General features: G+C 70.3%; 99 protein-coding genes, 1 other RNA gene, 4 pseudogenes and 2 riboswitches (2 of these 106 running past the window's edge). Of the genes and pseudogenes, 40 read left to right on the top strand and 64 right to left on the bottom strand.

Features of this window, described 5'->3' with window-relative positions; translation table 11 throughout:
* The 4 genes from efeB to KCH48_RS28160 all read right to left on the bottom strand — a co-directional run.
* Positions 1-80: the 5' end (the start) of an iron uptake transporter deferrochelatase/peroxidase subunit gene (efeB, locus tag KCH48_RS28175; RefSeq protein ID WP_210577693.1), read on the bottom strand. Its footprint begins 1165 nt before the window's first position; the window shows 80 of its 1245 coding nt (coding positions 1-80); the start codon lies at positions 78-80; the stop codon falls past the left edge of the window.
* Positions 81-91: 11 nt separating this feature from the next.
* Entirely contained in the window at positions 92-1246 is a 1155-nt protein-coding gene (efeO, locus tag KCH48_RS28170; RefSeq protein ID WP_210577692.1) for an iron uptake system protein EfeO, read from the bottom strand.
* Positions 1247-1435: 189 nt separating this feature from the next.
* Complete coding sequence (locus tag KCH48_RS28165; protein WP_210577691.1) at positions 1436-2257, bottom strand: heme ABC transporter ATP-binding protein; 822 nt, start codon at positions 2255-2257, stop codon at positions 1436-1438.
* A gap of 148 nt (positions 2258-2405) precedes the next feature.
* Positions 2406-3491 carry an iron ABC transporter permease gene (locus tag KCH48_RS28160; protein WP_210577690.1) on the bottom strand — a complete coding sequence of 362 codons (1086 nt, stop codon included), beginning with the start codon at positions 3489-3491 and terminating at the stop codon, positions 2406-2408.
* A gap of 77 nt (positions 3492-3568) precedes the next feature.
* On the opposite strand from KCH48_RS28160, the gene KCH48_RS28155 reads away from it, so the two are divergent.
* Complete coding sequence (locus KCH48_RS28155) at positions 3569-4213, top strand: PhzF family phenazine biosynthesis protein (protein WP_210577689.1); 645 nt, start codon at positions 3569-3571, stop codon at positions 4211-4213.
* A gap of 30 nt (positions 4214-4243) precedes the next feature.
* On the opposite strand, the gene KCH48_RS28150 is transcribed toward KCH48_RS28155, so the two are convergent.
* The 3 genes from KCH48_RS28150 to KCH48_RS28140 form a co-directional block, all read right to left on the bottom strand.
* Positions 4244-4891 carry a heme oxygenase (biliverdin-producing) gene (locus KCH48_RS28150; protein WP_210577688.1) on the bottom strand — a complete coding sequence of 216 codons (648 nt, stop codon included), beginning with the start codon at positions 4889-4891 and terminating at the stop codon, positions 4244-4246.
* Between the two features lie 136 nt (positions 4892-5027).
* Positions 5028-6203 carry a serine hydrolase gene (locus KCH48_RS28145; RefSeq protein WP_210577687.1) on the bottom strand — a complete coding sequence of 392 codons (1176 nt, stop codon included), beginning with the start codon at positions 6201-6203 and terminating at the stop codon, positions 5028-5030.
* Positions 6155-7486 carry a multidrug effflux MFS transporter gene (locus KCH48_RS28140; RefSeq protein WP_210577686.1) on the bottom strand — a complete coding sequence of 444 codons (1332 nt, stop codon included), beginning with the start codon at positions 7484-7486 and terminating at the stop codon, positions 6155-6157. The genes KCH48_RS28145 and KCH48_RS28140 overlap by 49 nt, the downstream gene beginning before the upstream one ends.
* Positions 7487-7571: 85 nt before the next feature.
* Here KCH48_RS28140 and KCH48_RS28135 point away from each other — a divergent pair, with 85 nt between their 5' ends.
* On the top strand, positions 7572-8615 hold the full coding sequence (locus KCH48_RS28135; protein ID WP_210577685.1) for a Gfo/Idh/MocA family protein: 1044 nt from the start codon (positions 7572-7574) through the stop codon (positions 8613-8615).
* Here the strand turns inward: KCH48_RS28135 and KCH48_RS28130 are convergent.
* The gene (locus tag KCH48_RS28130; protein WP_210577684.1) at positions 8602-10224 is read right to left on the bottom strand and encodes an alkaline phosphatase; all 1623 of its coding nucleotides are present in this window, start codon (positions 10222-10224) and stop codon (positions 8602-8604) included. The genes KCH48_RS28135 and KCH48_RS28130 overlap by 14 nt on opposite strands.
* A 206-nt stretch (positions 10225-10430) precedes the next feature.
* On the opposite strand from KCH48_RS28130, the gene KCH48_RS28125 reads away from it, so the two are divergent.
* Positions 10431-11213: an SDR family oxidoreductase gene (locus KCH48_RS28125; RefSeq protein WP_374104719.1), complete on the top strand. Its 783-nt coding sequence runs from the start codon at positions 10431-10433 to the stop codon at positions 11211-11213.
* Positions 11214-11475: 262 nt separating this feature from the next.
* Here KCH48_RS28125 and KCH48_RS28120 read toward each other — a convergent pair whose 3' ends face one another.
* Positions 11476-12471: an aldo/keto reductase gene (locus KCH48_RS28120; RefSeq protein ID WP_210577683.1), complete on the bottom strand. Its 996-nt coding sequence runs from the start codon at positions 12469-12471 to the stop codon at positions 11476-11478.
* Between the two features lie 80 nt (positions 12472-12551).
* Entirely contained in the window at positions 12552-12878 is a 327-nt protein-coding gene (locus tag KCH48_RS28115; protein WP_210577682.1) for a nuclear transport factor 2 family protein, read from the bottom strand.
* 129 nt (positions 12879-13007) lie between these two features.
* Here KCH48_RS28115 and KCH48_RS28110 point away from each other — a divergent pair, with 129 nt between their 5' ends.
* A complete protein-coding gene (locus KCH48_RS28110; protein ID WP_210577681.1) occupies positions 13008-13574 on the top strand; it encodes a DoxX family protein in 567 nt (188 codons plus the stop codon).
* A gap of 59 nt (positions 13575-13633) precedes the next feature.
* Positions 13634-13990 carry a MazG-like family protein gene (locus KCH48_RS28105; protein ID WP_210577680.1) on the top strand — a complete coding sequence of 119 codons (357 nt, stop codon included), beginning with the start codon at positions 13634-13636 and terminating at the stop codon, positions 13988-13990.
* A gap of 69 nt (positions 13991-14059) precedes the next feature.
* Here the strand turns inward: KCH48_RS28105 and KCH48_RS28100 are convergent, their stop codons facing one another.
* Together KCH48_RS28100 and KCH48_RS28095 are read right to left on the bottom strand one after the other, a co-directional pair.
* Positions 14060-14491: a hypothetical protein gene (locus tag KCH48_RS28100; protein WP_210577679.1), complete on the bottom strand. Its 432-nt coding sequence runs from the start codon at positions 14489-14491 to the stop codon at positions 14060-14062.
* Between the two features lie 39 nt (positions 14492-14530).
* Complete coding sequence (locus KCH48_RS28095) at positions 14531-15715, bottom strand: DUF418 domain-containing protein (RefSeq protein ID WP_246885983.1); 1185 nt, start codon at positions 15713-15715, stop codon at positions 14531-14533.
* A 404-nt stretch (positions 15716-16119) separates the two neighbouring features.
* Here KCH48_RS28095 and KCH48_RS28090 point away from each other — a divergent pair, with 404 nt between their 5' ends.
* Together KCH48_RS28090 and KCH48_RS28085 are read left to right on the top strand one after the other, a co-directional pair.
* A complete protein-coding gene (locus KCH48_RS28090) occupies positions 16120-16905 on the top strand; it encodes a helix-turn-helix domain-containing protein (protein WP_210577677.1) in 786 nt (261 codons plus the stop codon).
* 321 nt (positions 16906-17226) lie between these two features.
* Positions 17227-18045 carry a helix-turn-helix domain-containing protein gene (locus tag KCH48_RS28085; RefSeq protein ID WP_210577676.1) on the top strand — a complete coding sequence of 273 codons (819 nt, stop codon included), beginning with the start codon at positions 17227-17229 and terminating at the stop codon, positions 18043-18045.
* A 4-nt stretch (positions 18046-18049) separates the two neighbouring features.
* On the opposite strand, the gene KCH48_RS28080 is transcribed toward KCH48_RS28085, so the two are convergent.
* From KCH48_RS28080 to KCH48_RS28005, 16 genes are all read right to left on the bottom strand, one after another.
* Entirely contained in the window at positions 18050-19786 is a 1737-nt protein-coding gene (locus KCH48_RS28080) for a serine/threonine-protein kinase (RefSeq protein WP_210577675.1), read from the bottom strand.
* A 47-nt stretch (positions 19787-19833) separates the two neighbouring features.
* A complete protein-coding gene (locus KCH48_RS28075) occupies positions 19834-20115 on the bottom strand; it encodes a hypothetical protein (protein ID WP_210577674.1) in 282 nt (93 codons plus the stop codon).
* Positions 20116-20202: 87 nt separating this feature from the next.
* The gene (locus KCH48_RS28070) at positions 20203-21714 is read right to left on the bottom strand and encodes a hypothetical protein (protein ID WP_210577673.1); all 1512 of its coding nucleotides are present in this window, start codon (positions 21712-21714) and stop codon (positions 20203-20205) included.
* Between the two features lie 12 nt (positions 21715-21726).
* Positions 21727-22017, bottom strand: coding sequence for a hypothetical protein (locus KCH48_RS28065; RefSeq protein WP_210577672.1), 291 nt, complete (start codon positions 22015-22017; stop codon positions 21727-21729).
* Between the two features lie 124 nt (positions 22018-22141).
* Positions 22142-26356: an FtsK/SpoIIIE domain-containing protein gene (locus KCH48_RS28060; protein ID WP_210577671.1), complete on the bottom strand. Its 4215-nt coding sequence runs from the start codon at positions 26354-26356 to the stop codon at positions 22142-22144.
* Positions 26357-26619: 263 nt separating this feature from the next.
* Entirely contained in the window at positions 26620-27153 is a 534-nt protein-coding gene (locus KCH48_RS28055; protein ID WP_246886012.1) for a hypothetical protein, read from the bottom strand.
* A 191-nt stretch (positions 27154-27344) separates the two neighbouring features.
* A complete protein-coding gene (locus KCH48_RS28050) occupies positions 27345-28022 on the bottom strand; it encodes a response regulator transcription factor (protein ID WP_307840966.1) in 678 nt (225 codons plus the stop codon).
* Positions 28019-29179 (bottom strand): sensor histidine kinase, encoded by a 1161-nt coding sequence (locus tag KCH48_RS28045; protein ID WP_374104720.1) that lies wholly within the window; start codon positions 29177-29179, stop codon positions 28019-28021. The genes KCH48_RS28050 and KCH48_RS28045 overlap by 4 nt, the downstream gene beginning before the upstream one ends.
* A gap of 26 nt (positions 29180-29205) precedes the next feature.
* The gene (locus KCH48_RS28040) at positions 29206-30039 is read right to left on the bottom strand and encodes a CPBP family intramembrane glutamic endopeptidase (RefSeq protein ID WP_210577670.1); all 834 of its coding nucleotides are present in this window, start codon (positions 30037-30039) and stop codon (positions 29206-29208) included.
* A gap of 233 nt (positions 30040-30272) precedes the next feature.
* Positions 30273-31217 carry an alpha/beta fold hydrolase gene (locus tag KCH48_RS28035; RefSeq protein ID WP_210577669.1) on the bottom strand — a complete coding sequence of 315 codons (945 nt, stop codon included), beginning with the start codon at positions 31215-31217 and terminating at the stop codon, positions 30273-30275.
* Positions 31218-31624: 407 nt separating this feature from the next.
* Complete coding sequence (locus KCH48_RS28030) at positions 31625-32434, bottom strand: aminoglycoside phosphotransferase (RefSeq protein ID WP_246885982.1); 810 nt, start codon at positions 32432-32434, stop codon at positions 31625-31627.
* Positions 32435-32526: 92 nt separating this feature from the next.
* Positions 32527-33660 carry a hypothetical protein gene (locus KCH48_RS28025; protein WP_210577667.1) on the bottom strand — a complete coding sequence of 378 codons (1134 nt, stop codon included), beginning with the start codon at positions 33658-33660 and terminating at the stop codon, positions 32527-32529.
* 263 nt (positions 33661-33923) lie between these two features.
* Positions 33924-37199, bottom strand: a complete 3276-nt coding sequence (locus tag KCH48_RS43230; protein ID WP_210577666.1) for a type I restriction endonuclease subunit R — start codon at positions 37197-37199, stop codon at positions 33924-33926.
* The gene (locus KCH48_RS28015) at positions 37196-38419 is read right to left on the bottom strand and encodes a restriction endonuclease subunit S (RefSeq protein WP_210577665.1); all 1224 of its coding nucleotides are present in this window, start codon (positions 38417-38419) and stop codon (positions 37196-37198) included. Before KCH48_RS28015 ends, KCH48_RS43230 begins: the two co-directional genes overlap by 4 nt.
* Positions 38412-40046, bottom strand: coding sequence for a class I SAM-dependent DNA methyltransferase (locus KCH48_RS28010; protein WP_210577664.1), 1635 nt, complete (start codon positions 40044-40046; stop codon positions 38412-38414). The genes KCH48_RS28015 and KCH48_RS28010 overlap by 8 nt, the downstream gene beginning before the upstream one ends.
* A 74-nt stretch (positions 40047-40120) precedes the next feature.
* The gene (locus tag KCH48_RS28005) at positions 40121-42187 is read right to left on the bottom strand and encodes a hypothetical protein (RefSeq protein ID WP_210577663.1); all 2067 of its coding nucleotides are present in this window, start codon (positions 42185-42187) and stop codon (positions 40121-40123) included.
* Positions 42188-42624: 437 nt separating this feature from the next.
* On the opposite strand from KCH48_RS28005, the gene KCH48_RS28000 reads away from it, so the two are divergent.
* The 3 genes from KCH48_RS28000 to KCH48_RS27990 all read left to right on the top strand — a co-directional run bounded on the left by KCH48_RS28000 (position 42625) and on the right by KCH48_RS27990 (position 45887).
* Positions 42625-44298: a TIGR04141 family sporadically distributed protein gene (locus KCH48_RS28000; protein WP_210577662.1), complete on the top strand. Its 1674-nt coding sequence runs from the start codon at positions 42625-42627 to the stop codon at positions 44296-44298.
* A gap of 171 nt (positions 44299-44469) precedes the next feature.
* Complete coding sequence (locus KCH48_RS27995; RefSeq protein ID WP_307840965.1) at positions 44470-45402, top strand: hypothetical protein; 933 nt, start codon at positions 44470-44472, stop codon at positions 45400-45402.
* Between the two features lie 11 nt (positions 45403-45413).
* Positions 45414-45887: a hypothetical protein gene (locus KCH48_RS27990; protein WP_210577660.1), complete on the top strand. Its 474-nt coding sequence runs from the start codon at positions 45414-45416 to the stop codon at positions 45885-45887.
* A 513-nt stretch (positions 45888-46400) separates the two neighbouring features.
* Here the strand turns inward: KCH48_RS27990 and KCH48_RS42410 are convergent.
* Positions 46401-46598: a hypothetical protein gene (locus KCH48_RS42410; protein ID WP_246885980.1), complete on the bottom strand. Its 198-nt coding sequence runs from the start codon at positions 46596-46598 to the stop codon at positions 46401-46403.
* 263 nt (positions 46599-46861) lie between these two features.
* On the opposite strand from KCH48_RS42410, the gene KCH48_RS27980 reads away from it, so the two are divergent.
* Positions 46862-47635 carry an SDR family oxidoreductase gene (locus tag KCH48_RS27980; protein ID WP_307840964.1) on the top strand — a complete coding sequence of 258 codons (774 nt, stop codon included), beginning with the start codon at positions 46862-46864 and terminating at the stop codon, positions 47633-47635.
* A 166-nt stretch (positions 47636-47801) separates the two neighbouring features.
* Here KCH48_RS27980 and KCH48_RS27975 read toward each other — a convergent pair whose 3' ends face one another.
* From KCH48_RS27975 to KCH48_RS27955, 5 genes are all read right to left on the bottom strand, one after another.
* Complete coding sequence (locus KCH48_RS27975; protein ID WP_210577659.1) at positions 47802-48452, bottom strand: SDR family NAD(P)-dependent oxidoreductase; 651 nt, start codon at positions 48450-48452, stop codon at positions 47802-47804.
* A gap of 27 nt (positions 48453-48479) precedes the next feature.
* Entirely contained in the window at positions 48480-49340 is an 861-nt protein-coding gene (locus KCH48_RS27970; protein WP_210577658.1) for an oxidoreductase, read from the bottom strand.
* Positions 49341-49470: 130 nt separating this feature from the next.
* Positions 49471-50340 carry a helix-turn-helix transcriptional regulator gene (locus KCH48_RS27965; protein WP_210577657.1) on the bottom strand — a complete coding sequence of 290 codons (870 nt, stop codon included), beginning with the start codon at positions 50338-50340 and terminating at the stop codon, positions 49471-49473.
* 107 nt (positions 50341-50447) lie between these two features.
* The gene (locus KCH48_RS27960; RefSeq protein ID WP_210577656.1) at positions 50448-50699 is read right to left on the bottom strand and encodes an Atu4866 domain-containing protein; all 252 of its coding nucleotides are present in this window, start codon (positions 50697-50699) and stop codon (positions 50448-50450) included.
* Positions 50700-50960: 261 nt separating this feature from the next.
* A complete protein-coding gene (locus tag KCH48_RS27955) occupies positions 50961-51611 on the bottom strand; it encodes a TetR/AcrR family transcriptional regulator (RefSeq protein WP_210577655.1) in 651 nt (216 codons plus the stop codon).
* Positions 51612-51733: 122 nt separating this feature from the next.
* Here KCH48_RS27955 and KCH48_RS27950 point away from each other — a divergent pair, with 122 nt between their 5' ends.
* Entirely contained in the window at positions 51734-52531 is a 798-nt protein-coding gene (locus KCH48_RS27950) for an SDR family NAD(P)-dependent oxidoreductase (protein ID WP_210577654.1), read from the top strand.
* 167 nt (positions 52532-52698) lie between these two features.
* Here the strand turns inward: KCH48_RS27950 and rnpB are convergent.
* The 3 genes and pseudogenes from rnpB to KCH48_RS27930 form a co-directional block, all read right to left on the bottom strand.
* An RNA gene (gene rnpB / locus KCH48_RS27945) (RNase P RNA component class A) lies at positions 52699-53111 on the bottom strand.
* Positions 53112-53277: 166 nt separating this feature from the next.
* Positions 53278-54027 (bottom strand): annotated as a pseudogene (locus KCH48_RS43490) (DMT family transporter); the annotation flags it as partial.
* A 51-nt stretch (positions 54028-54078) separates the two neighbouring features.
* Positions 54079-54909 (bottom strand): AraC family transcriptional regulator, encoded by an 831-nt coding sequence (locus tag KCH48_RS27930; RefSeq protein ID WP_210577652.1) that lies wholly within the window; start codon positions 54907-54909, stop codon positions 54079-54081.
* Between the two features lie 125 nt (positions 54910-55034).
* Between KCH48_RS27930 and KCH48_RS27925 the strand changes: the two genes are divergently transcribed.
* Together KCH48_RS27925 and KCH48_RS27920 are read left to right on the top strand one after the other, a co-directional pair.
* Positions 55035-55826, top strand: coding sequence for a MerR family transcriptional regulator (locus tag KCH48_RS27925; protein WP_210577651.1), 792 nt, complete (start codon positions 55035-55037; stop codon positions 55824-55826).
* Positions 55823-56452, top strand: a complete 630-nt coding sequence (locus tag KCH48_RS27920) for a hypothetical protein (RefSeq protein WP_246885978.1) — start codon at positions 55823-55825, stop codon at positions 56450-56452. The genes KCH48_RS27925 and KCH48_RS27920 overlap by 4 nt, the downstream gene beginning before the upstream one ends.
* Here KCH48_RS27920 and KCH48_RS27915 read toward each other — a convergent pair.
* Positions 56403-57824 carry an RNB domain-containing ribonuclease gene (locus KCH48_RS27915; RefSeq protein ID WP_210577650.1) on the bottom strand — a complete coding sequence of 474 codons (1422 nt, stop codon included), beginning with the start codon at positions 57822-57824 and terminating at the stop codon, positions 56403-56405. The two genes, KCH48_RS27920 and KCH48_RS27915, sit on opposite strands and share 50 nt — an antisense overlap.
* 164 nt (positions 57825-57988) lie before the next feature.
* On the opposite strand from KCH48_RS27915, the gene yaaA reads away from it, so the two are divergent.
* A complete protein-coding gene (gene yaaA, locus KCH48_RS27910; RefSeq protein ID WP_210577649.1) occupies positions 57989-58771 on the top strand; it encodes a peroxide stress protein YaaA in 783 nt (260 codons plus the stop codon).
* Between the two features lie 73 nt (positions 58772-58844).
* On the top strand, positions 58845-59480 hold the full coding sequence (eda, locus tag KCH48_RS27905; RefSeq protein ID WP_246885977.1) for a bifunctional 4-hydroxy-2-oxoglutarate aldolase/2-dehydro-3-deoxy-phosphogluconate aldolase: 636 nt from the start codon (positions 58845-58847) through the stop codon (positions 59478-59480).
* Here the strand turns inward: eda and KCH48_RS27900 are convergent.
* The 3 genes from KCH48_RS27900 to KCH48_RS27890 are packed head-to-tail and all read right to left on the bottom strand — an operon-like array spanning position 59455 to position 62327.
* The gene (locus tag KCH48_RS27900; RefSeq protein ID WP_210577648.1) at positions 59455-60717 is read right to left on the bottom strand and encodes a bifunctional RNase H/acid phosphatase; all 1263 of its coding nucleotides are present in this window, start codon (positions 60715-60717) and stop codon (positions 59455-59457) included. The two genes, eda and KCH48_RS27900, sit on opposite strands and share 26 nt — an antisense overlap.
* A gap of 30 nt (positions 60718-60747) precedes the next feature.
* Positions 60748-61491: a zinc ribbon domain-containing protein gene (locus KCH48_RS27895; protein ID WP_210577717.1), complete on the bottom strand. Its 744-nt coding sequence runs from the start codon at positions 61489-61491 to the stop codon at positions 60748-60750.
* Entirely contained in the window at positions 61488-62327 is an 840-nt protein-coding gene (locus KCH48_RS27890; RefSeq protein WP_210577647.1) for a Nif3-like dinuclear metal center hexameric protein, read from the bottom strand. Before KCH48_RS27890 ends, KCH48_RS27895 begins: the two co-directional genes overlap by 4 nt.
* Before the next feature lie 198 nt (positions 62328-62525).
* Between KCH48_RS27890 and KCH48_RS27885 the strand changes: the two genes are divergently transcribed.
* A complete protein-coding gene (locus KCH48_RS27885) occupies positions 62526-63746 on the top strand; it encodes a hypothetical protein (RefSeq protein ID WP_210577646.1) in 1221 nt (406 codons plus the stop codon).
* Positions 63747-63851: 105 nt separating this feature from the next.
* Positions 63852-64007 (top strand): hypothetical protein, encoded by a 156-nt coding sequence (locus KCH48_RS27880; RefSeq protein WP_210577645.1) that lies wholly within the window; start codon positions 63852-63854, stop codon positions 64005-64007.
* A gap of 85 nt (positions 64008-64092) precedes the next feature.
* Here the strand turns inward: KCH48_RS27880 and KCH48_RS27875 are convergent, their stop codons facing one another.
* Genes KCH48_RS27875 through KCH48_RS27865 form a run of 3 tightly spaced genes read right to left on the bottom strand, consistent with a single transcriptional unit; the run spans position 64093 to position 67069 of the window.
* Positions 64093-65022, bottom strand: a complete 930-nt coding sequence (locus KCH48_RS27875) for a 3-oxoacyl-ACP reductase (RefSeq protein ID WP_210577644.1) — start codon at positions 65020-65022, stop codon at positions 64093-64095.
* A gap of 32 nt (positions 65023-65054) precedes the next feature.
* Entirely contained in the window at positions 65055-66131 is a 1077-nt protein-coding gene (locus KCH48_RS27870; RefSeq protein WP_210577643.1) for a Zn-dependent alcohol dehydrogenase, read from the bottom strand.
* 50 nt (positions 66132-66181) lie between these two features.
* The gene (locus KCH48_RS27865; RefSeq protein WP_210577642.1) at positions 66182-67069 is read right to left on the bottom strand and encodes a MaoC/PaaZ C-terminal domain-containing protein; all 888 of its coding nucleotides are present in this window, start codon (positions 67067-67069) and stop codon (positions 66182-66184) included.
* A 400-nt stretch (positions 67070-67469) separates the two neighbouring features.
* Between KCH48_RS27865 and KCH48_RS27860 the strand changes: the two genes are divergently transcribed.
* Both KCH48_RS27860 and KCH48_RS27855 read left to right on the top strand, forming a co-directional pair.
* The gene (locus KCH48_RS27860) at positions 67470-68720 is read left to right on the top strand and encodes a sensor histidine kinase (RefSeq protein ID WP_210577641.1); all 1251 of its coding nucleotides are present in this window, start codon (positions 67470-67472) and stop codon (positions 68718-68720) included.
* A gap of 34 nt (positions 68721-68754) precedes the next feature.
* Entirely contained in the window at positions 68755-69387 is a 633-nt protein-coding gene (locus tag KCH48_RS27855; RefSeq protein ID WP_210577716.1) for a response regulator transcription factor, read from the top strand.
* A gap of 60 nt (positions 69388-69447) precedes the next feature.
* On the opposite strand, the gene KCH48_RS27850 is transcribed toward KCH48_RS27855, so the two are convergent.
* Complete coding sequence (locus KCH48_RS27850; protein WP_210577640.1) at positions 69448-70866, bottom strand: MFS transporter; 1419 nt, start codon at positions 70864-70866, stop codon at positions 69448-69450.
* 206 nt (positions 70867-71072) lie between these two features.
* Here KCH48_RS27850 and KCH48_RS27845 point away from each other — a divergent pair, with 206 nt between their 5' ends.
* The 5 genes from KCH48_RS27845 (at position 71073) to KCH48_RS27825 (ending at position 76630) form a co-directional block, all read left to right on the top strand.
* Positions 71073-72809: an MFS transporter gene (locus KCH48_RS27845; protein ID WP_210577715.1), complete on the top strand. Its 1737-nt coding sequence runs from the start codon at positions 71073-71075 to the stop codon at positions 72807-72809.
* An 89-nt stretch (positions 72810-72898) separates the two neighbouring features.
* The gene (locus KCH48_RS27840; protein ID WP_210577639.1) at positions 72899-73549 is read left to right on the top strand and encodes a class I SAM-dependent methyltransferase; all 651 of its coding nucleotides are present in this window, start codon (positions 72899-72901) and stop codon (positions 73547-73549) included.
* Between the two features lie 22 nt (positions 73550-73571).
* Positions 73572-74522, top strand: a complete 951-nt coding sequence (locus KCH48_RS27835) for an N-acetylmuramoyl-L-alanine amidase (RefSeq protein WP_210577638.1) — start codon at positions 73572-73574, stop codon at positions 74520-74522.
* Between the two features lie 158 nt (positions 74523-74680).
* Positions 74681-75502 (top strand): DUF5336 domain-containing protein, encoded by an 822-nt coding sequence (locus tag KCH48_RS27830; protein ID WP_210577637.1) that lies wholly within the window; start codon positions 74681-74683, stop codon positions 75500-75502.
* 117 nt (positions 75503-75619) lie between these two features.
* Positions 75620-76630, top strand: a complete 1011-nt coding sequence (locus KCH48_RS27825) for an LLM class F420-dependent oxidoreductase (protein WP_210577636.1) — start codon at positions 75620-75622, stop codon at positions 76628-76630.
* Positions 76631-76656: 26 nt separating this feature from the next.
* Here the strand turns inward: KCH48_RS27825 and KCH48_RS27820 are convergent, their stop codons facing one another.
* Genes KCH48_RS27820 through KCH48_RS27810 form a run of 3 tightly spaced genes read right to left on the bottom strand, consistent with a single transcriptional unit; the run spans position 76657 to position 80319 of the window.
* Positions 76657-77391: a hypothetical protein gene (locus KCH48_RS27820; protein ID WP_210577635.1), complete on the bottom strand. Its 735-nt coding sequence runs from the start codon at positions 77389-77391 to the stop codon at positions 76657-76659.
* Positions 77392-77422: 31 nt separating this feature from the next.
* On the bottom strand, positions 77423-78997 hold the full coding sequence (locus tag KCH48_RS27815; protein WP_210577634.1) for a substrate-binding domain-containing protein: 1575 nt from the start codon (positions 78995-78997) through the stop codon (positions 77423-77425).
* Positions 78994-80319 carry a hypothetical protein gene (locus tag KCH48_RS27810; protein WP_210577633.1) on the bottom strand — a complete coding sequence of 442 codons (1326 nt, stop codon included), beginning with the start codon at positions 80317-80319 and terminating at the stop codon, positions 78994-78996. The genes KCH48_RS27815 and KCH48_RS27810 overlap by 4 nt, the downstream gene beginning before the upstream one ends.
* A gap of 141 nt (positions 80320-80460) precedes the next feature.
* Between KCH48_RS27810 and KCH48_RS27805 the strand changes: the two genes are divergently transcribed.
* A complete protein-coding gene (locus tag KCH48_RS27805; protein WP_210577632.1) occupies positions 80461-80748 on the top strand; it encodes a hypothetical protein in 288 nt (95 codons plus the stop codon).
* 81 nt (positions 80749-80829) lie between these two features.
* Here the strand turns inward: KCH48_RS27805 and KCH48_RS27800 are convergent, their stop codons facing one another.
* Genes KCH48_RS27800 through KCH48_RS27790 form a run of 3 tightly spaced genes read right to left on the bottom strand, consistent with a single transcriptional unit; the run spans position 80830 to position 84019 of the window.
* Positions 80830-81900 (bottom strand): prenyltransferase, encoded by a 1071-nt coding sequence (locus tag KCH48_RS27800; RefSeq protein ID WP_210577631.1) that lies wholly within the window; start codon positions 81898-81900, stop codon positions 80830-80832.
* A complete protein-coding gene (locus KCH48_RS27795; protein WP_210577630.1) occupies positions 81897-82646 on the bottom strand; it encodes a class I SAM-dependent methyltransferase in 750 nt (249 codons plus the stop codon). Before KCH48_RS27795 ends, KCH48_RS27800 begins: the two co-directional genes overlap by 4 nt.
* Positions 82640-84019: a glycosyltransferase family 4 protein gene (locus KCH48_RS27790; protein ID WP_210577629.1), complete on the bottom strand. Its 1380-nt coding sequence runs from the start codon at positions 84017-84019 to the stop codon at positions 82640-82642. The genes KCH48_RS27795 and KCH48_RS27790 overlap by 7 nt, the downstream gene beginning before the upstream one ends.
* 219 nt (positions 84020-84238) lie before the next feature.
* Here KCH48_RS27790 and KCH48_RS27785 point away from each other — a divergent pair, with 219 nt between their 5' ends.
* Together KCH48_RS27785 and KCH48_RS43225 are read left to right on the top strand one after the other, a co-directional pair.
* Positions 84239-84862 (top strand): TetR family transcriptional regulator, encoded by a 624-nt coding sequence (locus KCH48_RS27785; RefSeq protein ID WP_210577628.1) that lies wholly within the window; start codon positions 84239-84241, stop codon positions 84860-84862.
* Between the two features lie 270 nt (positions 84863-85132).
* Positions 85133-85573 (top strand): annotated as a pseudogene (locus KCH48_RS43225) (LuxR C-terminal-related transcriptional regulator); the annotation flags it as partial.
* Here KCH48_RS43225 and KCH48_RS43485 read toward each other — a convergent pair.
* The 6 genes from KCH48_RS43485 to KCH48_RS27750 all read right to left on the bottom strand — a co-directional run bounded on the left by KCH48_RS43485 (position 85499) and on the right by KCH48_RS27750 (position 94395).
* Complete coding sequence (locus tag KCH48_RS43485) at positions 85499-87631, bottom strand: ABC transporter ATP-binding protein (RefSeq protein WP_246885976.1); 2133 nt, start codon at positions 87629-87631, stop codon at positions 85499-85501. The pseudogene KCH48_RS43225 and the gene KCH48_RS43485 overlap by 75 nt on opposite strands.
* On the bottom strand, positions 87624-89336 hold the full coding sequence (locus KCH48_RS27770; protein WP_210577626.1) for an ABC transporter ATP-binding protein: 1713 nt from the start codon (positions 89334-89336) through the stop codon (positions 87624-87626). The genes KCH48_RS43485 and KCH48_RS27770 overlap by 8 nt, the downstream gene beginning before the upstream one ends.
* Before the next feature lie 132 nt (positions 89337-89468).
* Positions 89469-89597: a SapB/AmfS family lanthipeptide gene (locus KCH48_RS27765; protein WP_210577625.1), complete on the bottom strand. Its 129-nt coding sequence runs from the start codon at positions 89595-89597 to the stop codon at positions 89469-89471.
* Positions 89598-89632: 35 nt separating this feature from the next.
* A complete protein-coding gene (lanKC, locus tag KCH48_RS27760; protein WP_210577624.1) occupies positions 89633-92326 on the bottom strand; it encodes a class III lanthionine synthetase LanKC in 2694 nt (897 codons plus the stop codon).
* Between the two features lie 126 nt (positions 92327-92452).
* A riboswitch (TPP riboswitch) is annotated at positions 92453-92635 on the bottom strand.
* 64 nt (positions 92636-92699) lie between these two features.
* A complete protein-coding gene (locus tag KCH48_RS27755; RefSeq protein WP_210577623.1) occupies positions 92700-92933 on the bottom strand; it encodes a ferredoxin in 234 nt (77 codons plus the stop codon).
* 4 nt (positions 92934-92937) lie between these two features.
* Entirely contained in the window at positions 92938-94395 is a 1458-nt protein-coding gene (locus tag KCH48_RS27750) for an aldehyde dehydrogenase (RefSeq protein WP_210577622.1), read from the bottom strand.
* Between the two features lie 181 nt (positions 94396-94576).
* Between KCH48_RS27750 and KCH48_RS27745 the strand changes: the two genes are divergently transcribed.
* Complete coding sequence (locus KCH48_RS27745; protein WP_210577714.1) at positions 94577-95605, top strand: MBL fold metallo-hydrolase; 1029 nt, start codon at positions 94577-94579, stop codon at positions 95603-95605.
* A 34-nt stretch (positions 95606-95639) separates the two neighbouring features.
* Complete coding sequence (locus KCH48_RS27740) at positions 95640-96077, top strand: nuclear transport factor 2 family protein (RefSeq protein ID WP_374104718.1); 438 nt, start codon at positions 95640-95642, stop codon at positions 96075-96077.
* Here KCH48_RS27740 and KCH48_RS27735 read toward each other — a convergent pair.
* Complete coding sequence (locus KCH48_RS27735; protein ID WP_246885975.1) at positions 96067-96729, bottom strand: phosphotransferase; 663 nt, start codon at positions 96727-96729, stop codon at positions 96067-96069. The two genes, KCH48_RS27740 and KCH48_RS27735, sit on opposite strands and share 11 nt — an antisense overlap.
* 166 nt (positions 96730-96895) lie before the next feature.
* Positions 96896-96970, top strand: a riboswitch (cobalamin riboswitch).
* 250 nt (positions 96971-97220) lie between these two features.
* Between KCH48_RS27735 and KCH48_RS27730 the strand changes: the two genes are divergently transcribed.
* The 6 genes and pseudogenes from KCH48_RS27730 to KCH48_RS27705 all read left to right on the top strand — a co-directional run bounded on the left by KCH48_RS27730 (position 97221) and on the right by KCH48_RS27705 (position 104318).
* A complete protein-coding gene (locus KCH48_RS27730) occupies positions 97221-98432 on the top strand; it encodes a prenyltransferase/squalene oxidase repeat-containing protein (protein ID WP_210577619.1) in 1212 nt (403 codons plus the stop codon).
* Positions 98429-99076, top strand: coding sequence for an SCO2322 family protein (locus KCH48_RS27725; RefSeq protein ID WP_210577618.1), 648 nt, complete (start codon positions 98429-98431; stop codon positions 99074-99076). Before KCH48_RS27730 ends, KCH48_RS27725 begins: the two co-directional genes overlap by 4 nt.
* The gene (locus KCH48_RS27720; RefSeq protein WP_210577617.1) at positions 99069-100280 is read left to right on the top strand and encodes an energy-coupling factor transporter transmembrane component T; all 1212 of its coding nucleotides are present in this window, start codon (positions 99069-99071) and stop codon (positions 100278-100280) included. Before KCH48_RS27725 ends, KCH48_RS27720 begins: the two co-directional genes overlap by 8 nt.
* Positions 100277-101254 (top strand): annotated as a pseudogene (locus KCH48_RS27715) (ABC transporter ATP-binding protein); the annotation flags it as partial. The gene KCH48_RS27720 and the pseudogene KCH48_RS27715, both read left to right, overlap by 4 nt.
* Before the next feature lie 256 nt (positions 101255-101510).
* Positions 101511-102146, top strand: a pseudogene (locus KCH48_RS27710) (pyridoxamine 5'-phosphate oxidase family protein); the annotation flags it as partial.
* Between the two features lie 396 nt (positions 102147-102542).
* Positions 102543-104318, top strand: coding sequence for a TIGR03767 family metallophosphoesterase (locus KCH48_RS27705; RefSeq protein WP_210577616.1), 1776 nt, complete (start codon positions 102543-102545; stop codon positions 104316-104318).
* On the opposite strand, the gene KCH48_RS27700 is transcribed toward KCH48_RS27705, so the two are convergent.
* Positions 104315-104959: a TetR/AcrR family transcriptional regulator gene (locus KCH48_RS27700; protein ID WP_210577615.1), complete on the bottom strand. Its 645-nt coding sequence runs from the start codon at positions 104957-104959 to the stop codon at positions 104315-104317. The genes KCH48_RS27705 and KCH48_RS27700 overlap by 4 nt on opposite strands.
* A gap of 95 nt (positions 104960-105054) precedes the next feature.
* On the opposite strand from KCH48_RS27700, the gene KCH48_RS27695 reads away from it, so the two are divergent.
* The 3 genes from KCH48_RS27695 to KCH48_RS27685 all read left to right on the top strand — a co-directional run bounded on the left by KCH48_RS27695 (position 105055) and on the right by KCH48_RS27685 (position 107466).
* Positions 105055-105795, top strand: coding sequence for an SDR family NAD(P)-dependent oxidoreductase (locus KCH48_RS27695; protein WP_210577614.1), 741 nt, complete (start codon positions 105055-105057; stop codon positions 105793-105795).
* Positions 105796-105821: 26 nt separating this feature from the next.
* Positions 105822-106214: an ester cyclase gene (locus KCH48_RS27690; RefSeq protein ID WP_210577613.1), complete on the top strand. Its 393-nt coding sequence runs from the start codon at positions 105822-105824 to the stop codon at positions 106212-106214.
* A 112-nt stretch (positions 106215-106326) separates the two neighbouring features.
* Positions 106327-107466 (top strand): serine hydrolase, encoded by a 1140-nt coding sequence (locus KCH48_RS27685; protein WP_210577612.1) that lies wholly within the window; start codon positions 106327-106329, stop codon positions 107464-107466.
* Positions 107467-107490: 24 nt separating this feature from the next.
* On the opposite strand, the gene KCH48_RS27680 is transcribed toward KCH48_RS27685, so the two are convergent.
* From KCH48_RS27680 to KCH48_RS27675, 3 genes are read right to left on the bottom strand one after another with little or no spacing between them, the layout of a single operon-like run.
* A complete protein-coding gene (locus tag KCH48_RS27680; RefSeq protein WP_210577611.1) occupies positions 107491-108417 on the bottom strand; it encodes a serine hydrolase in 927 nt (308 codons plus the stop codon).
* On the bottom strand, positions 108414-108542 hold the full coding sequence (locus KCH48_RS42975) for a hypothetical protein (protein ID WP_282615191.1): 129 nt from the start codon (positions 108540-108542) through the stop codon (positions 108414-108416). The genes KCH48_RS27680 and KCH48_RS42975 overlap by 4 nt, the downstream gene beginning before the upstream one ends.
* A complete protein-coding gene (locus KCH48_RS27675) occupies positions 108539-109444 on the bottom strand; it encodes a LysR family transcriptional regulator (protein ID WP_210577610.1) in 906 nt (301 codons plus the stop codon). The genes KCH48_RS42975 and KCH48_RS27675 overlap by 4 nt, the downstream gene beginning before the upstream one ends.
* Positions 109445-109589: 145 nt before the next feature.
* Here KCH48_RS27675 and bla point away from each other — a divergent pair, with 145 nt between their 5' ends.
* Positions 109590-110534 carry a class A beta-lactamase gene (gene bla / locus KCH48_RS27670; RefSeq protein WP_210577609.1) on the top strand — a complete coding sequence of 315 codons (945 nt, stop codon included), beginning with the start codon at positions 109590-109592 and terminating at the stop codon, positions 110532-110534.
* Positions 110535-110616: 82 nt separating this feature from the next.
* On the opposite strand, the gene KCH48_RS27665 is transcribed toward bla, so the two are convergent.
* Positions 110617-111654, bottom strand: a complete 1038-nt coding sequence (locus KCH48_RS27665) for a hypothetical protein (RefSeq protein ID WP_210577608.1) — start codon at positions 111652-111654, stop codon at positions 110617-110619.
* Positions 111655-111860: 206 nt separating this feature from the next.
* Positions 111861-113244 carry the 3' portion of an aminopeptidase N gene (gene pepN / locus KCH48_RS27660; protein WP_210577607.1) on the bottom strand. It continues 1217 nt past the right edge of the window, so only the last 1384 of its 2601 coding nucleotides appear in the window; its start codon lies off the right edge, out of view; it ends in the stop codon at positions 111861-111863.

Raw genomic sequence — 113244 nt, 5'->3', positions numbered from 1 at the left:
GCGGCGGCACCGAGCGCGAGCCCGGCACCGCCCCAGCCGATCAGCGCACGCCGGGACGGAGATCCCGAGGTCTCGGTCATGAGGGTGCCCCCTACTTCACGACGACTGCGGCGGCCAGCTTGGAGAGGGGCTCGGCGAGCGCGTTCACCGCGTCCGACAGCTCCTTGCGATCGGCCTCGCCGACCTTGTCGTACGAGGTGAAGTCGTATGACGTCTTGTCCGCGCGGTACTTGTCCAGCAGCCCGTTCAACGCGCCGAACTGCTTGTCGAGTTCGGTCACCAGCGCCGGGTCGTTCTCCTGGGCGACGGACTTCAGCAGCTCGTACGACTTCTCCGCGCCCTCGACATTGGCCTTGAAGTCGACCAGGTCGGTGTGGGAGTAGCGCTCCTCCTCGCCGGTGACCTTGCCGGTGGCGACCTCGTCGAGGAGTTCCTTGGCGCCGTTGGCCATGGAGGTCGGGGTGATCTCGGCCTTGCCGACCCGCTTCTGCCAGTCCTTCAGGTCGGTGATGAGCTGGTCGGCGAGTTCGGAGTCGCGGGCGGTGAGCTTCTTGTCCTTCCACAGCGAGCGCTCGATGCGGTGCCAGCCGGTCCAGTCCTTCTCCAGGTCCTGGCCCTCCTCCAGACCGTCCTCGCGCAGGTCGACCTTGGGGTCGATGTCACCGAAGGACTCGGCGACCGGCTCGGTGCGCTCCCAGCCGATACGGGAGGGCGCGTACGCCTTCTTCGCGGCCTCCATGTCGCCGTCCTTGACCGCCTTGGCGAACGTCTCGGCGAGCGGCACCGTCTCGTCGGCCTGCGTCTGCGCGTACTCGCGGTAGGCGGCGACGGCCTTGTCGAGACGCGGGTCGCGCTTGGCCGCCGTCCCGCCGGTGACCTTGATGTCCTGGCGGATGCCGTCGCCCTTCATGCCGGGCTTGCAGGCGATCTGGTAGTCGCCCGCCTTCACTTCGGCGGTGACGCGCTGCTTGGTGCCGGGGCCGATGTTCTCGCGCTCGGTCACCACCCGGTCGTCCGGGAAGAGGATGTAGACCTCGTTGACCTTGGAGCCCTTGTTCTCGATGGCGAGCTCGACGTGCCCGGCCGGGACCTCGTTCTTCGACACCTCGCACTTGTCGTCCGTCGCGGTCACGTTGATCACGTTGTCGCCGCTGCCAGAACCGCCCTTCTCGGTGCAGCCGGTGAGAGCGGTCAGCGCCGCCACGGTGGTGGCGGCGGTGATGACGGAGAGTCTGGCGGGGCGCATACAGGCTCCATGGAGGTGGCGAGAAATCGCTGACAGGGGACACATAGCGTTGGCAAGGCTCGCCTAACTTAACCGAGCCTTACCTGCGTGATACCCCGCCGTACCGTGATTCAGCTCTCATGGACGGTGTATGAGCACGAGCCGATCACGCTGGCTCAAATCGGACCCCACGGAAGGGTCAAGGAAGCGTCAAAGGTCACGCCTCGGGGTCACCAGGACCGCGCCCGTCCGGGGATGCGGCAGCACCTCGACCTCCTGGTCGTACACCTCCGAGAGCAGCCGGTCCGAGAACACCTCCCCGGGCGGCCCGTCCGCCACCACCTCCCCGGCCCGCAGAATCGCCACCCGGTGCGCATAGGCCGCCGCGAGCCCCAGATCGTGCAGCACGACCACCACCGCGTCCCCGGCCCGCGCCCGCTCCCGGCACAGCCGCAGCACCAGCTCCTGATGCCTGAGATCCAACGCCGCCGTCGGCTCGTCGAGCAGCAGCAACGGCGCCCGCTGAGCAAGCACCCGAGCGAGCGCGACACGGGCTCGCTCGCCGCCGCTGAGCGCGGAGAACGGGCGCGTGGCGAATGCGGTCACCTCGGCCCGGTCCATCGCCTCGGCCACGGCGGCGTCATCGTCCTCGACCGCGGTCGCGGCCCACGGCGCACGCCCCATACGGACGACCTCCTCGACCGTGAAGGGAAACGACAACGCCGCCGACTGCGGCAACACCGCCCGCCGCAGGGCCAGTTCAGGCGCCGACCACTCCGACGCCGGACGCCCCAGAATCCGTACGACCCCCTCCGCGACCGGAAGATCAGCGGCGAGCGCACCCAACAGGGTGGACTTACCGGCCCCGTTGGGCCCGACGAGGGCAAGCACTTCACCGGCACGGGCGGCGACGGACACGCCGTGAAGGACGGCGCGGGACTCGAGCCGGACGTGGAGGGCCTGCGCTTCGGCGAGAACGTCGCCGGGTTGGGCGGGGGCAGGAGGGTTGGGGCGAGGGCGGAGGAGTCGCATGGGCGGGGTCCTTGGGTTCGAAAAACAGGGTTGAGGTTGCAGAGGGGGGCGGGGGCAACTCCTTAGGGGCGCGGGGCTGTATTGGATTTGCGGCTACCGCCGCGTGGGCGCGACCAGCCCCCACACACCCGCAGACGACACACGACCCCTAGGCCCAACCCCCCTGCCGCCGCCGAGTCCTCCGCAACAGCCAGAAAAAGAACGGACTACCGATCAGCGCCGTCAGCACCCCCAGCGGAAGCTCCGCCGGCGCCGCCATCGTCCGCGCAGCCAGATCCGCCCCCAAAAGAACCACCGCACCCCCCACCGCACTGCCCGGCACCAGGAAGTGATGCCCGGGCCCAGCCGCCATCCTCAATAGATGCGGCACCACCAGACCGACGAAGACGATGACACCGGACACGCTCACCGCGGCCGCCGTCAGCAACGCGACGACAAGGACCAGCACGATCCGCAGCCGCTCCACCTCGACCCCCAGATGCCGCGCGGGCCGGTCGCCGAGCGCGAGCAGATCGAGCCGGCGCGAATACACCGGCGCCACCAGCAGCCCGATCGCCGCACACGGCAGCACCGCCAGCACCTTCGACCAGGTCGCCTGGGAGAGGGAACCCAGCTGCCAGAAGGTGATCTGGTTCACCGCCGCGGTATCGGCGAGAAAGATGAACAGCCCGACGAGCGCCCCGCAGAACGCGTTCACCGCGATCCCCGTGAGGATCAGCGTCACGACCTCCGTACGGCCGCCCGAGCGCGACATCCCGTACACCAGCAGCACGGTGCCGAGCCCGGCGACGAAGGCCATGGCGGGGAGCGTCCAGTTGCCGAAGAAGGACAGGCCGAGCGAGATCGAGGCCACCGCGCCGACCGCCGCGCCCAAGGAGACGCCGATCGTGCCCGGTTCGGCCAGCGGGTTGCCGAACACACCCTGCATCAGCGCGCCCGCACAGCCCAGCGAGGCGCCGACGAGCAGCGCGAGCACGATCCGAGGAAAGCGGACGTTCCACAGCACAGACTCGGCGACCCGGTCCAACTCCCCGCCGCCGAGCCCGACTTTGTGCTGCACGGAGGCGAGGACGTCCCCCACCGGGATCGGGTACGCGCCGATCCCCGCGGCGACCGGAACGAGGACGAGGAGACCGACGACCATGCCGACCATCAACAGCCAGCCGGTGGTGCGCCGTCTGCGGGGCGGCACGTCGGCCGCCACCTCCCGCGCCGCCTTCTCCAGTACGGTCATCCGGCTCTCCCCTTCAGTGATCAAAGCTTAGGTTAGCCTTACCTCGCTCGTCACCGGCGTGCTGCTTCAATGCCTCTGTGACTGATTACGACGTGCTGCGTGTCTTCTGCGGCGCCGCGGGCGGACGCGGCAACGAACTCGGCGTCGTCCGCGACGGCTCGCTGATGCCGGAGCGGGAGGAGCGGCAGGCGTTCGCGGCGAAGCTCGGGTTCAGTGAGACCGTGTTCGTGGATGATCCCGAGCGCGGGGTCATCGACATCTACACGCCCAGCACACGGCTGCCCTTCGCCGGGTATCCCTGCGTCGGTACGGCCTGGCTCCTCGATGTCCCCGAACTGGTCACGCCCGCCGGTGTCGTGGGCGCCCGCCTGGACGGCGAGTTCAGCTGGATCGAGGCGCGGGCGGAGTGGGTTCCGCCGCGCACCCTGCGCCGGTACGCCACGGCCGCCGAGGTCGACGCCCTGCCGGTGCCGCCGCCCGGCGAGTGGGTGTACGCCTGGGCCTGGGAGGACGAGGCCGCGGGGCGGATCCGGGCCCGTGGCTTTCCCGGTCGCGGTGACGGTGTCGAGGAGGACGAGGCGACCGGGGCGGCGGCCATGCTGCTCACGGACCAGTTGGGCAGGGCCCTCAACATCACGCAGGGGTCGGGGTCTCAGATCCTCACCGCTCCGCAGCCGGGCGGCTGGGTGGAGGTCGGAGGGCGCGTGTTCCTGGAGCACTGAGCGCTGAAGACTGAGCACTCGCACTGAGCCCTATGCGCTCAGCGGAAACTCCTCGCCCAGCGCCCGGAACACCGCCGTGTTGAGTGCGAACGCCTTCTTGCACTCCGTGATGATGCGCTGCTTCTCCAGGTCGTCCGCGTGGACCCCGTCCAGCAGCTCCCGGTAACCCCGCTTGAACGCCGCCGGGTTGGCGATCTCCTCGAACACGTAGAAGCGGACGCCGTCACCCTTCCTCGTGAAGCCCCAGGTCCGCTCCGCCTTGTCGCGGATGATCTGGCCGCCGGAGAGGTCGCCGAGGTAGCGGGTGTAGTGGTGGGCGATGTAGCCCGCCGGCCAGGTGTCGGCGCACTCGGCGATGCGGGTCGCGTAGGCCTGGGTGGCCGGGAGGGCGGTGAGGGACGCGCGCCAGTCGGGGCCGCGCAGGTGCTCCAGGTCCCGCTCCAGCGCGGGGAGCCGGAAGAGCTCGGGCTGGATGAAGGGGCCGGCCACCGGGTCCGCCGCCAGCCGCTCGGTACCGGTCTCCAGTGCCTCGTACACGAACCACAGTTGCTCGGTGTAGCGCGCGTACGCGTCGACGCCGAGCCTGCCGCCGAGCAGGTCGCTCATGAACGTCGAGGTCTCCGCCTCCACGTGCTGCTCGTGGGACGCGGTACGGATGAGGGTCGAGAAGGAGTCCATGAGCCCTGATTTTCTACGGTTAGGCTTACCTAAGTCAACCACTTCCCGACCCCTTGTCGGGAAACTTGCCGACGTCCTGTCGGTAAAAGAGTACAAGAAAAGACCCGTCCCCAGCAGGGGACGGGTCGCGTGGGCGCTACAGCCCCCGCACCGCCCGCGCCACCCGCGTCCCCGCCCGTGCCCTCGGCCTGCTGTCCGCGGCCCGCCTCCGCGGATGCACCGCATTCGCCAGCAGCACCAGAAACGTGTCCGTCGCCGGATCCAGCACCAGCGACGTCCCCGTGAACCCCGTATGCCCGGCCGCCCCCTCCCCCGCCAGCTCCCCCATGAACCACGGCTGATCCACCGCGAAGCCCAGCCCGGGCGGCGTCAGCAGCAGCTCCACGAAGTCGGGACCGAGGATGCGCGCGGGACCGTAGGAGCCGCCCGCGAGCAGCGCCCGGCAGAAGACAGCGAGATCCCGTCCCGTCGAGAACAGACCCGCATGACCGGCCACCCCGCCCAGCGCCCAGGCGTTCTCGTCGTGGACGACCCCCCGCAGCATCCCCCGGTCCACCTTGGCCCACGGCCGCCGTTGGTCTTCCGTGGCCGCCGCATCGGGACGGGGACCATAGCCCGTCGCCGTCATCCCCAGCGGACGCGTGATTCCGTCGCGCACGAGCACGTCGAGCGCACGGCCCGTGATCCGTTCCAGCACCTGCTGCAGCAGCAACGGATTCAGATCGGAGTAGCAGTACGTGCCGGGCGCCCCGACCGGCGCCTCCGCCCGCAGCAGCGCCAGCCGTTCGGCCGCGTCGGCGCAGTCGTACAGCGGGAGCTCGGGCCGCAGCCCGGAGGTGTGGGTGAGCAGCTGCCGCACGGTGATGCCGTGCGCGGCGGCGGCCGTGAAGTCGGGCAGATACGCACCCACGCGCGCGTCGATGCCGAGCGTCCCCCGCTCGATCTGCTGCACGGCGGCGACGGCCGTGAACAGCTTGGTCAGGGAGGCGAGGTCGAAGGGGGTGCCGGTCGTCATGGGCACCCGTTCGGACGACGGCAGCTCCACGCCCGCGTCGGCCTCCGCGTCGTAGCGCTCGTACCGTACGGCCCACCCCACCGCCTCCTCGACGGCGATGACCGGCCCGCGCCCGGCGACCACGACGGCGCCCGCCGCCCAGGGGCGTGCCCCGGTGGTGAGGCCGTTCACCTCGCGGACGAGGCGGCTCAGTTCCCCGGGGTCGAGTCCGGCCCGTTCCGCTGTGCCGTTGCGCAGTCTCGGCGCGCTCAGCTCCCTGCTCCCTCCGAATCCGTACGCGTGTTCCAAGGACGGCACATTCCCACGAAGCAGGCCAGTGCCACCAGTGCCGCCGCCAGTTGGACGACGGCCATCGGGACGGCGGTGTCCTCCCCGGCGACACCGACCAGCGGCGAGGCGATCGCGCCGACGAGGAAGGAGGTCGTGCCGAGCAGCGCGGAGGCGGAGCCGGCGGCGTGCCGGGTGCGCATGAGGGCGAGGGCCTGGGTGTTGGGCAGGGTGATGCCCATCGCGGACATCAGCACGAACAGCGCGGCGGCCACCGGCACCAGCCCCACCTCGCCGAACACGCCAAGGGACATCACCAGCAGCGCGGTCGCGGCGGCGATGACGATCACCAGCCCGACGGCCAGCACCTTGTCGAGGTCGACCCGCCCGACCAGCACCTTCCCGTTGAGCTGACCGACGGCGATCAGCCCGACCGAGTTGATCCCGAACAGCACGCTGAACGTCTGCGGCGAGGCCCCGTAGATCTCCTGGATCACGAACGGCGAGGCGGCTATGTAGGCGAAGAGGGAGGCGAAGGCGAAGCCGCCGGCGATCATGTAGCCGGAGAAGGCGCGGTCGGCGAGCAGCCGCCGCATCGAGCGCAGGGCCTCGCCCACCCCGCCGTCGTGCCGTTCGCCGGGCTGCAGCGTCTCCGGCAGCTTCGCCCAGACGACGGCGGCCAGCGCCACCCCCACCACCGTGAGCACGACGAACACGCCCCGCCAGTCGGTCACTTGCAGGATCTGTCCGCCGATCAGCGGCGCCACGATCGGCGCTACCCCGGAGATCAGCATGAGGGTGGACAGGAAGCGGGCCATGTCCATGCCGTCGAACAGATCCCGTACGACCGCCCGCGCGATCACGATCCCGGCCGCGCCCGCGAGCCCCTGCACCAGCCGGAAGGCGACCAGCGTCTCGACGGTGGGCGCCAGCGCGCACAGGGCGGTGGCGACGATGTAGACCGCGAGACCGATGAGCAGCGGGCGCCGCCGCCCCCACTTGTCGCTCATCGGTCCGACGACCAGCTGCCCGAGCGCCATGCCGGCCAGACAGCCGGTGAGCGTGAGCTGGACGGTCGCGGCGGACGCGTGCAGGGACTCGGTGACCTGCGGCAGCGCCGGGAGGTACATGTCCATGGTCAGCGGCGGCACGGCGGTCATTCCGCCGAGGATGAGGGTGACGAGCATGCCGGTGCGGCGCACAGCACGGACGGCCGCTTCCGGCTTCGGTGCCGGTACGGCCGCCTGCGTCTCGTTCTGCGTCTCGTTCGATGTCTTCGATATGGCTGCCCTGGATGCCCCACGTTCGGGCATGCGCCCTCCCTCTCCTCGCGATACGGCCCCTATGCTCTCAGTTCGAACACAGTGGCTGGGGTCACACGAACGAGGGCGGGACGGGATGACGGCGGAGAACGTGCGGTGGGGGATCCTCGCGACGGGCGGGATCGCGGCCGCGTTCACGGCGGATCTGGTGGATCTGCCGGACGCGGACGTGGTGGCGGTGGCCTCGCGCTCCGCGGACTCGGCGAAGGCGTTCGCGGAACGGTTCGGGATTCCCCGGGCGTACGGCGACTGGGCCTCCCTCGCGGCCGACGAGGACATCGATGTCGTGTACGTCGCCACCCCGCACGCGGCACACCGGGCCGCCGCCGGTCTCTGTCTGGAGGCCGGGCGGAACGTGCTGTGCGAGAAGGCGTTCACGCTGAACGTGCGCGAGGCCGAGGAACTGGTCGCGCTGGCGAAGGCGCGCGGGAGCTTCCTGATGGAGGCCATGTGGATGTACTGCAACCCCGTGATCCGGCGACTGAAGGCCCTCGTCGACGACGGCGGGATCGGCGAAGTGCGCACCGTGCAGGCCGACTTCGGCCTTGCGGGCCCCTTCCCGCCCTCGCACCGTCTCCGCGACCCGGCGCAGGGCGGCGGCGCGCTGCTGGACCTCGGGGTGTACCCGGTGTCGTTCGCGCAGCTGCTGCTCGGGGAGCCGTCGGACATCGCGGCGCGAGCAGTGCTCTCGGACGAGGGCGTCGATCTCCAGACGGGTGCACTGCTCTCGTGGGAGAGCGGTGCTCTCGCCTCGGTGCACTGCTCTGTCGTCGGCGGTACGTCCGTCTCCGCGTCGGTCACCGGCTCGCAGGGCCGCATCGACATCCCGTACGGCTTCTTCCACGCCGACCGCTTCGTCCTGCACCGCGACGGCCGTGAACCGGAGGTGTTCGCCCACGACACGGCCGCCGACCCGCACAACAGCCTCAAGTACGAGGCCCGCGAGGTGATGCGGGCCCTGCGGGCCAGCGAGACCGAGTCCTCGCTCGTCCCCCTCGACGGCACCCTCGCCGTGATGCGGACGCTCGACGCGATACGTGACCGCATCGGTGTCCGCTACCCCGGCGAGGGCGACGAGACCGACGACCAGGAAGCCGTACCGGCCGTCACACCGGCTTGAGCCCCGGCGCCCCCGCCTCCGTCACGAAGGACGCGGCCGTCGTCACCGGTGCGCCCGGCGTCGTTGCGTAGGCCAGCGTCTTGAAGTCGGCCCGCGCCGACTCCCGGCCCAGCGCGACCGTCGCATAGCCACGCAGCCCGTTGTAGAACTTCATGTGCGGGTTGGCGGCCAGGTAGGTGGCCCAGTTGGCGGGCTTCTCGGAGCCGTTGCCGCCGCTGGAGATCGAGGTGGCGACGATCTCCGTGCCCACGGTCGGTGAGTCGGGGTCGGCGAAGTCCCGCTTGATGTCGAAGCCGTAGCCCACGTGGACGTCGCCGGTGAGGACCATCAGGTTCTCGATCCCGGCCGCCTCGGCACCGGCGAGGACGCGCTCGCGGGAGGCCGGGTAACCGTCCCAGGAATCCATGGAGACCGGGGAGGGCGGAGTCGTGGTGTTGTGCCGGCGGGAGAAGGTGACCTGCTGCGGGACCACGTTCCACAGCGCGCGCGAGCGGTGCCAGCCGTCGATCAGCCACTGCTCCTGCGCGTCACCGGTCAGCGTGCGCGCCGGGTCCTCGGACTCGGGCCCGGGCAGCTGCCAGCCGTCGCCGTACGCCTGGTTGGAGCGGTACTGTCGAGTGTCCAGCACATCGAACTGGGCCAGCCGGCCCCAGTGCAGCCGCCGGTAGAGCTGGAGGTCGGGGCCGTCGGGCAGCTGAGGGCGGCGCAGCGGCATGTTCTCCCAGTAGGCGCGATAGGCGGCGGCCCGGCGGATCAGGAACTCCTCCGGCGGGACGCTGTTCTCCGGGATGTCGTCGGCGTAGTTGTTCTCGGTCTCGTGGTCGTCCCAGGTGACGATGAACGGGTGCGCCGCGTGCGCGGCGGCGAGGTCGGCGTCCGACTTGTACAGCGCGTACCGCAGCCGGTAGTCCTCCAGCGTCACCGTCTCGCGGTTGAGCAGGTCGGGCAGGGTGCCCGCCGGGTAGGCGCGGGCGCCGCCGACGGAGCTGACCGGGTACTCGTAGAGGTAGTCGCCGAGGTGGAAGACCAGGTCCACGTCGTCCTCGGCGAGGTGCCGGTAGGCGGTGAAGTAGGCCTGGTCGTAGCGCTGGCAGGAGACCACGCCGAAGGTCAGCGCGGAGACCTTGCTGCCGAGGCCGGGAGCGGTGCGGGTGCGGCCGACCGGGCTGACCCAACGGCCCACCCAAAAGCGGTAGTAGTACACACGGCCCTCGTCCAGACCGTCGACCGCGACATGCACGGTGTGGTGGAACTCGGGGTGCGCGGTCGCCGCACCACGTCTGGCGATCCGGCGGAACTTCTCGTCACGCGCCACCTCCCACTGGACGGTGACACGCGCGGCGGGCAGACCGCTGTCCGGCTGAAACGGTGCGGGCGCCAGCCGCGTCCACAGAAGCACGGAGCCGGGCTGCGGGTCGCCGGAAGCGACGCCGAGCGTGAACGGGTCCTCGACGATCTGCGCCGCGTCGAGCTCAGCGGCACTGGCGGTGCCTCCGGCAGGCAGATTCACAGCAAACGCGAGCGCGGCAGCCGCGCCGGTGACGGTCAGAAAACGACGTCGGCCCAAGTGGCGCGCGACGGCACGGAGTTCGGGGGTGTGCTGGGACATCCTGGTCCTCCCCTGGCAATGGGATGCAGGACGATTGGAGTGACCCAGGACGACCCCCGCTTGGCACGTACACAACACCCAGATGACGACCCAATGAGACTCCGGTTCGGCAGGCGCCCCAAAGGGGCGCGGGGAACTGCGCGACCAGCCACAACGAACCCGCAGACGACCGACGACCAACAGCGGCACTACTACGCTGCGGCGCCATGAACGCCATGCAAATGAACACGCAGACCGGCGACGGGACTCGCATCGCCGTAGTCACCGGCGCCGGCTCCGGCATCGGCCGAGCCGTAGCCGTAGAACTACTGCGCACCGGCTGGTCCGTGGCCCTGGCCGGAAGGCACCCCGAGACCCTGACGGAAACGGCCGCACTCGTACCCGAGGCCGCCGCCCTCACCGTACGGACGGATGTGTCACAACCGGAGGACGTCACCGCCCTGTTCGCCGCGGCGAAGGACCACTTCGGGCGCGTCGACCTGCTGTTCAACAACGCGGGAACGTTCGGCCCCGGCGGCGTACCGGTGGAAGACCTGCCGTACGACGCCTGGCGCCACGTCGTGGACACCAACCTCAACGGAGCGTTCCTGTGCGCGCAGGCGGCGTACCGGCAGATGAAGAACCAGGACCCGCAGGGCGGCCGAATCATCAACAACGGGTCGATTTCCGCCCATACGCCCCGCCCGCACTCCGTCGCCTACACGGCGACCAAGCACGCGCTGACCGGCTTGACGAAGTCACTGTCGCTGGACGGGCGGCCGTACGGCATCGCGGTCGGGCAGATCGACATCGGCAACGCGGCGACGGACATGACGGCCCGGATGCGGACGGGGGCGCTCCAGGCGAACGGCGAGGTCGCACCGGAACCCGTGATGGACGTGGCCGATGTGGCGCGCACGGTGCGGCACATGGCGGAGCTGCCGCTGGAGGCGAACGTGCAGTTCGCGACGGTGCTGGCGACCGCGATGCCGTACGTCGGACGCGGCTGACTGGCGCACCCCTAGCCCACAGGCTTCACAACGTGCACAACCGGAATGTGAAAGTCCGCTGCATTGCGGCCGGTGGGAGGCTTATGCTCAACCCCTCTCCACAAGAGCTTCACAGTCGGAGCATTCAGCTCCCGTCAGCCACTGTGAGGGGGGACAGGGGGGACATGGCAGCTGTTCCACGGCACCGGGCTGGGGGGTGGCCTCGCGAGGGACCGCGAGGTGCTCACCGGACCGTGGAACGGCTGCCATAAGGCCAGCTGGCTCACCGCCCCAGGATGCCGTCGATCTCGGCCAACTGGGCGGCGGTCAGCGGCCCTTGGGCGAGCGCGCCGGCGTTCTGCTCGGCCTGGGCGACCGTACGGAACCCCGGGATCGGCACGGTGCGCGGACTGCGCGCCCAGATCCAGGCGAGGGCGCCCTGGGCGAGCGTACGGCCGCCGCTGGTGAGGATGTCCTTGAGCGCGTCGACCCGCTGGACCCACTCCGGGTCCGCGCCCGCACCCTGCGAGAAGCCGGGCAGCCAGGCGGGCGGAGCGCTGCGGATGTCCCCGGCCTCAAGCGCCTGCCCGGCGGCCCGCTTCCCGGTCAGCAACCCCATCGCCAACGGGCTCCGGTTGATGCTGGCGAGCCCCAACTCCTCGCACAGAGCGAGCATTTCGGGCGCGTCCTGAAGAATGTTGAGCCGATGCTGTACGGCGGCACAGTGCGCGCCCTCCGCGAAGACGGCGGCGCGGGCGGGATCGTCGGTGCTCCAGGCGTACGACCGTATGAGCCCCTCGCGTACGAACTCCTCGCACGTCTCCCGGAGTTCGGCGGCCTTCTCGGTGTCGGCGTCGGAGAGGTGCAGCTGGTAGAGGTCGACGTAGTCGGTGTCGAGGCGGCGGAGGGAGGCGGTCAGGGCGCGGCGGGCGTACGCCGGGGAGTCGTCGCCGCCGGTGAGGGTGCGGGTCTCCTCGTCGAAGATGTTGCCCCACTTGGTGGCGAGGACCACGTCGGCCCGGCGCTTGCCGAGCGCCCGGCCGAGGACGCGCTCGCTGTGCCCGGCGCCGTAGGTGTCGGCGGTGTCGAAGAAGGTGACGCCGAGGTCGAGTGCGCGCCGGACGGCCCGTACGGACTCCTCGTCGTCGACCGTGCCCCAGCCGAGCGGCTGCCCGTCCGGGTCCTGCCACTCACCGCCGATGGCCCAGCAGCCGAAGCCGAGAGCGCTGACTTCGATGCCGGTGCGGCCGAGGGTCCTGGTGTGCGAGATCGTCTCCATGACCCGGGACGCTATGGGTTAGAGCGCACTCTAGGGCAAGGGCTTTCTGAGCGGGACCTCGTTGCGGTATCAGGGTCCGCTCACGCCTGGCCGGTCTCGAACCGCCGGATCTTGCCGCTGTCGTCGACGTCGAACCGCCACCGGGTGCGCATCTCGCCCCAGGTGTCGTTGCTGTAGCGGGCGACGAGGGCACGGCCGCCGTCGGACTCGCGGTCGACCTCCATGTGACCGTGGGAGTCGAAGATCTCCCGGTTGATCCAATCGTCGAGGTCACGGTCCGAGCCGTCGTCCGCCATCGTCGCGTCCGGGGTGAGCAGCGCCAGGAAGGCGTCGCGGTCATGCGCGTTGACGGCACTGACGAACTCCCGGACGGCCGGGTCGCTGAGGTTCTTGGGCTGAATCGTCATGACTGCCAGACAAACACCGCGACCCGGACCGCGCCACCCGTACGGCGGTCCGGGGAGGCCGGGTGGGTGTCATCGGTGGGACGGTGGAAACCCGTGGGACTGTCCTTGATGCCTGCTCCGGGAGTGACCGTGACCTGTTATGACCGACGCGACCTGGGCCTGCTGCTGCTCCGGCTGGGTACGGGCGGAGTGCTGGCCGCGCATGGCGCGCAGAAGCTGTTCGGCTGGTTCGGCGGACACGGGATCGAGGGGACCGGCCAGTTCATGGAGTCCGTCGGCTACCGGCCCGGCAAGGCGAGCGCCACGGCGGCGGGGCTCGCGGAGTGGGGCGGTGGCACGCTGCTGGCGCTGGGCCTGGCCACCCCGGCGGCGGGCGCGGCGGCGGCCGGCGGGATGGCGGGCGCGGCCGCGGTGCACGCACCGAACGGCTTCTTCAACCAGGAGGGCGGCTACGAGTACGCCGCGACCCTGGGCCTGGCCGCGACCGGCCTCGCGGTCACGGGCCCCGGCCGCCTCTCCCTCGACCACGCGCTCGGGCATGTCTTCGACCGCGGCTGGATGGTACCGGCGGCGCTCGGGGCGACGGCGGCGATGACTGCGGTGGTCATCGGGATGCGGAACAAGAGGCTGGACGAGGCGAAGAAGGAGGAGCAGGCGGAACAGTTCGGGGAGCAGGACGCCTTGTTCGGGGAGTAGGACGCCCTGTTCGGGAAGTAGGCGGGCTGCTCGCGGAACTGCCATGCCAAGCTGCCCGCATGACTGATCAGCGCACCTCCCCCGAGACCGCCGCCGAGACCGCCGCCGAACTCTGGACCGATATCGACGCCCTGTGGGCCTGGCTGGACGAGAACCGCGCCCTCGGCGACCAGGAGGGCCTGCTGTTCCTGCTCAAGTTGTCGGAAGAGGTCGGCGAGGTCGCCCAGGCGGTGATCGGCGCGACCGGCCAGAACCCGCGCAAGGGGAGGACCCACACCTGGGACGACGTCCAGTCGGAACTCTGCGACGTGGTGATCACGGCACTGGTGGCGCTGCGCACGCTGACTCCGGATACGCGTGAGGTGTTCACACGGCATCTGGCGAGGGTGAAGGAGCGTTCGCTGGGCGGGTCGTGAGCGCTGGCGGGGCGCGCCCTGAGCGACCAAGTGGCTGCGCCCGGTCTGGCACGACGCCGACTGGCAGATCTACCGCGTCACCGACTCAACCCCGCTGGCCACTCCCCCGGCCAGGGTGCTGCGCGCGGATGAGGCGGTCGTGAGCCGGAGGGTGCCACGCGCGGCGACGGTCACCGTGCGGGTCGCGTACTCGCCGTGGCTGTGGGGCCAACCGGAGTGCGAACGAACGCAATTACGGTACTTACGCACGGCCTCGCGCAAGCGCACTGTGGATGAGCTGCCGCAGCTCGGCCCGCGCCCCTCCATCAGCCCCGCCGGATCGGGCAGGCTCGCGCCCCCGGCGAAACCGAGGGTGATGTGCGCCTTGGCGATGTCGTTCCCGTCGACGGTGACGACGGCGTCGGGGAACAGCCGCAGGATGAGGGCGCAGGTCTCACGCCCGAGGTCGGCGACGGGCGCGTCCCGGGCGGCGAGGACTCGCTCGATGTCATCGTTCTCCACGCCGCGACAGTGACATGCCACGGTCCCCACCGCACCGGCTCAGCGACGACGCAGAGCCTTGCGCTGCACGGACTCCAGCGGCCCATGGGAGAACCGCCGCAGCCAGAGAGTCGACCCGACGACGAGCAGGACACAGACAGCTCCCCACAGTCCCATCACCCACCAGGGCCCACTGTCCGCAAAGCGCTCGGCGAGCCCGAGGCCGAGCCCGTAGCAGGCGAGCATGCACAGCAGGTTCTGGAGGACGTAGCAGGACAGGGCCGTACGCCCGACGGAGGACAGCCCGCGGGTGACGAATTCCGGGACCCACCCGCGGTCCAGAAGGACACCGATCAGCCCCATATACCCGAGGGCGACCACCGGAGCGGCGACATACCGCCCGAGAAAGAAGAACTCCTCGCCCCCCAGCCACAAGGCCGCGTTGAACGGAAGCCCCAGCCCCAACCCCCACACCGCCATCCGAGACCGCAGCCGCCGCCCGACGTCGCCCGCCGCGAACGCGCCGGCACGATGCAGCCGAACCCCGAGCAGAAACAGAAGGACCAGCAGCCCGAAGGAGATCACCGGCTCTATCCGAAGGGCGAAAGCATTCTCGAGCCGGAAGGAAATCTGATCGGCCCAGCTGCCGTGCGCGTACACGTCGACGGCGGCTTCGGACACCCCATTTCCGGAGCTTTCGGAGGGATCGGCCAGGAGGGCGAGGGTGATCAGCGACATCAGCACCACATGCAGACTCACCGACGCCCACATCACCACCCGCCGAACCCGATCGGAACGCGCCAGCAACCGGGCGACCAGCAAAGCGGTAAGGGCGTATCCCATCAGCACGTCGAAGCCGAAGACCAGCACGAAGTGCAGGGTGCCTTCGGCGAACAGAAACAGCGCACGGGACCGATATCCGCGCGGCCACGGAGTGCCCCGGCGGGCGGCGGAGTCGTACTGGATGGCCAGCCCAACACCGAACAGGATCGTCAGCAGCGACAGAAACTTCCCGTCCGCGAGAAACCGGAAGAGCGCCTCGACAGGCTCATCAACCGGATCCGGCATGGGCACACCCTGCAGAAACGCCCACTCGGAGCCGGGCGTCGCAAAGATCCACACGTTCGTCATGAGCGTGCCGAGAATCGCCGCGCCGCGGAGTACGTCGAGCAGTGGCAGCCGGGCCGGTGCGGAGGCAAGGGAGGCGGACACGGCGTCCTTGGACGCGCGGAGGCTGTTGGGCATACCTCCAGGTTCTCGGCGCTTTGCGGGGCGATCGTCGTGCGGCCGGACGAAACCGTCGTACATCCTTCGATGCAGCCGACCGGGGAACGGCGCTATCGGAAGGCGACCGTTCGCGCGGAACGTGCGATCCGCCTCGCCGAGGCGGGAGAGGAGCCCCACGGTGGCACGCCGCCACCGCCCTCACCCAGCGGGGCGCATGACCACACAGCACGGTGCCGTCCCGAAAGCTCTTTGACAACGGCCGTATTTCCGGCACCCATTCTTCAAGCTTCCGCCCATCCTTGGTGTGGAGGTGAGCAGTGCGTTACTTCTCAGAGCCGGAAAGTGGCTTGGAGCTGGCGTGGGAACAGCCTGATCAGCGATTACGTCCAGGGGTTGTCCAATACCGCGGGTACCGCCTGTCGTTGGGCAAGCCGAGAAAGCGGCTGGAAGTCCCCGACGGGGCTGTGACGCTGGTGCTCGGCTTCGAACACCAGCTGCGGGTCACCGACATCATCGACGGGCCGGACAGATCGCTGTCCGGAGAGCCCCGTGGCTCCCTGCTCTCCGCACTACGCACGCGGGCGACACTCGGCGAGCACAGCGGCAGCCTGTACGGGATGGAGATCGTGCTTGCCCCATGGGCCGCGTACACCCTCCTCGGGGTCGCCATGCACGAGTGGGCCGAGCGCATCATCGATCCGGCCGAGCTGGTCGGTAGCCGCGTTGGCCGGCTGACCGACTCATTGGCTTGCCTGCCGGACTGGGAACATCGATTCCGGCTGCTCGACACCACTCTGGGAATGTGGTCGGACCAAGGCCCCGCCTGCTCACCGCGCGTGGTGTGGGCGTGGTACGAGCTGCACCGCTCAGCGGGGACCATCCCCATTCGTCACCTGGCCGCGCAGACGGGATGGGGACTGCGGCAGTTCGAGAACCGGTTCCTGCAGCAGATCGGCCTTCCGCCCAAGGCTGTTGCCCGCATCATGCGGCTGCGTCGGGTACTGCGGCTGCTCGGAGGAGGCCGTACAGCGGCCGAGGCGGCACTGGCCTGTGGCTTCTCCGACCAGGCACACATGAGCCGGGAGGTACGGAAGATGACCGGCTTCCCGCCATCCCGCCTCCTGGCCGCACGTATGCCCGTGCCCGCCAATCCGCTGACGAATGACCGGATCCACGGCCAGGTCACCAGCTTCCGGTTCCCCGGGTGAGGCCCACCGATGCCGGACCGGGCGCCTCAACCCACTGCATTTGCGAATTTCTTCAAGACAGCACCGTGCCACGGTCGCAAGGATTGCCCTGCTGTGTAGCTTGCCCCGGCTTCATTGGGCGCAACCGGAGAGAGGGAAGGCCTCAGCGTCATTCAAGTGCGCTGAAGCGAACGACATGTCGCGCTGGAAGACCCGAGTTCCTGGGGAGAGGTAGCACCGCTCATGGTCTTGCAATTGCGATCACCACAGCCAGGGGCCGTACGGGCAGGAGACTGTGGTCGTCAAGGCCACGGGAACGAGCTGGAGTTGGGGCCGGTGTGGATGTCGGTGCTGCGTTTCCCCGCGCTGTCCGCACTGCCCCCAGCACGCACCGGTGGACCCGCCCAGTACCGCGATTCGCAGACCTGGCAGCTGGCCCTGGTGTCCGAGGAGCCGCTGGTGCTGGGAAAGAGTTCCGACGCCACCCGCCTGGCGCCCGGCGACTTGGTGCTGTGGGACCCATCGGAGCCGTTCGACGCGGCGGCTGTCGAAGAGGAAGAGCCGTCCCGGGCATTGGTCCTGCACTTGCCGGAAAGTGCGTTACCAGTGCCCCATCAGGTGCTGCGGGGCCTGGTAGCACGACCCGTGCCGTCCGAGACCGGGGCAGCGGCTCTCCTTGCACGCTTCGTCGAGGAGCTCGCAGGGCAGAAGGCGGCGATCAAGCCCCCGCAAGCGGCGTGGCTGGGGCGGGCGGTGGTCGACCTCGTGGCCGCGTTCCTCACCAGCGTCACCGACGTGCGGACCCTCGGGTCGTCGCTGCTGCGGCAGGCGGCTCTCCTCCAGGAGATCACCAGGTACATCGACCGTCATCTGAAGGACCCGGATCTGTCTCCGGCGGTGATCGCCGCGGCCCACCACATCTCGGTCCGGTACCTGCATCACCTCTTCCAGCAGGACAAGCGGACGGTCTGCGGATTCATCCGCGCGCGTCGGCTGGAACGCTGCCGGGCCGACCTGACCAACCCCTGTCTCGCGGGGCAGAGCGTGGGCTTGATCCGGGTGCGGTGGGGCTTTGAGGACGCGGCGGTGTTCAGCCGGGCCTTCAAGAAGGCGTATGGGCTCGCGCCCGGCGAATACCGCAAGCGGTGGACGTGTCTGTAGCGGCTCAGCCGCGGAGCGCCGGCCAGGTGTCCTCGCCTACCTTGCCGTCGGCGTGGAGGTTGTGGTTCTGCTGGAACCTCTTGACCGCCGACTGCGTGTCGACGCCGAAATCCCCGTCGACACCGCTGGGGCCGATGTCGTACCCGCGAGCCTTCAGGATGCACTGCACCTGGCGGACACGGTCTCCCTTGTGGCCATACAGGGTGAGCGCTGTGCCCGAGTAGAACCGGCAGGAGTCCCACGGCCGGGCCGGCGGGTCGGACGGGCCCGGATCGGCCGGGGCGGCGGTGACGTCGGGCGGATCCTGCGGGGGCGGTGCGGGTGCGGGGGTGTCGTCTCCGGGATCGCCCTCGCTGCCGCCATCGCTGTCACCGGGTGGGTTGTCGTCGGGCAGGTTGCCGGACGACGGGTCATTCTGTCCCGGCGGGTCCTTCTCGTCCGAGCCGGAGCCGGAGTTGGAGTTGGAGCCGGAGGCCGACGGCTTGTCCGGGGAAGGGTTCTTAGAGTCGCCGTCGGACGACCCCGTAGCCGTGGCGGAAGAACCCGGCCGCGCGGCCTCGCTCGATGACGAGGATTCCGATCCGGGCCCGACGAAGTAGAACACTCCCGCGGCCACCGCGACCACACACGCTGCGGCGCCCCAAGCGAGGCCGCGCCGACGCTTGCGCGGCGTGCCCGGTGCGACCGTGGGCTCCGGTGCTCCGCGCCGGAGAACGGTCAGTTGGTCCATGGGCGACACGGCTGCCGCGTGGCCGCTCCAGCCGCTGCGGGACTCGATCAGTTCGACCAGCGGTCGCGGCCACTCCTGCGCCGGGGCGTGCGCACGCGCGGTGTCGATCACTTCCTGAGGGCTGGGTCGCTGGGCAGGGTCCTTCTCCAGGCAGCGGCCGACCAGTTCGGCGAGGGCCGGTGCGGTCTGGGCGAGCGCGTCGAGCACCTCTTGGCTCGGCGGCGAGTACACCACCCGGTGGATGACTTCGAGGGTGGCCCCCTCGCCGAACGGTGCCCGTCCGGTTGCCGCGTGGGCCAGTACGGACCCGAGCGAGAACACATCGGAAGGGGTCCCGGCCTCCCGCCCGTTCCCCTGCTCGGGAGACATGAAGGCCGGGGTGCCCACCTGCTGGCCGGTCATGGTGAGCGCACTGGCGTCGGCGGTGTGGGCGACACCGAAGTCGATGACCCGCGCCCCGTCCGCGCCGAGCAGCACATTGGACGGCTTCAGGTCACGGTGCACGATGCCGGTGGCGGCGATGGTGGCGACCGCCTCGCCGATTTCGGCGGCAAGACGCCACACGACGGGGGCGGGGAGCGGGCCGAAGCGCCGCACGGCGTCGTCGAGGCCGAGGCCAGGGACGTAGGCGGTCGCCATCCACAGCTGCTCCTCGTCGTCGAAACCCGAGCCGAGCAGTGCGGCGGTGTACCGCCCGTGCACCCGTCGTACGGCCTCCACTTCCCGCTCGAAGCGGCGCCGGAACCGTTCGTCCTCGGCGTGCTCGGGCCGGATCACCTTGACGGCCACCAGATTTCCGGCGCCATAGGCGGCTCCGCCCGCTTCGGCATCCGCATCCGCCTCCCGCGCGAGGTACTGCCGCCCCATGCCCCCGCCGCCGAGCCGGGCGAGCACCCGGTACGGCCCGATCACCACGGGATCCGCGCGACGCAGTGACTCCGCGCCGAGCCTGGCGAGATCGGCGGTGGTCAGCTCTCCGGTCCAGGGGTGCGCCGGGTCCAGCTCAGGCATGGGAGATTCCTAGGGAGTATGGCTGTACGTTCCTCGGCGGATTCGGGTCAGGCGTTGCCGCCGGCTTGGGAGATGTTCCGCAGGATCGTGTCGAACTTCCTCTGGAATTCCTCAAGGGACTGCTTGATCTTGTTCAGGTCGGCCTGAGCACCATGCCATGCCGTCCGGAACTCGGCGGCGTGCTTGCCGTCCCAGTGGCTCTGGTCGCTGAGGATGTTTCCGGCGGAGGAGAGCTGGCCGATGGACTGCTGGAGTCCGCCGTTGATGATGCCGAGGAACTTGCGGCTCGCGGCGTGCGCGGCGTCGTCTACCTTTACTGTGCCTGACATGGTGATGTCGCTCCTGATTCGTCGGGTATTTCTCGCGTAGTTCGCGGTTGTTGATCGAGGGCTTGGGTGCGGCGGCGCCGATGCGGGCTACGGCTGACCCCATAGCCGCAGGGAGTCGTCCAGGAGGCGGCGACCCTCGGGGGACTGAGCCCACAGGCCCATTTCATTAAGGGCTTCGTATTGCCTATTCCGGGGGTTGCTCAGCCAACTCCGCCATCTGTCGAAGTCGCTGCCCTGGTACAGGTTGACGAGCACCGGAACGTTCTGCCGAATGGACGGACGATTCTGGAAATCTTCCGTCACCGCAGCGTATTTCGCAAGGATTGCGGCGATATACCGGATCGAACCGTCGGACGTGGTCAGGACGTCCTGACGACCTAGATTCCCTTGCCGGGGAAGAAGTTCCCCCTCAACATCCGCCGCGACCTCGGAGTCAATGTGGACCTTTCCTGGCCCCATCGACTGGTGATAGTTGAGCGGAGGTACAGCAGGAAGCTGCCCTCTGAAGGCGCGTACCGCCTGGTTTCCCTTGTTGTGAAGCGCCTCCCATGCTATGGCTGCGACAATGGCCTTCGGGTCGATGTTCCGCGCACGAGCCTCCTGGAGAATCGTGTCCTTGTGGAACTCGATCCAGCTCAACACGGCCAGTTCGTCACGGGAGTAGGGCTTTCCGTTGCGATCCACACCGTGCGGAGCCACGGACGGGTAGGGCAGGTTGTTCGCGAACCGGAGTTCCCAGGAGAGGTTCGCGGGGGTGGCGGGGGTATCGCCGGGGGGCCACGACGGATGCGTCTTCAGAATCTGCATCAGGAGGGGACGCAGTTCCGGGTTCTGCGACGCCGAACCGTCCCAGAGCGACCGGAACTCGGGGTCGTCCATGTGGTAGGCGAACTGGGCGGAGGCCGCCGGATTGGCAAGCAGCCCTTTGAGAAACGCCGTCTGCTCGGCCGGCGTGATGAAGTAGTGGTCCACGTTCACCGGGAACCGAGTGTCGACCGCGAGCCAACCCAGCCCTTGAGCAACGCTGTCGGCCGTGCCCTTGCTGACCGCACCACTCGCGAACGCGCTCACGAGCGCTTGAATTCCGGTGGGGTCGGACATCATCCGCTCGATCTGGCGCCGCTCGAGGCCGTTGAAGAACCCCGCGTTGAAATACGGGTCGTTGGCATGCCGGGCCAGCTCGTCGGTGATTTCCTTGAGGTTGACGCTGCCCGGGTTCTTCTCCATGCGTTTCGCGAGCGCGGCGCCCGCGTCCATCCGTGCCTGGTTCACGTACTGCGCCTGCAACCGCTGGAAGACGGCGTTGACGGACTTCTCCTGGACGGAGATCGGCATGGTGGGTTTCCGGACGTTGGCCCCGTTCACCTCCATGAACGCCTGCCCCACCGTCCGCACGTCCCGGTCCGTGTAGAACGCCGCGGCAATCTCCCGCGCCAAGGCGGAGTCGAGACCGGAGCACGAAGTCCCGCCGCCGCTCTCGTACGCCCGCAATGCGGGGGTCAGGACCGCGCGGACCCACGTCTGCAGTTGTTCTGCCCCACGCGTGCAGTGGTCCGCGTACGCGTAGAGGTGCTCCGGAATTGCCGAGACCGTCGCCATGCGCCCCACCCCTTAATTCTTCTGCTGCGCATGCTGGGCGCGGGCCTGCTCGGTGGCCTGGCCCACCCGCGCATGAAGCCGGCGAGCCTCGTCCATGAGGTCACGCAGGGCCGCTTGCTGGCGGGCGAAGTCGCGTTCGTAGTGATTGCGTTTCGCGCCCTGCCAGTTGTCGCTGTGCGGAGTGCTCAGGAGCGCCTTGCGCCGCCCGTTGCGAAGCCACAGAAACCAGTCGATCCTCTCGATGCACTGCTTTAGTGCCCGGCTCAGCTGATCGGCCGCGTCATAGTCGTACTCGGGTGGCATCCGTCTTTTCCCCCAGCGTGGCCCCTGTGTGGATCACACAAGGAATTGTCAGCTCCCGTGCCGCCAGGTGTCATTGACCTCAGGCGCACTGTGGTTGGTCCTGCGTGCACTGCGCGGCACCAGCTCACTGGGCCACCTGCAATCCCCCTGCCACCCCATCCACGACCAGATAGCCACGGCCCGGCAGCGCCTGCATCCGGTCGTGGCGCGGGAGTTCGGTGCCGAGCAGGTCGCCGTCCAGATCGTGGTCCGGGCAGAGCAGCACTCCGCAGCGGCTCTCGCGAACCTTCTGCGTCCAGTGACCGAAGGCACGACGCAGCGAGTCGGCGCGGCCCGCCGCGATCAGGTGGCTGCCGGGAGGCGGAGCCGCCAACCACCGTTCCAAGACACCGAGTTCGTCCTCCACCGCCTCCGCGTCGTCCACCAGCAGGAGGGTCGGTCCGGCCGAAGGAGACGTGAACAGCGTCTCCTCCAGGGCGTCGTACGTCGCCACGGAGGCTGTCAGACCGGGCACCTCCCGCAGCGGGGAGCGTCGCGGCGCGAAGGCCACGACCGCCGGTGGGACGGCCCGGGACGTCAGCGCCAGGCGGGCGATCGTGCACAGCGCCGTACTCCGCCCCGACCTCTGCGGCCCCGCGATCAGAGCGTGTTCGTGTTCGTAGAAGCGCAGGCCCGCGCAGTCGAGCGTCTCCGAGTTCAGGCCGATCGGGATCCACCAGGGGTCGGTGTCCGTGGATACCGGCGCGGTGAGTGCCGTCACGCTCACTTCGGTGGGCAGCAGGCCCACTGCGGGGGCGCTGCGCATCGCGCCCGGCCACCGCCCCGCGCTCTCCTCCACCGCCGCAGCCAGGTCCTCCCCCGCCCAACCGATCTGGATGACCTGCCGGTTGGCGGCGACCAGGGCCCGCCCGGGGACATACGTGGGGACCGAGCCGCGCGGCACGTCGAAGTAGCCGTACTCGCCCGGGTCGGCCAGGCGGAGCAGCAGTTTCGTCTGGGTCAGGGCCGACCAGGGCGAGGGCACCGCTCCCGAGCGGTCGGCGCTCACTGCGAAGCGGATGCCGACCGCGGGGCCGTCGGCGTAGACGCGGGCGAGTTCGTCGATGAGGTTCATGCCCGCGACGTCCTTGTCGAAGTCCGAGAGGAGGGCGCCGAGGTTGTCCAGGAGGACCAGCCAGTCTGAGAACTCCGAGGGGCCCTGTGCCTTGCGGGCATCCAGTTCGCGGCGGAGGAGTTTGATCAGGCGGGTCTGGCGTTCGCGCTCGGCTGAGCCGATGTGGGCACCGGTGTGCGGGAGTTCGGCCAGCGGGGCGAGGTCGCCCGCGCCCAGGTCGAGGGCGAACAGGTGCAGGCGGTCGGGCGGTGTGGCGTCGGCCAGGGTCAGGGCGAGCGCGGCCAGCGCGCTTGATGTGCCCGAGCCGCCTGCGCCGTAGATCAGGATGTTGCCCGCGGCTGGGTCCCAGCCGACGGCGTACTGCCGCTGGCGGTCCGGGTCATCGGCCAGCGCCCACGCGGGCAGCCCTTCGATCTCGGTGTGCAGGCCGCGCTCGGCCACGGCCGGGAGCTCCGTACGGTGTACGACGGCGGGCAGTGGGTCGGGCCAGGGGCGCCGCGGCGCGTCGAATCCGGCGAGCGTGGCCGCCTCCCGCGCGGCCGTGACCAGCCGCCGCAGGTCGGTCTCGCCGTTCTCTGCAGTCGTGGCCGAATCGTCGAACCTCAGACCGAGCAGGTATGGCGCGGCCGTCACCGGGGCGGTCACCTCGGCCTCCGGGGTGACGCCGGTGGACAGCGCGGTCTGCACCGGCAGCACCTCCCGTGCACTGAGCCGGTAGTAGGCGCGTCCCCACTGCCGGGTGCCGATACCTGCGGCGGCCGGGTTGTCGATGACGTCCTGCGAGTCGCCGGTGCTCTCCAGGCGCAGTGCGATACGCAGTTTGACGTTGTTCTTGATGGCGTCGTTCACCGATCCCGCGGGTCGCTGCGTGGCCATGATCAAGTGAACGCCGAGGGTGCGTCCGCGCTGCGCGATGCTCACCAGTGAGTCCACGAAGTCCGGCAGGGCCTTGACCAGGGTGGCGAACTCGTCGATCACTACGGCCAGCCGGGGCATGGGCTCCAGGTCCTGGCGCCCGGTGTCGCGCAGCCGCTGGTAGTCGCGGATGTGGCTCAGGCTCACCTCGCGCAGCAGGCGTTCGCGGTGGCGGAGCTCGGCGTCCAGACAGCGCAGGGCACGTTCGCTCAGTTGCTCGTCGAGGTCGGTCACCAGGCCGACGGTGTGCGGCAGTTCGGTGCACTCGTCGAGGGCACCACCGCCCTTGTAGTCCACCAGGGCGAAGGTCAGGTGTTCCGGGTCGGTGGCGACGGCCATGCTCGCGATGAGCGTGCGCAGCAGCTCGCTCTTGCCCGAGCCGGTGGTTCCGGCGATCAGTGCGTGCGGCCCGTCGTCGTCGAGGTCCACGGTGAACAGGTCCCGCTCGGTGACGCCGAGCACGGCACCCACCCGCAGCTCCGGAGCCCGCTGCCGCCAGCGGTCGCCGACCGCCGCACCGTTCACCTTCGGCAGGTCGAGCAGCGGCAGCAAGGAGATCCGGTCGGGCAGCCCCGCACCTTCGATGCGCAGCTCCGGGTCCTCGAAACGCGCCAGCGCCCTGGCCGTGGCGAGTGCCTCGGCGAGCGGCATGCCGCTCAGCAGCACATTCCGTACCACCTCGTCGGAGGCGACGTCACGTACCTGTCCGGCGCCCTCTGCCGGGGCGGTGACCACCGAGGTACACAGGGCGGGCAGCCGCGTGGTGAGCACCAGCCCCGCGCAGCGCACCGAGGCGTCGGCGAGCAGATCGCGCAGCGGACAGGGCCGGCCCTCGAGGAGGGTGGCGCCGTCCACAACCACCACAAGCACCGGTCCGTGGCCGTCCTCCGTACGCGGCGGCGCGGCGGTCAGCAGGCTTCGGGCCAGTGCCTCGGACTGCTCAGGGCCGACCGCCACCAGCCGGGTCGTCCCGGACTGCGCGTCCGCGCCGTGCGGCAGCCACTTCGTCCAGTCCCAGTCGGCGAGCCGGTCCGGGTCGGTGAACACCGCCACCGTCACATCCGCCGGCCCGCTGCCCACCACGGCCTGGCACAGCAGGGACCGCGCTACGGCGAGACACGCCCGCCGGTTCCCCTCCAACCCCACCGCCTCGCCGGCCGATACGCCGACCACGACCGGCACCTGTGGCAGGGTGCTTCGCGCGCGCAGGATCTCCGCCACCTCCGGAGCGGGCCCCGAGGACTCGGTCTCCTGCGGGGGAGCCCAGGGCAGGTCGGCGTAGCCGACGACCGCCTTGAGGAAATCCGGCGCGCCCGGGCGCCGCTCCCAGAGCGCGACTCCCGGCGCCGTCGCGCGGTGGACCACCTCCGCGAGATCGGGATGGGCGGTACGACGGATACGTACCTCTGCGCCATGACGAGCCGTCATTTCCGTTTCGAACTCCGCGACCCGAACGGCGTGTTCACGCAGGCCACGGCGGAGAGCGAACCTGCCGCGCAGGCGCTCTTCCGCGAAGTTCGCCACGAACATCAACGGGGTGAGCGCCGCGATGGCCGCGTAACGTATGTCGCCGGTCATGCCGACGATCGCGGCGGCCAGGATCAGCGGGCCGAGCATGCTGGAAATGCTGAAGGGCGCCTTGTCCGCGTGCTGCGGCGGCGCAGGGACGGCGATGCGCGGCGGGTCGGCCGGCCTGCCACCCCGTGGCGCGCGATTGAAGGGCAGGGTTCCGCTGGGTCCCGCTTCCCGGAGCGGGTTGACTCGCTGCACAGGACCGAGGCGGTCCGGCGGCAGGATACGCAGCAGCACTTCGCCGCCCAGCGAGATCAGGTCGTCCGACTGGACCCGGACAGTCCCGGAGATCCTTTCGCCGCCCACGTCGGTGCCGTTGGCCGACCCCAGGTCGGTGATCAGCACCTGACCGTCGACCGACACCTCCACTGCGGCATGCAGCCGCGACACCCCCGTGCCCACCACTCGCACGTCCGCCTCGGCTCCACGGCCGATGACCGTCCTGCCCACCTGCAGGGGGATGCTGGCCCCTGCCTCCAGACCCCCGACCACCCGTAGGACAGAGGCTGGCCCGCGACGTCCGGTGGCGGAGCCCCAGCCCGCGCGGGCCAGCCGCGATCCGTGGACGAGACCGGACTCGTACAGCCCGGTACTCGGCGGCGCCACCCGGCCGTCGACGCTCAGCGCGCTCGCGGGGATGCCCAGAACTGTTGCCAGGTCGGCGAGCGTCGCGTCCGGCCGACCGATCCGCAGTTCCAACTCTCGCTCGGATTCACCGTCGGCGAAGACGATCCGCACCGTGCAATCCCTCCAGACTGGGGCCGAGTATGAGGGGCTTATCGAGTCTTGCGCGCACCTCCTCGGAAGGCATTGGCAGCGAGCGCATGGTCTTTGACCGAGTGCGCAATCAGACGAGGGGGCGCGCTTCGTCGGCGCGGCCCCCAGGGCCCGCGCCTGACGAACGGCCCTCAGTCCCTCGACCGGCTGCTCCGCGCAGCCGTACCGGGCCCGCTCTGGGTCAACCACCCATCGCGCATTGCGGTGGCCGACTACAAGCCCGCTCAGCTCGTTCTCGCCCAGCAGCTCGGCTTCACCGTCCCGCCCGGTGACAGAACCTGCAGCGACAGCGGAACCATCACCGCCCGTAACGCCGACCGCCATGGCCCCCACAGCAGGCCGCGTAACCTCTCGCACTCGCAGGCAGACACATCGGCCGAGACCGCGCACGATGCCTCGGCAAGCCGCGACCGCAGCTCCTCCTCCACTACGCGCAGTGTCTCGGTGGCCGATGCGATGTCGCCGACCTGGTTGCGGATCCGGTCCACAGACCGTTGCCAGACGGCGTCGACCGGCACCCATCGGTCCGGCTGCTCACTCGCAACGAGGAAACGCCGGGTCCATACGCCCATGAACCACCCATCGGTGATCACCGCCGGCGGCACCGAAGGCACGGAGTCCCACAGGCGGACGGGTCCACCCAGGTTGATGAACAGATGCGCCGACGGCATCGGCGGGATGTTCATCCGGCGGTGACGCGGCACCCCGGTCAGGCAGTAGATGTCGTCGATGAGCCGGTCGGGCGGCGGGGCGGGCACCCGGCCGACGTATTACATGGACTCAGTGTGGCCGACGGGGGTTCGGTTCGCGAGGGAGCTGATCGGACACGGATCGGCCGACGGCCGTGGCCAGGAGCAGGCCACGCGCATGAACCACCCGCGCACCAGCGGCTCGCAGAACGAAGACGCCCCGGCCGTATGCCGCCCCGGACGCCGATCATCGACGGTCATCAGGTCACCAGCCCGTGCCGGTAGGCGTAGACGACGGCCTGGACGCGGTCTCGGAGACCGAGCTTGGTGAGGATGCGGGAGACGAACGTCTTGACGGTCTCCCGGCTGATCATCAGGGCCGCGGCGATCTCGCTGTTGGACAGGCCGTCCGCGATCAGGCGCAGGACCTCCAGTTCGCGGGGGGTCAGCGGAATGTTCTGGGCCGGGCCGTCCTCGGCGGGACGGATACGGGCGGCGTACTTGCCCACCAGTTGACGTGTCACCTCGGGGTCCAGCAGGGCGGCGCCCACGGCCACGGTGCGGATGCCGTGCAGCAGCCGGTCCGGCGGCGCGTCCTTGAGCAGGAACCCGCTGGCCCCGGCGCGCAGCGCCTCGTAGACGTATTCGTCGAGGTTGAACGTCGTCACGACGAGCACCTTGGCGGGGTGCGGCACCCCGGACCCGGCCAGCAGCCGGGTGGCCCCGATACCGTCGAGTCCCGGCATACGGATGTCCATCACGACGACGTCCGGACGCAGCCGGCGGACGAGATCGACGGCGGCCTGTCCGTCGCCGCACTCGCCGGCCACCTCCATGTCGGGCTGGGCGTCGATGATCGTCACCAGCCCAGTGCGGATCAGTAGTTGGTCGTCGCAGACCACGACCCGGATCGGCGCTGTCGGGATCGGCACTGTCACGAGGGGGCCTTGGCGGGGATGCGCGCCCGCACCACGAACCCGCCGCCCGTGCGCCGACCCGCGCTGAACTCGCCACCCAGGACGTCGACCCGCTCCCGCAGCCCGGCCAGGCCGCGTCCGCTGCCGCCGGGGGATGTCGCCCGCGAGCCGGATGCCTCCGTAGTGACTTCCACGGTTATCTCCTTGTCGCCGTGGCGCACCATAACCGAAGTGCGAATGCCGTGGGCGTACTTGAGGGCGTTCGTCAGGGCCTCCTGCACCACCCGGTAGGCCACCAGGTGGGCGCTGCCGGTGGATTCCGGCGGGGTGCCCTCCTCGGTGAACTCCACCGGCTGGCCCGCCCTGCGCGTCTGTTCCACCAGGGTGCCGAGGCTGCCGCCATGCGAAGTCATGTCCTCGGACGGCCGCGTGCTGTGGTCGGGGTTGAGCAGGTCGAGCAGGTGCCGTAGGTCCCCGATGGCCTGTCGGCCGGTTTCCGAGACGGCGGTCAGGGCTTGTTCGAGGCGCTCGGGAGCGGAGGTCAGATAGCGGGCCGCTTCGGTCTGCACGACCATCGCCGTCACATGGTGGGTCACCACGTCGTGCAACTCGCGGGCGATACGGGTGCGTTCGGCGGTGCGGGTCTCCTCGGCGACATGGCGCCGACGTTCGGCTTCCGCGATGCGGGCGGCGCGCAGCCACGCCCCCATACCCCAGACCAGGGCCGTCGCCACGTAGAACATCACGAACCCGCTCGTCGACTCGCCCGAGCCGAGCCGGGAGAGGACGACGGCCAGCGGTACGTACGCCACGGAGAGGGCCAGGGCGGTGGCGCGGCGGTGCTGCTCCACCCGGGACCCGGCGCCCAGCAGCGCGAGGGCCAGCGCCGTACCGGCCAGCGAGTGGTAGCCGAGCAGTTGGTCCAGGGCGAAGCCCACCGACACCAGTGCCATGCAGGCCACCGGCCATCGGCGGCACATCATCAGCGGGAGGCTCTCCAGGGCGATGACCACTACGGCCAGCCCGTCCCAGGGCCGGTTCGGGACGCCGCCGAGTTGTGTGCCGTGGCTCTGCAGCGAGGGGAGGAACGACGCGGCCAGCAGCAGCGGGCCGAGGACCAGGTACCAAGCCGTCACGTCGAACTGGAGCCACTGGCCCGGGGTCCGGCGGAGCCGGATGCGGAGGAAGGCTCTCCGGAGGGCGATCACCGGACGAGCCTAGTGGTGTCGTCGTTCCGGTCGGCGCGTCGGCGGGGCACCACGTGGCCGCGCCGGTAGGCCAGCCACATGAACGCGATCGTCACGAGCACGCCGAACAGGATCGCGTACACACTGCCCTCCGGGCCGAAGTCACCGCCGGTCAGCAGTTCCGGGCCCGACATCGAGGAGTTCAGCAGGCCCTGCGGGGTGTCGTTGCCGGAGACCTCGGTGCTGAAGATGCCGGACGCGGCGAAGTTCCAGCCGAAGTGCACGCCGATCGGCACCCACAGCCTGCGGGTGGCGACGTACGCGGCGGTGAGCATGCCGCCGGCCTCGATCGCGATGGCGAAGGCGCCCCAGAGGCTCGCGTTCGGGTTGAGCAGGTGCGACGCGCCGAAGAGCAGGCCGGTGAGGATCAGCGCGATCCAGGTGCCGGTGCGTTCCTCGACGATGCGGAACAGCACACCCCGGTAGAGGACTTCCTCCGTCACGGCGGCGCCGGCCATGAAGCCGAACAGTCCCACCGCGCCCGTCGGCGATCCGAGGCCGTCGACCTCGTAATGCCCGGAGGAGAAGAGGTTCACGATGACGGCCGAGAACATCGCGGCACCGATCAGCAGGCCCTGGCCGACCGCGGGGGCGGCGCCCTCCAGTCCGACTTCCGTGGACGGGCGGTGCTCGGTCCGTCGCACCACCCAGCCGTAGACGAATATCGCGAGTACGGCGGCCAGGCTGCCGACGACCAGTTGAAGCCACGGATTTCCGTCCACCGCGGCAAGGCCCTGACCGCCTGCGATCGAAATTGCCACGACGGCCAGAAGCTGCCAGATGAACCTCATGAGACCCCCTTTGAATTACTTCAAATTCCTCTGAATTACTTCATCACTTCGGGAAAAGCCCGTCGGCGTGCGCGCCGCGGCCGGGACAAACGCTAGGGATTTCGCGGTCCGGGGTCGTCACCACGCAGAGCGCACTTGGGCGTAGCTCCCGTGGGGGACAGCGCCGGCTGGTGGTTGTTCCCGGCGGCCCGTGCGGCCTCTGGGGCCTCTGGGGCCTCTGGGGCCTATGCGGCCTATGCGGCCTTTGCGGTGACGCGCTGGATGGCCTTGACGGCGATGTCGGGGCGGTCGACGTGGATGTAGTGGCCGGTCCCCGGGGCGGTGCTGAGCTTGCTGCGGGAGGACAGCGCGCGCCACTGCTGCTGGCCCTTGGACCACATCTCTTCCAGCGCGGGCCCGTACTCGGGGACCTCGGCGTACTGGGACTCGTGCTTGATGATCTGCACCGGGATCTTCCCGGCGGAGCGGACCTTCGTGTCGGCGATGATGAACTTCTCAGGGTTCTGGCCCTCGTTGACCGCGATGGTCTGGTCGCGCAGTTCGGCCGCCATGCCAGTGGCCGACTCGGGGATCGCCTTCGAGATGCCTGCGGTCAGGGCAGGAATGGTGGCGTCCATGAGCACCAGTCCCTTGATCCGGTCCGTGTGGTCGGGGGCGTACCGGGCGGCGATGTACCCGCCCAGCGAGTGGCCGGCCAGCACGACGGAACGGTCACCGGCGAGGCGGTCGAGGACACCGGTGAGGATCTTGGCGCTGTCGTCGATGGTCTGGGTTCCGTTCGGCTTGTCGCTCTTGCCCTCGCCGAGCCGGTCGTAGGAGCAGACCCGGGACTTCGCACTCAGTGTCTTCTGCAGGCCGGCCATGGTGTCCAGTCCGTCGCCGCCGCCGGCCATCAGCATCACGAGAGGCTTGTCCTCCGTTGCGTCGCCCGAGCAGGAGACGTTCACGGAGTGCTTTCCGACCCGGATCTTCTTGGTGCCGGAGAAGTGGTCCCCGTCCCGGTCCTCGTCCCCGAGGCTCTTCTCCGCGGTCTCTTCGGCCTCTCCGGTGACCTTGCCGGCGGTCTTGCGCTCGGCCTTCTCAGCGGTCGACACGGGTGCGTCGCAGGCGATGAGCGCGGCGCCGGCCACGACGGAGGAGAGTGCGGCGATGGCGGTTGCCTTGATCCTGCGGTTCATCCATTGCCTCCATAAAGCGGTGCACACTTCAAAGCGGTGCACACTTCAAAGCGGTGTCTGTTTCGGGGCTCTGCGGCCACGACCAGAACGCTATGGAAAGCGAGGCGTGAAATCGTCACTCCCTGGCGCGCACTTGCGTGTGGCTCACGAGGGGGACAGGCAGGGCTTTGGGCGCAGTCGCACTACGTGCGATTCGTGATCATCTGAGGTGGAGGAGGAGTGCGGTCGCGGATCCTATCGCGGGCCTCACGCGCGGGTGGGGCCGCGCTGTTGCCCACGGCGCATGGGTAGAGCTCGCCGAGCTGGGCGCGCACACGGCTGGAGCGGGTGTGGCGTGCGCCGCCTCATCGACGTACCCGAGCCCCAACAGCGCCGTCCGCGTGGTGTGTTGTGGCCTGCGTGGCCAGCTACGACGCCCAGGCCGTTACGAGAAGGAAAGTCCTCAGCTGGGCAGCGTGGCCAGCCATCGCCACTTTCCAAGGCGCAGGATTCTCGGCAGCGATCTCCTGCCACAGCTGTGCCGTGGCAGCAGCAAACGCGCCCAACGCCTTGGGATCGGCCTCGTGCCACGACGGAACACGCTGTGCCCACGAAACCGCCTCCGCAGCTGTCGCCCCAGCCTCCATGATCCGCAGTGCGAGCATGTACGGATCGATCCAGGCCGCACCCCGCGTCGGCCACGCCCAGTCGATCAGGCGCGCCCTGCCGTCGTGGATGAGGACGTTGTCCGGGGCGAAGTCCGTGTGCAACAGAGCGTCCCCGGCGAACAGTTCCGCCTGTCCTTTCTCCGCGTACATCCCCCATCGCTCCTCCGCCGTCTTCAGGTCGACATCGTCAGGCGCAGTGACCTCTTGCAACTCGACGAGCGCGTCCAAGACCAGAGTGAGATCGTCCGTGGAGGTGTAGTCGGCGTGGCGGCCGTTGACGGCCTCGTAGCCAAGGAGCACCCAGCCGCCTGCCTCCACGTGCCACAGCAGCCTCGGGCAGGTCGCAGGCAGGTAAGAGCTGATCGCGATCTCTCGCTTCTGGGAGGCAACCTGCGGGTTGTCGGCCGGGATGCCCTTGACGAAGACGGGACCGGTCTCAGTCTCGAGGAGGGCGGCGAGGGCGCTGTTGATGCCGCCGCCGGCCGTGTGGGCCGCATTGATGAGGCCGGTCTGGAGGGTGACCGCCTGGCGGGCAGCGACAGGCAACTCGTCGAAGGCGACGCGAGGCATGGACACAGGCGCAGTTCCTCAGGGAGTAGACGGGCGAACGGGACGCTGCCCCGGCCAGCGTGGGCCAGGGCAGCACTGGGAGGAGGCCCGGCCTAAGTGTGCTGTGACCGGGGCAGCTGGGTCTCACGAGCCCGGCGGTTCAGTGGCATCAGCTCACCGGTGTCCCGCCTGACCTGGAAGACGTAGCCACGCGCCTTGTCAGCGAAAGTGACGGCTGGCCGACTGATGTCCGACGTAGTAAGCAGTATGAGCCGTCGGCCCTCGGCCGCAGCGATGCCGTTCAATCTCTGCAGCATTGACGTCGACAGGCTGGAGTCGGCCTCCCTCCACTCGATCCAGAAGCGGTCGGATCGGAACACAGAGTCGCCCCTGTCCTCAGAAACGTCGCCGAACCCGCGTTCCCTCAACTGCGCGACTACGGCCTCTGCCAGCATGACAGGCGAGAGCTTGACGGGAGCCAGCACAGCATTCTCGTCGCGCGGATCGCCGTACTCGATCTCGGGTTCCCAGTACTCCGCCGCGTCGATGCTGCGGAGTTCGTGAGCAACGAAATCGGCGAGCTGAGAGAGCGTGACTCTGCCCAGCGGGACACCTGGTTCCGGGCTGCTCTCCTGACCCTCGAGCCACGCGCCCAGATCGACGCGCCGCCAGACGCCCTCCTGGTCGTACCGGACGTCGACGAGCCACCCCAGGTCGGGCTTCAAGGAGACCCGCATGTCCATGTCGTCCGTTCGCGCCTCCAGGAACTGGCCCTCCCAGGGCTCAGCGATGTCAACTTCGAGGCCCACCACCCCGTTCCTCAAAGCGCGGTACCGGTTGCCTGCCGTCACGTGCTCGACGGTCACACGACGCGCGGCGAGGAGCTCGGCCAGTTCGGTGAGTTCCGATGACCCGGATTCGTTCCAGCGCCATGGGGAAGGCAGCGGTTCTCTCCGTTCAGCAGCCACGGCGCAGGCGTCAAGAGCGTCCACGAGAGTCTCGTCAGAGGTGCCCTGGAGGGGCCACACGAGGAGATTCCCATGGAATACATCCATGCCGTCGATGACCGCCCAGACTTGCGTGTGGTGCGCACGCACGACGGCAAGAGCTACACCGCTGTCCGTCTCATCAACGAGGGTGATCTTCAAGATGCTCTTGCCGTCCACGACGCCCACCCGATGGCCCCACTCCGGGTGACGCTCCAGTAGCAGGTCGTGCAGGCCCTGGAACTTCCAGTACCACGACATTGCGCTGACCATCTCGCTTGTCGGAAAACTCATCACCCTACTCCAGCCGCTCTCATTAGCATCGATCAGCCTCGCCGCACTGCGCCAACTGCACATGTTGCCCTACGACGTAACACGCCTGGTCACCTGGCACTCGCCTCTGTCGCTGGACTCCAGTTGCCTGAAGGGAAGTTGGAGTCCAGCAGTCAGCAGAGTCGACGCCGATCACCGGGGTACAAGTCCGACGCCGATGCCACGGCTGGGACTGAAACCGGCAGCACGGGTCATCCGGCAGCGGTATTTGCCGACCACTCGTCGGCGAAGTGCTCCATCTGCTTGATGACCAGCTCGACGGCCTCCGGGGCCTGGTCCGGCGGGTACTTGCTGAGGGCGAGCAGGCGGCGGATCTCCGAGCGCAGGCCTGCGCGGACGGATTCGCGGGAGATCCAGTCGGGCTTGAGCTGCTTGCGTACGCGGGTGACGAGCTTACGGGCGATCTCGGCAAGGACCTCGTCACCCATGAGCTCGCGGGCCGTGCCGTGGTCGGCTACGGCGTCGTAGAAGGCAAGCTCGCTGTCGTTGAGAGGCGGGGTGAACTTCTCGCCGCGCTTGGTGTCCTCGGCGATCTCTTTGGCCAACTCGACGAGCTGGGCGATGAGTTCGGCGCTGGTGAGCTGCTGTCGCATGTAGCGGACCATCAGGTCTTGCAGGCGCTCCGAGAAGGTGGTCTGCCGCACGATGTTGTGGCGGGTGACCTCCCGCATCTTCTTCTCGATGAGTCGGCGCAGCGCCTCGGCCGCCAGGTGTGGGGTCTCTGAATGCTGGAGCTGGCCGAGTACCGCTTCGTTGAGAGCCGAGAGGTCGGCGACGCCGAGGCCGGCCTCCGCGTACAGGTCGGTGACGCCGCCCGTCTCCACTGCCGCGGAGGTGAGCTGCTGCAGGTACATCTCGACGTCGCGCCCGATGGGCAGCCCTTGGGCGTCCCGGTCTTGGGCGTCCAGCTTGGCCATCCAGCCACGGACCTCGACAAAGAACTGGATGTCGCGGCGCAGTCTGCGTGCCTCGTCCTCGCCGAAGCGGTCGGCGAGGGCGGTGCTGGAAGCGGTGAGCGCGTGGAAACGCTCCAGGCGGAAGGCGTGTTCACGGAAGCGACGGCCGAGCGTGTCGTGTGGGTCGTCTGCGTCGTTGCCGGGGGTGCGCGGGTCGCGCAGGAAGTTGGCGGTCTTAAGGATCGCCTCCAGGTGGGCGCGCTGACCGGGGCGGGCGAGCAGGCCGCGCCAGTCGATGCCGAGCAGGATGCCTTCGAGGATGTCGCGTTCGTTCTTCAGCTCGGTGACGGCGCGGTCGAGGTCCTGGCCGAGGGTCTGGTCTTCCTGGTCTCGGGCGGAGTACTCGGCGATTGCCTTCTGCAGGTTCTCCGTCAGCGGCGCATAGCCGACGAGAAGGCCGTCCTGCTTGTCACGGTGGCGCCGGTTTACGCGAGCCAGGGCCTGCATGAGGCCTGCACCCTTGAGGGGCCGGTCCAGGTACATGGTGTGGATCGGCGGGGCGTCGAAGCCGGTGAGGAGCATGTTGTTGACGATGAGGAGCTCGAGCTCGTCGTCGGGTTCCTTGGCTCGCAGCTGTACGGTCTTCTGCTGGCTGGGGCGTAGCGCGTGGACGAGCAACTCCATTTCGTCCTTACGGGAGTTCGTCGAGAAGACGATCTTCATCGTGCCCTTGTCGACCGCCGGGTTGTGCCACTCGGGGCGGAGTGCCTTGAGGGCGTCGTAGACCTTGACGCAGATCTCGCGCGTCGGGCAGACGATCATTGCCTTGCCGGGGCCGCCGACGAACGGGCGCATTACCTCGCGCCGCCGCTCCCAGTGCGCTACCAGGTCTTCGGTGAGGGTCTTGATGCGTTCCGGCGCACCGTACAGGGCATTCATCTGTACGACGGCCTGTTCTATGCGGCGGCGTTCGGTCTCGTCGAGGCCGTCGGTGAGCTGGTCGACCTCTTGGTCCAGCTGCTCGGGGTCGACGTCTTGGGCGAGGTTGAGGCCGATGACGCGGCTCTCGTGGAAGACACGGACTGTGGCGCCGTCGTCGGCGGCGCGCTTGAGGTCGTAGATGTCGATGTAGTCGCCGAAGACCTCGCGTGTGTTGCGCTCCGCGAAGGAGATCGGGGTGCCGGTGAAGGCGAGGAGCGTGGCGTGCGGGAGGGCGTCGCGCAGGTGGCGGGCGTAGCCGTCGAGGTTGTCGTAGTGGCTGCGGTGCGCCTCGTCGACGATCACGACGATGTTGCGGCGCTCGGAGAGGAGCGGGTGGTCGGCCCCGGCTTCCTTCTCCGCCTTCGTCAGGCCGAACTTCTGGAGCGTGGTGAAGAGGATGCCGCCGGTACGCCGGTTGGTGAGCTCCTCGCGCAGTTCTGCACGGGTCTCCACGTGCTTCGGCTCGCCCGGCAGGACCTCGCTCTCCAGGAACGTGGTGAAGAGCTGGTCGTCCAGGTCGGTGCGGTCGGTGATGACGACGATGGTGGGGTTGTGCAGCTCGGGATCGCGGGAGATCTGATTGCTGGTGAGCACCATCTCCTCGGACTTGCCGGAGCCCTGCGTGTGCCACACGACGCCGGCCCGGCCGTCACTGGCCGATGCTGCGCGCACGGCCTCGGCGGCCTTGGTGACGGCGAAGTACTGATGCGGCTTGGCCATCCGCTTCATCCGGCCCTTGGCCGAGACGAAGTTGATGAAGCCGCGGACCAGCGGCAGGAAGCGGTGTTGGGCGAACAGGCCGTGCAGGGCCAGGTGTTGGCCGAGCTGCTCAGGGCTGGTCGCGGCCAGGGACTCGACGGGCTCGCCGTCCTCGTCCACGTTCCACGGCGCGAAGTGCTCGAACGGGGTAAACATCGTGCCGTACTTGGCCGTGATCCCGTCCGAGAGGAGCACGACCTCGTTGTAGCGGAACGCTGTCGGGAACTCGTCGCGGTAGCGCAGCACTTGAGTGTGCGCGTCACGCAGGGTGGCGTCCTCGTCAGCGGCACGCTTGAGCTCGACGACCGCGAGAGGCAGGCCGTTGACGTACAGGACGAGGTCGAACCGGCGGTTCTTGTCCGTGCCGTCGATCACGCGGACCTGGTTGTGTACGCGGTATGTGTTCGACTCCGGGTCGTCGAAGTCGACGAGGCGGACGGTGGGGTTGTGCTCGGCGCCGTACTCGTCGGTGTACGTGACGGCGCGGATGCCGTCGACGAAGTACCTGTGCGCGGTGCGGTTCTCCTCGTACGCGTCCTGCGACTGCGGCGTCGCGGCGATAGCGAGGGCTTCGCGGACAGCGTCCGAGGGGAGTTCGGGGTTGAGGCGCTCGATGGCATCGCGGAGGTCCTGGTAGAGGATCAGGTCATCCCAGGAAGCCCGCTGGCCGGAGCCAGGAGCGAACTCGTTGCCGGGGGCCGGCTGCCAGGCGAGCTCGCCGAGCTCGTCGAGGGCGAGGTTCTCCCAGTCGGCCTCGAATAGGCGGAAGCTGTCACGGCCACGGTCACGGCCGTCGTAATCAGAGTCGCTCGCTCGCGCTTGGGTACTCACACCGCCTCCTCGACGGTCTTCTCCGCGTCACGGACGCGGATCTTGCCGGACATGAGCTGGGGAAGCAGGGTGTCACGGAGGGCGGCAAGGGCTCGGGATTCAACGGCCGCGCTGTGTGCGCGCTGACGCAAATGCATAGCCGTCGACTCGAATCGCACCCTCGTTTCGTCGGGAACGTACGGAATCGGAGCTTCCTTGAATTTTTCTGCGCGGACCGCAGGGTAAGCGCTCCCCTCAGCGACGCTCTCGAGGTACGTCTGGAACGCAGCGGTTCGAGCAGCTTCATACAGAAACGCCGGGCCCACCTGTACGGGGCTCAATACTGCCAGGCCCGTCGAGAAGACTAGGTGCGGATCATCATCCATCACGAGTGCGTGCGAACGGCGATTCGGGCGCACTGTGGACCAAATTACGTCACCTACGCGCGCCTTCCTGCGTGCACGACCAGGAGCCTCGTCCCAAGGTGTCAGCGCTGGCCACTCATAGAAACCCACGCCAACGCTGGAGATATCCACGTAGCGCAAGCTGCCGTCGCTTGACGGCTTTACCTGATGGGTGTTCACGGCAGCGACATCACCCAACTTGAGTTCGCCCTGAGCGTTGACAGACTTCACTAGCTGAACGAAGAGGGCTTCACAGAGTTCATCTACTGTTGCGGCGATGCGCTCATTGACGGCGATCTTGCCATCCAGCGCCCCGAGCATCTGTGCGATGGCCTGCTGCTCATCGAGACTGGGACGCGGTACTCGAAACGACTTCACGGTTGTCACAGGTTGAACCAGCCCCGGCACACCAACAGTGGAGACATGCTGGAGAATTTCACGCTGCCCTGCCGGAGACCTCAACCAGTAGTAGTAGAACTCCGGAACGGCGATCGAAGGATTCAACCGGGCCCTAACCAGGCTGGAAGACAGTACATATCGGGGATGCTTGGAGTCTTTGGGAATCATCGAAACCTGCCCGATGGTGCCCCTGTGCGCGAGCACCAGATCCCCAGCAGATAGGTTGGCTCCCGGGAACTCGTCCGCTTTCCGGTCTGTAATATAGACGAATCCACCGTCATAAAACAGGCTCCTTCCGAGGTTCACCCCACGGACGAGTGGAACTCCATCATCGACATAGTCACGAGCCGTCAGCGCCGAGCCAAAAGGTCCCATCGAGAACGCACGCTTCTCTGCGGCTCCGAGTGATTCAAGCCTGACGATGGGCCACTCAGACATCGATACTCCCCAGTTGCTCGCGCACTGCCTTCGCCAGCTCGTCCGACTTGTCGAAGAGCTCGTACAACTCGCCCGTCAGCGTCTTGATACGCTCCGCCACAACTCCCGGGTCCTCCTGCTCGGCTTCCGCCGCGCCTACGTATCGACCCGGCGTCAGCACGTAACCATTCCCCTGGAGCGTCTCCAGATCTGCCGACATGCAGAACCCAGCCACGTCTTCGTACGCCATCCCCGCGTCCCGCGCCGATTTCGTCCCGCGCCACGCGTGGTACGTCCCAGCGATCTTCGCGATGTCGTCCGGCCTCAGCACGCGCTCCGTGCGGTCCTCCATCTCGCCCATCTCTCGGGCGTCGATGAAGAGGATCTCGCCGCGGCGGTCCTCCAACCGCCTCGCGCCCTGCGGGGATTTATCCTTGGACAGAAACCAAAGGCACGCCGGGATCTGCGTCGTCCGGAACAGCTGCGACGGCAGCGCCACCATGCACGCCACCAGGTCCGCGTCGACCATCGCCTTGCGGATTTCGCCCTCGCCGCTCGTCTGCGAGGACATGGAGCCGTTCGCTAGGACTACACCGGCCGTGCCGCGCTCGCCGAGCTTGCTGATGATGTGCTGGAGCCAAGCGTAGTTGGCGTTGTTCTTCGGCGGGACGCCGTACTTCCAGCGGGGGTCGGTCTCGACGCGATGCCAGTCCTTGATGTTGAACGGCGGGTTCGCGAGGACGAAGTCGGCCTTCAGATCTGGGTGCTTGTCGTCAGCGAACGTGTCACCCCACCGCGGGGCGAGGTTGCCGTCGATGCCGTGGATGGCGAGGTTCATCTTGGCCAGGCGCCAGGTGTCGTCGTTAGATTCCTGACCGTAGATCGACAAGTCCAGCTTGTCGCCATTGCCGATCAAGCCGCCATGGGCCTCGACGAACTTGCCAGCCTGGACGAACATTCCACCCGAGCCGCAGCATGGGTCGTACACCTTGCCCTCGTACGGCTCCAGGACTTCCACCAGCAACTCGACAACGCTACGTGGGGTGTAGAAGGAGCCAGCTTCCTTGCCCGCCGCACGCCCAAAGTTTCCGAGGAAGTACTCGTAGACCTCGCCAAGGACATCCTGCGCACGACGCTCACCATCACCCGTGAAACGGGCATCGGAGAGGAGATCGACAAGTTCGCCGAGGCGGCGTTGATCGACGTTGTCCCGGTTGAAGATCTTCGGAAGTACGCCGGTGAGTGCGGCGTTCTCGCGCATGAGGGCATCCATAGCTTCATCGAGAAGCTGCCCAATGCCCTCGCTCTTCGCCCTGGCGGCGATGGAATTCCAGCGAGCCATGTCAGGAACCCAGTAGACGTTGACACGGGTGTACTCGTCTTGGGACTCGAGGAACTCTTTGAGTGGCTCCTCGTCCAAGCCCTCCTCGGTGAGCTCCTGTACGAGCTGATCGCGACGCTCTTCAAAGGCGTCAGAGAGGTACTTGAGGAAGATCAACCCAAGTACAAGATCCTTGTACCTGTAGGGATCCATGGAGCCGCGGAGCTTGTCCGCCGCTTTCCACAACAGCGTTTCGATGTCCTTGACGCTGGTGGCGCCCGACAGTTCGAGCTGTCCTGCTGTGGCCTTCTTCTGCCGTGGGGGCATGGTTAGTTGGGTCCGTTCTGTCTCGGTGACGCAACTCGGTGGAGTGAGGCGTGGCGTGGCCAGGCGATCGGTAGCTAGCCGGTGTGAATGGTCAGCGTGCCGTCGGCGATGCCAGCGGCGGTGAGGCGGTCCAAGTCTTCCAGTGCGGCGGCCTGTTCCCGCAGGAGCGCCGCACGGCGGGCGATGTCCGCGAGGGTCGCCTCGTACGCGGCCGCCTCGCCGGGAGCGAGTTCGGGGATGCGGTACTCCTCGATCTTGCGGGCAGCACGGACCGCACCCGGCGTGCGCCGATTCTCGGCGGCTGCGGTGCGGAGCAACGCGGCAAGGGCACGGGGCTGCAGAGGCCGCTCGGCATCCTCCCTTATACGCAGGATGCGTGCCGGGAACGCGACGACCGACAGCCCTTGCTCGTCGACGTACGCGCCGAACGATGGGTTCTCCGTGACGACGATGTCGCCGGGCTCGGTGAACGCGGCGTACTCATACCCGCCAATGAACACGTCGCGGTCGATGCGACGGCTGCCCACGGGCCGCACGCCGGCGACCTCTTCGGCTCCGATGACCGGGTAGTGACCCTGGGCGGTCAGGTGTTCGGCGGCGATGCGATGACCGTTGACCTTGCGTAGCCGCTTGGCCCGAACTAGCGCGCCGACGGTGGTGCGGCGGATGCCTTCCCCGTCCGGGCGGGCTACGGTGCGGACACGGAGCGGGCCGACCGTCTCGTGTTCCGTGCGGGCCCGGTCGGCGAGGGCGTTATAGCGGACTTCCGCCGCGGCGATGCGCACCGGCCGGTCCTGGGCCTGGCGGCTGTAGCGAGCGGTGAGTGCGCTGCCCTGTGGGATCAGCGGGAAGCCGGGGCGCCGGTCGAGGTCAGCGACGGCGAGGATCGCTCCGGCCCGCGTGTCGTGGGCTATGTCGCCTCGCCAGCCGGACTCGCGCCACACGTCCACGTCCTCGACCAGCGCGTCCAGCACGGCCGGAGTGAGTTCACGGCCCGAGAGGTCGATGGTGAGGACGCGCCCCGTACGGCGCGCGCCTGGGTCGTACGAGAGGACCCACAGGGCCGTGCGGTAGCCGGGGTAGTACGGCAGCACGCCGCCGGGCAGGTTGACGACGGCCTTGAGGCGGCCTCCGGTGAGGAAGGTGCGGCGCAGGCGGTCGGCTGCGCCGTGAGCCGCGAGAGGGTGGACGAAGGCGTCGGCCGGGCCGAGGATTACAGCGGTGAAAGGGCCCTCGATGTCGCCGACCAGGTCGCCGACTCGTTCCAGTGCGGCGCCGGGGTCACGGGACTCGGCCGCCGCGTAGGGCAGGGTGCCAAGCAGCGCGACTGGGGTGTGCGCGTCGACACTGTCGAGCGGCGGCAGGTCGCCCCGTGCGATGTCCATCCCGTACGCGAAGACGCCGCGTACAAGGATGCGGCGCCTGGTCAGGCGTACCGCGCTCTCGTGGCGGTCGCTGGCGAGATAGGTGTGGACGTCATCGACGTCGGCGAGCGCCTGAGCCGCTGCGAGCAGATCGCCGACGCCACAGTCGGGGTTGGCGATGGCCGCGGTGTCGGGGACGTGAGCGGTGGCCAGACGCGCCATGCAGGTGGCGACGTTCGGCAGGATCACGGTGACGGCGAGGTCGTCGGCGTGTAGGCGGCGGCGTGCGTCGAGGATCCAGTCCAGGGCGTCCGCCGCGTTGTAGGCACCCTCGATCAGCGACTCGGCCTGTCGCGTCAGCAGCGGCAGAGCGCTGCTGAGACTGGCGGCACGCTCGATCTCGCGGAGCAGGAACGTGTCATCGGGGTCGAGGAAGCGGGCACGCTCGACGAGGTCCGCGGCATCGGAGTCGGTGAGCGATCCGCCGTCGTGGTGCTGGAGACAGATCAGCGCTGTGAGGACCTCGACCAGCTCCATGCCGGACAGAAAGTCCAGACCGGCGGTGAGGGTGTGTAGAGCGAGCTCAGCCTCGAGGGTGTTGGCGGGAGCGTTGCCACGGCCGGTGCGCAACAACCACTTCAGGACTGCTCCGCCGTCATACATGAGCCGGCTGCCACCACGGGCGACAGGGTGCGGGAAATCGTCGTGCCGCCGCGCCCAGGTCGTCACGACGGGGCGCTGGACCTGCGCAAGAGCGGCGATCTCTGCGGACGACATCCACCTGGTGTCCGGCTGCGGCAGGCTGGTCCTGCTCGCAGGCTGCGCACTGGTCACCTCACACCATCCCTTCCCGAACATCTCGATGGTTCGCCCCGACGCCCAGGGTGGTCTCGCCTCTGTGACAGCCCGAGGCACATGACGCGCACCTGGCTGGAGCAAAGCGGCAGGCTCTCGCGACACAGCGACTCTATCGGTTGCCGCACTTATTTGGCCTTTAAGACCTGATAACTGGGGTTATCAGGTTCTCGTTCGCCCAATGCCAGCCTCGATGGCACCTTGATTCCCGCACACCCCGGTCGCCCCGGACGCGCTCCCGTCATGCCAAGCACGACGAGGGAGCCGAGCACCGGACCGGGCCCCCAACAGCAAGGCGCAACCCGTGTCACACCTCTCCCCCACGCACCGCGTGGCCTCTCACTCCTTGGAGGTACTCCATGGCATCCAGCACTGCTCTCCTGACCCTTTACCGGCTCCGCGGCGTTGCCCCGACGCTAGAGGCAATGCACGACGCGCTTGACCTCGACCACCTCGCCGAGCTCGGCGCCGAGCTCCACGTCCCCGAAGTGCTCGGCGTGCCAGCGGTGTACTTCACCTGCGGGATGGAGCGCTCTGAGGCTCCGTGGTGCGACAACATGTTCCGCACCACCGGTATCCACGTGGTTGAGAGCGTGCGCCGGTCCGCCGCGGTGCTGCTGCTCGCCATCGACAGCGAGGTGTACGCGGTCGGCTGCGATCAGGGGTACCGGCTGATCCCGGAGCACCTGAAGGACAAGCGCTTCGGCCTGTCCTTCGCCATCCGGCAGATCGACCCGAACATGATCCGCGGCGCAGTGACCAAGGCCCTCGGCCAGGCCCGCACCGACATCTCCCTCACGCCCACGGGCACGTCCGTCCCGACGCTGGGCCTGCGCGACCACATGCGTATCGTGCGCAGCCTCGGCGGCTACCTCGACGACATCCCGCTGACCCGCTCCCGCTCCACCCGCGACAAGGCCTTCACCGCACACGGCGGATGCGGCCTGCGGGTCGCGCTCGGGATCGAGCCGCAGGACCTGATCTCCGATATCCGGGAGATCGCCCGGGTCTGCGGCGAACGCACCCCGCACCGTGAGCTGGAATTCGTCGACCACATCGTGCCAGTGAAGGACATGCCTACCCTGGCCATGCTCGATGCGGCCCTGGACGACGTGCTCGGGCGCCCCTCGAACGGGCGGATCTCCGTCTCCGTTCCGTCCGACCACCACGACGCCTACACCGCGGCCACCGCCTACCGCACGCGGATCAACAGCTCGGGCGCCTTCGACTCCGATGACTTCGACCTCGGCTATGTCCTCACCCGTGCCCGCCTCGCACAGCCCGGCCAGCGCCTGGACGCCCTGCGCACGGGCACGGTGACGCTGCTGCGAGACCGGTACGCCGGCGCGGCCGAGACTCTCGCTGTCACTTGTGCCATCGAATGGCTCGAGACCGAAATCTCGCTGGACTCCCGCCGGTTCTGGCTCATGGACGGCGAGTGGTACGAGATCGGGGCCTCGTACCTGCGGGAGACCGCCGCCACCGTCGCCGGGCTCTTCCCCTCCACTCCGTACTTCGACGCCCCCGCCTGGCAGCAGGGCATCAGCGAGAATTCGTACAACAAGAACGTCGCGAAGAGTCACCGCGGCTGGGTCTGCCTCGACACCAAGAACGTCACCAACCCCCTGCGCCCCACCGACCCGGTCGAGATCTGCGACCTCCTCACCGAGGACAACACGCTCGTGCTCGTCAAGCGCGCCGACAAGTCCAGCCCGCTGAGCCACCTGTTCAGCCAGGCCAGGGTCGCGGTGGAGCTGCTGTACGAATCGGCAGAGGTGCGTGCCAAGTTCGCCGCGAAGGTTCTGAGGGAAAGCGACGGCAAGCACTCCCTGCCTGCAGACTTCACGCCTCGGCGCGTCGTCCTCGCGATCTGCCTCAAGAACGGCGAAGACCTCACCCCTAAGTCGATCTTCGGCTTCTCCCAGATCACCATCGCCCAGACCTCGAAGGCACTCGCGGCCCGCGGCGTTACCGTCGAAGTCGTCGGCATCCCCAGCACCGCCAGGGTGAGCGAACTTCCCGCAGCTGCCTGATCAGTCCCCGGCCGGACTTGAACCGTAACTGGCCACCCCACCTATCATTCCCTTCGTCGAACGACCTTTCAGTCGAGGCGACTTGCGAAGTGCTCCGCAGATATTATGGATCGGAGTTCGACCTGCACGCCGCTCCCAGTCAGCGGTCGCTTCCTCGGCGGGGCCGTGGCCGTGGCCGCGACCCCAGCTCTGGCCGCACTCCCCGACGCAGCCGACACGACCAGTGGGCAGGCGGCAGCCCTGCGTCTAAGCACGTCCGCCTACAGGCGGCTCGACGGCTCAACCCCCTCCCGGGACCTGGAGGAGTCCGTACGCGCCCACGTGCGCCTGATCCAGAGCATCACCCGCGACGCGGGCCCCGAGCAACGCCCCCGCCTCGCGGCCGTCGGCAGCGAGGCGGCAAGCCTCGCCGGGTGGCTCGCGTGGGACATGGGCGACAACGGCAGCGCACGCACCTGGTACGGCTCCGCCATCAAGGCCGCCAAGGCGGCCGGCAATCCGCTGCTGATGGCCTACCAGACCGGCAGTCTGGCCCAGTTCGAGGCCCATGCGGGTAACGGCGTCCAGGCCCTGAACCTCGCGGCGAAGGCCCGCCGCGCGCTCGGCGACCAGCGCCCCGCCATCGCGGACGCGTGGCTCTCCAGCGTCGAGGCCCTGGCACACGCGGCTGTCGGAGACCGACGCCGTGCCGACCGGTCGCTGACATCGTCACGGGGCGCTGTCGCCACCCTGGACGGGCAAGAACCACCGCCATGGCCATGGGTGTTCACCTTCACCGAAACGAAGGTCGCCGCCACCCGAGTGGCCTGCGGCGCACGGCTCGGCCTCGCCGACTGGGTGCTCTCCGAGGACACCGAGGCGCTTGCCACCGGCCACGAGAAACAGCGTGCCCTGCTGGTACTCGACATCGCCTCCGGCCATCTCGCCGGAGGACGCGTCGAGGCGGCGTTCGCCCTCGCCTCCCGCGCGCTGAACACCGGGCTCAAATACCGGTCGGGGCGGATCGTGGAGCGGGCGCGCACCATGCGCCGTACTCTCACGACCACCGCACCGCCCAAGGTGGTACGGGACTTCGACGAGCAACTGCACGGCGTCTACCTGTAAGGAGGTACACAGTGCGGGTGGGGATCACGGGACACCGCGGGCTGAGCGCGGAGGTCGAGGAACGTGTGCGGGCGATGCTCGACGAAGCGGTACGCGGCTACGACACCTCAGAGCTGGTCGCCGTCTCATGCATCGCCGACGGTCCCGATTCCTGGTTCGCGGAGGCGGTCTTGGCGCACGGCGGGCGCCTCGAAGTCGTCATTCCGGCCACCGAGTACCGCGACAGCCTCCCCGAGTGGCATCACGACACGTACGACAAGCTGATCCGGCAGGCTACCGACGTGCACGAAACCGGCATGAGCGAGTCGACGTCCGAGGCCCACCAGGCGGGCAGCGAAATCCTCGTCGGCCTGGTGGATGAGCTGCTGGCCGTGTGGGACGGGAAACCCGCGCGGGGGTACGGCGGGACGGCGGACGTCGTGAACTACGCCGAACGCAACGGCGTCCCCGTACGGGTGCTGTGGCCCGAGGGCGCCTCACGCTGAGTAGCATCACGACGGCCTGTCCCTTGGGGGGCGGGCCGTCAGCGCCTCCCGGTAGGCCCCTCGGTACGCCGTTGAGTGGCCAGGCCAGGGCCTTGCCGAGTTCACGCTGATTCGAGAAGAGCAGCAACCCATCCGGGACTTGCCTGCACAACACGGGCACACTGCCGCGGGAGCTCCTGGGAATTCCTAGGTGGAAGCAGGAAGCGTACAGACACGAGAAGGGCCCCGGACCAGGCCATAAGTCCCGGTCAGAACACCGAAGGCAGACGAGCCGAGCTATACGCCGGGGATAGTTCCCGTACTACTGAAACCGACCTCTGAGCTGCGTCGATGTTCCGCGTGACCAGTAGCCGTGCACATCGCGTGCACACCGCGAGCAAGTCGATGGAAACCAGCCGCTCACGACATGCCTTCCGCGCACCACCCCCTGAGAAGGTTCGCTCGCCACTGCCCACGGCCTCCAGCACCGCCCGCGACAGCGAGGCTTCGGGAAACTCCCCGAGGAGCGACAGCTCACCCCTCGTCGATCACAGCGATGCTCGGAGCGTCGTCCGGGATCGCGATGGCCAGTGAGCGCAGCGCCTGATTCCAGTCCGCGGCCTGCAACCCCGCCACCAGCTCCGCTCCCGGCAGAGCGGCGGACTGTGCCAGCGCCGCGGTGAAGTCCGCCCGCTCGGCCACGGCATTGCGGCCCCGGGGCGCCTGGAACACCACATGGCCTCGTGTTCGACCAGACAAGGCCGCTGGTCGGTAAGCAGAAGACTTCTAGGGCCATGAGCCGGGCGGCAGGCAATCCGTGGTTGAGGGGTGAGGCAGGCCGTCAGGCCGGACCTGACCTCGTGAGCCGACGTCAGGTGGTGGGTGCGGGACTCCTAGGAGGATCCCGGCCTTCTCCCTCCCTCCGAACCACGGCAAGTTCGCAGGTGAACGAACTGTCGACGGGGCTTGGGCCCTGACCGAACAAGGAGGACGCCGTGACACCGACAACGTCTCGCACAACGTCTCTGACCACAGAGCAGGGCGGCCGCAAGGTCGTGCTCGTCACGGGTGCCACGAGTGGCATCGGCGAGGGCATCGCCAGGCGGCTCGCCGCGGAGGGGCACCACGTCGTTGCCGGTGGGCGTCGGGAGGATCGGCTGGCCAGCCTGGCCAAGAGCATCCGAGCTGACGGCGGCAGCATCGACGTACGCCGTCTCGACGTCACCGACCGGGCTGACGTGGCCAGGTTCGTCGACGAGACGGTTGCCGATCAGGGGCGTATCGACGTGATGGTCAACAACGCCGGTGTGATGCCGCTGTCGCGCCTGGACTCGCTGCTGGTGGACGAGTGGGACCGGATGATCGACGTCAACGTCAAGGGGCTGCTGCACGGCATCGCCGCTGCCATGCCGCACTTCCAGCGCCAGAGCAGCGGGCACTTCATCACCATCGCGTCGGTCGGTGCCTACTCCGTGGTCCCCACGGCCGCGGTGTACTGCGCCACGAAGTACGCGGCCTGGGCGATCACCGAAGGCCTGCGGCAGGAGGCTGAGCCGTTCATCAGGGTCACCACCGTCTCACCCGGCGTCGTCGAGTCCGAACTGGCCGACACCATCACCGAATCGGGAGCCGCGGCGGCGATGAAGGCCTACCGCTCGGCTGCCATCCCGCCCGACGCCATTGCTCGTGCGATCTCCTACGCGATCGGCCAGCCGGCGGATGTCGACGTCAACGAGCTGGTCATCCGGCCCGCGCGGCAGCGGCCGTAGCGGCGCGGCCGTCGGCGGACCGGCGGCCGTCGGCGGCCCCGCGGACCGGTTGGTTCCCCGCCGTCGGCGGTCGGCGGCGGGGAGTCATGAACGGGGCGGAACACCGGTCGAGCGCGAAGTGGCAGGTAACGCATCGGGCATGGGCCGGCCGAGCGCACTGCTTCGCTCATCGCACTACCGTCTGGAAGTCGCCGCCCTCGGCGTGCCGGCGCCACAGGAGTTCGGCCACCGTCGCGGGCTCGTGCCGCAGCCCGGGGCCCAGGGCGCCGACGATCGCGGTGTGGGCCACCCGTATGCCTTCGGGGCCCAGCTCCTCGTGCAGCAGACGGGCGTACGCCACCTCCGCGGCGTAGGAGACGGCGGAACTGGCACGCGCGGCGCTGGGGGCGACGGCGGCACCGCCCGTGGTGAACAGCAGGGTTCCCCGGCCACGCTCCCGCATGGCGGGCAGCACGGCCTGAACCGAGTCGATGGCGCCGAGGACGCTCAGGCCCAGTGACAGTCGGACGTCCTCGGAGGTGGTGCGGGTGACGGGCTTGATCCAGTCCAGGGAAGGCAGTGGGCTGTACAGGAGGACGTCGATCGGGCCGAGGTGTTCCGCCATGTCGGTCAGTGCGGTGGCCGCGGCCCGCGGGCGTGTGATGTCCGTGGCCGCGCTGCGCGTGGTGATGCCTTCCTTCTCCAGTGTGTCCTGCATGGTCCGCAGCTTGCCGTGGTCGCGTGCGACCAGTCCTACGTCGAAGCCTTCCGCTCCGAATCTGGCGGCGGTGGCCAGACCGAGGTTCGGTCCTGCTCCGACGATCGCCAGGGTGGGCATGGGTCCTCCAGGGTGGGGTCGTTCGTGTCAGGCAGTGACGCGCTCGTCGGGGAAGTCGGCGCTGAGGGTGACGTCGCGCCAGGCGGTGAAGTGGGTCTGGAGGGCGTCGAGCCGGGCCAGGGCCACATCGAGGGCGACCTTGCCCAACAGCAGGCGCAGCGGCGGGTTTTCGGACCGCACCGCTTCGATGATGGCCGCGGCGGCGCGGTCCGGGTCACCGGGCTGGTGCCCGTAGGTGTCCAGGGTGCTCTTGCGACGGGCGCCGGCGGTGTCCGCGTAGTCGTCGATCCGCGTGGCCGACTGGCGCATGGAGGGGCCGGACCAGTTGGTGCGGAAGGCTCCGGGCTCGACGATCGTCACGTTGATGCCCAGCGGTGACACCTCGGCCGCGAGCGATTCGGAGAGTCCTTCGACGGCGAACTTGGTGGCGTGGTAGTAACCCGTGGCGCCGAAGGCGGCCAGGCCGCCGAGCGAGGAGACGTTGACGATGTGGCCGCGGCGGCGGGCGCGCATGCCCGGCAGAACTCCGCGGGTGACGTCCACGAGACCGAAGACGTTCGTGTCGAACAGGGCGCGGATCTCGTTGTCCTCGCCCTCCTCGAGAGCCGCGAGGTAGCCGTAGCCCGCGTTGTTGACCAGTACGTCGATGTGGCCGAAGGTCTCCTGTGCGGCCGCGACGGCCTTGCCGATCTGTCCGGCGTCGGTGACATCGAGCGCGAGGCCCAGCGCTCGGTCCTCGTGGCGGGCGACGATGTCCGCCACGGACCGCGGGTCGCGGGCGGTGACCACCGCTCGCCAGCCCCGGTCGAGAACCGCGTCGGCCAGGGAGCGCCCGAGACCGGTCGAGCAGCCGGTGATGAACCAGACGGGGGCAGCATCTGTAGACATAGGGGATATGTCCCTTCGTGAAGTGCGTGGTTGAGGTCGTTGAGTGAGACGCCGCGGCGTGCGGGTGTGGCGTACGGGCGCGCGTACGGGCGCGGCGGACTTCAAGGAATGGCGGTCGGAGGGAAGTCGGTCAGTCTGTGGTGATGTCCTGTTGCGCGGAATCCGTAGCCCGCGCCGTCTCCGTCGCGGTGAGGCTGCCGAGCAGCGACAGTGCGTGGGCGGAGGGGCCGGCGGGCTCGGCCTGGTAGACGACCAGTTGCTGACCCGGGGCGCTGTTGATGGTCAACGACTCGTAGGTCAGGGTGAGTTCGCCGACGATCGGATGCCGGAAGCGTTTGGTCTCGTGCTTTTTCTGGCGGATGTCATGGCGCGCCCACAGCCTGCGGAACTCTTCGCTCTTGAGCGAGAGTTCGCCGACCAGCTCGATCAACTGCGGGTCGTCGTAGTCGGTTCCCGCCGCCTCGCGCAGGCCGCCGACCGTGTTGGCGGCGACCCGGTCCCAGTCCGGGTAGAAGTCCCGGGCGTCGGGGTCGAGGAAGACGAGCCGCATCAGGTCCCCGCTGTAGGTGTGGCCGGCGAACAGAGCGCCGCCCAGGGCGTTGTGCGCCAGTACGTCCATACAGCGCCCCAGGATCACGGCAGGGGTGTCGGTCCAGCCGTTCATCATCTGCAGCAGCGAGGGGCTGACCCGCTGGCGCCGGTTGCTCTTGCGGGAGCGTCCCGGCACGGGCCGGGCCAGCCGGTGCAGATGGGCGATCGCCTCGTCGTCCAGCATCAGTGTGCGGGCCAGCGCGTCGACCACCTGCACCGACGGGTTCCTCTCGCGGCCCTGCTCCAGGCGCACGTAGTAGTCGGTGCTCAGCCCGGACAGCATGGCCACTTCCTCCCGGCGCAGGCCCGCCACACGGCGGTGGCCGATCACGGGCACGCCCTGCTCCTCGGGCCGCACAAGGCCGCGTCGAGCTCGGAGAAACTGCCCCAGAAGGTTGTCGCCGTCCATGCCATCGACGGTAGCCCTGCCCCACGTCCGACGCAGCAGCGCAAGGTGGCCGCGATACTCCTAGGCAGGCGCCGATGACGGAGAGAAGCTCCAGCTGGGTTGCTCCCTCATGCGTCTTTGCCGGTGGCCTTGCGGTGGGCCGGGCTTTCCTCGCGGTAGAAGACGTAGCCACCGTGGTGAAGGATGTCGCCCTCGAACTCTCCGTCGGCGGTGAAACCCGTGTCGTCCGCGTACTCGATGTGATTTCCGTTCACCCAGTAGCGGCCGGTATACGCGCTTTCGCGCCCGCCCCGAGCCTCGTCGTAACGACCGTTCGGGAGGAGTTCCTGCCGGATGTGGTTGTCCGCGGTGACCCACATCCCGACGTGAGTGGCGAGGTCACTTGAGCTTCCGACCCCGTCGCGGGCGGGTGACTGACGGGACGTCGCCAGCGCACCGGGACCCTCTTGTTCCCCAGCTCGTTCCCCAGGCGCCTGCTGACAGGCCACCACTGCGGCCGCACCCACAAGAGGCGCGATGATCTTCAGAGTGCTGTTTTTGTAGCGCATGGACCGATGTTGACCCGCGAGCGTCGGGGGGAGGGAGACCGTGCTGCTCCTGGGAGTCGCACACCTCCCCACTCACTCAGGCGTCTCAGGTGCCGCGAGTCCCGGCGCCCCGTATCGGGCGAGCATGGTCTGCACCGCTTGATCGACCGCGTTCATGACGGAGGCGTCGTCGGGCTCCCAGCGGGCGAGCAGCATCCGCGGCCAGAACACGTAGTTGGAGATCATCCCGAGAAATTGGGTCGCCGCCATCTCCGCGTCGTCGAGCACGGCTGTACCGGCGGCGTTCTCCGCTGCCAGGTAGCGGCGGACCGATTCGAAGTAGGGCATCTTGCCGAGCTTGAACTGGGTCGCGCCGAGCTCCGGGAAACGCGGTACCTCGGCGATGACGATGCGGTGGAGGGCGGCCATGCCGGGCTGGGTGAGCAGCGCAACGTACCGGCGTCCGAGGACCTCGAGCCCTGCGCGGAGGTTGCCCGGCTCGGGAAGTGGCGCCTCCTCGTCGTCGACCTTCCAGTGTTCGGTGACGATCGCCTCGAACAGGGCCGCCTTGGTGGTGAACTGCTTGAACAGAGTCGCCCTCGACACTCCGGCCTCCTCGGCGATACGGGCCAGCGAGGTGCCGTCGTAGCCGGAGTCGAGGAACAGCTTCGTCGCTGCCTCGATGATGGCCGTTCGCTTCTGCGCCGCCACGCGCCGGTGGTATTCCGAAGGCTGTGCCGTCATGCCCTCCAGTATGCCCCTCGCTGCGAGGTGAGTCACTTGACTCACCACTCGTCCCGCTCTTACCTTGAGAGAGGAGGTGAGTCACTCGACTCACCATTCAGGTAAACCTGGAAGGACGCATCATGGGACGCTTCGAGGGCCAGACCGTCATCGTCACGGGCGGCAGCGGCGGCATGGGCAGCAGCCATGTGCGGGGCTACCACGCCGAGGGGGCGAACGTCGTCATCGCCGGCCGCGACGACGACGCCGGCCGCGAACTCGCTGCTCAGCTCGGCCCTCGGGCTCTGCCCGTTCACCTGGACGTCGCCGGCGAGGACGACTGGGCGGCGGCGGTGCGCGAAGTCGAAGGCCACTTCGGGCCGGTCAGCATCCTGGTGAACAACGCGGGCGTCCAGAACCCGGCGGCCCCTCTCGAGCACACCGAACTCCGCACCTGGGAGCACACCTTCAGCGTCAACGTCACCGGCCAGTTCCTCGGCATCAGGGCTGTGGCTCCGTCGATGCGCAGGGGCGGCGGCGGAACCATCGTCAACGTCGCCTCGACCATGGCCCACGTAGGCACGGCCTTCTACGCCCCCTACACCGCCAGCAAGTGGGCCGTGCGCGGACTGACCAAGACGGCCGCGCTGGAGCTGGGACGGGACAACATCCGGGTCAACTCCATCCACCCCGGCGTCGTCTCCACACCCCTGATCAACGAACCCACCGTCGCAGGCCAGCCCGCCATCGCCGACTTCTATTCACCCGACCCCTTCGCCATCCCCCGCCTGGCCGAACCCGCCGACATCACCCGCCTGTTGCTCTTCATCACCTCCCAGGACGCGTCTTTCGCCACGGGCTCCGAATTCGTCCTGGACGGGGGTCTGCTGCTCGGCCCTGCCCTCCAGGCCGAAGCCGACGAAGCCGACATCGCAGCTTGAGCTGGCGTCGCACCACGGAGCGTGCCGACCGTGTCGGCTCCGCCCTGCGGCGCGACCTCGCTCTGATGAACGTACGAGACGTACGCGCGGCGACCCCGGCAACGGGATGTGGCCGCACACGGGAAAGGCCCCAACCGGGCCATAAGCCCAGGTCAGAGCCCTGCCGGCAGACGAGTCGGGCTGTACGCCGGGTTCTGTCCTCCGGGGTCCTCGCGGACCCTGGAGCGACGGCCATCCATCTAGGGCCGGCGTTGCCGCCGGCCTCGTGCGGTCTACCCGCGGACTCGGGCGGGCAGCCCTCGGACGTCCGCGCAGAGTCGCCCTTCTTTCGAAGAGGCGGCTCCTCTTGACCTTGCTCCGGGTGGGGTTTACCTAGCCGCCTGAGTCACCTCAGGCGCTGGTGGTCTCTTACACCACCGTTTCACCCTTACCCAGCGCCTGAACGCCGGGCGGTTTGCTTTCTGTGGCACTGTCCCGCGGGTCACCCCGGGTGGCCGTTAGCCACCACCCTGCCCTGTGGAGCCCGGACGTTCCTCGGGGAGGTCCATAGGAACCTCCACGCGGCCGTCCGCCCGGCTCGTCTGCCGTGTCGACCATGCTACCGGGCGTGGGGCCTTCCTCGATCCGTTCCTCGATCCCCTCCCCGATCCCCTCCCCGATCCCTTCCTCGGGCCCGCCGCCGACGTCGCCAGCACCGAGCCCGCCAGGATCAGCGTGAAGGCCGCGACGATGCCCGCCGTCAGCGGCTCGTCCAGGAAGACCGCGCCCGCCGCCACCGCGACGGCCGGGTTGACGTACGTGAAGACCGTCGCCCTGGTCGGGCCTGCCTCCTTGATCAGCTCCAGGAAGGCCACGAAGGCGACCGCGGTGCAGACGACGCCCAGGACGGCCAAGGCGACCAGGACCGAGGTCGAGGGCATCGTGGGCGGCCGGGTCACCGCTGCCGCGGGAGCGTAGACCAGGGCGGCGAGGGCCAGGCACGGGGCGATGAGCTGGAGGGTCGGGACGTCCTTCAGGTAGCGCGCGGCGATCAGGGGGGCGGTCGCGTAGCCGATCACCGTGACGAAGACCTCGGCCAGGGAGCGGGCGTCGCCGCCGGTCAGGTGCGGGACCGTGAGGACTCCCACGCCGGCCAGCCCCAGCGCGAGGCCCGTCGCACGCCGTACCCCCAGCCTCTCCGTGTCGCCGAAGAAGCGGGCCAACGCCAGTCCCACGATCGGGACTCCGGCGATCAGCAGGCCCGCCGTGGAGCTGGACAGGTGCCGTTCGGCGTCGGTCAGGGTCCACCAGGGGCCGATGATCTCGATGCACGCGAAGGCCAGCATCGGGCGCCAGTGCGTCCGTATCGTGCCGGGCAGGCCGCCCTGGCGTATCGCGAAGGGCAGGAGCAGGGCAGCGCCCAGCGCGCAGCGCGTGAACACCACCGTCGACGGGGACAAGTCCGCGTCCACCGCCACCTTGATCAGCAGATAGGGGATGCCCCAGACCACTCCCATCAGGGAGAACAGAAACCAGCCGCGTGCAGTCATGCGGCCATGCTCACCGGATCAGCGGCGCCCGTCTTGAACGCTGTTGCGGTACGCCGCCGGCGTCACCCCCAGCACCCGCCGGAACCAGCGGGTCAGATGCGCCTGGTCGGCGAAGCCCACCGCCCCCGCGACCTCGCCCGGCCGCATTCCGGACTCCAGCAGTCCGCGGGCCCGGCCCACCCGGTGCTGGGCCAGCCAGGCGTACGGCGGTATCCCCATCGTCGTACGGAAGGCCCGGAGGAGCTGGTAACGGGACAGCCCCAGGTCGGCGGCGAGCTCGGCGAGGGACGGGGGCGCCAGGAGCTCGTCGGCGAGCCGGTCGCGTACGACATGGGCGATGTGCGCGGCACCGGGCACCACGTCGTTCGCCGCTCGGGCCGTCGAGTGGCGGCGGGCCAGCGCCGTGAGCAGCCACGGGAGGCGGGACTCGGCCTCCAACGGGTCGGGGCAGGCGCTGAGTTCGGCGTGGGCGCGGTGGAGGGCGGTGGCGAGTTCGGGGTCGTCGAGGAGGGGCTCGCGGAAGTACGGGAGGCCGTCGCCGAGGGTGCCTTCGGTGAGGAGGGAGGGGCCGGGGTACAGGGCGCGGTAGGCGTAGCCGTCGGACGCGGCGGGGCGGCCGGTGTGCATCTCGTCGGGGGCGAGTACGACGATGGAGCCCGGGCCGGGGCGGAGGTGGTCGCCCCGGTAGTCGATGACCTCGGCGCCGCCGACGCAGATGCCGATGCTGAACTCCTCGTGCGTGTGCGAGGCGTAGACGTGCCGGTCGAAGCGGGCGGTCAGCAGGTCGAGCGGTGGACCACAGCGACCGAGCCGCGCCCTGGTCCAGGTCGCCTGTTCCCGTGCGCTCATCTCACACCCCCGTCTCCTGTTTCCGTGCGCTCATCTCACACCCCTGACGGCTGCAACGCCGAGGAGGCCGGAGAAAGTCCGTGCTCGCTTGACCCTGCCGCAACGTCAACGTTTCTACTGAACCCATGCGGATCGGAGAACTCGCCACAGCCGTCGGCGTCACCACGCGTACCGTGCGGCATTATCACCACCTGGGCCTGCTGCCCGAGCCGGAGCGGCTGTCGAACGGCTACCGGAACTACACGCTGCGGCACGCCGTCGTGCTCGCCCGGATCCGGCGGCTGACCGAGCTGGGGCTGGGGCTCACGGAGGTGCGGGACGTCCTCGCGGACGACGCGGGCCGGGACCTCGCCGAGGTGCTCACCGAGCTGGACGAGGATCTGGCCCGGCAGGAAGCAGCCATCCGGGATCGCCGGGCGCGGCTCCGTGCGCTCCTCGACTCCGCCGAGGAGCTGCCTGCCGAAGGGCCTGTCTCGCCCGAACTGACCGCGCTGTTCGCCGAGATGGCCCACCCCGCCGACTCCCCCATGGCCGCCAAGGACCGCGAGCTGCTCGCGCTCATCGAGACCACGGCCCACCCGGAGGAACGCGCGCGGCTGATGGGCCTGCTCGGCAGTGCCCTGGCCACACCCGGCGGTGTCGAACAGGCCCTCGCGGTCTACGCCCTCCTCGACGCCCTCGCCGACTCCCCCACCGACGACCCCCGCGTGGACGAGGCCGCCCGCGCCCTCGCCGACTGCATCCCCCGCGAGCTGCTCCCGGACGACATCGGCATCGACCACGACGACAGCTTCCTGCGCGCCTTCTACGCCGACTTCGCGCCCGCGCAGGCCGAGGCGATCCGGCGCGCGCTGCGGATCGTGACCGAGGAAGCCGAGGAAGCCGAGGAAGCCGAGGAAGAGGAGGGGCGGCCATGAGGATGACCCTGCGGATCGCTCACGCCCTCCTCCGGCACGAGCTGCGGCTGCTCGTCAGCCTGGTGCTGTGGGTCAGCAAGCGACGCCACGGGACAGGCGGCGGTGGGCGAGCCTTCGGGTATGCGCGCGGGCAGGGTGCGGTCATGTTCGGGTTCGCGTTCGTGTGCGTGATCGAGACGCTGACGATGTCCGTCCTGCTGCGTCACTGGCCGACCGTCGAGCGGATCGTGCTCGTCCTGGACCTGTACGGCGTCGTCGTCATCGTCGGCCTGCACGCCGCCTCGGTCGTACGGCCCCATGTGCTCGACGACGGCTCGCTCCGCGTCCGTTACGCCGCCCACGTCGATCTGCGCATCCCCGTCACCCACATCGCTTCCGTACGACGGGAGCTGCGGACCACGCACCAGCGCACCGACGGTGAACTCGACATCCCCGTGGGCTCGCAGACCGATGTCACGATCGAACTCACCGAGCCAGTCACCCACTTCACCTTCTTCGGGCGGCAGAAGAGCATCCGACTCGTCCGCCTGCACGCCGACGACGCCGACAGCCTCGTACAGGAAACTAAGGAAGCGATCACGCAGGCGCGAAACGCACCCTCGCCGCTGCCGGATCCGCTTGGGTGAGACGGACGCGGAGGCGTTCGCCGAGGGGCAGGGGGGCGGCGTCGCTCTCGATGGGGGCGACCACCGCCGGGGAGTCCAGCTGGACCTTCCCCACCGTCGGACGGCGTTCCTCCACGTCCACCACGCACCCGTCGAAGAACTCCCCCACCCGGTCCTTGAGCAGCGCCGCCTCCACGATGTCCACGCAGGCGCGCTCCACCTGGCCCGCCCTCCGCGTGCCGTCGGCCATCTCCTTGGGGAGGGTGTCGAGGGCGGCGAGTACCCAGTCGGGCGGCTCGCCTCCGGCAACCGTCGCCAGGCAGATCTCGGTGGCATAGCGGTCGGCGAGGCGGCGGAGGGGGGCCGTGCAGTGGGCGTAGGGGGCCGCGACCGCGGAGTGGGTGGTGATGTCCGGCAGGAGGCCGTTACGGAAGACCGTGTAGCCCGCGCCGCGCAGCAGCGTCGTGCACTCGAGGAGAAACGCCGCGTGGTGCGGGCGGTGCGGGTCGAGGGAGCGGATCAAGGCCGCGTACGAGACGTGGTGCGGCCAGTCGATGTGCAGGGCGTGGGCGGTACGGCGGAGGCGGCCGACGGCGCCGTCGGGGGCGGCGGGCAGGGTGCGGAGTACGCCGGTGCCGGCGCCCAGCATCAGATCCGCGGCCGCCATCCCCGTGAGCAGGGAGATCTGGGCGTTCCAGCCGTCGGCGGGGAGCGGGGCGCGGTAGCTGAGCTCGTAGGTGTGATCGCGCTCTACGATCTCCTGCTCGGGCACGGTGAGCGAGATGCCGCCGCGTTCGATCTCCAGGCGTTCCCTCGCCTCCCCGATCTCCTTGAGCAGCGCGAGCGGTTCCTCGGCCGTCTTGGCGTCGATCTGCTTCTGCACGCCCGCGTAGTCCAGCTTGGCGCGGCTGCGGACCAGGGCCCGGCGGACGTCGACGGCGAGCGTGCGGCCGTCCGCGTCGAGGTCGATGGTCCACAGGGCGGCCGGGCGGGGCTGGTCCGGCAGCAGACTCGCCGCGCCTTCGCTCAGCAGCACCGGATGCAGCGGGATCTTTCCGTCCGGGAAGTACAGGGTGGTCACGCGGCGGTGGGTCTCCAGGTCCAGCGGTGACCCGGGTACGACGAAGGCGGCGACGTCGGCGATGGCGTACCGGACGCGGTAGCCGGTGCCCTGGCGGGAGAGGTGCATCGCCTGGTCGAGGTCGGTGGAGGTGGGCGGGTCGATGGTGAAGAGGGGGATGTCCGTGGCGTCGTGCTCGGGGAGCGCGGGTGTGGCCGGGACGGCTTCGGGCGGGAAGCTCTCGGAGACGCCGAGTTCGGTACGCAGCGCGGTGAGGGCGGCCCGGAGGGGGGCTTCGGGGGCGCCGGTCACGCGGATGTGGCGGCGGGGCATACCCATGAGCCTAGGCACAATCCGGCCCGTGCGCCGGTGCGGAGCCCGGCCGAGGTGCGTCGTACGCCGGTGCGGAGCCCTGCCCAAGTGCGCCGTACTCCGTTGCGGAGCCCTTCCGAAGCACGCCGTACGCTGTCGCGAAGCCCGAAACCGAAGGAGAACCCGTGCTCGTCCTGCTGCCGCCTTCCGAAGGCAAGGCCTCGTCCGGCCGTGGCGCCCCGCTGAAGCTGGAGTCGCTGTCGCTGCCCGGGCTGACGCCGGCCCGTGAGGCCGTTCTCGGCGAACTCGTCGAGCTGTGCGCGGGGGACGAGGAGAAGGTGCGCGAGGTGCTCGGGCTGAGTGAGGGGCTGCGGGGCGAGGTCGCCAAGAACACGCAGCTGCGGACGGCGGGGACGCGGTCCGCCGGGGAGATCTACACCGGTGTGTTGTACGACGCTCTGGACCTGGCCTCCCTCGACACGGCGGCGAAGCGGCGGGCGGGGCGCTCTCTGCTGGTCTTCTCGGGGCTCTGGGGTGCCGTGCGGGTGACGGACCGGATTCCCTCGTACCGCTGCTCGATGGGTGTGAAGCTGCCGGGGCTCGGGGCGCTGGGCGCGCACTGGCGGGGGCCGATGGCCGACGTGCTGCCCGAGGTCGCTGGGAGTGGGCTGGTGCTGGATCTGCGGTCCTCCGCGTATGCCGCTGCCTGGAAGCCGAAGGGTGACGTGGCCGGGCGGACGGCGACCGTGCGGGTGCTGCATGCGCCGACGCGGAAGGTGGTCAGCCACTTCAACAAGGCGACGAAGGGGCGGATCGTACGGAGTCTGCTGGCGGGCGGGGTGGCGCCGAAGGGGCCGGCTGAGCTGGTGGAGGCGCTGCGGGACCTCGGGTATGTGGTGGAGGCGGAGCGGCCGGTGAAGGCGGGGTCGGCTTGGGCGCTGGATGTGCTGGTGGACGAGATTCACTGACGTTGACCCTTGATCATTGCAGTATGTGCAATGACCTTTGCGCATGATGCCTCCCACCGGCACGATACTCAGCATGAGCGCCTCCCTCCTCGATCTCGCCCCCGTCGTCCCCGTAGTCGTCGTACAGGACGCCGCCGACGCCGTTCCGCTCGCGCGGGCGCTGGTCGCGGGTGGGTTGCCGGCGATCGAGGTGACGTTGCGGACGCCGGTCGCGCTGGACGCGATACGGGCGATCGCGGATGAGGTGCCGGACGCGGTGGTCGGGGCCGGCACGGTCATCACGCCGGAGCAGGTGAACGAGTCCGTAGCCGCCGGGGCGCGTTTTCTGGTGAGCCCGGGCTGGACGGACGTACTGCTGGAGGCGATGCGGGGGTCCGGGGTGCCGTTTCTGCCGGGGGTGTCGACGACGTCGGAGGTCGTGGCGCTGCTGGAGCGGGGCGTGACGGAGATGAAGTTCTTTCCGGCGCAGGCGGCGGGCGGTACGGCCTATCTGAAGTCGCTGGCCGGGCCGTTGCCGCAGGCGCGGTTCTGCCCGACCGGGGGGATCGGGCTCGCGTCGGCTCCCGAGTATCTGGCGTTGCCCAACGTCGGCTGTGTGGGCGGGACTTGGATGCTTCCGGAGGATGCGGTGGCCGCGCGGGACTGGGGGCGGATCGAGTCGCTGGCCCGCGAGGCGGCGGCGCTCAGCGCAGGTGCGACGTGTCGTTGAGGAGCCGTACGCTCGCGTTGCCGTCCGCGTAGTACGCCACCGCCGAGAGCGAGGCCGCCGAGAGTTCCATGCGGAACAGGGACTCGGGCGGGGCGCCGAGGGCGAGTCGTACGAGCGTCTTGATCGGTGTGACGTGGGTGACCAGCAGGACTGTGTGGCCCGCGTACGCCGCCACCAGCTTGTCCCTCGTGGCCGCGATCCGCGTCGCCGTCGCCGCGAAGCTCTCGCCGCCGCCGGTGGGTTCGGCGTCCGGGGAGGCGAGCCAGGCGTTCAGGTCGTCGGGGTGGCGCGCCTGCACCTCGGCGAAGGTGAGGCCCTCCCATGCGCCGAAGTCCGTCTCGATCAGCCCGTCCTCGACGGTGACGTCCAGGCCCAGACGGGCGGCGACAATTGAGGCGGTCTCGCGGGTGCGGGCGAGGGGGGACGCGAGGACGGTCTCGATCGTCCCGCGCCGGGCGAGCGCGGCCGCCACGCGTTCGGCCTGCTCCCTGCCGACGTCGGACAACGACGGGTCGCTACCGCCACGCCCCGAGAAACGCTTCTGCGGCGTCAGGGGCGTCTCACCGTGCCTCAGCAGCACGAACGAGGCGGGCGCACCGAGGTCGGCGCCACCCCACCCGACAGCCGGCGCCGCCACATTCCGCGCGGCGCGGATGTCGGCATCTGCCTTCGCGGCACGGACATCGGCGCCGGCCTTTGCAGCGCGAACGTCGGCGTCAGCCTTCGCCGCACGGACATCGGCGTCAGCCTTCCCGGCGCGGACGTCGGCATCGGCCTCCGCCGGTCCGCCGCCCGCCCTCTCCCCCGCACCCCTGCGCAGAGAACTCGCGGAACCACCGGTGTCCATCGCCTCGTTCGCCAACCGGTCCGCCCGTCTGTTCAGCTCCCGTGGAATCCACTCGTACGTCACCTGCCCCACCCCGAACACCGCCGCCGCCTGCGCGGCCAGCGGCTTCATGGCAGGGTGCTTGATCTTCCAGCGGCCCGACATCTGCTCGACGACGAGCTTGGAGTCCATCCGGACGTGGACGGTGGCGGCCGGGTCGAGGGCGTGGGCGGCGCGCAGGCCCGCCAGCAGTCCCCGGTACTCGGCGACGTTGTTCGTCGCGATGCCGAGGTACTCGGACGCCTCCGCCAGCGTCTCCCCGGTCGCCGCGTCGGTCACCACAGCTCCGTAGCCCGCGGGCCCGGGATTGCCCCGTGACCCGCCGTCGGCCTCGACGATGAACTCCCGCACCGGAAAAGGCTCCTAGAAGCTCTGGAGGCCCTAAAGGCCCGACTCGGACGTACGCACCAGAATGCGCCTGCAGTTCTCGCACCGCACCACCGTGTCCGGCGCGGCGGCGCGGATCTCGTTGATGTCGGTGATGGACAGCAATTGGCGGCAGCCCTGGCAGGTGCGCTGGTAGAGCTTGGCCGCGCCGACGCCGCCCTGCTGCTCGCGCAGCTTCTCGTAGAGCTTGAGCAGATCGGCGGGGACGGACCCGGCGATGACCTCGCGCTCCTTGGTCGCGGAGGCGATGTCCCCGTCCAGCGACTCGAACGCGGCGTCCCGGCGGGCCGTCGCGTCGTCGATCTTCGACTGGACGGAGGAGACCCGCTCGGTCAGCTCGGCGACCCGCTCCTGCGCGGACTCGCGGCGCTCCATGACCTCCAGGACGACGTCCTCGAGGTCACCCTGCCGCTTGGCGAGGGAGGCGATCTCGCGCTGGAGGTTCTCCAGGTCCTTCGGCGAGGTGACGGCTCCGGAGTCGAGGCGCTGCTGGTCGCGGACGGCGCGCTGGCGCACCTGGTCGACGTCCTGCTCGGCCTTGATCTGCTCGCGGGCGCAGTCGCTCTCCTCGGTCTGCGCGGCCACGAGCAGGTCGCGCAGCTGGGTGAGGTCCTTGGTCAGCGACTCGATCTCGGCGTGCTCGGGGAGCGACCGCCGCTTGTGGGCGAGCTGCTGGAGGCGGACGTCGAGGTCCTGGACGTCGAGGAGTCGGATCTGGTCGGCGGGCGCGGCGTTCAGTTGGGGGCTCCCATTGACGGTGAGTGGATGGTCCACGGGTCGGTGACCGTCTTGGACACATGGACACGCAGGTCCCAGCCATTCCGGTCGGAGATCTCGTCGAGCTGGGCTGCTGCCAGCTCGCACCAGGGCCACTCGGTGGCCCAGTGCGCCGCGTCGAGCAGCGCGAGAGGACTGTGGGCGCGGGCCTCGGACACCGGGTGGTGGCGCAGGTCCGCGGTGAGGAAAGCGTCGACACCGGACGCGCGTACGTCGTCGAAGAGGCCGTCGCCGGAGCCGCCGCTGACCGCGATCGTCCGTACGACCGCCTCGGGGTCGCCGGCGACTCGGATGCCCTGCGCGGTGGCGGGCAGGCGTTCGGCGACCCGCGCGGCGAACTCGCGCAGGGGCAGCGGGTGGTCCAGCTCGCAGATCCGGCCAAGGCCCCGACGCCCGGACGGGTCGGTCGGGTCCGGCACGAGCGGTCGTACGACCCGCAGGTCCAGGGCGCCGGCGAGCGCGTCGGAGACGCCCGGGTCGGCGGTGTCGGCGTTGGTGTGGGCGACGTGCAGCGCGATGTCGTTCTTGATGAGGGTGTGCACCACGCGGCCCTTGAAGTGGGACGCCGCGACCGTCGTCGTACCGCGAAGGTAGAGCGGGTGGTGGGTGACCAGCAGGTCGGCGTCCAGCTTCACGGCCTCGTCGACGATCTCCTGGACCGGGTCGACGGCGAACAGGACCCTGGTTACCTCCTGGCCGGGGTCGCCCACGACGGTGCCGACCGCGTCCCAGGACTCGGCCCGCTCGGCGGGCCACAGGTTCTCCAGCGCGGCGATGACTTCAGACAGACGGGGCACACGCCAAAGGCTACCTGGAGGTTCTGTGCCGCTGAACCTGCGCCGGGGCCCCACCTGGGCCACCGCCCCGTCCAGCACATCCGCCCCCGTTTCCTCAGGCGAATCGAATCGTGGCCATCCATATGTGTGAAACGGGTGCCCGGCGGTCCCCCGTCTGTGCGTGCGAAAACTAGCTTCGTCGCCGGAGGTGATCGACCGATGACGGCCTGTGCGATCGAACCCACCGCGGAGAACGAGGACGACCCGACCCCGCCGCCGGGGTGCGCGATCACCGTGGACGGCTGCTACGCCGCACGCCTCGCCGCGGACGGCGACTCCCTGTTCCCGGAGCGCTGGACCCTGGACGGACCCGAGCCGTATGCCGTCCCGCTGCCCGGCAACCAGCCCGAGGAGCCCGGCACCGAGGTGCAGCCGATGAGCGACGGCCGGGTCCTGATCCGGCGCCTCACGGACGGACGCCATGTCTTCGCGCTGCTCTACCCGACCGGGCCCGGCACCGGTGAGCTGCCGCTGGGGGCCGTGGAGTGCCCGGACCCCGGCTCCCGGCTGCGGCTGCTGCCGCCCGCGCCGGGCGGCGACAAGGCGTACGCCCTCGCCGTGGGCCGGCGTTCCAGCGCGGTGTGGCTGGTGGCGGGCGGCGCCTTCGGGCCCGAGCAGCTCGCCGAGATCCCCGGGCGCTGCTCGGGCGGGGTGTGGCTGGACCGCACGGGTCGGATACTGGCCCTCGACCGGGAGGCCGACGGGCGGACCAAGACCGTCGTCGTCGACCTGGAGCGCGGCGGCGAGGTGTCCCCGCTGCTGCAGATCGCCGCGGACAGCGACGACCGGCTCCTGCTCGCCGACCCCGACAGCGGACTCCTGCTGATCAGCTCCGACGCGCCCTCACCGGGGCGGGCCCGGCTGGGCTGGGGGGTGCTCGGCAGCACCCTGCCGGTGCGGTTCCCGGAGAGCCTGCGGGTGGCGGACTGCACGGTCACCCCGTTCGCCGTCCAGCCGGGGCAGATGCTGATGCCGGAGAGCTGTGCGGTGGCGCTCCGCGTCGACGGTCCGGTGAGCAGCTGGCTGGGTCTGTGGCGGCCGAGCGAACGTCGGGTGCGTCATCTTCCGGGGCCCGAGGGGTGGTTGGCGGGGGCGGGGGTGTTCACGCGGGACGGGGTGCTGCAACTGCCGTATGCGACCCGGACGGTGCCCTGCGGATTGGCGCGATGGGAGGCGCCCCAAAGGGGCGCGGGGCTGTGTCGATCTGCGGCTCCGCCGCGATGGGGGTCCCCCCGCTCGAGCGAAGCCGAGAGTGGGGGAGCGACCAGCCACGACGAAGCCGCAGAGAACCGCCAACAGAACCCGGCACAACCCGCGGAGCCACAACGTCCCATCCCGTTGCAGCAGGCTCCACTTACGGGACGTATGGCCGCCGAGTAACGAATTCGTGGCGGTTGGCGTGGGCGGCTGGATTCGGTGCGTGGGGTGCTGGTTACGCTTGCCCGGCTGTAAGAAGGATCATGTTGACGGGGTGAATTTCTTCCGATGAGTGACGCCACTACGACCCAGCAGCCCGCCCAGACCCAGGAGTCCGCCGGTCGCGGCAAGCACCGGGGTCCGGTCTCGTCCCACGAGGGTGAGACGGCCCCCCGCGGCCGTCATCGCAAGCCGGTGGAGCAGCAGACCGAGACGGCTGCCTGACGGCAGGTCGATCGGCCCCGCTCGTCCAGTGGACGGGCGGGGCCGTTGTCGTAGAAACGGGCTGCAGAACGGGCCGCAGAAGGCGCTACCGGCGTTTGAGACCGAGCACTTCCGTCGCCGCGAACGTCTCGCCCTTCGTGTCGGCGTAGTGCTGCGTGAGTACGGCGTCCAGCTCCTCGTACGTGAAAGCCTCCTGCTTGCTGTCGAACTGCGCCTGGACACGCGGCCGTTCGACGATCGCGACCATGCCGCCGTGGACGACGAGCAGCTGGCCGTTGACGCGGGCGGCGGCCGGGGAGGCCAGGTAGCCGACGAGGGGGGCGACGTGTTCGGGGGCGAGGGGGTCGAGACCGGCGTCGGACAGGTCGGGGAAGACGTCCTCCGTCATCCGGGTGCGGGCGCGCGGGCAGATCGCGTTGGCCGTCACGCCGTACTTGGCCAGGGCGAGGGCCGTGGAGGTGGTGAGGCCGACGATTCCGCCTTTCGCTGCCGCGTAGTTGGGCTGTCCCGCGGAGCCGGCGAGGAAGGCCTCCGAGGAGGTGTTCACGATCCGCCCGTACACCGGCCCGCCGGCCGCCTTGGAGCGCTCGCGCCAGTGCGCGGAGGCGAAGTGGGTGGTGTTGAAGTGGCCCTTGAGGTGGACCCGTATCACCGAGTCCCACTCGTCCTCGGTCATGGAGAAGACCATACGGTCGCGCAGGATGCCCGCGTTGTTGACGAGGATGTCCAGCTTGCCGAACTCCTCGACCGCCAACTCGACCAGTGCGCGGGCCTGTTGGAAGTCGGCGACGTCGCCCACATGCGCGAGTGCCGTGCCGCCCGCCTTGCGGATCTCGGCGGCGACCTCCTCGGCGGGGGCGGCGGACGCCTCGCCGGAGCCGTCGCGGCCGGGCTGTCCGTAGTCGTTGACGACGACGGCCGCGCCGAGCCGGGCGAGTTCCAGCGCCTCGGCCCGGCCCAGACCGCGCCCGGCGCCGGTGACGACGGCCGACAGGCCCTCAAGTGGCAGTGACATCAAGGTCCTTTCGCGAAGGGCTACAGACGGGCTCAGATCTCGATGCACGTACGCAGTGCCGTGCCCGTCCGCATCTGGTCGAGGGCCTCGTTGATGTCGGCGAAGGGGACGCGGTGCGTGATCAGTCCCTCCAGGTCGATCCGGCCGGCCCGCCAGAGGGAGATCGTCCGCTCGTAGGAGCGCAGGACGTCGCCGCCGCCGTACAGGGACGGCAGGATGCGCTTCTCGTCAAAGAACAGCTCGAACATGTTGAGCTGGAGGAAGTCGTCCATGGCGCCCGCGCCGACGACGACGAGGGTGCCGCCGCGCCGGGTGTTCTCGTACGCGGTGCGGGCGGTGGCGGCCTTGCCGACGACCTCGAAGACGTAGTCGAAGCCCTCGCCGGCGGTGACGTTCTGCTTTGCGTCGGGCAGCTCGTCCGGCGAAACCGCCTTCGTGGCGCCGAACTTGAGCGCGGACTCGCGGCGTGAGGCGACCGGGTCCACGGCGACGATCTCGGCGGCGCCCTTCAGCCGGGCCCCCTGAATGGCGGAGACCCCGACCCCGCCGCACCCGATCACGGCGACCGACGAACCGGCCTCCACATCGGCCGTGTTGAGGGCCGCACCCAGCCCTGTCGTCACGCCGCAGCCGATGAGCGCGGCGATGTCGAAGGGCACGTCGTCCGGGATCGGCACGGCGCACCGGGCGTCGACGACGACCTCCTCGGTGAAGGTGCCGGTGCCCGCCATGCCGAAGACGTCACCGCCTGGGCGCTTGAAGTTGGGGGTGCCCGCGTTCATGAACCCGGCCAGGCACAGCTCGGTCTGCCCGCGCTTGCAGGCGGGGCAGGTGCCGCAGGCGGGCAGCCAGCACAGGACCACCCGATCACCGACGCTCAAGTCGGTTACGCCGTCGCCGACTTCGAGGATCTCGCCCGCACCCTCATGGCCTGGCACGAAGGGCGCCGGCTGCGGCAGGACGCCGCCCATCGCGGACAGGTCCGAGTGGCACAGCCCGGTGGCCCGCACCCGGACCCTGACCCGTCCGGGGCCGAAGCCCACCGCCTCGACGTCGTCGAGGACGTCGAGTTTGTCCTGGCCGATCTCGTGCAGTACGGCTGCGCGCATGGTGCGGCTCCCCTCCGGAAGGCTCTTGGCTCACGAGTGCTGGACGGTGCTCACAGGTGTTCGGCGATGGTGACGACTGTGTCGGCGAGGACGGGCGCGTCGTCCCGCTCTACCGCGCTCACGGCGACCCGGATGGCATCCGCCTCCTGGCGCCACATGCGGATGCGCAGGGTCTCGCCCGGATAGACGACCCCGGCGAACCGTGTGGCGTACGACCGCACGCGGGCGGTGTCGCCGCCGAGCAGCGTGTCGACGACCGCCTTGAGCGTCATGCCGTAGGTGCACAGCCCGTGCAGGATGGGCCGCTCGAACCCGGCGACCTTGGCGAACTCCGGGTCGGCGTGCAGCGGGTTCCAGTCGCCGGAGAGGCGGTAGAGGAGGGCCTGGTCCTCGCGGATCGGCCGTTCGACGACCTTGTCCGGCTCACCGGCGGGCGGTTCGAGGCGCGCGGACGGCCCGCGGTCGCCGCCCCAGCCGCCTTCTCCGCGTACGAAGATCTGCGCGTCGTTGGTCCACAACGGGCCCTCGGCGTCGGTGACTTCGGTGCGCATGACGAGGACGGCGGCCTTGCCCTTGTCGTAGACGGCGGCGATCCGGCCGGTGGCGGTGGCGGTGCCCTTGACCGGGATCGGGCGGTGCAGGGTCAGGGACTGGCCGCCGTGCAGGACACGGGCCAGGTCGACCTCGACGCCGGGCATGGAGAGGCTGCTGATCACGCCGGGCGAGCCGCTGCCGGCGACGGTGGCGAAGCTCGGCAGGACGTGCAGCCGGGACTCCAGGGTGTAGCGCAGTTCGTCGGGGTCGGTGGCGGGGTTCTTCTTGTCCGGATTCGCGCCGGCGCCGACCCCCAGGTGGTACAGCTGCACATCCTTGTGGTCCCAGGCGATCTCGCCGGAACGGGGTTCGGCGGCGAGCGCCTTTGCTGCGTCGATGGGCATAGGGCTCAGGACTCCTGACGACTCTCCCGGGCAGAGAACCTCGGCGCGGCCGTCCGCACCGTCGGCCGCACCGAGGTCGTTCACTGGCCGACCTAGAACGCGTTCCAGTCCGGCGCCCTCTGTATAGCCCAGGGCTCCGTAGTTGTGAAGGCTCCTGACAGGGTGTCAGACATGTGCGGGGCCGGTCGGGTGCCAGTCGGGTGCCCGTTGGGCCATGACATTTGTCCTGTGGGAGTCCGTACAAGCGCATCTGCCCTGCCGGTGTCGCGGATCCGTAGCGTCGAGGTCATGACGCATACAGAACATGCCGGGGCCTCCACGGGGGCGGTCAAGACCTTCGGTTCGTACGCTGAGTTGTCGTACCGGCGTAACGCCGGGACCATCTGATCGGGGGCAGGACATGTCCTGGTTGCGGAAGATCTCGTGCCGGATGGACGCGTGGCAGCTGGCGCACCAGCACGCGCAGGAGAATCGGCGGAACGGGGCCGGGGCCGCGAAGGAGGCCGGGACGAACCCGGGCCCGCCGCCCACCGGCTTCAGCCTCCTGCCGTGGCTGTTCATGGGAATGGGCTCCTTCTCCAACCTCTTCCAGGGCGAGACGGCGCACCCATGGATCGCGGGCCTGGGGCTGCTCACCTTCAACTCCCTCTACATCTACGTGGCGTTCCGCGCCTTCCGGCGGGAGACCCGTGAGGCGACCTCCACTCGGGTGGCCCTGGTCCTCATGGGCCTGGTGACCTGCGGTCTGGCCGTCGGCTACGGCGACAACTGGTTGCTCTTCTTCCCGCTGCTCGGCCTCGCGACCGGTGCGGTGATACGGATGCCGCACCTTCGCTGGGCCGGCGCACTCGTGGCCGTGCTGGCCGGCGTGGTGTCCGTCAACCGTGACGGCTGGGGCGGCCTCGACATCGCCTACGCCACGTGGATCTCGACGATGGTGACGGCGGCGATCCTCTCCCTGTCCGAGGCGGTACGAGAACTGCGCGCCGCCCGTGAGGAGCTGGCCCGCCGAGCCGTCGAGGAGGAACGCCTGCGCTTCTCCCGCGACCTGCACGACCTGCTCGGCCACACCCTCTCGGTGATCGTCGTCAAGTCGGAGGCGGCCCGCCGCGTGGCATCCCGCGACATCGACGCGGCCCTCCTCCAGGTCAGCGACATCGAGTCCGTGGGCCGCCAGGCCCTGACGGAGATCCGCGAGGCGGTCACGGGCTACCGGGAGGGCAGCCTGCGGACGGAACTGGACCGGGCCTGCTCCGCCCTGTCCGCGGCGGGCATCGACGCCGTGGTCCACCGCTCCGGCCCACCCCTTCCCCCACAGACGGAGGCCCTGCTCGGCTGGGTGGTACGCGAGGCGGTCACGAACGTCGTACGGCACTCCGATGCGGGTCGCTGCGAGATCACGGTGTCGGGGGTGGCGGAACGGGTTCGGCTCACGGTGACGGACGACGGGACGGGGGCCGGGATGGTCGGGCGCAATCCCCTGGAGGGCGTCGGCGGCACCGGTCTCAAAGGGCTGACTGAACGCCTCGCCACAGCCGGCGGCTCCCTCTCCGCCGGGCCGGGATCTCGCGGGGGCTTCAGGGTGACCGCGGAGTTGCCGGTGGACGCGGCGGCCGTGCCGCGACCTGTACCGGCGGAGCAGCTCGCGTGACCGATCGGCGCCCTACCCTTGGCCCGTGAACGAGATGCCCCGCGATCATCGCCCGGCCAGATCCATCCGCGTTCTCCTCGCCGAGGACCAGGGCATGATGCGCGGCGCCCTCGCCCTGCTCCTCGGTATGGAACCGGACATCGAGGTCGTGGCCCAGGTGGCGGCCGGCGACGTGATCGTGGACGCGGCGCTCACCCACCGCCCCGACGTCGCCCTCCTCGACATCGAACTTCCCGGCATGAGCGGCCTGGACGCCGCCGCCGAGCTGCGCGACCAGGTGCCCGACTGCCGGGTCCTGATCCTCACCACCTTCGGCCGCCCCGGATACCTGCGGCGGGCCATGGAGGCGGGCGCCGCCGGTTTCCTGGTGAAGGACGGTCCCGTGGAGGAACTGGCCGCCTGCATCCGCCGGGTGCTCACCGGAGAGACGGTGATCGACCCCGCCCTCGCCGCCGCCGCGCTCAGCGCCGGCCCCAATCCGCTCACCCCCCGGGAGTGCGACGTCCTCAAGGCGTCCGCCGACGGCGCGACGGTCTCCGACATCGCCTCCTCACTCCACCTCTCCGAGTCCACGGTCCGCAACTACCTCTCCGCCGCGATCGGCAAGACGGGCACGAGAAACCGGATGGAAGCGCTGCGGGAGGCCCGCCAGCAGGGGTGGCTCTGACCCCGATGCCCCCTCGGACGAGCACGTTCTTCTCTCAGCGCCCGGATTCAGTTCCCGGATTCACTTCCCGGACTTTCTCCCGGGCAGCCACACCATCATCAGCACCGCCCCCGCCACCAGCACCCCCGCACTCACGCGGAACGCCAGCGCGTACCCCTCCGTCAGTGCCTGAGGCGTGACGCTCCCCGCCGAACGTGCCGCCGCGATCGTCGACATGACGGCGAGCCCGAGCGAACCCCCCATCGTCCGCGAAGTGTTGACGAGCCCGGAGACCAGGCCGGCCTCCCCCGGTGCCGCCCCCGACGTGGCCAGCGAAGCGAGTGGCGTGATCGCGAGGCCCGCGCCCAGCATCATCAGGATGCCGGGAAGCATGATGGCGGTGAGGTACGGCCCGTCCGTGGTCAGCGTCGACTGCCAGGCGAACCCGGCCGCTCCCACCAGCGTGCCCAGGACGGCCAGGCTGCGCGCCCCGATCACGGGCATGAAGCGGGGCGCGAGCTTCGAGGCGAGGACCACGGCCAGGGAACTCGGCACCAGCGCGAGCCCGGCCTCCAGCGGCGAGTAGCCCCGTACGTTCTGCGCGTACAGCGTCATGAAGAACCACATGCCGAACATCGCCGAGCCGCTCAGGAACATCGCCACGTTCGCCGCGGCCACCGACCGCACCCGCAGCAGTCCGAGCGGCATCAGCGGAGCCGCCGTACGCGCCTCGACGACGAGGAACAGCCCGATCAGCGCGAGCCCGGCGAGCAGGGGGACGAGGGTGGCCGACGCCGTCCAGCCCTCGGCCTCGGTCTGCGAGATGCCGTACGCCAGACTCGCCAGCCCTCCGGTCACCAGCAGGGCGCCGGGCAGGTCGAGGCGCCGTCCGTCCCCGGCCCGGCTCTCCGGCAGCCACCGCAGGGAACCGAGCAGCACCACCGCGCCCACCGGCACATTGATCAGCAGCACCCACCGCCACGACAGGGCGTCCACCAGCGCCCCGCCGACGAGCCCGCCCGCCGCTCCCCCGCCCGCGCCGACCGCCGTCCACGTCGCGATCGCCCGCGCCCGCGCCGGCCCTTCAGGCACCGCCGACGTCACGATCGTCAGCGTCGCGGGCGCCAGCACCGCCGCGCCCAGGCCCTGCACGGCCCGCGCCAGCAGCAGTTGCCACTCCTCCTGGGCCAGTCCGCCGCCCAGGGAGGCCAGCGTGAACAGGCCGAGCCCCGCCAGGAACATCCGCTTGCGGCCGTACAGGTCGCCGGCCCGTCCGCCGAGCAGCATGAATCCGGCGAAGGCGATGGCGTAGGCGTTCACCACCCACTGCAGGCCGGGAGCGCTCAGCCCCAGGTCGGCCCGCATTGAGGGCAGCGCCACGTTCACGACGGAGACGTCGAGCACGACGAGGAACTGCCCGGCACAGGCGAGCGCCACCACCAGCCAGGCGGGAGGAGCGGTACGGCTGGATATCGGGGTGGTGTCAGCGGCTCCGAGCATGGGCGTCATGCTCTCAACCGGGTTACGCACCTTGCATCGGGATTTCGCGCCGTCCGTCCCTCGGTCGTAGGTCGTAGGACCGCTGCGGTGGCTCGCACACCATCGCACCACTGACGAGCGATCAGATCGTCATGAGTCGGTCAAGAATTCGTTAGTACGCCAAAGCATCGGAATAGTTGCCCGGGCACACCGGGTTCATGATGCACATGAACCTGACGCCGACCGATCAGCCCACCCCGAGAGCCGGCAGGGCCATCGTCCCGGTACTCGCCTTCGCGGGCATCGTGGTCGCGGTGATGCAGACCCTGCTCGTCCCGGTCATCAAGGATCTGCCGCAGCTCCTCGATACCACCCCCAGCAACGCCACCTGGGTCCTGACCTCGACGCTTCTCTCCGGAGCCGTGGCCACGCCGATCACGGGCCGGCTCGGTGACCTGTTCGGCAAGCGGCGGATGATGATCCTCAGCCTGGCCGTGATGGTGGTCGGCGCGCTGATCAGCGCCGTCACCAGCGACCTGCTCCCGATGATCGTCGGCCGTACGCTCCAGGGCTTCGCGATGGGCGCGATCCCGCTCGGCATCGGCCTGATGCGCGACATGCTGCCCCGCGAGAAGCTCGGCTCGGCGATGGCCCTGATGAGCTCCTCGATCGGCGTCGGCGGCGGCCTCGCGCTGCCCGCCGCGGCCCTGGTCGCCCAGCACACGAACTGGCACGCCCTCTTCTACGGCGCCGCCGGCGTCGGTGTCCTCTCGATCGTCCTCACCCTCCTCGTCGTACCCGAGTCCCCGATGCGCGCCAAGGGCTCCTTCGACCTGCCGGGCGCGTTCGGGCTCTCTCTCGGCCTGGTCCTCTTCCTGCTCCCCATCACCAAGGGCAGCGACTGGGGCTGGACGTCGGGCACCACCCTGGGCCTGTTCGCGGGCGCCGTCGTCGTCCTGCTCCTGTGGGGCGTCTACGAGCTGCGCACCGCGGCCCCCCTGGTCGACCTGCGCACCACCGCCCGCCCGGCCGTCCTCTTCACCAACCTGGCGTCGATCATGGTCGGTGTCTCCTTCTACGTCGTCTCGCTCGTCCTTCCCCAACTGCTCCAGCTCCCGAAGGACACCGGCTACGGCCTCGGCCAGTCCATGGTCGTAGCGGGACTGCTGGTGGCCCCGCTCGGCCTGACGATGATGTTCACGGCCCCCGTCTACGCCCGCCTCTCGGCGAAGTACGGCCCCAAGACCACCCTCATCCTCGGCATGCTGATCATCGCGATCGGCTACGGCGCCGGGCTCGGCCTGATGAGCGCCGCCTGGCAGTCCCTGGTCATCGCGGTGATCCTGGGCGCGGGCATCGGCCTCGCGTACTCCTCGCTCCCCGCGCTGATCGTCGGCGCGGTCCCGGCCTCGGAGACGGGCGCCGCGAACGGCCTCAACACCCTGATGCGTTCCATCGGTACGTCGGTGTCGAGCGCCGTGGTCGGCATGGTGCTCGCCAACACCGCGAACAACGTGAACGGCGTCGCCGTCCCGACCATGCACGGCTTCCGCGTCTCCTTCCTGATCGCCACGGGCGCCGTGGCCGTAGGCCTGCTGATGGCCCTGTTCCTGCCGAAGCCGAACCGCGCGCCCCAACTGCGCGCGAGCAGCGAGGAGGAGGAGAACCTGGCCCGCGCCGAGGAGGCGCTCCGCGGCTTCCGCGGCCGGGTCCTGGACGCCGACGGCGCACCGGTCGCCCGCGCGAAGGTCACCCTGATCGACCGCCGGGGCCGCCAGGCGGGCGCGACACTCTCCGCCGACGACGGCAGCTACGCCCTGACCGTCCCCACCCAGGGCGCCTACGTCCTCGCCGCCCGCGCCACCGGCCACGGCCCGCTCGCCTCGTCCGCGACCCACGCGGGCGACGAGCGCCCGGTCGACGTGGACCTCGCACTGCCGGGCGAGCCGGTCTCCGCACCCTGAGCGACCCCGCCGTACCCCCTGTCGCCCGCCGACCAGGGAGTACGGCAGCATGGGCGCCGAGACGTTCGTACGACGGAAGGCCCCCGCCCATGACCCCGGCGCCCAAGCCCGAGATCCTGGCCGCGTTCGAGGCGGCCAAGGGGTTCATGCCTACGACCGAGGGCCTCGCCCTGTACTCGGCGGCGCTGGAGGCCGGGCGGCTCGGACTGCCGATCCTCGAGGTCGGGACGTACTGCGGCCGCTCCACGATCCTGCTCGCCGACGCGGCCCGCCAGGCGGGCGTCACCGCACTCACCGTCGACCACCACCGCGGCAGCGAGGAGCAGCAGCCCGGCTGGGACTACCACGACCCGGAGACGGTCGACCCCGAACTCGGCGTGATGGACACGCTGCCCACCTTCCGCCGCACCCTGCACCGCTCCGGGCTGGAGGAACACGTCGTCGCCCTGGTCGGCCGCTCCCCGCAGGCCGCGCGGATCTGGAACTCCCCCCTCGGCCTGGTCTTCATCGACGGCGGCCACACCGACGAGCACGCGGGCGCCGACTACGAGGGCTGGGCCCCCCATGTGGCCGACGGCGGCCTGCTCCTCATCCACGACGTCTTCCCGAACCCGGCGGACGAGTTCACCGGCCAGGCCCCGTACCGCGTCTACCTCCGCGCCCTCGCGTCCGGCGCCTTCACGGAGGTCTCGGCAACCGACTCGCTGCGCGTGCTGCGGCGAACGGGAGCAGGGATCTGAGGGCGCGGTTAGAGTCGCAGACGTGTCGTACGTAGGCCCTGACTTCGAACCGCCCCGCCCCCGCCGTTCCCGGCGCGGGCCCCTGACCGTCGCTGTTGCCGCGCTCGTGCCGGGTGCGTTGCTGGGGTGGCTGGTGTATGAGGCGGTGGGCGGTACGGGGGGTGGCGGCGGCGAGGACGACCGCCCGCAGGCGTCCTCGACCAGCTCGCCGGCCGCGGCTTTCCCGACCGAGGAGGCCGCCTCCCCGACCGAGGACGGCAAGGAGCCGAGCCCGACGTCCCCGCCCGCCAACCCCTCCGGGCCCCTCGCGGGCAAGGTCGTCGTCATCGACCCCGGCCACAACCCCGGCAACTTCCAGCACACGTCCGAGATCAACCGCAAGGTGGATATCGGGACAGGCTTGAAGGAGTGCGACACTACAGGCACTTCCACCAACGCCGGTTACACGGAAGCCAAGTTCACACTCGACGTGGCCCACCGCATGCGGGCCCTGCTCCAAGCCCAGGGCGCCACGGTGACGTTGACCCAGGACGCCGACCGCCCCTACGGCCCCTGCATCGACGAACGCGCCCGCATCGGCAACGACGCCCGCGCCGACGCCGTCGTCTCCGTCCACGCGGACGGCTCCGGGACCGGCAACCGCGGCTTCCACGTGATCCTGCCCGGCTCGGTGAACGCCGGTGCCGCCGACACCCGCCCCATCGTCGCCCCCTCCCGCGACCTCGGTGAGCGCATCGCGGGCAACTTCGTGCGTTTCACGGGCTCCCCACCCTCCAACTACGTCGGCGACGGCACCGGAGTCGTCACGCGTAAGGACCTTGGCGGTCTCAATCTGTCAACGGTTCCCAAGGTGTTCATCGAGTGCGGCAACATGCGCGATAGCAAGGACGAGGCGCTGCTCACCAGCGGCGCGTGGCGACAGAAGGCGGCGCAGGGGATCTCTGAGGGGATTGTGAGTTTCCTGCGGGGGTAGTGCTCAGCGGGCTGATCCCTGCGGACACCCTGGTCGGGCGGACGATAGTGTCGTCCTTACGATGAGGGGCCACCCCCGCGCTTCACACCGGGGCCTTACGGCGACATGGTGACAGCGACGCCTCTACCTACGACGAGACGACCTACGAAGGACCTGAAGTGAATATCCGCTCCCTCACTCGAGGCGACGGCGTGGTGATCGGAGCAGCGGTGTTGCTCTTCATCGCGTCGTTCCTCAGCTTCTACACAGCCGAAGGTGTCTCCGACACCCCGAACGCGTGGGAAAGCCTCTACACCGGCATGGGCGTCTACCTGGGCGGAGTCGTCGGCGCCGCCTTGATCGTCGTCAACCGTGTCCTGCCGCAGCCGCGCAAGGTCGCCGGCCTGGACCTCGGGACGGTCGGCGCAGCCTTCTCGGTCTTCGTTACGTGGATGCTGCTCTGGTTCCTGATGGACGTTCCCGAGAACATCGAGGCCGGATCTGGTCTCATCCTCGGCTTCATTGCGGCCCTCGTCCTCGCTGCCGGCGCCATCGCCACCCCCCTTGTCCCCGCCCTCCAAGCCGCCCTCCTCCCGGCCCCCCGCCCCGCCGCCCCGCAGCCCTACGGCGCCCAGCCCCCCGGCGGCTACGGCTACCCGGGTGCCGGTGCCCCGCAGCCCGGGCAGCCCGGTCAGCCCTTCGGCGGGCAGCCGCAGGCGGGCCAGCCGGGCCAGCCCTACGGTGGCCAGCAGCCGCAAGCCCCGCAGCCTCAGGCACCGCAGCCTCAGGCGCAGCCCGGCGGTGACTTCTCGCCGTTCTGGTTCGCCGTGCCCGTGCCGCGCCCTCTGTTCGCGGAGGACGGTTCGCAGCAGCCGATCGCCGAACTGGCGCCGGGGACCTGGTACCTGGCCGTCGAGCAGCGTGGTCCGGGGCTGGTCGCGCAGACGCAGGACGGTCGTCGGGGTGTGCTGCAGGACACCTCCGGGATTCAGCGCGGCTGAGACCGGCACGTAGCCGTACCGGCCGTACTCCGGCCCCTCACCCTTCCCGGTGAGGGGCCGTTGTCGTACAGTCGCAGCCCCCACACATCAGCTGACACTCCGTCAGGAGGAGGGCGTATGCGGCTCGGTCTCGCACTCGGTTACTGGGGGCGTGGCCCCTCGTCCGACCATGTGCCGCTCGCTCAGGAGGCCGAGCGGCTTGGCTACGACTCCGTGTGGACGGCTGAGTCGTGGGGGTCGGACGTCTTCACGCCGCTGACCTGGATCGCCGCGCAGACGTCGAGGATCAAGCTGGGTACGGCCGTTGCGCAGATGGCGGCGCGGTCTCCCACCACCACCGCCATGCATGCGCTGACCCTCGACCATCTCTCCGGTGGGCGGATGATGCTCGGGCTGGGGCTGTCGGGGCCGCAGGTGGTGGAGGGGTGGTACGGCCGTCCGTTCCCGAAGTCGCCGCTGACCGCGACCCGGGAGTACATCGATGTCGTACGGCAAGTCCTGCGCCGCGAAGCCCCCGTCGCGCTCGACGGGCGCTTTCACTCGCTTCCCTATCGGGGCGAGGACGGTTCCGGGCTCGGTAAGCCTCTCAAGCCCATCACTCATCCCCTGCGCGCCGAACTCCCCATCCTGCTCGGCGCGGAGGGGCCGAAGAACGTCGCGCAGACGACCCGGATCGCCGACGGCTGGCTGCCGCTGTACTGGTCGCCGACCCGGCCCGAGGCGTACGAGGCGTCGCTGGCCGACCTTCCTGAGGGCTTCCTCGTCGCCCCCATGGCCCGGGTGCACGTCTGTGACGACCTCGCCGAAGGGCTCCTCCCCGTCAAGACGATGCTGGGCTTCTACATCGGCGGCATGGGTCACGCCTCCCGCAACTTCCACGCCGATCTGATGGCGCGGATGGGGTACGAGGAGGAGGCGCGGCGGATTCAGCGGCTGTTCCTGGAGGGGCGGCGGGAGGAGGCCGTACTCGCCGTTCCGGACGCCTTCGCCGACGAGATCTCCCTCGTCGGACCACGCGAACGGATCGCCGAGCGACTGGAGTTGTGGCGGAAGGGGCCGGTGACGGATCTGCTGGCGCTGGCGCCTGACCGGCGGTCGTTGCGGGTCTTGGCTGAGCTCAACGCGTAGGCGCGGGGCGGGTGTTCACCACTTGCTCACCACTGGAAGATGGCGACTGGGTCCAGCGTGAGTTCGGCCGTCCTGTCGTTCCATGAGCGCACCAGGCCCAGACAGGTGGCGGGGAACTTCTCGTCCTCCGAGTAGTCGTCGACCGGGAACCTCCTGCGGATCCAGCGCTGCTCGCACGTGATCTTCACATGCGCGGCCGTCCCGCCGGTGCCGTAGCGGGCGCGCAGCACGAAGTCGTCGCGGTCGGTCCTGCGGACCGTGAAGAGGCCGGAGACCGAGATGTAGGTCCCGCCTCTGACGTCCGTCAGCGCCACGCCCTCCGCGGCGGCGTCCCGCAGCTCGTCGGCGAGGGCGGCGGTGAGGACGAGCCGTCCCTTGGCAAGGTCGGCGTCCACGACCCTGTCCTGCTCCCGCAGCCTGTCCATGATCAGGGCGATGGTCTTCATCGGCGTGCTGACATCCGGCCTCTCGATCTTGGTCGAGGAGTCCGAGGTCTGCTCCAGTCTGCCGCTGACGCCGGAAACCGTGCCGGTCACACCTCCGCCGCGCGAGGCTTTGACCTCGTGGGACACCTGCGCATCCGACCTCGGTATCAGGAGCACGTCCGCGTCGTCCTCGACCTGCTCCTCGTCCAGATAGAAGCACCTTCCGGAGACCGCGTGCCCACGCGGGTTCCTCCTGCGCCAGGCCTTCGCCAAGCGTCTCACCACGTACCAGAGGACAACTCCGAAGCAGGCGGCAGTCGCGAGCCAGACGACCATCCACGGCCACCTCATGCTCCACCACTGACTGTCAATGACACCCACGGATCTCCTTGAAAGCGTCGGAGAGTGAGGAAAGGCCGGCGTCGACCATGCGGCCGCCGGTCGCGGTCGCGGCCTTCTCGAGGGCTCCGGCGTCGGCCTCGCCGAAGTGGACGGGGAAGGTGGGTACTTCGCGTGCGTCGGGCGCGAGCCGGGAGTGGCGGCGCAGGAACTCCGTATAGCCGATGCCCGCGTTGCTCTCGCCGTCCGTCATCAGCACGATGGACACGGGCCGTTCGGGTGCCGCCTTCACGGCCGCCGCGGCGATGCGGTAGCCGCGGTCGAGGGCCGACCATACGGCGGTGGCGTCGTCGAAGTCGTCGGCGGCCACCACTTGGTCCAGGGCGCGGAGATCGCCGTCCCCGCGCACGATCACCGTGCGTTCCTGAAGGACGCTGCCGCCGAATCGTACGACTGTGAGGTGCTCGCCCCGGTAGAAGCGGGCGAACTTCCCGGTGGACGTGGGGTCGGCGCCGCTGAGGTCGGCGAAGGCGGCACGCAGGTCGGTGATGCGGTCGCCGCGCATGGAGGTGGAGAAGTCGAGCAGGAACACCACTTGGTCGGTGGTGGCGCTCGCGGGGTCGCCGTAGTCGGCGACGAGTCGCTCGACGACGGACAGCCGGTCGGGGAAGGCGAGCGCGTTGCCGACCGGTGCCTGGAGGGGCTGGGCGGGCGTGACGTCCTGGTTGACGGGGCGGCGCCAGGTGCGCTTCATCAGCTTCTGCTGCGTGTCGGCGCTCAGCAGCCAGTCGACGACTTTGCCGTACGCGGTCCGCTGGTCGGAGTTCAGGAGCAGCAGCGGGAAGTCGGACAGCACCATGCCGTCCTCGGGGTGCACGATCTGGAGCGGCTCGCGCAGCTTGTCCGTGGCGTTCAGGGACAGCAGTTCGGACTCGTGCGCGATCAGCGCGTCGGCGTCCTTCTGATTGCGTACGTAGGCGTCGACCAGCTCGCGCGAGCTGGCGCCTGTGAGGGTCTGGCCCGAGCGGAAACCACGCAACCGGTCGCAGGAGACGTCCTGTTCGCGCAACGCGCTGCCGGTTCCCGCCGCCGCCGTCGCGACGCCGACGAGGGCCGCGCGCCCGGTGTCGCTGCGGCGCGGGTCGGCCATCCCGAACCGTACGGTCCCGTCGGCCGCCGCGTCCGCGAGGTCCGCCCACGACAGCCGTCCGCCGGGCACCTTCGCCTTCAGGGCCTCGGCGGTCCCGGGGGCGAGCCCGACCACCACCGGCGAGCGCATGATCGGGGTGGACTCGGGCCGGGTGGCCCGCTCGCCGGAGTCCTCCAGGCGCAGCAGGAAAGAGCGGTCGGAAGTGGGCCAGGCCAGGTCGTACGACGGCTTCCGGGCGCCCGCGAGATCGGCCGTGGCCCGGTAGTCCATCTCCAGCTGCACGCCGGTGTCGTCCTTCAGCTCGCCCAACAGGGGTTCCAGGTCGGCGAGTTCGGGGCTGGCGAGGACCCGCAGGGTGACGTCCTCTTCGCCCGTGCCGCAGGAGGTGAGGGTGGCGAGGAGGGCCAGCGTGAGGGCCAGGGAGGCGGTGACGGTGCGGGCGTACCGGCTCATGGGGCGTCCCGTTCGGGCGGTGAGCATCCGCCGACGTCATCGATGATCCGCTCCAGGACCTCCAGGTCGGGCTCGTACATCGCGGTCTGGTCGGGGTTGTCGACCGGCGCCTGTATCCCGTGCTCGCGCAGATACGTGTCGAGTTGCCTGCCGGTGCCGTCCTCGCCGGAGGCCCGGACGCGGAAGCCCAGTTCGATGGCGCGTCGACGCAGGTCGCGGTCCTCCTTGATGAGCTCGACCAGCCGGTCTCCGTTCTCGCTGAGGGAGATGAGCTGCGGCTTGGTGAGGGCGGAGGGAGAGGGGTAGAGCAGGACGCGGCGGGAATCGCGCTGCTTCTTCTTGCTCACGTAGTCGATCTGGTGGGCCAGGTACTGGTGCTCGTAGATCAGGGCGATGGGGACGGTGTCGCCTACGTCGGAGAAGTAGCTCTCGGCCTGTTCGTCGTCCCACATTCCCTGGAGGGTGATGAGGGGCTTGATCTTCCGGGCGACCTCCTCGGCCTCCTTGATGGCGGCCTTGTCGTTCTCGTCCGCACCCGGTGTGCTGTCACCGTTCGCGACGAAGGCGAGGATGCTGAGGTAACTGCCCGCGGAGTTGGACTCGCAGACGTCGGATGTGCGGACCAGGACACGGTTGCCGTTGCTGCGCCCGTTGCCTGTCTTGTCGAAGCCGATGCCGTTCCAGGTGTCGGCGCGTTCCTTGATCCTGTCCTTGTCCTGGTGGGCCATCTCGCGTCCCTCGTGCAGGCCGTCGAGCAGTTCCATGAACCCGGCCATGTTCAGGTCGTAGTAGAGCGTCTTGCTGCCGTCCGTCGTCGGCTGCGCGGTGGCCACGCCCGCCTTCTCCAGGGTCTCGGCGTACTGCCGGAACGTGCCGAGCACCAGCGGTGTGACGAAGGGGCGTGCCGAATGCACCGATCGCTTCTGCCGGTTGAGGATCAGCCTGGCCGCGGGCTGGCCGGACGGGAAGACCACGTCCATGCCGTCCAGGGACTGCTTGGCGATACCGAGGGAGCCGAGCCGTTTGATGTCGACGCGGATGCCGTGCTTCAGCAACAGCCGCTGTACTTCGGGGTCTTTGAAGTAGTCGGACTTGGAGGCCATGAGGGAGTGGAGGGTGATGACACGGTCGAACGGGCGCAGTGCGTTGCCCGTGACGAGCAGGGCGATCAGTCCGGTCAGGGCGAGTGGCAGGGCGATGGCGACGTGGAGGGGTAAGCGCCGTCGGCGGCGTTCCCTGCTTCGGGTGGCGAGTCGTGGTTCCGCTGCGGCGCGTGGTCTGTCGGCTTCGGATGTGGCGTGCGGTCTGTCTGCTTCGGACACCGGCTCTCCTGCCCTCTCCGGGGGCAGGATCATCGGTGGTCATCTCTAACACCGGCCCCTGGTAGGGCCGATTCCGGTGGAACGGAGGGTTAACGGCAGTCGACTTGGTTTGATTCAGAGTTCAAGGGCAATCCGCAAGGTATGTCTCCTACCTCTGGCTCCAATCAGGCCGGGAGGGTCATCGCCCTCGTCGCCGACGTCATGGCCGGCATCCTCGGGCTGTGGATCCTGATGTATCTGCTGGATGCGAACGGCGCGAACGACTTCGTGCAGTTCATCCATGACGCGGCCCGCTGGCTTGCCGGCTGGTCCCATGACCTGTTCACCTTCGACGAGCAATGGGCGCGGGTGGTCTGCGGTTACGGCCTGGCGGCGGTCGTGTACTTGTTCGTGGGACACGCCCTAGCAGGCCGAATCAGCAAGCACTGAGCGCTCCGCGGGAGGGGCCGGTGGATCACTGCGGGTTCGTCGTGGCTGGTCGCGCAGTTCCCCGCGCCCCTTCGGGGCGCTTCAGCCACAGCAGTCCGGGTCCAGCCCCCTCGGCAACCGCTCCCCACTGAACACCGCGCACGTTGCCTCGTCGCCGCCCAGTGCGGCTACCGCGAGAAGAAGGGAGCCGGCTGTCCAGGTGGTCAGTTCGCGGGGCCAGACCTTGCGGTCCTCGAACACGTAGCCCGTCCAGTAGAGGCCGGTCTCCGGGTCCCGCAGGTGCTGGATGGACTGCAGGATGTCCAGCGCGTGGTCGGACTCGCCCATCGCCCAGAGCGCGAGGGCGAGTTCGGCCGACTCCCCGCCCGTCACCCACGGGTTGGGGACGACGCAGCGCACGCCGAGGCCGGGCACGACGAAGCGGTCCCAGTCCGTCTCGATCCGGGACTTGGCTTCCGCGTCCGTCAACGCGCCCCCCAGCACTGGGTAGTACCAGTCCATCGAGTAGCGGTCCTTGTCGAGGAACCGCTCGGGGTGCCGGCGGATCGCGTGCCGCAGCGCGCCGACCGCCAACTCCCAGTCCGGCTGCGGCTCTTCACGCTGTTCGGCGATGGCGAGAGCGCAGCGCAGTGCCTGATGGATCGACGAACTCCCGGTCAGCAGCGCGTCGTTGACGCCCGTGCCGTCGTCCTCGCGCTTCCAGCCGATCTGCCCGCCCGGCTGCTGGAGGCGCAGCACGAACTCGATCGCCGCGTGGACGACGGGCCACATGCGGTCCAGGAACGTGTCGTCGCCGGTCGCGAGGTAGTGGTGCCAGACGCCTACGGCCGCGTAGGCGACGAAGTTCGTCTCGCGGCCCCGGTCGGTGACCGCACAGGCTTCGCCGTCGTGGTACGCCGCGTACCACGAGCCGTCCTCGTTCTGATGGGCCGCCAGCCACAGGTACGCCCGCTCGGCGGCCTCGTGTTCACCGGCCGCGTCCAGGCCCATCGCCGCCTCGACGTGGTCCCACGGGTCGAGGTGGTGCCCCCGGAACCACGGGATCGCGCCGTCCTCCCGCTGCACGGCGAGGATGCCGGCGACGGTCGCGGCGGCCTCCTCCGCGGTGAGGACCCCGGGCAGGACGAGGTGTTCTGTCCGGGGGGTGGTCACTTGGCGGCCACCTCGGCTTCGGCGAGACGCGGGAGGTGGGGCTTGGTCGCGTAGACCACGAAACTCTTGCCGATCAGCGGGTTGAGCGCCTGCTCGGCGACCCTGGTCGCCAGGGGTTTCTTCATGATGTCCCAGACCAGCAGCTTGTGGTACGCCTTGACCGGCAGCGCCTTGTCGTTGTCCACGCCGAACGCGCACTTGAGCCACCAGTAGGGGCTGTGGAGGGCGTGGGCGTGATGACTGCCGTACGGCTTGAGCCCCGCCTCCTTGATCTTCCCGATCAGTTCGTCCGCCTTGTAGATGCGGATGTGGCCGCCCTCGACCTCGTGGTAGGCGTCGGACAGGGCCCAGCAGACCTTCTCGGGGCCGTAGCGGGGGACGGTGACCGCGATCCGCCCGCCGGGCTTCAACACCCGCACCATCTCCGCGAGTACGCCCTTGTCGTCCGGGATGTGCTCCATCACCTCGGAGATGATGACGACGTCGAAGGACTCGTCCGGGAAGGGCAGCGCGAGGGCGTCGCCCTCCATGGCGGTCGCGGTGGCCCCCTCCGGTGCCTCCCCCGCCTCCTTCATCGCCGCGAACCACTTCGCGACCTCGCTGATCTCCTCGGCGTTCTGGTCCAGCGCCACGACCTGCGCACCCCGCCGATAACACTCGAACGCGTGCCGGCCGGCACCGCAGCCGAGGTCCAGCACACGGTCGCCGGGGGCGAGCGGGAACCGGGAGAAGTCGACGGTCAGCACGTGGCCCTGCTTTCGCGATCGGATACAACGTCAACAGCTTCTGCGGCGGCGGAGCGGCCGGGCGGCGTGGCGGCAGAGGGCGCCATCGCCTCGCGGTAACGGGACACCGTGCCCTCGGCGGCCCGCGCCCAGGTGAAGTGCTTCAGCACTCGCTCACGGCCGGCGCGCCCCAGCCGCGCTCTCAACTCCGGGTCGCCGAGCAGCCGGTTCAGGCCGGTGGCCAGCGCGCCCGGGTCGCCCGGCGGCACCGCGAGGCACGTCTCGCCGTCGCGTCCGGCGACCTCCGGGATGGCGCCGCCGGTCGTGGCGAGCAGCGGCGTCCCCGTGGCCATCGCCTCGGCGGCGGGGAGGGAGAAGCCCTCGTAGAGGGACGGCACGCAGGCGACCTGGGCGGAGCGGATGAGGTCGACGAGTTCGGCGTCGGAGATGCCCTTGACGAACTCGACGGCGCCTTCGAGGCCGTACCGCTCGACGGCCTGGGCGACCGGCCCCTCCGTGGGGCGCTTGCCGACGACGACGAGGTGCGCGTCGGGGTGTTCCGTACGGACCTTCGCCAGCGCCTCGACCAGGAACACCAGGCCCTTCAACGGCACGTCCGCACTCGACGTCGTCACGATCCGCCCCGGCACCTGCCGTACCGCGGGATTCGGCGAGAACAGGTCGGTGTCGGCGCCGATATGGACGACGTGGATACGGTCCTCGCGGACGCCGAGATCGTCGATGATCTCCTGGCGGGACGTGCCGGAGACGGTGAGCACGGACGGCAGGCGGCGTGCGACGCGCTTCTGCATGCGGGTGAAGCCGTACCAGCGGCGCTTGGACCACCGCTGCTGCCAGCCCTCGGCCGCGTCCAGCTCCAGGCGGCGGTCCACGGTGATCGGGTGGTGGATGGTGGTGACGAGGGGGGCGCCCACGTCGCCCAACAGGCCGTAGCCCAGGGTCTGGTTGTCGTGGACGACGTCGAACTCGCCGTGCCGGGCGCGGAGATGACGCCGGGCGCGGAGGGAGAAGGTGAGGGGTTCGGGGAAGCCGCCGGTCCACATCGTCGCGACCTCGAGCGCGTCGATCCAGTCGCGGTACTCGCCGGGCCTGGGGTTCCGGAAGGGGTCCGGGTGGCGGTAAAGGTCGAGGCTGGGGAGTTCCGTGAGGCTCAGGGCGTCGTAACCCTCGTCCAGGACCGGGTACGGCTGGGCGCCGATGACCTCGACGCGGTGACCGAGGCGGGCGAGTTCGCGGGAGAGGTGCCGTACGTAGACGCCCTGGCCGCCGCAGAACGGGTTCCCTTTGTAGGTGAGGAGCGCGATACGGAGCGGTCGCCCGCCGTCGGCTGCCGGATCCTCCTCGGACCCCGCCTGACTGGCCTCAGCGGTCACTCTGGGCCCCCTTCTCCACGCACTGTCCCGCGAGATTACGCCGGGACGCTAATCTAGAACAAGTTTCAGACTTGATCGTTCAAGAGGCTCTGAATCTACCGGCAGGTAGGGCCGCTGTGAGCGGAGGATCAGGTGATTCACGCCACGACGGCGCGACCCCACCGAGCCTGCCATGCTGTCTGATCGCACGCCCTCACGGACTGTCACGGAACGGGACCCATGCCTGCGGACGCCAGTACCTCGCACCCCGCCTCTCCGCCCCTCACCGAGCGGCAGGAGGCACGTCGCCGTCGCATCCTGCACGCGAGCGCGCAGCTGGCGAGCCGGGGTGGTTTCGACGCGGTGCAGATGCGGGAGGTCGCGGAGTCCTCGCAGGTGGCGCTCGGCACGCTGTACCGGTACTTCCCGTCCAAGGTGCATCTGCTGGTCGCCACGATGCAGGACCAGTTGGAGCACATGCACGGCACGCTGCGGAAGAAGCCGCCGGCCGGGGAGACGGCGGCGGAGCGGGTCGCGGAGACCCTGATGCGGGCGTTCCGCGCGCTGCAGCGCGAGCCGCATCTCGCCGACGCGATGGTCCGCGCGCTCACTTTCGCGGACCGCAGTGTCTCGCCCGAGGTCGACCAGGTGTCCCGTCAGACGACCGTGATCATCCTCGACGCGATGGGCCTGGAGAACCCCACGCCCGAGCAGCTCTCCGCCGTCCGCGTCATCGAGCACACCTGGCACTCGGCGCTGATCACCTGGCTCTCGGGCCGTGCGTCCATCGCCCAGGTGAAGATCGACATCGAGACGGTGTGCAGGCTGATCGACCTGACGACCGAGCCGACCGAACCGGCCTGACGACCGGACCGCCCGGGGAACACGCCCAACTCCCCTGTCTCCCTTTGCATGTCCAGATTTGGGCCCATGTTCGCCCACGCCGCGGGTATTCGCCCGCCAGTATGGACAGCAGCACACCGGACGAAGTGACCGGTACACGGAACCACGGGACCGAAGGAGCGGGACGTGATCCGGGTATTCCTGGTGCACGACGAGTGTCTCTTACGCTCGGCGCTCGCGGACTGGCTGGCGCGGGAAGGGGACCTGGACGTCTTCGACGCGCCGTGGCACATGGCATCGAAGTGTGTGCGGTCCTTGTCCCCGGACGTGTGCGTGGCGGACCTGAGCTGCTCCGACCCGTACGACATGCCTCCGCTGGAGGAGCTGCCGCTGGGCCTCGGCGCCCCCGACCGGCCCCCTCCGGATCCCGGACCCTGCCGGCTGCTGGTGCTCGGCACCGCGAACAGACCGGGGCCGCTGAGACGGGCGGTCGAGGCGCGGGCCCTCGGCTACCTCAACAAGGAGGGGTCGCCGCAGCAGTTGGTGACCGCCGTCCGGGCCGTCGCGAAGGGTGAGCGATTCGTCGACACCTCGCTCGGCTTCACCTTCCTCAGGGCCGCGCAGATCCCGCTGACGCAGCGGGAGTTGACCGTGCTGTCACTGGCCGCCGCGGGCGCCTCGTTCGCCGAGATCGCGAGCAGCCTCCATCTGTCCAACGGGACCGTGCGCAACTACATGGCGGCCATCACCCGCAAGACCGGGGCCCGCAACCGGATCGACGCCATCCGGATCTGTCGGACAGAGGGCTGGGTGTGACGCCACGTCCGGGTGTGCCCCCACATCCGGGTGTGCCCCCTCCGCCCAGCTTCCCGCGAGATCGCGGTAGAGGGCGGACCGTGCGAGCAGCTCCTCGTGCGTACCGCAGTCGGTGTGCGCGCCGTCCATCACCAGGATGCGGTCGGCGCGGCGTGCCGAGCTGATGCGGTGTGCGACGACGACCAGGGCGCCCCCGGCCCGCGCCCGCGCCCGCCCGCGCTCGGCGAACGCACGCTCCGCACGGGCTTCGGCCGCGGGATCGAGATGGCAGGTCGCCTCGTCGAGCAGGACGAGGGCCACCGGGGCGAGATGGGCCCGCGCCAGCGCCAACAGCTGCCGTTCCCCCGCGGAGAGGGACCCGGGGTCCACCTGTCCGTCCGGCCCGCCCAGACGGGCGACGAGCCCGTCCGCCCCGACGGCGGCGCACGAGGCCGACACGGCGGCATCGGAGGGCGGCTCGGGACACAGATAGTCGACGTTCTCGCGCACCGTCCCCGTGAACACGTACGCCTCCTGCGGCACGAGCACCCGCAGGGCCGCCGACGCCTCCGGCTGCCGCCCGCTCACCGGCACGCCCGACAGCCGCACCTCACCCCGGTCCGGCTCCAGCACCCCCGCGATCAGCGCGGTCAACGTGGATTTCCCGATCCCGCTGGGCCCGGCCACCGCGAGATGCCCACCCGGAGCCAGATCGAGGTCCAGTCCGCGCAGCACCGGTTCCGCATGAGACCCGTAAGCGAAGGTGAGGCCGCGCACCGAGACGGCGGGCCGGGGCCCCGCGGCACCGGGTGCATCCCGATCGGGCGGAAGGGAGGCGAGGGGAGGCCGTGACTCGGCCGGCTCCGTGGCGAACGCGAGGCCGCGCACCGAGACAGCGGGCCGGGGCCCCGCGGCGCCGGGCGTATCCCGGTCGGGCGGAAAGGCGGCGAGGGGAGGCCGTGACTCGGCCGGCTCCGTGGCGAACGTGAGGCCGCGCACCGAGACAGCGGGCCGGGATGCCGCGGCGCCCGGCGTGTCCCGGTCGAGGAGCGGCCGTGGCTCGGGCGGCTCCATGCCGTCCGGGGTCAGGCGGTTCAGGACGACGGCGAGGCGGGCGGCGGCGGTGCCGAGGGACAGGACGAGGCTCTGGAGGGCGGGGAGCAGGGACTGGGTGAGGTAGGCGAGGGCGGCGACCAGGGCGCCGGGGGTGACGCCGTGGCCGAGCAGCCAGGGGGCGCTCGCCAGCAGCAGGACGACCGGCAGGCGGCCCGCGATCCCGACGGCCAGCTCCCGGAGGGTGCCCCAGCGGGCCAGGGCTCGGGCCGCCCGCAGCTCCGCGTCGATACGGCGGGCGGCGCCGGCTGCCACCTGGGGCTGGGCGCCGGCCGCCACGATGTCCCGCAGCCCGGCCAGCGCGGCGTCCAGGTCGGCTGTGACGGCTTCGTCGGCGACGAGGAAGGCGGTCTGCCGCCGGGCCAGCGGCCGCAGCGTCGCCGCGAACAGCGCGAGCCCGGCGACCAGCGGCGGTACGACGATCAGCAGCAGGACGGGGGCCAGTGCGAGCAGACCGGCCAGCGCCGCGACCGCCGCGAGCAGGAAGGTGCGGGAGACCAGCAGCAGGCCTGCCAGGGTGTCGCGGGCGATCTCCACCTGATGGGTCAGCCGGGACACCGCCGCCCCGTCCGGGTTCCGCAGCGCCCGGTGCACGATCCGGCACACGAGGTCGTCGCGCATCGGCTCCACGATTCCGGCCAGTGCCGCGTAGACCCGGGCCGTCCCGAACGCCCCGAGCACCACCGCGAGCGCGGCCCCGGCGAGCCAGCGCACACCGGTGCCGGGTTCGCCCCGCAGGAACCCGTCGTCGAGCGCACGGGCGAGCGCGTACCCGAGCAGGAAGGTCTGGGCGGTCTCCAGGACCGACCAGGCGAGCAGCCGTACGACGGCGCGCGGCGCGCGGCGCAGCTGCGGAAGCACCGCCCGGACGGTCTCAGGCATCGACGGGCTCCTCTGCGAACACCTCGCGGTAGGCGGGGAGTTGCCACAGCTGCGTGTGCGTTCCCACCGCACGGACCCGTCCGTCCGCCAGCCACACCACCTGCCGCGCGCGGGCGGCCGTGGCGGCGCGATGGGCGACGATCAGGCAGGTGCGGGCTCCGCGGCCGTGCAGGAGCGCGCGGGACACCTTCAGTTCGGTGACGGCGTCCAGGCTGGACATGGCGTCGTCGAGCACGAGCAGCCGCCCGGCATGCGCGAACGCCCGTGCCAGGCCCAGGCGTTGGGCCTCCCCGCCGGACAGCGGCGCGTCGGCGACGGCCGTGCCGTATCCCTCGGGCAGCCGGCGCACGTAGTCGTCGGCGCAGGCGGCGCGGGCCGCGTCGGCGACGGCCCGCTCGCCGGGGTCGTACGCACCGAAGGCGATGGTGCCGCCGACGGTGCCGCCGAGCAGGGCCGGCCGCGCGAAGGCGTACCCGGTCTCGCGGCGCAGTGTCCGACGGGTCAGCTCGGGGAGCGGGACACCGTCGAGGAGGACCGTGCCCGTGTCGGGGTCGGTGAGCCGCCCGGCGAGGGCGGCCAGGGCCGACTTGCCGCTGCCGGAGCGGCCGACGACGGCGACCGCCGTGCCGCCCGGCAGCCGCAGGTCGATTCCGCGCAGCACCTCCCGGCCCGCGTGGCGCAGAGTGACGCCGCGGAACTCCAGAGTGCCGTCGCCCGGCGGAAGTTCGCGGACCGCGCCGTACGCCATGACGGGCTGGTCGAGCACCTCGCCGAGCCGTAGCGCCGCGCCGCGGCCCCGGATCAGGCCGCTGAGCTCTTCTACGATCCCGCCGGCGCCGGTGGCCAGGACGGCGTACCGCCATGCGGCCAGCATGCCGCCGACGCTCAGTTCTCCGGCCGCGACCCGGAGTCCGGCGACGACGAGGACGGCGAGTTCGAGCAGGGGAAGGAGCAGGGAGGCCTGCGCGGTGGAGCGGCCCATGATCCGCCAGACGAGGTGTCCCTGCCGGGACAGTTCGGGCAGCGGCGCGAGGATGCGGGCCGCGTCCCGTTCGCGGGTACCGGCCGCGGCGATGGTACGGGCCCCGCGCAGCGCCTCCGTGAGGCGTCCCGCCATCTCGCCCTGGGCGCGCAGATAGCGGTCGGTGTGGTCGCCGAAGGTCCGGACGAAGACCTTGACGACCAGGACGAGCAGGGGCATCCCGATCAGCACCACACCGGCGGTGACGACATCGGTGAGGGCGAGGGCGACCAGCCCGCCGACCGGCGTGACGACGGCGGCCAGCGCGGCGGCGAGCGCCACGGGCACGGTCCCGGCCTGGGCGGCGTTTCCGACGAGCCGCGCCACGAGGTCCCCGTGCGCGAACCGTTCGCCGGCTCGCGGCCCGGCATCGAGCAGATGCCGCAGCACCGTTGTGCGGATCCGGGCCGTCGCTCCCGCGCTGCCACTGGCGGTCACCATGCCCTCCACGGCCCCGGCCAGGACGGCGACCGCGGTGAGGACGGCGCACAGCACCACCCACCTGCCCGCCTCACCCTGCCGTCCGGCCAGCAGCAGATCGAGGGCCCGCCCGGTCACGGCGGGCAGTGCGAGTGCGGTGGCGGCCAGCAGCACACCGGCCACCAGTACGGTCACGGCGGGCGCGGCGCCCTGCCGCACGGTGTCCCGCACGAACCGCCGTGATGCGGCGGGGACTTGAGACATGTGATCCCTCCTGACCCGCCTCGTCCTTCCGTCTGCCTCCCGTCGGCCTTTCATCGTCCTTCCGTCGGCATCGCACCGGCCCCGGGCGGCGGAGAAGCCGTCCGGGGCCGGCAGGGAGGCGGTGCCTCGATCTCAGCAGCTGAGCAGGCTCAGGCTGCTCTTGCCGGGGCAGCCGGTGACGCTGAGATTGCTGTTCGCGCCGCCGCCGTCCATGCCGTCGTCTTCGGGGACTTCGAGTGTCTGCAGGTCGAGCAGTGCCATGTCTGTTGTCCTTTCGTGGGGACGGGTTGTGTGTGTCACGACCCTTCTCGGGCCGGTTCGTGGGCCGCCGCGGCGGGCAGCGGCGGAAGGAAGGGGAGCGCCGCGGTGCGGCCGGGGCGGGCCGCGGTGGTGGCGAGGAGGCAGCCCGCGGTGCCGGTGGCCAGGTCCATGGAGAGGCGCATCATCTGCTCGCCGGGGAAGGCGAGTTCGCCCTCGTACGCCATGGCGTACCAGCCGAGTGCGGCGGTCTGCGCGTCCAGGTCGGCACGTGCGGCCCCCGTCCGGGCGAGGTGCAGGATCATTCCCGCGCGCCCGTGGAAGAGGCCGGGCTGCGCGTAGTACCGGGACCGGGCCGCCGGCGCGATGTCGCTGCGGGCCCGGGCGAACTCCTCGTCGTCGGGGCGGTGGACGAGGTAGTCCTCGATGACCGTGCCGATGCCGACACTGCCCGACCCGAGGTACGGCATGGTGCGGAAGCCCTCGTCCACGGCGAGGGTGCCGGTGTCGTCCCGTACGCACCGGGCGAGGTCGGCGCGGAGCGCGGACGCCGCGTGGTCGAGGAGCCCGCGGTCACCGGTGGACTCGTACAGCCGCAGGAAGAACAGCGCCGGTCCGGTCGCGCCGTCCAGCAGTCCCGCCCGCCCGCGCGCCGAGTGGTCGCGTTCCGCGAGGATGCGGGCCGCCGTGATCGCGTGGTCGCGCAGCCCCGGCTCCCCCGTCGTACGGGCCAGCTGGTCGAGGGTGAGCCCGAGGCCCGCGAGTCCGCCGTGCAGGCCGGGGGCGAGCCGCTGCCAGGGCTCGTCGAGGACGCGGCTCATGAGATCGAGCGCACGGCCGGTGTGTCCGAGGCGGTCGAGCAGGTACGCCACCCCGGCGAGGCCGTCGTAGAAGCCGGGCGGTGTCCCGTCGGGCGGCGGGTCTGTGTGGTCCAGGAGCCACTGCTCACCCTCCTCCCAGCGCCCGTTCCCCGTCTCGTCGAGCGCATAGAGGACTCCGGCGGCGCCGTACGCCATACCGAGGCCGCCGCCCTCGGAGAACTGGGCGATGTCACCGGGCACGAGCCGGTCGTCCCGGCCGGGCGTGGCGGAACGGAGGATCGCCCGCACCATGGACGCCGAGCCTTCCTGCCGACCCGCGGGATCGGCGGGGAGCCAGGACGCGGGGCCGGGCGCGGCATCGAACCGCCGGTCCTGGAGGCCGGCCCGTCCGCGGGCACCGCCAGGGCGGCCCACACCGCCGGCAGCCCGATCGCGAGCACCTGGCGGGGCGCCGGGCTTCCGCTCACCCGTGATGACGCGGACCGCCTCGTCCAGGAACTGCCGCGGCAGGTCCGGGAACTGGTCGGCCGCTGTCTCGGCGAGGTGGGCGGCCTTGCCGCGGTCGATGACGAGCAGGGACGTCATGGGCAGGAAGAGCGCGAGTCGCAGACAGGCGAGGGCGTAGTGGTCGACGTCGTGGCCGGCGCGGTCGGAGGGGGCGGCGAAACCGGGGTGGGCGATGGTCTGGCCGCGGTGTTCGCCGACGGGCGTGGCGGCCTCGAAGTCGAGCAGCCGGACGGTCCGGTCGTCCGGCGCGAGCATGATGTTGAGGGGGTGCAGGTCGTTGAAGACCAGTCCGCGCTCGTGCACGGCGGCAACGGCGGTCTCGGTGGCGCGGTGCACCTCTGACGCCCAGCGGGTGTACGTGGCGACGGCGTCCGGGTCCGGTTCGGGCTGGAGCAGCGGATGACGTCGCACGATCGCGGAGTTGAGGGTGCTGCCCGCCAGGAAGTCCATCACGAGGAAGCGGTGGTCGCCGAGGGTGAACCAGTCCCGTACTCCGGGCGCGACACCCAGCCCGGTGAGCCGCTCCAAGGCCGCCTTCTCCCGTTCCAGCCGGGTCACGGCATCCGCTCCGTCCACGGTGAGTCCCGCGTACGGCCGGGCCTCCTTCAGCACGACCTGCTCGCCGGTACGTACTTCGGTGCCGGCGTAGACCCCGCCCCCGTTGGAGAAGTGCAGCGCCCGTTCGATGCGGTACGGCAGGTCGCGGGTGCTGGTGGCGTTGCGCGCGTCGAGGTGCGGGCGCAGGAACTCCGGGAGCGTCACCCACGCGGGGGGCCGGAAGGCGGGGTCGCGCCGGTCGGGGACCAGCCGGCCGTCCGGGTCCTCGACGGCGGGGACGACGACGCCGTTCTCGTCGACGCAGTGGCGTTCGGTGAAGCCGCCGTAGCGCACATACAGCGGGCCCTCCTGCCAGCGCAGATCGCTGAGGACGGCGGGTCCGGGTTCGCCGGCCAGCAGGTCGCCCAACTCCTGGAGGGTCCGGTGGAGTTCGGTCTCGTCCGCCGGGTAGAGGGTGGCGAACTTGCCGCTGTCGCCGCGGGCGGCGTACTTGGAGTTGCGCAGGAGCAGCGGCTGGGCGCCGGGCACGAACTTGAAGGGGATGCCGCGCGGTACGCAGTAGTCCCACAGTCTGGCGGCGGTCTTCTCGGCGTTGTCCAGGCAGGCCGAGACGTGGATCTTCCAGCCCTGGCTCGGGAGCCCGGGGCACGGCGTGCCGTGCTCGTCGACCGGGGCGAGCTGGAGCCAGTCACCGGAGGTGAAGCGCCGCCAGCCTTCCGCGACCGGCCGCTGTGCGGCCTCGAAGAGGGCGGCGGTGCCGGTACCGGCGGCGACGGCGGGCAGACGGTCCGGTGTCTCGTAGAAGATCCGGTCGGCGAGACAGTAGATCTCGTAGCGTCTGTCCATCGGCCCTCCTCGGGGGCGGCGTGGATTCGAGAGTTCCACGCCGCCCGGCGAGGCGGACAGTCGCACATGTCATGAATCCGACATGCGAAACGCACGGGTCGGGGCACATGAATGACCGCATGCGAATGACCTACGAGACGGGTTCCCTTCGCCGGTATGACCCGGATCAGGTGACTGGGGGTCGCCTTCCGGTCGTCCCACTACTACGACCTTCCGGCCTCTCAGCCCGACCGTCGACGTCGGCAACGGCGGAGACTTCCGCCTTCCGCCAGAGTCGGCTACTTCGGTTGGACTCCCTCACTCGTCCCGTAGGCCTATTACTAGGATAAAACCCTCAAGGGGCGATGCAACCCCCGAAATGGAAATTTTCCGGCTAATCCTCCGGCGGGAACACCGGCTCGCCGCTCCCCAGCAGGGTGATCATGATGGCCTCCACCGGGCAGCCCTCCGCCGCCTCCAGGATCTGTTCGTTGGCGTCCGTCTCGGGTTCGACGGGGTGGGACTGCCGTCCGGAGTCGAGGCGGAAGCCGTCCGGGGCGTGGTGGAGGCACTGGGCGGAGCCGATGCAGATGGAGCGGTCGACCTCGACCTGCCAGCGGTCGCCCATGGCGCTACGCCTCCCAGCCCGCCGGGAGATGGATCATCTTGTGTTCGAGGTACTCGCCGTAGCCCTCCGGCCCGAACTCCCGGCCCAGCCCGCTGTTCTTGTAGCCGCCGAACGGGCCCAGCATGTCGAGGCTGAAGGTGTTCACCGAGTACGTGCCGGTACGGACCTGACGCGCGACCTCGATGCCGTGCTCGACGTCCGCCGTCCAGACGCTGCCGGACAGCCCGTAGTCGGAGTCGTTCGCGATCTTCAGGGCCTCGTCCTCGTCGCCGTAGGGGAGCAGGCAGATCACGGGCCCGAAGATCTCCTCCCGGGCGATCCGCATCGAGTTGTCGACGTCGCCGAAGAGCGTCGGCTCGACGTACCAGCCGCGCTCCAGGCCCGCCGGACGCCCGCCGCCCGTGAGGATCTTGGCGCCCTCCTCCTGGCCGATGCGGATGTAGTCGAGGTTGCGCTGCTGCTGGCGCTTCGCCACCAGCGGGCCGACCTGGGTGGCCGTGTCCAGCGGGTCGCCGACCACCAGCGCGCCCGCGGCGGCGGCGAGGGCCTCGGCGAACTCGTCGTAGCGGGAGCGCGGCAGCAGGATGCGGGACTGGGCGACGCAGGCCTGTCCGTTGTTCATCCAGGCGGCGGGGACGATCCCGGCGACCGTCGTCTCGACGTCCGCGTCCGGCAGCACGACCGCCGCCGACTTGCCGCCCAGCTCCAGCGTCACGCGGGTGAGGTTGCGGGCGGCCACCTCCATCACGCGCTTGCCCGCGGCGACCGAGCCGGTGAAGGCGACCTTGTCGACGCCGGGGTGCCCGACCAGGTACTCGCTGACCTCGCGGTCGGCCGGCAGGATCGACAGCACACCCTCCGGCAGCCCGGCCTCCTTCGCGATCTCGCCGAGGATGTACGCGTCCAGCGGCGACTCGGGCGACGGCTTGAGCACGACCGTGCAGCCGGTGAGCAGCGCGGGCGCGAGCTTGGCGGCGGCGACGAACTGCGGGACGTTCCAGGGGACGACGGCCGCGACGACTCCGACCGGCTCGCGGCGCACGAGGATCCGGCCGAGCACGCCGGTGCGCGTCTCCTCGTACACATAGTCCCGCGCGACCGTGATCGCCGCGTCCCAGACCATCATCGCGCCGAGCGCCTGCGCGAGGACGCTCCAGGAGTACGGCGATCCGTTCTCGGAGGAGATCACGCGGGCGATCTCCTCGTGCCGTACGGCGATCGCGTCCTTGATCCGGGTGACCACCGCGATCCGCTCGTCCAGCGACATCCGCGGCCAGGGCCCCTCGTCGAACGCGGTGCGCGCGACCGCGACGGCCCGGTCCACGTCCGCCGGCGACGCGTGCGGCACGCGTCCGATGACCTCTTCCGTATGCGGCGAGATCACCTCGATGACGTCCTTGCCGAGGGGGTCGGTCAACTCCCCGCCGATGAACAGCTGTCCGTGTTCCACGAGCTCGGTCATGGCCGACGCCTCCCGCGAGCTGACTCTGACGCTAACGCTTCTGACGGTTCATCAGATACGAAACTGATACCAGTTCCATTCCGAGGAGTCCACGGATCTCACACCACCGGGACGGATGACTCGGGCTACCTTCGGAACTCGTTCTAGTTATAGTGGCCCGGAGACGGCGATGGGGGAGCTCATGGCGCAGGTGTCCGATCACGGCGGTGGCGTGCGGTCGATCCAGGTCCCCATCCCCGACAACCCCCTCGGGCACACGCTCGTGTACGTCGTCGACACCGACCGCGGACCGGTCCTGATCGACACCGGCTGGGACGACCCGACGTCCTGGGACACCCTCGCCGACGGGCTCGCGGCCTGCGGGACGTCACCCGCCGGCATCCACGGCGTGGTCATCACCCATCACCACCCCGACCACCACGGCCTGTCCGCCAAGGTCCGCGAGGCGTCGGGCGCGTGGATCGCGATGCACGAGGCGGACACGGCGCTCGTACGACGGGCCCGCTCGACCGGCCCCGGGCGCTGGGCCTCGTACATGACCGGCAAGCTCACCGCGGTCGGCGCCCCCGAGGAACACATCGCGCCCCTGCGCTCCCCCCGCCTCCGCTCCGGCGTCCCCGGCCTCTCCCCCGCCCTGCCCGACCGCGAGATCGTCCCCGGCGAACTCCTCGACCTCCCGGGCCGCCGTCTGCGCGCGATCTGGACCCCGGGCCACACACCGGGCCACGTCTGCCTGCACCTGGAGGAGGAGCACCCCTCCCAACTCCCGGGCCACGGACGCCTGTTCTCCGGCGACCACCTGCTCCCCGAGATCACCCCGCACATCGGCCTGTACGAGGACCCCGAGGACGCCACCGTCACCGACCCCCTCGGCGACTACCTCGACTCCCTCGAACGCGTAGGCCGCCTGGCCCCCGCCGAGGTCCTCCCCGCCCACCAGCACACCTTCACCGACGCACCCGCCCGCGTACGGGAGTTGCTCACCCACCACGAGGACCGCCTCACCAGCCTCCTCACCCTCCTCGCCGAACCCCTCACCCCCTGGCAACTCGCCGTACGCATGGAGTGGAACCGCCCCTGGGACCAAATCCCGTACGGATCAAGGAACATCGCCGTGTCGGAGGCCGAGGCCCATCTGCGCCGCCTGGTGAAACTGGGGCGGGCGGAGGCGGTGACGGGGACGGATCCGGTGGCGTATGTGGCCGTGTGATCTGCCGGCGTGCGGGTGGGTTTAATTCATGACCATGGATGACCTTCTGGCCGCCGAGCGCGCCTGTGAACGCCTGATCATCGACTTCGTCCACCGCCTCGACCTCGGTGAACCGTCGTCCGTCGCCGACCTGTTCACCGAGGACGGCAGGTGGGAGTGGCCGGAGGGCGAGCGGGTGATCGAGGGGCGGGACGCGTTGCGGGAGTACTTCGGCTCCCGCCCTGCCGACCGGCTGTCCCGGCGCCTGATGACCAACGTCCTGGTGACGGTGACGTCCCCGGATACGGCGACCGCGACCTCCTACTTCACCACCCACCGCATCGACGGCCACCAGGGCGGAATGGCACCGGCGGGTCCCCCGGTCCAGGTCGGCCACTACGAAGACGCCTTCCGCAGGTCCGCCGAAGGCACCTGGCTGCTGACGTCCCGGACGCTCTTCCTCGCCTTCGCCGGGCCGACGCCTAGGGCATGAGCGACCGGATCAATTCTTCCGCCGTGCTGAGGAGTTCGACCTCTGTCCGGCTCATCGTCGGGTTGGCCGCGCGCCGTCGCCGGGCCTCTGTCAGCGCGTCCTCCGTGAGGTGGGAGGGGTCGGCGAGGAGGTTCGTGAGCAGGGTGGTGGCGGGGGCGGCGAGGGGGGTGTCGGTGACGGCGACCTGGGCGAGGATCATCGACGAGAGGGCCCAGTCCAGGGCCGGGTCGCCCTCCTCCGTGTTGGTCCAGTCGATCACTCGGGGGCCGTCGGCGGTGAGGATGACGTTCTCGGGGTGCAGGTCCAGGTGGAGGATGCGGGCCGTGCCGGAGCGGCGGGCGGGGATGGTGTGCAGGTCGCGGAGGAGGCGGGCGAGGATGGCGCCGCCCTCCTGCGGACCCAGCGAACCGGCGACGAGCGCCTCCAGCATCGTCGGGCCCGACATGCGTTCCATCACCAGGTCGGTCCGTGAGGAGTCGGACAGCCGCACGCGCGGGACCGGGTAGCCGTACGCGCGCACATGCTCCATCACGACACCCTCGGCGGCCTGGTCCCCCCATCCCTGCCGGCTGCGGCGCAGGACCCACGCCGCGTCGATCTCGTACACATCGGCGTCCCGGCCGGAGCCGATCAGTCTCCCCGGTGGCTGCATGGGCAAGAGGCTAAGCGGAAGCGCGCCCCATAGGGGCGCGGGGAACTGCGCGACCAGCCCCCACCGGCCCGCAGGCGAACCGCATGTCCCGCGGAGCGCTTGGCCACCCCTCAGCCGTTCGAATACGGGCCGGTAGAGTGGGCAGGTCGTCATCACACCCGTACGGGGGGAAGCCGGTGCGAATCCGGCGCTGACCCGCAACCGTGAACCGGTCGTCGAAGGCCGGTGAGCCGGACTGCCCCGCGCGGATCGTGACCGGCTCAGGTGTACCGGCAACCGGCCGGTGCACGGCACCGTCGAGGTATACGGAGCCGAGCCGCCCGGGGTGTCCCGTGTGCTGCCCGGCTCCCCGCAGGGAGAGCCGCTGGCGCGCGCCGGTGTCGAGGCGACGAACGCGCGGAGGCCCGAAGGGCTGAGCACGATCGTCGCCTCGACACCGGCTGCAGCGCGCCTGCGGCGAACCAAACAGCACAGAGAGGCACCCGCCGATCATGAACGTCCGCCGCAGCGCCGCGGTCCTGGCCGCCCTCGTCACGATCGGCGCGGCGACGCCGGCCGTCGCCGCGCCGTCCCCCTCCCCGTCGGCGGCGGTACCGGACGGGCTGTACGGCAGCACCGACCCGACGTACGACGGTGTCTGGCGCCAGTCGCTGGCCCTGATCGCGCAGATCAAGTCGGACGTGAAGCCCGCGGCCAAGGCCGTCGACTGGCTGCTCGGACAGCAGTGCGGGAACGGGGCGTTCGCGGCCTTCCGCGCCGAACCCGCCAAGGCCTGCGACGCCAAGGTCATGGTCGACACCAACAGCACGGCCGCCGCGGCCCAGGCCCTGTCCCTGGCCGGTGACGGCGACCACATGGACGTCGCCATGAAGGCGGCACAGTGGCTGAAGTCCGTACAGAACAAGGACGGCGGCTGGGGCTACACCCCCGGCGGACCCAGCGACGCCAACTCGACCTCCGTCGTCATCGGCGCCCTCAACGCCATCGGCCAGGACCCCGAGACCGCGGCGACCGACGGCAAGTCCCCCTACGACGCCCTGCGCGAACTGGCCCTGCCCTGCGCCGACGGCGGCGCCTTCGCCTACCAGCCGGACAAGAAGGGCAAGCTGACCGCCAACGCGGACGCGACGGCCGCGGCCGTGCTCGCCATGAAGGGCATGAGCATGGAGTCGGCGAAGACCGCCGCCGACACGGACCTCGCCTGCACCGACGCCACCCGCCCCACCCCGGACCGGGCCGCCGCCAACGGCGCGTCCTACCTGGCCGAGACGGTAGCCAAGGACGGCTACCTGAAGTCCGCGCTCGCCGGTGCCGAGGACCAGCCCGACTACGGCAACACCGCGGACGCGGTCGTCGCCCTCGCCGTGACGGGCGGACCGAAGGCGGCGCAGAAGCCGCTGACCTGGCTCGAGCAGAACTCCGCGACCTGGGCCGAGCAGAACGGCCCCGCCGCCTACGCCCAGCTCATCCTCGCCGCCCACGCCACACGCACCGACCCCCGCGACTTCGGCGGCACGGACCTGCTCAAGCAGCTCAACGCGACGGGCCCCGCCCCGCAGACCACCAAGCAGGCCGCCGCGCCCGCCGAGAAGAGCGACGACGACTCCTCCTCCGACGTCTGGTGGATCGTCGGCGTCGGCCTCGTCGCCGGTATCGGCATCGGCTTCCTGCTCAGCGGCCGCAAGAAGAGGCAGCAGCCGTGAGGCTCCGCCGCGCCGCGGCCCTGCTGCTGACCTCGCTCGTCCTGGCGCTCGGCACCGGGCAGGCGCAAGCCGTCGGCTACCGCTACTGGTCGTTCTGGGACCGGGACGCAAACACGTGGACATACGCCACGCAGGGCCCGTCCACCGCAGTCCCCTCCGACGGCGACGTCCAGGGCTTCCGCTTCGCGGTGAGCGAGGACTCGGCGGACGCGACCAAGCCCCGCAGCACGGCCGACTTCGCCTCGATCTGCGCCAAAACCCCACCGAGGGACGGCAAGAAGCGGATCGCCCTGGTCCTCGACTTCGGTACGACGACGGACGCGCCCAAGGGAGAAACCCCACCGCGGCCCCGTACGGCCTGCGCGTCGGTCTCCCCAGACGCAACCGCCGCAGAGGCCCTCGCCACGGTCGCCAAACCCCTCCGCTACAACACCAACGCGCTTCTCTGCGCCATCGCGGGCTACCCGAAGTCGGGATGCGGGGAGCCGGTAAAGGAGCAGAACAACAGCGCCTCCAAGCCGACAACAACAGAGGGCAAGAAGGACGGCGGCGGCCCGTCGGTAGGACTGCTCGCGGGCGCGGGGGTGGTGGCTCTACTGGGCGCGGCAGCGGTGTGGCAGGCAAGGCGGCGCAGGAATGGCTAGCCGCAAACCTGCGCAGCCCGCGGGCGTCACGCCCCACGCAGCCTGCGGGCAGTCGTGCCGCCTGGGGCGGCACGGGTGGGCGCAGGCGGCACCCCGTCAGCGCCGGGCCGCGCGACCCACCCCCGCCCAGCACCGCCCCCGCCCCCAGCTCCACCCCGGCGCCTGGTGGCTCTGGTCCCTCTCCCTCGGCACCGCAGCCACCCGCACCACCAACCCCCTCCTCCTCACCCTCCTCATCGCCACATCCGCCTACGTCGTAGCCACCTGCCGCGCCAACACCCCCACCGCCCGCTCCTACACCGCCTTCGTCAAACTCGCCCTCGCCGTCATAGCCATCCGCCTCGTCTTCGCGATCGTCCTCGGCTCCCCCATCCCCGGCACGCACACCCTCGTCACCCTCCCCGAAGTCCCCCTCCCGGACTGGGCACAGGGCATCCGCCTGGGCGGCCGGGTCACCGCCGAATCCGTCCTCGCCGCCCTCTACGACGGCCTCCGCCTCGCCACCCTCCTCATCTGCGTAGGCGCGGCGAACGCCCTCGCCAACCCGTCCCGCCTCCTCAAGTCCCTCCCGGGCGCGCTGTACGAGATGGGCGTCGCGGTGGTCGTAGCCCTCACCTTCGCGCCGAACCTCATCGCCGACGTCCAGCGCCGCCGAGCCGCCCGCCGCCTCCGTGGCCGCCCCGACAAGGGCATACGGGGCCTGGCCACCGTCGGACTCCCCGTGCTGGAGGGCGCGTTGGAGCGCTCCGTCGCCCTCGCCGCCGCGATGGACGCCCGCGGCTACGGCCGTACCGCCGACGTCCCGCCCGCCGTCCGCCGTACGACCACCGCCCTCACCCTCGGCGGCCTGCTCGGCGTCTGCGCGGGAACGTACGGACTGCTCACCGCAGAAGGCGGCACGTACGGCCTCCCGGTCCTGCTCGCCGGAGTCGCCGCGGCCCTCGCCGGACTCCGCCTCGGTGGCCGCCGCTCCCCGCGCACCCGCTACCGCCCGGACCCATGGGGCGCGCACGCCTGGCTGGTCACCGCGTCCGGCGCGGCCGTGGCCGCAGCCCTCACCCTCGCCGCGACCCACGACCCGGCCGCACTCCACCCCGGCCTGGTCCCCCTGGTCGCCCCCACCCTCCCCCTCTGGCCCGGGGCAGCAGTACTCCTCGCCCTGCTCCCCGCTTTCCTGGTCCCCACCCCGAAGGAACGTCCATGATCCGCTTCGACGATGTCTCCGTGACGTACGACGGAGCGACCGAACCCACCGTCAGGGGCGTCGACTTCGAGGTCCCCGAGGGCGAACTGGTCCTGCTCGTCGGCCCGTCCGGCGTCGGCAAGTCGACCGTCCTCGGCACGGTCAGCGGCCTGGTCCCGCACTTCACCGGCGGCACCCTGCGCGGCCGCGTCACGGTGGCCGGCCGCGACACCCGCACGCACAAGCCCCGCGAACTCGCCGACGTGGTCGGCACGGTGGGCCAGGATCCCCTCTCCCACTTCGTGACGGACCTCGTCGAGGACGAACTCGCCTACGGCATGGAGTCGTTGGGCCTGCCCCCGGACGTGATGCGCCGCCGAGTCGAAGAAACCCTGGACCTACTGGGCCTTGCCGACCTCCGCAACCGCCCGATCTCCACCCTCTCCGGCGGCCAGCAACAACGCGTAGCCATCGGCTCGGTCCTCACCCCCCACCCCAAGGTCCTCGTCCTCGACGAACCCACCTCCGCCCTCGACCCAGCAGCCGCCGAAGAAGTCCTCGCAGTCCTGCAACGCCTGGTCCACGACCTAGGCACGACGGTACTGATGGCCGAACACCGCCTGGAGCGCGTCGTCCAGTACGCCGACCAGATCGCCCTCTTCCCCTCCCCCGGCGCCACCCCGATCCTCGGTCCCCCGGCCGAGGTGATGGCCGTATCCCCGGTATACCCACCGGTGGTAGCCCTGGGCCGCCTGGCGGACTGGACCCCCCTCCCCCTGACGGTCCGAGACGCACGCCGACGGGCGGCGGATCTACGGCAACGACTCGAGGAACGGGACACCATCGCCCCCCAGGGGCGCGGGGAACTGCGCGACCAGCCACACACAACCCGCACCCGCCAACAACCCACCCCCCCCCCCCCCCCCCCCGCCCCCCCCCCCCCCCCCCCCCCCCCCCGCGCCCCCCCCCCCCCCCCCCCCCCCCCCCCCCCCCCCCCCCCCCCCCCCCCCCCCCCCCCCCCCCCCCCCCCCCCCCCCGCCCCCCCGCCCCCCCCCCCCCCCCCCCCCCGCGCCGCGCCCACGCGCCCGGCGCCCGCGCCCGGGCCCCCCCCCCCCCGCGCCCCCCCGCCCCGCGGGGCGCGGGGGGCGGACCGCCCGGGGGCCCGGGGGGGTCGGGCCCCCCGCCCCCCCCCCCCCCCCCGCCCCCGCCCCCCCCGCCCCCCCCCCCCCCCCCGCGCCCCCCCCCCCCCCCCGCCCCGCCGACCCCCTCGCCCCCGCCCTCCCCACCCCCGGCACCCCCGTCGGCACCCTCGCCCTCGACCCCCGCACCCGCCGCCGCATGCGCCTGGACGGCCGGCTCCGCCCCACACCCCGGGGCTTCGCGATCGAGGCGGACCGGGTGTTCGCCAACTGCCCGAAGTACCTGCAGAAGAGGGAAGCGTACGAAGTGGTCGACGGCCGCAGGCCGGGCGCTTCCCGACATGGCCCCGAACTGACCGCCGACCAGGCCGAGTTCATCGAGTCGGCCGACACCTTCTTCCTCGCCACCGTCCACGCGAACGGAGCCGACGTCAGCCATCGAGGCGGCAACCCCGGCTTCGTACACGTCGATTCCCCCGCCCGGCTGAGCTGGCGCGACTACCCGGGCAACTCCATGTTCCTCACCCTGGGCAACCTGGCGGCCGACCCGCGCGCGGGCCTGCTGTTCCTGGACTGGACGACAGGCACGGCTCTCCAGCTCACCGGCGAGGCGCACACGGAGTTCACCGCCGACGGCACGCGCACGGTCCGCTTCACGGTGACGGAGTCGGTCGAGACCCCGGCGGCACTGCCACTGCGCTGGGCCGACCCCGAATACTCGCCCGCCAATCCCGCGTCCGCCTATTAGCGGTGATGGACCTGCGGGCCGGTGGGGGCTGGTCGCGCAGTTCCCCGCGCCCCTTCGGGGCGCTGCCAACGGTGCTGTACCGCACCCCGTAAGGGGCGCGGGGAACTGCGCGACCAGCCACGACGGACCCGCAGCTGACGCACCGGAATTCCGCGGAGCGCTTTGCTTGTGTACCCCGTTAGATGAACGCTGAGTGACCGTATCCCGGACGTTCGCGGAGCGCTCGCGTACGCGAAGGGTAGTTCAAGATCGACGTACGGTGATCGGCGTTGCGCGTTGTGGTCTTGTTTACGCGCAGGTCACCCCTGCTGCCAACGATCCAGTACGAGCGGGAAGTTCGCGAGAGCGACGGCCCGTGACCACTGTCGACGCGTTCGCACTCGGGGAGACACGCGCATGTCGCGGATACGCTCTGTCGCCAGCTCCACGCTGGGGGTCCACCGTCGTACGCTGCTCGCCGCCACCGGGGCGGTGTCCCTGTCCGCCGGCGTCGGCTACGCCCTGCGGCCCACCGACAGCCAGGCCGCCACCGCGAGCACCGCCATCGCCAAGGAAGCCCCGGTCGTCACCGCCCGCGAGGCCGCCACCGCACCCCTCGCGCCCTACACGCGCGGCACCACACTCGCCGCCGTCGCCGCCCCCCGCACCTCCTCCGGCTACCGGCGCCTCGGTGACGGCCCCGGCTGGCAGCGCGTCGTCCGCAGCGACCTGGCCGCCCCCAAGTCGGGCCGCGCGGGCCGCCGTACCGCGCTCGCCGCGTTCGTGCAGCTCACCGATCTGCATCTGATCGACACCCAGCACCCGCTGCGTCTGGAGTTCCTCCGCTCGACGGACGTACACGCCTGGCGGCCGCAGGAGGCGCTGACCGTGCCGGGCGCCATCTCGCTGGTGGAGCGGGTCAACGCGCTGCGGGGAGCCCCCGTCACCGGCTCCCCGCTCCACTTCGCCATGACCACCGGCGACAACACGGACAACAACGCCAAGTCCGAGCTGGAGTGGTTCCTGACGATCATGAGCGGTGGCCGGGTCACCCCCAACACCGGGGATCCGCGCCGCTATGAGGGCGTCCAGAACAGCGGCCTCAAGCAGTACTGGCAGCCGGACTCCACCACCCGCGACGCCGACAAGCAGCTCGGCTTCCCGCACCTCGACGGCTTCCTGGCCGCCGCGATCCGCGAGATGAACAGCCCGGGACTGACCATCCCCTGGTACTCCACCGTCGGCAACCACGACGCCATGCCGCTCGGCACCTACGGCCACGGCGACTCCTACCTCGCCGAGTTCGCCGTCGGCGGCAAGAAGCTGATGAGCCTGTCGGCGTCCGAGGCGAAGAAGCTCCAGGACACGCTCAAGGGTGACACGGACCCCAAGGGCACCTGGTTCCGCGACCTGCTGAAGGCGCACTCCCGCGATCTACGCTCGGTCACCCCGGACGACAGCCGCGCCCCGTTCACCGCCGCCGAGTACGTCCAGGCCCATCTGGACCCGGCGTACCAGGGTGTGGGCCCGGTCGGGCACGGCTACTCCGCGGCGAACGTCGAGGCGGGCACCCAGTACTACAGCTTCCGCATCTCCGACGACGTCATCGGCATCAGCCTGGACACCACCGACGCGGGCGGCCACTACAACGGGTCCATCGGGGCGGGTCAGTTGATGTGGCTGGACCGGACGCTGAAGCAGAACAAGCACTCGTACGCGATCATCTTCAGCCACCACACCAGCGGCACGATGACCAACCTGCGCCCCGACCCGGCCCGCCCGAACGACCGTCGGCACGGCGGCGAGGACGTCCTCGCCGTGCTGGGCCGCAACACCAACGTGCTCGCCTGGGTGAACGGCCACATCCACCGGAACGTCATCACCCCGCGCACCGGCTCCGGCGGCCACTCCTTCTGGGAGATCTCCACCGCCTCCCACGTGGACTTCCCCCAACTCGCCCGCATCATCGAGGTGGTGGACAACAAGGACGGCACGCTGTCGCTCTTCACCACCCTCATCGAGTCCGCCGCCCCGCACCGCACCGACTTCACCGACCTCTCCCAGACCGGCCTGGCCGCCCTCTACCGCGAGCTCTCCTTCAACGCCCCGGGCGCCAGCACGAAGCTGGCGGGGGAGTCGGGTGACCGGAACACCGAGCTGGTGCTGAAGAAGGGGTCGGTCACCGGGCGCTAAGCGGACGGCGCCGGCTCGGCCGCGTACGGGCCCGTGGCCGGTGGCCAGCCCTGCAGGGCCATGTCGGCCACGTGCTGGAGTTCGTCGCGAGGGGCGCCGCCGGCGGCTTGGACGGCGATGCCGTTGCCCACGGTCATGAGGTAGCGGGCGAGCAGTCCGGGATCGGTGCCCGGGGGCAGATCTCCCTCGTCGACGGCTTGCTGGAAGCGGTCGCGGAGCAGGGAGGTGTGTTCGTTGCGCCAGGCGATGAGGTCGTCGCGGGCGCCCCGTCCCGGATCGCCGGCGGCGAGAGACCCTTGGACGCCGAGGCACCCGGTGGGGCCGCCGGGGCGCGTGGTGGCCCGCACGGAGCCGTTGAGAAACGCGGTGGCCACCTGCCGGGCAGTCGGCTCCCGCAAGGCGCGCGCCGCGTACGAGGCGGGGCCCTCGGTGTAGCGCTCCAGGGCCTTGCGGAACAGGTCCTCCTTGTTGCCGAAGGCCGCGTACATGCTGGTGCGGGTGATGCCCATGGCGCTGGTCAGGTCGGTGAGGCTGGCGCCTTCGTAGCCCTGTTCCCAGAAGACCCGCATGGCCCGCTCGAGGGCCGCGTCGGCGTCGAAACCCCTCGGTCGGCCGATCGGTGCCTTCTGTCGCTTCTCCATGCGAGCGATCGTACCTCTTCTGTACTGGTCGGTGCGGAAGGTGTTACGGTCTCCTTCGGTACCGATCGGTACCGAAATTTGTGGAGGTCATACTCATGGGGCAGCTTGAGGGCAAGACCGCAGTCGTCACCGGCGGCAGCACCGGGATCGGCCTGGCGACTGCGAAGCGGTTCGCAGCCGAGGGCGCGCACGTGTTCATCACCGGCCGGCGCGAAACCGAGCTGGAGAAGGCCGTCGCCGCCATCGGCAACGCCACCGCGGTGCCCGGTGACGTCAGCGTCGGTGCCGATGTGGACCGCCTGTACGAGAGGGTGCGGGAGCGCGGTCAGGGCCTGGACGTGCTGTTCGCCAACGCGGCCATCAACCACCTCGCGACCCTGGACGAGCTCACCGAGGACATGCATGACGCGGTCTTCGACATCAACGTCAAGGGCACCTTCTTCACCGTGCAGAAGGCCCTCCCGCTGCTCAACGAGGGCGCCTCGGTGATCCTCACCGCCTCCACCGCCGCCGAGTCGGGCGCCGCGGGCATGAGCGCCTACGGGGCGTCGAAGGCGGCCGTGCGGGCCTACGCCCGCGCCTGGGCCGACGAGCTTGGCAGCCGCGGTGTCCGGGTGAACGTGATCTCGCCGGGCCCGGTGAACACTCCGATGTGGGACGCGGCTTTCGGCGATCGCGCCGAGGAGATGCTGAAGGCGGTGGCGGCCGGCCTGCCCCCCAAGCGGGTCGCCGACCCGGACGAGATCGCCGCCGCCGTGACCTTCCTCGCCTCGCCGGACAGCAGCTTCGTCTACGGCGCCAATCTCTACGTCGACGGCGGCCTGAACCAGATCTGACGATTCCGAGAGACCGAGAGGCAACCATGTCTGACGCCGAACTGCGCGACTTCTTCCAGCGCTACATCGACGCGCTCAACGCGCATGAGTTCGACCGCATGACCGAGTTCGTCCACGACGAGGTCATCATGAACGGCTCCCCGGTCAAGCGGGACGACGTCATCGCGGCCCAGAAGGGCCATGTCGACGCGGTCCCCGACTTCACCTGGCGGGTCAAGGACCTCGCCATCGACGGTGATCGCGTGGCGGCCCGTCTGTTCAACAAGGGCACGCCCGCGAAGGAGTGGTTCGGCGTGCCCCCCACCGGCACCACCGTCGAGTACGCCGAGTACGCCTTCCACAAGGTTCGTGACGGGCGCTTCTACGAGATGAACTACCTGATCGACGCCCAGGCAGTGCAACGACAACTGGCCGCCTGACCAGAAGGGCTCAAAGCCGCTCAACCTCGCCGCAGCGCGGCAACCTTCCCCCCGGACCCCGGGGTCCTTCCCCGCGACCGAGCTCAAGGGCGTACGACAAGTGGGGGAAGACATGACCGTACGGATGACCCTGGCGGCGGCGACGGCAGTCGCGCTATCGGCCGTGGCACTGGCGGGACCCGCCGTGGCCGCCGACAAGGGCAGCGACCACGACGCCACCCGCAAGGCGATCGAGGCCGCCGTCGACGCCGGTGTCCCCGGTGTCACGGCGACCGCGAAGGACGGCCACGGCAGCTGGTCCACGACGGCCGGCGTCGGCAACATCAAGACGGACCAGCCGCGTTCGGAGCACGACCGCTACCGCGTCGGCAGCATCACCAAGACCTTCGTGGCCACGGTGCTGCTCCAACTGGAGGCCGAGGGCAGGCTGTCCCTGGACGACAGAGTGGAGCGGTGGCTGCCGGGCGTGGTCGAGGGCAACGGCCACGACGGCGCGCGGATCACCCTCCGGCAGCTCCTCAACCACACCAGCGGCATCTACAGCTACACCTCGGACGACGACTTCGTCCGCAAGTACTTCCTCGCGGACGGCTTCTTCAAGCACCGCTACGACACCCTGACGCCCCGGCAGTTGGTGTCGATCGCGATGCGGCACAAGCCGGAGTTCGCGCCCGGCACCTCGTACAGCTACTCGAACACCAACTACATCGTCGCGGGCATGGTGATCGAGAAGGCCACGGGACGCTCGTACGGCGACGAGGTGCGCCGGCGCATCATCGAGCCCCTGCGTCTCGCCGCCACCTCCGTCCCCGGCACCCGGGCCACCGTCCCGCAGCCCAGCAGCCGTGCCTACTCCAAGCTGGCGGAGGACGCGACGGGACCGACGTACGACGTCACGGTGCTGAACCCCTCCGGAGCCGGGGCCGCGGGCGGGATGATCTCCGACTCGGCGGACCTGAACCGCTTCTACCGCGCCCTGATGCAGGGCAGGCTGCTCCCGGCCGAGCAGCTGAAGGAGATGAAGACCACGGTGACGGACCCCGACACGAACGACATCCGCTACGGCCTCGGCCTGATGGACGTCGAGCTCAGCTGCGGCGTCCACGTCTGGGGCCACGAGGGCGGCATCCACGGCTCTTCCTCGGTGGCCGTCACGACCGCCGACGGCCGCCACTCCCTCGCCTTCAACTTCAACGGGGACTGGACCGGGGACGCGGCCGCGGTGCTCGAGGGGGAGTACTGCGGTAAGTGACGGGTCGCCGTCGCCTCCTAGCCTCTAGACCCACCTCGAGCGGAGCTCGTCGCGCAGGCGTCGGGCGACCTGGCCCATGAGGGCGTCGGCGCCCGGCTGCCGGCCGGCGGCCACCTGCGACTCGGTCAGGGCGGCTATCGCGTAGGTCTGGCCGTCGGCGTGCTCGACGACGCCGACCTCGTGGCGCAGGTTGAGCAGCGTGCCGGTCTTGGAGGACCAGGTGGAGGCGTCGGACTCGAAGTCCGGGGCGAGGCGGTTGCGCAGGAGGTTGTTGGCCAGGAAGCCGCGTACCTGTGCGGCGACCTCGGGGTGGATCGCCGGGCGCTCGGCGCCCTCGGTCCACAGGGCCTGGAGGAGGTCGACGAAGGCCCGTGCCGTTCCGGTGTTCGCGCGCGAGATGTCGAGTTGCGGCACCCGATGGCCGCGCCCCGGCGTGCCGGCGTCGATCGCGAGGGCATGCGCGAGATGGACGTCCGCGGGGTCGAAACGCTCCACCGGGGTGTCCATCAACTCGCCCATGGTGTGCCGGACGGCGATGCCGCGCAGCCCGAACTCGTGCAGGACCGCCCCGACTTGGGTAGGGGGAGTCAGCTCGAAGAGGGCGTCGGCGGCGTTGCTGTCGCTGATACAGGTGCTGAGGTAGAGCAGGTCCTCCACGGCGATGTGGGCGGCGTGCCGGAACCGGCTCAGGCCGGTCGGACCGGGGGTGGTGACCCGTCCGGGCGCCACCTCGATCACCTTGGCGCCGTCGAGTTCCCCGCGCCGGATGCGCTCCAGCGTCGCCAGGGCCAGCGGGATTTTCACGAGTGACGCGGCCGGCAACTCGGTGTCGGGGTCGATCCCGATCTCGTCACCCGTCTCCAGATCCCGGACGAGAAAGGAGCCGTACAGCCCGCCGTCGTGCAGAGCCCGGCGCAGTTCCCCGAGCAGTCTCTCGGTACCGGTGGTCATACGGCCGCCTCCGCGCTGTCCGTGGCGCCGAGGCACCGGGCGATGCGGGGCGGGCACGTATGGCGTGCGTGGTCCGCGTCGATGTCCGTCTCGTCCGCGAGCAGTCGCTCGGAACCGGTGCTCATACGGTCGCCTCCGCGCTCTCCGTGGCGCCGAGGCACCGGGCGATGCCGGGCGCGCAGGCCTGGCGTATGCGCCCGGCATCGACGTCCGTCTCGTCCGCCACCGCGAGCGAGAAACCGCGGGCGAAACCGGGGCCCAGCTCGCCGACGGGCCGCCAGTGGAGGCGGAGTTCGCGGGCCTGCGGGGCCGAGCACAGCAGGGCGTCGCCGTGGGTGAGCACGTCCGCCGCGGCGGTGGCCACGGCCGGTGCGACGGCCAGCTGGGCCGGGCGCAGCCCGACGGCGTCGCGCAGCCGGGTGAGCCGGTCCCGGACGTGCGGTACGTCGTCCTCCGGCTGGAGCCACACGCGCCGGGGCCGCCGGTCGCGGTCGGCCCGGCCGGGGCGCAGGGTGTCCAGGTAGATCGGCCCGGCGCCGGGCTCGTCCGCGACCGCCAGCCCCAGCGGCACCGTCCAGGCCGCCTCGGTGGGCGCCACCGCGAGCAGCGCCGCACGCACCTGCCGGGAGGACACGAGGTCGGCTCGCTCGGCCGGACCGGCGGGAAACGGGTCGAGCAGGACGCCCTGTTCGTGCGCGTCGGCGATGAGCCGGGCGAGCGCGCCGGTCGGGCAGACGGCGGGCACGGCGAGCCGCAGCGGCCGGCGCCGGGCCGCCTCCGCCTCGTACTCGAACCGGTCGGCGAGCAGCACGAGTTGCCTCGCCGTCGGCAGCATGTCCCGGCCGAAGGGCGTCAGCGTCACCGCCCGCGAGGACCGGTCGAGCAGCCGCTCACCCAGGCGTTGTTCCAGCGCGGCGACGCGACGGCTCACCACGGACTGGGCCGTACGGGCCGCCGCGGCGCCCACCGTGAAGCTGCCGTGCTCGCTCACACTGACGAACGCCCGGCATGCCGCGACAAGATCCACGCGCTCCACTATGCCAAAACAGCATGGAGTCGAACGTCCGCGTCTTGGACCCCGGCACCCCGCGGCCCGGAGAGTTGGTCGCGGCCCAGGGGTTCCCCGGGGGCCCACACCGCCCATTGCCCTTCGACGGCCTGGAGGTTCATCCATGACGCATCCGCTTCGCACCCGCCGAGGCGCCGCCTGGGCGGCGGCCGGACTGCTCGCCCTGGCCGCGCTTCCGGCATGCGGCCAGGAATCCGCGTCCGGGACCGGCGCATCCGCCGACACGACGAGATCCGCCTCACCAGCGTCAGCCACGAAGCACCCCACCGGCCCCGCATTCCGTTCCCTGGAGCGGGAGTTCGACGCACGGCTCGGCGTCTATGCCCTGGACACCGGCACGGGCCGCTCGGTCGGCTACCGCGCGGACGACCGGTTCGCGTACGCCTCCACGTTCAAGGCGCTGGCGGCAGGGGCGATCCTCCGGAAGTACGGCACGGACGGCATCGACAAGGTGGTCACGTACTCCCGCGACGACCTCGTCGAGAACTCGCCCGTCTCCGAGGACTTCGTCGACACCGGTATGACCCTGCGGGGACTGTGCGCCGCCACCCTCTGGTACAGCGACAACACGGCCGTCAACCTGCTCCTCGACGAACTCGGCGGCCCCGACGGCCTGGAGAAGGTGCTGGAGGAGTTCGGCGACGACGTCACCGAGATGGACCGCTACGAGACGGAGATGAGCGACGGCACCCCGGGCGACATCCGCGACACCAGCACACCCCGCGCGATGGCGGGCAGCCTGCGCGCCTTCCTCCTCGGCGACGCTCTGAAAAGCGACGAACGCCTGCTCCTCAGGCAGTGGATGACCACCAACATGACCGGCCGCACCCTCATCAGGGCCGGCGTCCCCAAGGCCTGGGACGTCGCCGACAAGAGCGGCACCGCCGGATACGGCGGCCGCAACGACATCGCCGTGGTCTGGCCCGACGACGGCGGCAACCCCATCGTCCTGACGGTCCTGTCCACCCGCGGCAAGAAGGACGCCGAGCGAGACGACGCACTGATCGCCAAGGCGGCCACCGCGGCGGTCGAGGGCCTCGGCCGTTAGGGGCCGTGTGCATGAGGAGGGGCCCCGGGCGTCGGGCCCGGTGCCCCTCCTCTCCCCTCCTGGTGCCGGTCCCGGTTCGTCGTTACCGGGGCAGCACCACGACATACGCGGCCGGATCGCGGTCCGCCGATGCCATCAGGGCCGTGCGGACGACCGTGGCCTGCTGTTCCATCGAGTCCCGGAGCTTCTTCGGTGTGATGTGGACGACGGTGATGCCGAGGCGCTCCAGGTGCTCGCGCTTGCGGGCGTATTCGGACCACAGGGCGTCCTCGTCCTGGCGTGGAGCCCGGGTGTCCAGTTCCACGGCGACCGCCTGCTCGGGCCAGTACGCGTCCAGGCCGCCGAGGTGGGGCCCACCGGGTAGCCGCAGGTCGACGTTCCACACCGGATCGGGCAGGCCGAACTCGCGGACCATGCGGTACAGGCGGTCCTCCGCGATCGCGCGGCCCTCGGCCAGGAGGGAGTCCACCGCGTCCACGACGTGCGGCCGGCTGAGCAGCTTGGCGTTGTTCAACTCCCGGACGACGGAGGCCGGTTCGCAGTGACCGCCGCGCACGGCTTCGGTGAGGAGGCGGCGTACGGCGCCGGCGTCCGCGAGGCCGGAGACCGCGTCGGCGAGGGCGCGGGGGACGGGGGCCACGGGCACGCCGGTGACCTGTTGCGGGGTGGGCAGGGCCGCCGTACGGACGATCCGGGCCGGTCCCGTGGAGCGCAGCCGGCGCAGCCGGGGGACCAGGATGTCGAGCTTCTCCAGGGACAGCAGCGGGGGAGCGGAGGCGAAACCGTGGAGGGCCAGCGCCGCGAGGCCCGTGATCATGGCCTCCGCGTACACGGGTCGGTGCGGGTCGTCCGCGCCGGGCTGGGCCGGCACGCCGGGGGACGACTCGCGTGCCGCGTACATCAGGACCGCGTGCAGCCGCTCCTCGCCGGTCGGGGGGCCCGGGTGGAGCAGGAAGACGCCCGGCAGGATCTGCTGCCAGGGGCCGCCGGGCCGGCACTGGTCGTTCGCGTCGGCCGCGGACACGCCGTGCGAGCGGAGCTGGGCCGCCGTCATGACGCGGCGGTGCACCTCGGAGAGGTGGCGGAGGGGGCGGGGGGAGAGCGGGGTGTTGTGGTTCATGACCCGGAGGTTCCCGCGTCCGATCCGCCCCTTAACCGTTGTTACACGTCCGTCGACAAAAGCGGACAACTTGGCACTAAAGGACGGGTGTTCGGATGCCGAGTAGGCACGGAAAACCCCTGGTCCGTTCGGGTTGGACCAGGGGTTACGGCTGCTATTGCCTGAATTCCGTAACGGTCACGGAGGCCGTGATCGTTGGCCAAGGGTCATCCGGAGCTTGACGCACCCTCGGCCACCGCATCGCACGCCTGCCCCCGCAGCCCCCGCGCCAGATCGTCCCGCGCCTCCAGCACCAGCCGCCGCAGGGCCGGCGCCGCCGTCTCGTGCGCCGACAGCCAGACGTCCGTGGCCGCCAGCGTCTCCTCGGAGTCCTGCAACCCCGGGAACAGCCCCCGCACCACGTCCATCCCGATCTGGATCGACCGCTCGGACCACACCCGCTCGATGGCCGCGAAGTACTTCTCCGCGTACGGCGCGATCAACTCCCGTTGCGACGGCTGCGCGAACCCCGCGATCGTCGCCTCGACCAGCGCGTTGGACAGCGCGTCGGACTCGACGACCTGCGCCCACGCCTGCGCCTTGACCGCGGCCGAGGGACGGGCGGCGAGGCAGCGGACCTGGTGGCGCTTGCCGGACGCGGTGTCGTCGCGGGCCAGTTCGGCGGCGAGCACCGACTCGTCGGCGACCCCGTGCGCGGCGAGGGGTTCCAGGAACGCCCACCGCAGTTCCTGGTCCACCGCCAGGCCCTCGATCGTCTCCGTTCCCTCCAGCAGCCCCTTCAGCAGCTTCAGATCGCCCTCGCCCGCCGCCACCGTCGCGAAGAACCGCGCCCACGCCAGCTGATGCTCACTGCCCGGCTCGGCACCCCGCAGCTCACGCAACGCGCCCTCGGCCAGCAGCCGTTCGCCGACCGGCCGCCACCCGGGCGCCACGTAGTGCACCAGCGCCGAGTTCGCCCAGGCGTGCAGCATCTGGAGCACCCCGATGTCCGACTCGCGCCCCGCGAACCGCAGCACGAGCCCGATGAAGTCCCGCGCCGGCAGCAGCGCGTCCCGGGTGAGATTCCACAACGCCGACCAGCACAGGGCCCGCGCCAGCGGATCGGTCATCCCGCCGAGACCGTCCTTCAGCGTGGCCAGCGAAGTCTCGTCGAAGCGGATCTTGCAGTACGTCAGGTCGTCGTCGTTGACCAGGACCAGCTCCGGCGCCTGTGCACCCGCCAGCTCCCCCACGACCGTACGCGGCCCGTCGACGTCCACCTCGGCGCGCGCGTACCGCTCCAGCGCCCCGCCCTCGGAACGCCGGTACAGCCCCACCGCCACCCGGTGCGGCCGCAGTTCGGGGTGCGACTCGGCCGCCTCCTGGAGCACGGAAAGCTCGTCGATCCGGCCCTCCGCGTCCAGAATGACCTGCGGTGTGAGGGAGTTGACCCCCGCCGTCTGCAGCCAGGACCGCGCCCACGTCCCCATGTCGCGCCCGCTGGTCTCCTCCAGCACCGACAGCAGATCACCGAGGCGCGTGTTGCCGTACGCGTTCCGCTTGAAGTAGCGCCGCGCGCCCTCCAGGAACGCGTCCTGACCGACGTAGGCG

Origin of the sequence: Streptomyces sp. GESEQ-4 (assembly GCF_017948455.1) — a bacterium.
GTDB lineage: Bacteria > Actinomycetota > Actinomycetes > Streptomycetales > Streptomycetaceae > Streptomyces.
Note: the sequence above shows the minus strand (reverse complement) of the source record. Positions and strands in the feature narration are given on the sequence as shown.

Excerpts from the sequence above, each read along its gene's own strand:
- efeO (WP_210577692.1), bottom strand. The coding sequence starts at position 1,246 with ATGCGCCCCGCCAGACTCTCCGTCATCACCGCCGCCACCACCGTGGCG.
- KCH48_RS28165 (WP_210577691.1), bottom strand. The coding sequence starts at position 2,257 with ATGCGACTCCTCCGCCCTCGCCCCAACCCTCCTGCCCCCGCCCAACCC.
- KCH48_RS28160 (WP_210577690.1), bottom strand. The coding sequence starts at position 3,491 with ATGACCGTACTGGAGAAGGCGGCGCGGGAGGTGGCGGCCGACGTGCCG.
- KCH48_RS28150 (WP_210577688.1), bottom strand. The coding sequence starts at position 4,891 with ATGGACTCCTTCTCGACCCTCATCCGTACCGCGTCCCACGAGCAGCAC.
- KCH48_RS28140 (WP_210577686.1), bottom strand. The coding sequence starts at position 7,486 with ATGCCCGAACGTGGGGCATCCAGGGCAGCCATATCGAAGACATCGAAC.
- KCH48_RS28135 (WP_210577685.1), top strand. The coding sequence starts at position 7,572 with ATGACGGCGGAGAACGTGCGGTGGGGGATCCTCGCGACGGGCGGGATC.
- KCH48_RS28130 (WP_210577684.1), bottom strand. The coding sequence starts at position 10,224 with ATGTCCCAGCACACCCCCGAACTCCGTGCCGTCGCGCGCCACTTGGGC.
- KCH48_RS28125 (WP_374104719.1), top strand. The coding sequence starts at position 10,431 with ATGAACGCCATGCAAATGAACACGCAGACCGGCGACGGGACTCGCATC.
- KCH48_RS28120 (WP_210577683.1), bottom strand. The coding sequence starts at position 12,471 with ATGGAGACGATCTCGCACACCAGGACCCTCGGCCGCACCGGCATCGAA.
- KCH48_RS28115 (WP_210577682.1), bottom strand. The coding sequence starts at position 12,878 with ATGACGATTCAGCCCAAGAACCTCAGCGACCCGGCCGTCCGGGAGTTC.
- KCH48_RS28105 (WP_210577680.1), top strand. The coding sequence starts at position 13,634 with ATGACTGATCAGCGCACCTCCCCCGAGACCGCCGCCGAGACCGCCGCC.
- KCH48_RS28095 (WP_246885983.1), bottom strand. The coding sequence starts at position 15,715 with ATGCCCAACAGCCTCCGCGCGTCCAAGGACGCCGTGTCCGCCTCCCTT.
- KCH48_RS28085 (WP_210577676.1), top strand. The coding sequence starts at position 17,227 with ATGTCGGTGCTGCGTTTCCCCGCGCTGTCCGCACTGCCCCCAGCACGC.
- KCH48_RS28080 (WP_210577675.1), bottom strand. The coding sequence starts at position 19,786 with ATGCCTGAGCTGGACCCGGCGCACCCCTGGACCGGAGAGCTGACCACC.
- KCH48_RS28075 (WP_210577674.1), bottom strand. The coding sequence starts at position 20,115 with ATGTCAGGCACAGTAAAGGTAGACGACGCCGCGCACGCCGCGAGCCGC.
- KCH48_RS28070 (WP_210577673.1), bottom strand. The coding sequence starts at position 21,714 with ATGGCGACGGTCTCGGCAATTCCGGAGCACCTCTACGCGTACGCGGAC.
- KCH48_RS28065 (WP_210577672.1), bottom strand. The coding sequence starts at position 22,017 with ATGCCACCCGAGTACGACTATGACGCGGCCGATCAGCTGAGCCGGGCA.
- KCH48_RS28040 (WP_210577670.1), bottom strand. The coding sequence starts at position 30,039 with ATGAGGTTCATCTGGCAGCTTCTGGCCGTCGTGGCAATTTCGATCGCA.
- KCH48_RS28035 (WP_210577669.1), bottom strand. The coding sequence starts at position 31,217 with ATGAACCGCAGGATCAAGGCAACCGCCATCGCCGCACTCTCCTCCGTC.
- KCH48_RS28030 (WP_246885982.1), bottom strand. The coding sequence starts at position 32,434 with ATGCCTCGCGTCGCCTTCGACGAGTTGCCTGTCGCTGCCCGCCAGGCG.
- KCH48_RS28025 (WP_210577667.1), bottom strand. The coding sequence starts at position 33,660 with ATGTCGTGGTACTGGAAGTTCCAGGGCCTGCACGACCTGCTACTGGAG.
- KCH48_RS28015 (WP_210577665.1), bottom strand. The coding sequence starts at position 38,419 with ATGTCTGAGTGGCCCATCGTCAGGCTTGAATCACTCGGAGCCGCAGAG.
- KCH48_RS28010 (WP_210577664.1), bottom strand. The coding sequence starts at position 40,046 with ATGCCCCCACGGCAGAAGAAGGCCACAGCAGGACAGCTCGAACTGTCG.
- KCH48_RS28005 (WP_210577663.1), bottom strand. The coding sequence starts at position 42,187 with ATGTCGTCCGCAGAGATCGCCGCTCTTGCGCAGGTCCAGCGCCCCGTC.
- KCH48_RS28000 (WP_210577662.1), top strand. The coding sequence starts at position 42,625 with ATGGCATCCAGCACTGCTCTCCTGACCCTTTACCGGCTCCGCGGCGTT.
- KCH48_RS27975 (WP_210577659.1), bottom strand. The coding sequence starts at position 48,452 with ATGCCCACCCTGGCGATCGTCGGAGCAGGACCGAACCTCGGTCTGGCC.
- KCH48_RS27970 (WP_210577658.1), bottom strand. The coding sequence starts at position 49,340 with ATGTCTACAGATGCTGCCCCCGTCTGGTTCATCACCGGCTGCTCGACC.
- KCH48_RS27965 (WP_210577657.1), bottom strand. The coding sequence starts at position 50,340 with ATGGACGGCGACAACCTTCTGGGGCAGTTTCTCCGAGCTCGACGCGGC.
- KCH48_RS27960 (WP_210577656.1), bottom strand. The coding sequence starts at position 50,699 with ATGTGGGTCACCGCGGACAACCACATCCGGCAGGAACTCCTCCCGAAC.
- KCH48_RS27955 (WP_210577655.1), bottom strand. The coding sequence starts at position 51,611 with ATGACGGCACAGCCTTCGGAATACCACCGGCGCGTGGCGGCGCAGAAG.
- KCH48_RS27950 (WP_210577654.1), top strand. The coding sequence starts at position 51,734 with ATGGGACGCTTCGAGGGCCAGACCGTCATCGTCACGGGCGGCAGCGGC.
- KCH48_RS27930 (WP_210577652.1), bottom strand. The coding sequence starts at position 54,909 with ATGAGCGCACGGGAACAGGCGACCTGGACCAGGGCGCGGCTCGGTCGC.
- KCH48_RS27925 (WP_210577651.1), top strand. The coding sequence starts at position 55,035 with ATGCGGATCGGAGAACTCGCCACAGCCGTCGGCGTCACCACGCGTACC.
- KCH48_RS27920 (WP_246885978.1), top strand. The coding sequence starts at position 55,823 with ATGAGGATGACCCTGCGGATCGCTCACGCCCTCCTCCGGCACGAGCTG.
- KCH48_RS27915 (WP_210577650.1), bottom strand. The coding sequence starts at position 57,824 with ATGCCCCGCCGCCACATCCGCGTGACCGGCGCCCCCGAAGCCCCCCTC.
- eda (WP_246885977.1), top strand. The coding sequence starts at position 58,845 with ATGAGCGCCTCCCTCCTCGATCTCGCCCCCGTCGTCCCCGTAGTCGTC.
- KCH48_RS27885 (WP_210577646.1), top strand. The coding sequence starts at position 62,526 with ATGACGGCCTGTGCGATCGAACCCACCGCGGAGAACGAGGACGACCCG.
- KCH48_RS27880 (WP_210577645.1), top strand. The coding sequence starts at position 63,852 with ATGAGTGACGCCACTACGACCCAGCAGCCCGCCCAGACCCAGGAGTCC.
- KCH48_RS27875 (WP_210577644.1), bottom strand. The coding sequence starts at position 65,022 with ATGTCACTGCCACTTGAGGGCCTGTCGGCCGTCGTCACCGGCGCCGGG.
- KCH48_RS27870 (WP_210577643.1), bottom strand. The coding sequence starts at position 66,131 with ATGCGCGCAGCCGTACTGCACGAGATCGGCCAGGACAAACTCGACGTC.
- KCH48_RS27865 (WP_210577642.1), bottom strand. The coding sequence starts at position 67,069 with ATGCCCATCGACGCAGCAAAGGCGCTCGCCGCCGAACCCCGTTCCGGC.
- KCH48_RS27860 (WP_210577641.1), top strand. The coding sequence starts at position 67,470 with ATGTCCTGGTTGCGGAAGATCTCGTGCCGGATGGACGCGTGGCAGCTG.
- KCH48_RS27855 (WP_210577716.1), top strand. The coding sequence starts at position 68,755 with ATGCCCCGCGATCATCGCCCGGCCAGATCCATCCGCGTTCTCCTCGCC.
- KCH48_RS27850 (WP_210577640.1), bottom strand. The coding sequence starts at position 70,866 with ATGCTCGGAGCCGCTGACACCACCCCGATATCCAGCCGTACCGCTCCT.
- KCH48_RS27845 (WP_210577715.1), top strand. The coding sequence starts at position 71,073 with ATGAACCTGACGCCGACCGATCAGCCCACCCCGAGAGCCGGCAGGGCC.
- KCH48_RS27840 (WP_210577639.1), top strand. The coding sequence starts at position 72,899 with ATGACCCCGGCGCCCAAGCCCGAGATCCTGGCCGCGTTCGAGGCGGCC.
- KCH48_RS27825 (WP_210577636.1), top strand. The coding sequence starts at position 75,620 with ATGCGGCTCGGTCTCGCACTCGGTTACTGGGGGCGTGGCCCCTCGTCC.
- KCH48_RS27820 (WP_210577635.1), bottom strand. The coding sequence starts at position 77,391 with ATGGTCGTCTGGCTCGCGACTGCCGCCTGCTTCGGAGTTGTCCTCTGG.
- KCH48_RS27815 (WP_210577634.1), bottom strand. The coding sequence starts at position 78,997 with ATGAGCCGGTACGCCCGCACCGTCACCGCCTCCCTGGCCCTCACGCTG.
- KCH48_RS27805 (WP_210577632.1), top strand. The coding sequence starts at position 80,461 with ATGTCTCCTACCTCTGGCTCCAATCAGGCCGGGAGGGTCATCGCCCTC.
- KCH48_RS27785 (WP_210577628.1), top strand. The coding sequence starts at position 84,239 with ATGCCTGCGGACGCCAGTACCTCGCACCCCGCCTCTCCGCCCCTCACC.
- KCH48_RS43485 (WP_246885976.1), bottom strand. The coding sequence starts at position 87,631 with ATGCCTGAGACCGTCCGGGCGGTGCTTCCGCAGCTGCGCCGCGCGCCG.
- KCH48_RS27770 (WP_210577626.1), bottom strand. The coding sequence starts at position 89,336 with ATGTCTCAAGTCCCCGCCGCATCACGGCGGTTCGTGCGGGACACCGTG.
- KCH48_RS27765 (WP_210577625.1), bottom strand. The coding sequence starts at position 89,597 with ATGGCACTGCTCGACCTGCAGACACTCGAAGTCCCCGAAGACGACGGC.
- lanKC (WP_210577624.1), bottom strand. The coding sequence starts at position 92,326 with ATGGACAGACGCTACGAGATCTACTGTCTCGCCGACCGGATCTTCTAC.
- KCH48_RS27755 (WP_210577623.1), bottom strand. The coding sequence starts at position 92,933 with ATGGGCGACCGCTGGCAGGTCGAGGTCGACCGCTCCATCTGCATCGGC.
- KCH48_RS27750 (WP_210577622.1), bottom strand. The coding sequence starts at position 94,395 with ATGACCGAGCTCGTGGAACACGGACAGCTGTTCATCGGCGGGGAGTTG.
- KCH48_RS27745 (WP_210577714.1), top strand. The coding sequence starts at position 94,577 with ATGGCGCAGGTGTCCGATCACGGCGGTGGCGTGCGGTCGATCCAGGTC.
- KCH48_RS27740 (WP_374104718.1), top strand. The coding sequence starts at position 95,640 with ATGGATGACCTTCTGGCCGCCGAGCGCGCCTGTGAACGCCTGATCATC.
- KCH48_RS27735 (WP_246885975.1), bottom strand. The coding sequence starts at position 96,729 with ATGCAGCCACCGGGGAGACTGATCGGCTCCGGCCGGGACGCCGATGTG.
- KCH48_RS27730 (WP_210577619.1), top strand. The coding sequence starts at position 97,221 with ATGAACGTCCGCCGCAGCGCCGCGGTCCTGGCCGCCCTCGTCACGATC.
- KCH48_RS27720 (WP_210577617.1), top strand. The coding sequence starts at position 99,069 with ATGGCTAGCCGCAAACCTGCGCAGCCCGCGGGCGTCACGCCCCACGCA.
- KCH48_RS27705 (WP_210577616.1), top strand. The coding sequence starts at position 102,543 with ATGTCGCGGATACGCTCTGTCGCCAGCTCCACGCTGGGGGTCCACCGT.
- KCH48_RS27700 (WP_210577615.1), bottom strand. The coding sequence starts at position 104,959 with ATGGAGAAGCGACAGAAGGCACCGATCGGCCGACCGAGGGGTTTCGAC.
- KCH48_RS27695 (WP_210577614.1), top strand. The coding sequence starts at position 105,055 with ATGGGGCAGCTTGAGGGCAAGACCGCAGTCGTCACCGGCGGCAGCACC.
- KCH48_RS27690 (WP_210577613.1), top strand. The coding sequence starts at position 105,822 with ATGTCTGACGCCGAACTGCGCGACTTCTTCCAGCGCTACATCGACGCG.
- KCH48_RS27685 (WP_210577612.1), top strand. The coding sequence starts at position 106,327 with ATGACCGTACGGATGACCCTGGCGGCGGCGACGGCAGTCGCGCTATCG.
- KCH48_RS27680 (WP_210577611.1), bottom strand. The coding sequence starts at position 108,417 with ATGACCACCGGTACCGAGAGACTGCTCGGGGAACTGCGCCGGGCTCTG.
- KCH48_RS42975 (WP_282615191.1), bottom strand. The coding sequence starts at position 108,542 with ATGAGCACCGGTTCCGAGCGACTGCTCGCGGACGAGACGGACATCGAC.
- bla (WP_210577609.1), top strand. The coding sequence starts at position 109,590 with ATGACGCATCCGCTTCGCACCCGCCGAGGCGCCGCCTGGGCGGCGGCC.
- KCH48_RS27665 (WP_210577608.1), bottom strand. The coding sequence starts at position 111,654 with ATGAACCACAACACCCCGCTCTCCCCCCGCCCCCTCCGCCACCTCTCC.